Below are 115,343 nucleotides of genomic sequence, written 5' to 3'. Positions count from 1 at the left end.
TATCGCGGCCAGGGGCAGCGGTATCGCGTGCAGGGCACAGGGATGGGCCTCGCGATCGCGAAGGCGATCGTGGAGGCCCATGGCGGCTCGATCGAGGTGACGAGCCAGTCCGGGCAGGGGTCGGTGTTTACGTTTTGTTTGCCGCTGCAGCGAGTCCAGTGAAGTAGCTTCTTACTTCGCAGAGTTCAGCGGTTTCCTTGCGAAGTAGTAGAGGGAGTAGGCGAGCAGGGCGAACATGATGACGCTGACCAGGTCGTGATGGAGCGGGTTGTGGTTGCTGAAGCGAGGGATGGACTTGTCTGTGGCGGCCTCGTAGAGTTTGGTGGCTACTCCTAGCAGGCCGACGATTCCGCCCGCGGCGATGAGGCCTGAGGCGTAGAGGCTGCCGGGGGAGATCTCGGATTCGGTCTCGGATTGCTCGATGCCTTCTTTCGCAAGAGCGCGGTCGACCATCCAGCGCATGACTCCTCCGACGAAGATGGCGAGCGTGGTGCCGATGGAGAGGTAGGCTCCGACAGCGAGGGTGAGCGAGCGGATTCCGAGCAGCTCGACCATGATGACGAGTGCGACGCCGAGGAGGACGAGCGACCAGGGCAGCTTGCGGCTGAGGATTCCGTTGATGACCGTGGCCATCAGGCGGCCTTGCGGGGCAGCGGCTTTTTCGCTGCCGATGCCCTGCACCCACTGGACTTCGATCTGGCCAGTGGCCGGGTTGTAGAGGTACTTGCCATCGGCTAGAGTTGCCGAGCCGATGGCGTTGAGCAGCAGGTACTGGCGGGCGTTGCTCAGCTCGGTGTGGGTTGCGGAGGGAGCAGAGGAATCGGTGAGGGAGATGCGGTCGCGGGTGAAGTGCCCCTGGTTCTGGACTCCGTCGGGAAGCTGGTTGAGCGAGACGGCGATGGGGTGGGGCAGGTGCTGGAAGGTCTCGAGACCCTTGTTCATCGCGTTGAGCGTGGCGCCGATGGAGAAGAGCGAGATGATGACTCCGATCATGATGGCAAGCTGCTGCTTCCATGGCGTGGCTCCGATGAGGTAGCCGGTCTTGAGGTCCTGCGAGGTGTCGCCTGCGTTGGAGGCGGCGATGCAGACGATGCCTCCGATGGTGATGGCGAGGGCTCCGAAGGCGGGGGCAGTCCAGCCTTTGACGAGGAAGATGGCGGCGGTGGCCATCAGAGTCGCGATGGTCATGCCGGAGACGGGTGAAGCTGACGACCCGACGATTCCGACGATGCGCGCCGAGACGGTGACGAAGAGGAAGCCGAAGACGACCACCAGGATGGCGGCGGCGAAGTTGGCGAGGGCTCCTACCTGTGCGCCGGGGACGGGTTTGAACTGGAGAAAGACCCACATGAGGAGGACGAGGACGATGGAGCCGCCGATGACGACAGACCAGGGGAGGTCGTGCTCGGTGCGGGGCGGCTGAGGGCTTGTAACTTGGATGCCCAGAGTCTCGCGGCGGCGTATTTCAGTCAGATAGGGATAGTCAAAGTCGGGTCCTCTAGCCGGTGCTGTCCGGTCTTCCAGCGCCTCCAATTGTGCGAGCTTTTCATCACTCAAAGTCGTGATGTCTTCTCTCCCCGAGTTTTTGCCGATGGACTTGAGGCCTTCTGAGAGGGCGGCGAGGATGGTCGGTGCGGTGCGGAGGAGGGTGATGAGTCCGCTGCAGGCTACGGCCCCGGCTCCCATGGGCCGGACGTAGGTGGACCAGAGCTGCGAGGGGCTCATGTCGGCGATGGGGATGGTGCCTGGGTAGAGCGGCCCTGAGAGATGCGAGCCGAAGAAGTAGATGGCGGGCATCAGGACGAGCCAGGAGAAGACTCCACCGGCGAGCATGACGGCTGCGACGCGCATTCCGATGATGTAGCCGACGCCGAGATACTCCGAGGTGACGTCGGCGCGGATGGCTCCGCCGCGGAGCAGATGCTGCGGGCCGAGGTCAGGGGAGTAGTTGGGGGTTGAGGGGAAGAGGCCGAAGAGGTTCTCGTTCTGGAAGAGGGTGTAGAGGCCGCCGAGTCCGAGGCCGAGGAAGACTCGCGAGGCGAAGCTGCCTCCGCGCTCGCCCGCCATCAGGACGTCGGCGCAGGCGGTGCCCTCGGGGTAGGTGAGGACGTGGTGCTCTTCGACGATGAGCTGGCGGCGGAGCGGGATCATGAAGAGTACGCCGAGCCAGCCTCCGAAGAGCGCGAGGGCGAAGATGCGAGTGGATTCAAGGTCGAAGCCGAGGAAGATGAGGGCCGGGAGGGTGAAGATGACTCCGGAGGCGATGGACTGGCCGGCGTTGCCCGTCGACTGGACGATGTTGTTCTCGAGGATGCTGGCGCGACCGAAGGCGCGGAGGATGGAGATGGAGAGGACGGAGATGGGGATGCTGGCCGCGACGGTGAGTCCGGCGCGGAGGCCGACGTAGACGGTGACGGCTCCGAACAAAATTCCGAAGAGGGCGCCGAGGATAAGGGCGCGGACGGTGAGCTCGGGGCGGGTCTCGTTGGCCGGGACGAAGGGTTGAAAGGTGGGTCGGGTGGTCGTGGCCATTGCGAGCGGTCTCCGCGGGTGGTTTCTCTGGGTTTTAAGGCTGGATGGGAGTGTAACAGTGGTTGGTAGTAGGTTGGCCAGAGCCTTGCAACGTGGCTGCTTGTTTGACTGACTCCCCCTCCTGGCATTTCTTGTGCAAAGTCTTCAAAAAACAAGCTTTAGGTCTAGACTTCGGTTCAGGTCGTTTTGCAAAGTATTCAAAGATAATGACTTGTTGCGCTATGTGCTCGTAAAGTCTTCGATTCAGGTGGTTTATTCGCTTTGGAGGTAAAGGCGAGAGGCCCGGTTTGCCCGGGCCTCTTCCTGGCTTGCCTCTTTCTATTTTAACGAATGGGGCGAAACTGGTCTGCCACTTTTGGCGGTAATATTTTTCGACGATATGGCTTTTATTTTCTTGCACTTGTTGTTGCGTGGAGATCGCGTCGGGTTTGAAAGGTGCTTGACATGGAATCTGTGCCCGAATGTGTCGTGGCCCGGATGCTGGGTTCATCCTACCCGCGCCGCGATGAAGCTGCGGCATGGTGGGGCGCCTTGGGCTTTTGTGGCGCTCCGAAGGAAATGCGGGGGTTCTTCGCTTCGCTCAGAATGACAACGGAAAAGGCAGCGGAAATTTGTGGCGCTCCGAAGGAAATGGGGGGCATCACCCTCGGCTTCGCTCAGGGTCAGAATGACGCAGGTAATTTGGTTGGGTCTGCCGTTTGGCTGTGGCGGGTAATGCTGCGGCGGATGAGGACGGCGAGCGCGCACGCCATGAGGAAGAGCATGGGGGCGGTGTAGACGAAGCGGTCGCTGCCCCATTTGCCGTCTAGCAGGCTGGGGTTCTGCGCGTTGAAGGAGCCGAAGAAGCGGATGAAGCGGCCGGAGGTCTGGTGGGGGCCGAGGACTGTGGAGTTGCGTGAGCTCCAGGTGAGGTAGCGGGTGAGGAAGGCGATCGCAACAGGCACCCAGGCCCAGAGAATGGCGGGGGTGCGCTCAAGTGCGGTCTCAGGCTGCGGCAAGATGGTCCGGGGGAGCAGCGCTTCGAGGGCGCGGCCGAGTCTGTGGAAAGGGACGAGGCCGAGAAGGAAGCCGGAGGCGGCGAAGATGGGAAGGAAGTAGTTGAGGAGGAAGACGAATTGGCTGAGGCTGGTCCAGTGGAGGCGCGTGGCGACGCTCCAGACAGGAAGGACGAAGATCCAGGAGAAGCGCAGTGCGAGGATGACCACGACCAGGTAGAGGAAGAGGCATTTGCCGCACCAGGTTAGGGCTTTGAGCATGGTTCAGGTGTAGCACAGGCGTTAGCGTGATGCATCAGGATGGGTGCGGATTTGTTGACGAGGACATGTGGTAAAGGACTATACTGCAGGCATTGAGCGCGGAATTGTTCCGTGCCTGCGAGTGAGGTGCGTCTTCAGCCAACGCCTGAATGACAATTCGCTCGGATTTGCTCAGGGAGCTCCGCCTGGCGGACGACGCAGCGGAGTGGAGGAGTGGCGCGCGGTCTCCCGCGTGCTGCAAAGTCCGGGCAGAGTGGCTCGGGTAGTTTTAGACGATCTTGTAACAACTTTCTTTCCAGCGGATTGCGGGGCTTGTGGGGGCCCGCTGCTTCGTGCTGGCTCCTCTTCGATATGTGATGGATGTTTGAGCGGGCTGCGTGAGCAGTCGATGCGGCTTTGTGTGCGCTGCGGCGAGACTCTGGATGTGGACGGAGCGTGGGAGAGGTCGCCGGCCGAAGGAGTTCTATGCGCGCCGTGCCGGATGGTTCCACCGGAGTTTGCGCGGGCTACGGCCTATGCGGTCTATGAAGATGAATTGCGGAAGATTGTCCATCTGCTGAAGTATGAGGGGCTGCGTTCGGTGGCGAAGCCTCTGGGCAAGCTGCTGGCGCGGGTCGTCGAGACGCTGGAGGGTGAGGCGGCTCGTGAGCTGACGGTGGTGGCGGTGCCGCTGTATCCGGCGAAGCAGAGACGGCGTGGGTTCAACCAGTCGGAGCTGCTGGCCGATTCGGCGACGGCGGAGCTTCGCAGGACGCGGCCGGAGTGGAGGCTGGTGGCGGCGCATCGCGCGCTGCGGAGGGTGAGGGATACGGAGGACCAGTTCGGGCTGACTCCGCCTGAGCGAAGGAAGAATCTGCGCGGAGCGTTCGAGGTGGTGGACGCGGAGGCGGTGGCAGGGCGTGAGGTCCTGCTGCTGGACGACATCTACACGACCGGAGCGACGGCTCGGGAGTGCGCACGGGTTCTGCGGCGAGCGGGAGCGAGCAGAGTGTGGGTGGCGACGGTGGCTCGGGCGCAGCGGGAGATGGTTGCGATGTGGAACGCGAGGGATAGGACCTGAGGAGCTTCTGAAGATTTGTGAGAGGCCTTGTGGAATTCGAACTGGAATTGGAACCGGAGGATGGTGAAGATGCATTCGGGGACGCGTAAGCAGGCGCTAAACGGGAAGAGACACGCGCACGCGGGCAGCACGGGCCGCGCAGTGCCGCTGGGAGAGCGCAGGCCGGAGGGCTTCGGGCGGCACACAGTGATGCAGACGCCGGTGCTGGTGCTGAATGCGTCTTATGAACCAATTAATATCTGCGGGGCGAGGCGGGCGCTGGTGCTGGTGCTGAAGGGAGTGGCGCGCACGGAGGAGGCCCAGGGCGAGGAGCTACATGCGGCGAGGATGCGGATTGCGATGCCGAGCGTGATCCGGCTGCTGGAGTACAGGAGGATTCCGCACCAGACGCGGGCGCTTTCGAGGAAGAACATTTTGTTGAGGGATCGCAATACTTGCCAGTACTGCAGTGTGTCGTTGACGGCAGCGGAGCTGACGCTGGACCATGTGGTTCCGCGGTCGCGGGGAGGGCTGTCGACGTGGGAGAATCTTGTTGCTTGTTGTCATAGCTGCAATCGCAGGAAGGGCAACCAGATGCTCCATGAGCTGACGGAGATGCGGTTGCTGCGGGAGCCAAGGCCGTTTTCGCTGCACACTTCGCGGCATATTATGCGGATGATTGGGAGCGGGGATGCGGCGTGGCGGAAGTATCTCTACTTTGAGCACACGGAACCGGCGGCTTAGGCCGCCGTTGGTTTTGAAGGGCTTGCGCGACTGCCGTAGAGAGTGTGATATTTTCAGCGGCAGGAGTAATGAATGTCAGTAACCGAGAGCTATGTATGTGATGTCTGTGGGAAGCACAAAGGGACGACGACCAGCGATCAGTGGTGGCTGGCGTGGGTGGATTGCTTTCCAGGGCCGAAGCCTGAACTGGATCAACCGCTGATCAAGCTGACACGCTGGCAGGTTGAGCATGCGCACTCGCATGGCGTGAAGCATCTCTGCGGGGCGCGGTGTGCGGGCACGCTGATGGACCGGTGGATGATGGAGCAGCATGCGGATCCGGATGCTCATTGCGAGACGGCGTAGGTGGCTCGCGGTTGCTCATCTGTAGAAATGAAAGGCCCGGGGCTAAAGCCGCTTTAGAACAGGCTGATTTTTGACAGGGCTAAAGCCCTGCGCTAATCCGGAAAAGCAAAGGCAAAGACGGATCGCGCTTCGCGCGATGGCCCACCTTACCACCCCGCCAGCAAGCGGGCGGGGACCCCGGCTTAGCGACGATGAAACCGTCGCTAAGATGGGGCACCCAAATTTAAATGTGGGCCACCCGCCCATTCGAATCCCAAGGACCCATGTCCAGTGCATCAGAACACCTGTCAGCGATCTTTTGGATTTCGTTGTTCAGCAAAGTATCGGGGAATGTCTCTCAAGGAGAATCAATGTGAACAATCTCGACTCCCTGTTGAAACGTAACAAGGACTTTGCTGCTCAGCAGACTGCTGCGGGCACACTTATGCCATCGCTGCCGCAGGCGACGCCGAATATCAAAGCAACCATCATCGGTTGTGTCGATATGCGTGTGGACCCCGCTCATATATTTGGCATTCAACCGGGCGAGGCGCTCGTGATACGGAACGTTGGTGGTCGAATTACTCCGGGATTGCTGGAAGAATTGGGTCTACTCGGGAGAATTGGCCAGGTTATGGGAAAGATTGCCGGAGGCGGTGGTGAGTTCCACCTTGTGGTGCTTCATCACACTGATTGCGGCATCACTCGCCTTGAAGGCGACCCTGCCATGCTGGCACATTTTTTTCAAATACAGGAAGGTGAACTCAAGGCAAAGGCGGTCACCGATCCCCGTGTGGCTGTCGCCGTCGACGTTGCTTTGCTTCGAACGATTCCTACATTGCCGGGCAGGTGGCTTGTTTCCGGCCTTGTCTATGACGTGGCGACCGGACTGGTTGAGATCGTCGTACCGCCAGCGCCGATTCGCACGGCGTAGGAGATGGAGGCGGTGGCGGCTTTTGTGGCCTCCATTCGACTGCGCTCAGGACAGGCTCTGAAGTCGGCCCTTCCGGTTCGGGGTTAGCTTCGGATGGATGCGGGTTCTTGAGGAAGGCGGATCGCGCTCTCGCGTGATGGCCCACCTTAGCGACGATGAAGCCGTCGCGAAGATGGGGCACCCATCTTCGTGCCGCCAGAACTTAGGCTTCCATGAGTTCGTCTTCGATGGTGGGGTGGCAGCGGTGCTTGTCGTCGATGCGGCAGCCGTTGGCGTGGTAGAGGAAGGCTAGAGCGATGAATCCGACGGCGAGCGAGCAGACGCCGTTCCACTTCAAGTGGACCCAGGCGATGGTAGCGAGGGCTGAGCCGATGGCGGCTCCGCTGAAGTAGATGGTCATGTAGACGGTGTTGAGGCGACTGCGCGCGGAGGGGACGAGCCCGAAGATGCGGGTCTGGTTGGCGACCTGACACATCTGGGCTCCCATGTCGAGGATGATGACTCCGATAGCGAGGGCGATGATGTGCAGAGCGATGGAGGCGTGGGCGCGCTCTGTTCCCCAGAGGAAGATGTAGGAGAAGGCGAGCAGCGACATGCCGACGGTGAGGACCCAGCGGGAGCCGTGGCGGTCGGCGAGACGGCCGGCGAGTGGCGCGACGAGAGCGCCCGCGGCTCCGACGAGTCCGAAGGTTCCGGCGACTCCGGCTCCAAGGCGGTAGTGGCTGTTGAGCAGGAAGGCGAGCGTGGTCCAGAAGCAGCTGAAGGAGGCGAAGACGAGTGCGCCGACGAAGCTGGACTCGCGCAGCAGCGGCTGGTTGCGGAAGAGCGTCCAGAGCGAGCGCATGGCTTCGGCGTAGCGGATGTCCTGCTTGGGAGGCAGCTTCGGCATCACGCGGTAGAGCAGCGGGACGAAGACGGCGTTCATGACCGCGGCGACGCCGAAGACGTACCGCCAGCCGTGGATTCCGCTGACCCATCCGGCGAAGGTGCGGGCGAGCAGGATTCCGAGCAGAAGGCCGATCATGACGGTGCCGATGGCGCGACCGCGCTCCTCGTGGCTGACGAGGTCGGGCGCTATGGGCAGCACGATGTGGGTGACGGAGGCCAGCAGGCCGATGAGGACACTTCCGGCGATGAGCCAGCCAAGTGTGGGAGCAAGCGAGGTGAGGACGAGGCCGATAGAGGCGGCTCCGTACATGCGCATCATGAGCGCACGGCGCTCGAGGATGTCGCCGAGAGGCACAAAGCACAGCAGGCCAACGGCATAGCCGACCTGCGTGGCCACCGCGACGAAGCCGGTGTGGCCTGCTGAGACCCCGTAGGTGCGACCTATCTCCTCGAGGAGCGGCTGGTTGTAGTACATGGTGGAGACGCCGACGGCGCAGGCTATCCCTAAAAAGGACAGGGGTGCCTTGGGGCGTTCGGGCTTTACTTTGGTCTTCATCCGGGCCAGCTTCGTTCCAGTGTAACCCCTTGCAGGTTCACTGTTAGGAGGGTGGTCCGTCCACTTTGCTCTGATTAGACGCCCAACGTCAGCTTGGCGATGGTGGCGAGCTGCATGAAGGAGGTTCCCTCGTAGATCTTGCCGATCTTGGCATCGCGGTAGAGTTTTTCGACGGGGTAGTCCTTGACGAAGCCGGAGCCTCCGTAGACCTCGACGGCGAGGGAGGCGACGCGCTCGGCGACGTGGGAGGCGAAGTACTTGCACATGGCGGCTTCTTTGAGGAAGTCGAGCCTGGCATCCTTGAGGCGGGCGGCGTTGTAGACCATCAGGCGCGCGGCCTCGATCTCGGTGGCCATCTCGGCGAGCTGGAACTGCATGGCCTGGAAGCTGACGATGGTCTTTCCGAACTGCTTGCGTTCTTTGGCCCAGTGGGCGGCGTGGTTCCAGGCTCCCTGGGCGAGGCCGAGCATCTGCGCGCCGATGCCGATGCGGCCCTCGTTGAGGGTCTCGATTGCGATCTTGTAGCCCTTGCCGGGTTCGCCGAGGACGTTGGATGAGGGGATGAAGCAGTCGCGGAAGACGAGCTCGCAGGTGCTGGAGGCGCGGATTCCGAGCTTGTCCTCTTTCTTGCCGAGAGTGAAGCCTTCCATTCCTTTTTCGACGAGGAAGGCGGTGATGCCTTTGTAGCCGAGGGCGGGGTCGATGGTGGCGAAGACGATGAAGACGCCGGCCTCTTTGGCGTTGGTGATCCAGAGCTTCTGGCCGTTGAGGACGTAGCCGTCCTTTCCCTGTGCTTTCGTGGCACGGGTCTGGAGGGCGAAGGCGTCGGAGCCGGAGCTGGCTTCGCTGAGGGCGTAGGCTCCGATGGTGTCGGAGGCGAGGCGGTTGAGGTGCTTCTGCTTCTGCTCGGGTGTGGCCCAGCGGACGAGGGCGTTGATGCAGAGGGTGTTCTGGACATCGACGAGGACACCGACGGAGGGGTCGACTGCGGAGAGCTCCTCGACGGCGAGGATGGCCTCGAAGAAGGTCCCGGCGGAGCCGCCGTACTGCTCGGGGATCTCGATTCCCATGAGGCCGAGCTCGAAGAGCTGGCGGAGGAGCTTGGAGTCCATCTGCTGGGACTCGTCCATCTGGCGGACGAGGGGGGCGATCTGCTCGCCGGCGAAGCGGCGGATGGTATCGCGGAACATCTGCTCGTCGGAGCTTAGGCGCGTAAGCGGGGCGTGACTGGGTTCGGACATCAACTCACCTCATGGTCTGGTGGGAAAAGGTGAGTCTAGCATTGCGGGGTGTGGAGTGAATAGTGATTCATCCCTTAGGGCGTGCTCGCAACTTCCGAATCGGCGAGGGCGCGCGCTAATGAAGCAGCGTTACATAGAAGGCGTTGTTTCCAGAACGAAGATCTTTTCCGTAGGAAAACGTAACAGTGCTTCCGAATATGCGCAGTTTGGCTTGCGCCCCAGCGTCCCAAAGCCACTTATTTGAACCGAGCGCAGTAGAAGAGTCAGTGATCTTGCCTACATCAAGAAATGGTCCTAGTTTCAGCGTGACCAATCCATTTCCATATACGTTCTTGTCCGTTTCCCACGAGGTGAGAAAGTAGTCGCGCCCAAGGGGAGCACTGCCTTTGCGTCCGTCGCGCGTGCCAATGTGTGCGCGCATCGGCAGATCGTTATCCCGCTCAAGTCCGAGCATAAAGAGTTCGTCGAAGGGTGCCGGCCCGATGGTTTTGCCGACACGAACTCTTTGCCGCATTTCATAATCGTCTCCCTCTGCCTGGGGAAACCAATGCCAACCCAGCGAGCCCGCCAATTTCTCGAAGGTTTCCTGATGCTGCGACCACAATCGAGCCGCCTGAGACGATGCTTCTGCATCCACGATGAATCGGCGCTCAGGCACGCGCCACAGTGTGCCCGTCAGTTGCACTTTTTGCTTGAGTTGGAAGCCCTCGGCCAGCATGTCCGGCGTGAGAACTGTTCCAGGGACGACGCTACGGAAGTCACGATGAGAAGCCTCCACACCGGCCGACCATTGCAGTCGTCCACTTGCATGTGAGGCAAGGTCAAAAGCCATCGCCTCACGACGCAGGTTAAGGCTTCCTAGCGTTGGAGCCGGCCCGGTAAACGAATTCCTCAGAGCCCAATTTTCGTTCCGCAGATCTGTAACAACCTCGTAGCGGTACTTGGCACTGCGTTCGAAGGGGGCGGAGAACTGCGCGAACACGCGTCGCTTCTGTGGGTCCCAACGGAATTGAGATACAAGATTGATGGCTTCGTGATGCAGGTTATAAAACTCGGGATTGACGCTCTGAAATGGAAGTCCACGAAGCAACTGGAACGCCCCTTCCAATTTACTGTCGCCGAACCCATTGCGTTCCCGGCTGCGGAGCACAAAATCGAACTTGTCATCGCCGCGTGCGCGGAGATCGAATTTGTACTGTGGGAATATTCCTAAACCACGGATGCGCGCGTCCGTGTCCAGAAACTGCGGCACGAGAAGAGTGCTGGCAGGCGAAACTGCGAACGCCCGGTCAAGCAATGCGGGCGAAACGCGAGGCAACGGGGCCTCTCGCAATTCTGCAATCTCGGGCTTCCCAACGCGGTTCCAATACTTCAGGGACGCTTCAAGATTCCCCTGAAGGAAATAGACCGTTCCCAAAAAGTCATTTGCATAGGTGTCATTAGGCGCGAGCTTGATCGCCTGGTGCAAACGATCAACGGCTTGAGAATAATGCTTTTGCCTGAAGGCTAGTCCCGCGAGTTCGATTGGAAATCTTGGATCAGCTGGAGCTTGTCGAAATCCCGTCTGAAACGCGCTCTCCGCCTCCGACCAACGCTCTAGTCGCGCCAGCGCGGTGCCGTAATAAAAATTCATGTCGGCCGAGCGCGACTGCATGGGTCCCAGCAGATGCGCGATCTCTTCCCAGCCTTGCGCGGCTGCAAGTTTTGTGACCTCTTGTGCTGGAGGGAGTTCAACTGGAGCAGTCTGAGCGGTTAGGCTCAGACAACCACAGAGGAGAGCAATAACTACGCTCAAATTCAGCATCTTCCGGGTGTATTTCATCCAACGTCTACGGTCTCTTGCCTTATGCATGGAAGACCATAAACGAGTCCCGTGGATACGCAAGCTGCGTCAGTGCGAACTCATCTCGGGAACGACAAGTAGAGTCCAGTATCCGGTTGCTTTCCATTCCTGCTCGAATCTTGATTTGTCCTCTTTGAGGAGTTTGCGCTGTGCGGCATCGTTCAGCAGAACAAGTTTGTGCTCCTCATCCACTCCCGCCACTACTACATAGTGGAGCTCGCGACTCGAACCAGGCTTCAGCGCCGCGATCAATGGGCGGCCTTTTCCAAGCTGCTGCTTCAGGTCCGCCCATTGTCCCGAAAATGCGAACGTGCGATATCCATTTTGCTGAAAGTAGCGCTCCATCTCAGAGGCATAGATATCGCGGGTGGAGTCCGCGCGCAGAGTGTGCAGAATATGGTCGGAGTCTGCAGAGGTGCTCGCCGGTTGAGCCTGTTGCTGTTGCCAGTACTGCATGACCATGGCTATGGTGGCAGGCCCGCAGCCGTTCTTCTCCTGCTTCACAAACGGAATATCGAGCCATATGCCGCTGAGTTCGGCTGCGAAAAGAACGCCACGCAGCAATAGCATCAGAACAACGAATCTGAAGATGCTGCGTGGCATTCGGACAGCTCTTAGTGTACTGCGACGATGACAAGGACGAGAGCAGCGATACATACCAGGATAATCAACAAATCGTGATCGTCGATCCTTCCAGCAGCGAAGTCAGCCTGCGCCTTGTTCGCACGGGACGCGAGTTGCGCTAGTTCATCATCACTCAGGCCGGCAACTGCCTTCTTGACCTGCTCCGGGTTCTGATGCGCTGACTCTAACGCACGCTGCGCCTTCTCAGAGGAGAAGAACTGATTCAACGTGTCCAGGTTCTGCTGTTTTTTCTGGGAGGAATCCACCACTGCCTTTTGGAGCTCAGTGGGACTCACCAGGTGTTCGGAAGACTGCGCGAAGAGGTTTTGTGGAATGGCAAAGACCGTAACAAGGGTAGTAGCCATCAGGGCTCTAACAAACTGCCGTGAATCAGTGTGCATTACTTTTGCGACCCTCCAGGGGAGTTGGGGTTGACTTAGTGCCAGTATACATTCGCTAGACCTTGAGCCTCTTATGCTAAAGGGCTACTCGAGGGCACAGGAGAGCCTGCTTCCGCAAGGCCGGGATCAAACGACTTACATCGGTCAAACGGCGGAGATCCGCTGGCGCCGGCGAGCGATCCACTTTGTGCAACATCGTCCCCGGGGGTAGGATGATCTGCATGAAAGACGTGCTAAGTGACGTCCTGGATACTGTAGAACTGAAAGGGGCGCTCTATTTTCGCACTGACTTCTCGCCGCCATTCGCGATCGGGGTACCTGCTTATGGACAGGCCGCTCGATTCCATCTTGTAGTGCAGGGCCGTTGCCATGTGACGGTTCCGGGCGGCGTAGAGGTGTTGCTCGAACCTGGTGATCTCATCCTGGTGCCCTATGGCAGCGCCCATACGTTGGCTGACATGCCCGGACGGGCTGGCATCCCGCTCGAGGACGTTGTGGCCAGCTCCGGTTTCACAGGCGAAGGCGCATTCGTCATCGGCTCAGGAGATCCAACCGCATCGACCCAGATGGTCTGCGGCCACTTCACATTCGCTGATGGGGCCGACCATCCATTGCTGCACGCCCTGCCGAAGACGCTTCACCTCACCGCGGCGGATAGAGCGCGTCAGCCAATACTCGACGATGTCCTGCGGCTTGTTGTACGCCGAATTTTTCAGGATGCGCCGGGCACAGCAGCCTCGATCAGCCGCTTGTCCGAAGTGCTCTATATCGAGGTGTTACGCGCCGGGATTGACCGCGCGCCGGAATTGGAGCGTTTATTCTCGGCCGTCCACGATCCCCAGATTGGTAAGGCCTTGAGCGTCATACACGATCGGCTTGATCACGATTGGACGGTGGATAGCCTCGCATCGGAAGTCGGGATGTCACGCAGCCGATTTGCCGAACGCTTTCGTGATCTCGTGGGCTCAGGGCCGATGGGATACTTGACCGACTGGCGTCTCCAGCGGGCGCGCCTGCTGCTGAACCAGCCGGGTGCCTCCGTGAAGGATGTCGCATACCGCACTGGGTACAGATCTCCGGCGGCTTTCAGCCGCGCTTATGCACAGAAATTCGGGCACGCCCCAAAGGTTCGCAGATCGCAACCCTTTCGCGAACATTGCATAGCGTCCCATATGAGTGATTGATCGTCCCGTATTGGTCGCTGAATATTGCTCACAATCCCGTGGCATGCGCATGATGGTTCTACGGCGAAATCATCGCCGTCAAGGAAACCAATGTTTGACCTGAAGACCTTAAAGACCTCACTGTTGATCGCCATCGTGCTGACCTTAGCCGCCGGGATCGCTCATGCCCAGGCCGGACTGAGCGACCTCCAGATTGCGCATGCCGCCTACACTGCGGACGTCATCGATATCGAGTATGCCAAGATCGCGCTCGCGAAGACGAAGAACCCGGAGGTGCGCGAATTTGCCGAACTGATGATCCGCGACCACGCGGCTGTGAATGAGGGTGCGGGCGCACTTCTCACCAAGCTGAATGTTAAACCCGAGGACAATGCGTTCAGCCAGGCGATGAACTCCGGCGCTAAGGCCAAGAGAGCTGAACTCAATGCTCTCCATGGCGTGGCGTTCGACCGCGCCTACGCCGCCAACGAACTCGCCTATCACCAGACGGTGAACAAGATCGTCGGCGAGACCTGGATTCCGACTGTTCAGAATGGAGAACTTAAGGACCTTCTGGCTCAGGCGCTCGTAACTTTCCGTGCGCATGAAGGTCATGCCGCCCACATGGTCGCTGCATTGAAGTAGTTTGAGCTCGGCATTGGAGAGATGAGATGTTCGACAGACGCCAATTCCTGCTAGCACTGGCGGTTGGGGCTTACGCCCTACCGCTTCGTGCCCAAACGACAGCTCGAGCGATCCACCAGGTCGAGATCAAGGGCTTCGGCTTCGAGCCGTCGCGAATTGAAGTACGCGCCGGCGACACCGTCGAATGGATCAATCGGGATTTCGCCCCACATACGGCGACAGCGGACAACAATAGATGGGACACCGGTTTACTGAAGAACAAGGCAACCGGTCGCTTGGTGACGACGCAGCCGGGCGAGTTCGCTTACCACTGCACGTTCCATCCGCAGATGAAAGGCGTGATTATCGTCAAGCCGTAGGCGGTCGCCGTCAACTGGTGATAACAGGGCTTCTCACCAACTGTGATCGTCACTCCCGGGTTGTCGGCAACGGCTGGCGCTTTATCCTGCGGCTTTGACGAGGCGTCCGCGGCGGCTGAGCTTGCCAAGAGTCGTGCAACGCGCTTCAATCAAGCTATAGCGGAAATAAGCTATGCGGAAACTTCTCTCCATTCTGTTGCTGGCCGCGTTTGGCCTACCCTTCGTCTCACCACTCTTTGCACTCGGAGCGGACGGGGGCGGGAGTCTGCCTGTGTGCTGCCGCCGGAATGGAAAACATCACTGCATGATGAGCACAGGCGAGCGCAGCACGCTTGCCAGCCACGATCCTCAGTTTCGTGCGCCTGCTGAGAAGTGCCCCTACTTTCCGCAAGCTTTGGCTGCCGCGCACACCAACCTCTATACCGCTCCCACGGCGGATGTAATCTCCGCCGGGCTTGTGAGTCATCCTGCGGGAGTTGCGCAGACTGAGTCCAAGTGGCGCATCTCGCGCGACCGCTCCCGGCAGAAGCGCGGCCCTCCCTCCGTTTAGAGCATCCTCCCTGCTGATTCGACCTGAGCCACAGCACCCGTCTTAGCGGGAGCTGCACGTCGCTGTCCCCCTCCTCTCATCGTCTCGCTTCAAGACCAGGATGTGCCTTATGCGCAAGTTCGCATTGTTTTGTCTGTTCTTTCTTTTGCTGCAAAGCTGTCTCGCCCATGCCACCGTCTTCGGGAAGGTGAAGGGGATTGTGCATGACCCTCAGCATCGACCAATCCGGGGAGCTCAGGTGACTCTCCAGGCTGCGCATTCTTCATGGGGTCTTACGGCTGTTACGAACGAGTCGGGGGCTTTCACTTTATCTGCGGTTCCGCTTGGGGACTACACCGTGACGGTCAGCGAAGCTGGTTTCTCCGAGCTTCGCCAGAGCCTCACCCTTGCCTCCAATACCTCGCCAGAGCTTCACTTTGCACTGCAGCCTGGCGGCGTGGAGCAGTCGATCACTGTGAATGCTGGGGTGGACGCCGCGAACGTCAACTCTGTCACTCCGACCACTCTCGTCAGCCGCCTGGACATAGCCAGCACTCCGGGCGCCGACCGCACTAACGGCTTGCAGATGATCACCGATTACGTGCCCGGAGCCTATATCACTCACGACATGCTCCATATGCGCGGAGGCCATCAGGTCAGTTGGCAGATTGACGGCGTGCAAATCCCAAACACGAATATCGCGAGCAACCTTGGCGCACAGATCGACCCCAAGGATATCGACTACCTCGAGGTCCAGCGTGGGAGTTATACCGCCGACATCGGAGATCGTACCTATGGCGTCTTCAACGTCGTGCCGCGCACTGGCTTTGAGCGAAACAATGAGGCGGAGCTAGTACTCAGCCTTGGTAATTTTTTCCAGACCAACGACCAATTCAACTTCGGCAGCCATACGGAGAAGTTCGCCTACTACGCCAGCCTCAACGGCAATCGAAGCGACTACGGACTCTCTCCTCCGGTTGGACAGGTTCTCCATGACGCAGCGAATGGATATGGCGGCTTCGGCTCCTTCCTGTATAACCGCACGCCGCAGGACCAGTTTCGTTTGGTTACGCAGCTACGAACTGACTTTTACCAGATTCCCTACGACCCCGATCCCAACAGCATCGGAAATCAACAGTACAACTCCAGCGGTCTTCGTGACACGCAGCGCGAGGTCGATGGACTTGCGGCCTTCTCCTGGATTCACAGCTTCAACCCCTCAACCGTCCTCCAGGTCTCTCCCTTTTACCACTACAACCGAGCCAACTATCAACCTTGGGTTGCCGATAAGCCTGTAGCTACGACGTCGGACCGCAGCTCGAATTACGGGGGGCTTCAGGCATCCATCACAGGCCAGGTTGCCCACAACACCCTGCAGGCGGGTCTTTACTCTTTCGGCCAGCACGACAGCAATCTCTTAGGCTCTGTCTTAAATGGCGGCAGCGCCAGCGGCGGAGTCGTCGAGGGCTTCCTCTCCGACAACTACAAAGTCCAGCCCTGGCTAACCGTCATCGGCGGCCTGCGGGTCTCGCACTTTGCGGGCGACTTCACCGAGACCTACGTCAACCCCAGGGTCGGGCTGGCGGTTCAGGTTCCGAAGCTCAACTGGGTCTTCCGCGGCTTCTATGGACGCTTCTATCAGCCTCCTCCGCTGTTGACGGCCAGCGGCCCGGTGATCCAGCTTGCTCAGGCAAATAACACCACTTTCAAGCCTTTGCACGGGGAGCGGGACGAAGAGCATCAGCTTGGAGTCCAGATACCGTTTCGTGGCTGGCTCCTTGATGCCGACACGTTCCAGACTCGCGCCAACAACTTCCTTGACCATTCCAACATTGGCGAGTCCAGTCTGTACTACCCGGTCACCGTAGATGGCGCCCTTATCCAGGGATGGGAGCTTTCACTTCGTTCTCCCCGCATCGCTCGTTTTGGCCAGGCGCGCCTTGCCTATTCCAACCAGATAGCTCAGCAGCGTGGAGCCATTACGGGGGGTCTTGTCTGCTATCCGATCGCGTCACCGGACTGCAGTTCCGATTTCACCTACCGCCCGCTCGATCATGACCAGCGCAACACTCTTAACGTGGGCTTCGATGCTTCGCTGCCCTCGCACATCCGGGCCTCGACCAACGTCAACTACAGCTCCGGCTTCCATAATGGCTCCCCCAACCAGCAGTACCCCGGAGCCTATCTTCCCGAGCACACTACCTTCGATCTCGCGGTGAGCCGACAGATCGGTGAGAAGATGACTGTCTCTGTCAACGCTCTGAACGTGGCGAACCGCAGGGTGCTGCTCGACAACAGTCTTACCTTCGGCGGCTTCCACTATAACGACCCGCGTGAGATATACGCCGAGGTCCGCTATCGCTTCCACTACTAGCTGCTTTTCTACTCAATCAACGCCGGCTGCCAGCTGGGTCGAAGCCGGATTATGGCCGGGGGAGATCCAGCAGCACCACACACGTTGTGCCTCTATCGGGGGGATGAGCAGTTTTTAGCTGCAAAAGCAGTGTGAAGTGCACACCTGATCACAACCGCCGATTCGTGCGACGACGAGTCGGCGGTCTGTATCGCGGCATCTGGTCGGCGCTGCATCCATGACTTCCCACAAGCCGACTTCCCGTTACTAATCGGCTGCTTCTCTGTCACAACCAACTTCCGGTTTACCGACCACTCGCCCGGATTACCGGATTCTCTCGAGCAAAGGGAATCTATAGTGTTATGGCGTCGCGGCCGGTTCCTGCTGCCGACTCGTCAGGGGGTGCCGATTAACAGTATTAGGCCGTCGGCGAGAGTACTTCGCCAGCTCAAATAATCGTGGCCGCCTTCAAATTCGTGAAAATGAACTTCGTAGCCCTTCGCGAGCAAGACATCGCGTAAGGTCCGGCCTGACGCCAGAGAACGCGCACCGTGACCGGAAAGGTCAACTTCGTCGCTGCCTGCGTCCATGTAGAAGCGGAGCGGCAGGCGGGGGCTTGCGATGAACTGTCGAGCCAGCCAATTCTGTTCGTCATCAGGATCAGCATCAGAAGGGCTACCATTTTTCGGCGGAGCCCAGGAGAAAGAGCCGGACTGAGAGAGGATGTTCCCGAACGTCTCCGGGTGACGCAGACCAGCGTATGCCGCGGCTAATCCGCCATAACTGGAGCCGCCAACCACCGTCTGCTGCGGGTCCGTTGTCACGTTATAGGAACGGCGGACCCATGGTACGAGCTCGAAGTTCAAGAAATCTGCAAAAGCTGCGTTGCAAGGCAGTTCGCGGTTGCGCGCGCCGGGTGCATTGCCGACGAAGAGCGCGACCATGGGGGGAATACGCTGCTCCGAAATCAGGTTGTCGAGAATGGTTGGCGCGGGGACCAGTACCCCTTGTTTTTTGTCGCCGAGATAGGCACCTTCGTCAAATAGAACAAGCAGCCCGTAAGGCTTCGCGGTTTTTGAATATCCAGGCGGAACGTAGACCGCGATTTCGCGTTCGTTGTTCAGTTCAGTACTCTTGAATTTACTTTTTTCGATCGTGCCTGCCGGAACGCCTTCCCGAACCGCTACCCACGGCTGCCCTGGCGCCGCTGGCATCTCGACAACCGAGAAGCCTTGATATTGCGGGAGATCGACACTTTTCGGGTCGACGGCCCAGCGTTTCGGATTCAACGGGTCGATTCTTTCCGCTGTGCCGATAATTGCGAATATCTCATCGTTGGAGCCATCCGGGGGTCCGTAGGGTCTGGGAACATTCGGCGCAAGCCGATACATGAACCTCTTTCGCTTATCCACCTTGACGGTCTTGTACCAGACATCAGTCTCGCCTAAGCGGGCCATGTGATAGTCGTCTGGTTCTTCAGCCGCATACGGGAACCACACCACGAAAATATTGTGTGTGCCCGGCCCTCCTCTCCAAAGGAAGGTGACGAGCATGTTCTTGTCATCGCCAGCCAGTGGCTCGATCAGAGGGGCGCCGCGCTCCTTCACTTCGTCCCAAAAAGCATCCACGCTTACCTGTTTCCCGCTATCGACGGCAGTTTTGAGAGCTTTGATACGCGGACTTTCGTAATCCGGCTTGGGAGGAGTTAGCCGTCCTGCGAGCGTCACGACTTTCTCAAGCGTGAGAGTAAAGGCTCCCTCCTTCGTCTCGTCGCTGGCTGCAACTTCAAGCCGATAGACACCACCCTGCTCCGCAACGAAGCTGACATTCCCTTCATCGGGCCCAAGCTTTGATCCTCGAAACTTGCTTCCTGACGGATCGTAGGTTATGACGACAAGTTCTGTTCCATAAGGCTCCAGTTTGATTTGAGCGAAGTCTCCACCGTTGAGCGAGACCGTAAAAGACTGTGTTTTGCCTGCGCTCAGGATCCCCTGCTGTGCCTTACCAAGGGCGAGTTCGGCAGCGCTTGCAAACGAGCCGATGCTACAAAGCATGAAAATCGAGAACGCCATCGACGACTTTCGCCTACTAGACAAAGTTATCTCCTTTCAAACGCGAGAAGCCTCGTGAAAGGTTATAGCAGTGTTGGCGGTGAGCGGACTCGCCGGTGACTGGCGGAGATCGCACTGCAGTAGGGAACAAGGCGCCATCCATCATCTTGCCCTAGGGCGTCACATCGGCTATTGCGCGTCGCTAGACCGTGCGCCGGACAAAAGAGTCTGCACTATTACGGTTCGGACTGAGTAACGGGCTACTCGGAAATGATTCGAGGATAGGTAACGACAAACGCCCTTGTGTTAGCTGAGTGGATGTCGGCGACCTGTAAGGAATGAGCGGACCTCCGGAAAATGACTCTCGATTCCCAGCCCATGGGGCAGCAGGAGCTTTATCCGGCGGCTTTGACGAGGCGTCCGCGGCGGCTGACGATGGAGAGCTTTTCGGACTTGAGGATCTTGCGGGCCTGGTCGCGGGCGTGGCTGGCCCATGGGCCTACGGGGTCCAGGCGGACGTAGGTGAGCCAGTGGCGCAGGGCGCGGCGCTTCTGTCCCTGACGCTCATAGGCGAGGGCGAGGTTGTAGTGGGCGTCGGCGTACTGGGGGACGAGGGCCACGGCGCGCTGGTAGGCGAGGGTGGCCTCGGTGAGCTGCTGCATCTCGTCGAGGACGTTGCCGAGGTCGAAGAAGGCAAGCGCGTACTCGGGGTCGGCGATGGTGGCCTGGCGGTAGAGGTCCTCGGCCTTCTCGAAGTGGCGCATGTTGTAGTGGATGGTTCCGAGGTTGATGAGCGAGGGCGCGTGGCGCGGCTGCGTCTCAAGGATGGCCTCGTAGAGCTCGATGGCCTCGGGGATGGTGGCGGGCTGCTCCTCAAGCCGAACGGCGCGCAGGAACATCTCCTGCAGCTCCGCGGTCCTCTGCATCGGGTTCAGGCTCTCGGGCTTGACGACCTGAAGCTGCCGGCTGGGCGAGGTCTCGAAGTCGAAGGCGAGCTGCTGGGTGATAGGGTCGACGATGGCGCCTGCGTGGCGGAAGGAGAGGCGCGAACCGCGGCGGACGGCGGTCGCCTCGAGGAGAGGGTTGCTCATTCCGGCGACGCGCTGCATGGCGTCGACCGAAGCACGGATGCTCTTGGCGGAGATGCGTGTGTTGGCCTGCAGGTCGCGCAGGATGCGGAACTGCCCGAGCTCTTCGAAGGAGTATGTGTCTTTGGGGGAGATGAGTCCGGCCCGTTCCCACGCCTGAATCTGGCGGGTGTGCAGGTGCAGGATGCGGAGTACGTCCTGACGGCTATAACGGGTCACGTCGGTGTCTCGGTTGGCAACCGTCATACAGGGTCCGAAAATCAGTGTCTCGCTAAGAACGCTTCGGGAACTCTTTCTGGAGTATGCGTCCTGAACCCGCGTCAATCAAGAGGCTTTCGTTACAAGTGGACAAATATCGGTGGATAACGCGTACCAAATCGGATTCCGAGCGCGCCGTTGCTCAGAACTGCGAGATGGAGAGCACGTTCCCGTCGGGATCGTGGAACCATGCGACCTTCGCTCCGCCTGGCGCTGACCAGACGCCGGAGGCGTCCTGCTGGAGAAACGAATAGCGGAGGAAGGAGACTCCGGCTGTGGAAAGTTCCGTGACGGCGCGCGCGATGTCGGGGACCTTCCATCCGAGGATGGTGTAGGGAGCAGGCGTGAACTTTTCCATCGCGACGATTCGGATCGAGGTTCCATTGGCGTTTACGACGAGCGCGAAGCCGTCGTCGCTCTCAAAGTTGAGCTTCAGCGTGCCGAGGTAGAAGCCGCGGGCGCGGGTGCGGTCGGTCGTTGGAATGAAGCCCATGACGTCGCAGGTGGAGAGCATGGCTTTCTCCTATGACAAGGATGGTATGGGCACAGGTATACACCCGCGTAGGGTAGAAGAGAGAATGTGGCCATCTGGCGAGATCGCTCTCCAGGGGCAGCCATTTCGCGCGAGCGAATTTCCGAGTAGAGTGTTGTACTTGTCAGGGACGCGCATTGGGGCGTATTGGGGTACTTGATCATGGAATTTCATATTTCCCGGGCTGTTCGAGAAAAGCTGGATATCGGTGGGCTGATCTTTGGCTATACGGGAAACGTAGTCTTCGCGAACGTAGCGGCGAGCCGCGAGCTGGCAAACCGGCTCAACAGCCTTCGCGGTGCCAAGGCCGATCCGGCGAGGACGATCAATGCAGGTGCGTTATTCGCAATGGGCCTGATTGACGAGCTCAGTCACGCGCTGGTTGCCCGGTATCGCAAGCAGATCGACCCGGCGGTTCACTCGGAGGCGATGCGCTGGTTTGCGTCGAAGCTGGAACCTGCGAAGGTGGACCAGTTGCTGCTCGCCTTCGTGGAGCAGTTTCCCAATGTCGCGGTCTATCGCGGGGAACTGACGGCAGAGGAATGGCTGAAGGGCGCCACCGAGGGAATGCCGAACCGCGAAGCGGCGCTCGAAGAGCTGATGCTGCTATGGCTGGCCAACATCAATCCTGCGTTCACTCCCTTCCGCGAGTTGTTCGACGATAAGGATTTGAAGGCGCAGACGGTTTATCAAGGCGTAACGGCAGCGATTCCGGACTATCTGACGACGCGGCCGCAAGTTTCTCCTGAAGTGGGAAGTCTGTTTGAGGTTCTGCGGGCGCCGATGCTTGCCTCGCCGGACTCGATCACCGGACAGCTTGAGTTCATTCGCGAGAGCTGGTCGAAGTATCTGGACCAGGACCTGCGCAAACTTCTGCTGGCGATCGATGTACTGCGCGAAGAAGATATTGCGATCTGGCTGCGGTTCAATCCTCCTGGACCGGACTGGCACCGCCACGGCCCGCCGACGTGGGGCGGGGAAGGGTTCGTGGGTGACGAGTTTGTCGGCTTCGACAAGGACTTTGCCGGCCAGCGTCGCAGTTATGCCCACGATTATCAGGCTCCCTTGCACGAGTATGAGGCCTTCAGCGCCGATCAGGCGTGGATGCCGAACGTCGTGCTGGTCGCAAAGAGCACCTACGTCTGGCTTGAGCAGCTGTCCAAGAAATATGGACGGCACATCCACCATCTCAACCATATTCCTGACGAGGAGCTGAGGCTGCTCGCCGGCAGGGGGATCACCGGGCTGTGGCTCATCGGGTTGTGGGAGAGGAGCATCGCCTCAAGGACGATCAAGCGGCTGCGCGGCCAGGGCGATGCGGTGGCGTCCGCCTATTCGCTGAAGGAATACAACATCGCCGAAGATCTTGGAGGTAACTTCGCCTACGAGAATCTGCGAAACCGGGCTGCTGCCGTCGGCATCCGGCTGGCGAGCGACATGGTGCCGAACCACATGGGAATCGACTCGGAGTGGGTCATCGAGCATCCCGACTGGTTTATCTACCGGTGGGAGAGCCCGTTCCCGTCGTACAGCTTCTCAGGCCCCGATCTTTCGACGGACAGCCGCGTCGAGATCAAGATTGAAGATCATTACTACGATCAGAGTGACGCGGCGGTGGCGTTTCGCCTGCGGCATCATCGTGATGGAACGACGCGCTATATCTACCACGGCAATGATGGGACGTCGTTTGCATGGAACGACACTGCCCAACTCGACTACACGAAGCACGAGGTTCGCGAGCACGTCATCCAGACGATTCTGCACGTTGCGAGACAGTTCCCGATCATTCGCTTCGACGCAGCGATGGTGCTGGCGAAGCGCCATGTGCAACGGCTGTGGTTCCCGCTGCCGGGGACCGGCGGATCGATCCCTTCGCGCGCTGAAAATGCGATGTCGCAGGAGGAGTTCGATGCTCTTATGCCGCATGAGTTCTGGCGTGAGGTCGTCGATCGAGTCGCCCACGAGGTTCCGGGAACGCTGCTGTTGGCGGAGGCCTTCTGGCTGCTTGAAGCGTATTTCGTTCGCACCCTTGGGATGCATCGGGTGTACAACAGCGCGTTCATGAACATGCTGCGCGATGAGGAGAATGCGAAGTATCGGTCCTATCTGAAGAAGACGATTGAATTCGACACCGACGTATTGAAGCGCTATGTGAACTTCATGAGCAATCCCGACGAGCGCACCGCGATCGACCAGTTTGGCACGGGAGACAAGTACTTCGGCGTCTGTACGCTGCTGGCTACGTTGCCGGGCCTGCCGATGTTCGGCCACGGGCAGATCGAGGGTTACACCGAGCGCTATGGCATGGAGTTCAAACGTGCTCGCATGGACGAGCATCCGAACGAGGGTCTGATCGCGCGCCATCAGCACGAGATTGCTCCACTGCTCAAAGACCGCAAGCTGTTCGCGGAGAGCACCAACTTCGTGCTCTACGATTTCTGGACGGAGCACGGAACCGTCGATGAGAATGTCTTTGCCTACTCCAACCGCCTGGGCGGCCAGCGCGGGCTCATCATCTATAACAACACCTATGGGTCAACGCGCGGCACCCTGCATATCTCGGCCGCCTTCATGGACAAGGCGAGCAATCAGTTGAGGCAGAGGAGCCTAGCCGATGGGCTGGGGATCTCTCAAGAGGACTCGGTTATCTTCGCGTATCGCGATACGGCGCGTGGTCTCGAATACCTGCGTCGTGCTACGGACATTCATCATCATGGTCTGACGTTTGATTTGCGTGGCTTTCAATATGCATCCCTGCTGCATTGGCGCGAGCTTCGGAGCTCGGCGGAGTATCCCTGGGCTGAACTTTGCGATGCTTTGCATGGCGAGGGAGTTTACAGCGTGGAAGAGGCGCTTACGAAGCTCCGCCTGCGGCCGGTCCATGAGGCGCTGCATCAGGTCATCAATGCAGGCAGCGTCTGCTCCTTTGCGGAGATAGCTGGAAGAGATACAAGGCAACGTGGCGCTGAGATGTGCAAAGAACTCTCTGCAGAGACTGCTCCAAGCAAGAGTATTGAGCTGCCCGAAGCGGCCGCGGGAGAGCGAGTGACTGTGAACTCCGGGGAGGCGTCCAGCACCACTGCGCTTGATCCCAAGCTTCGCGCGTTCCTTGAAACGAGCCAGGTCTTCTTCGAAAGAGCAATCGATAGCCTGCCTGCCGAAGAGAGGGAAGCGATGGCTTCCGCTCTGAAGAAGGCGCCGGATGGTGTCGCGAAGAGCGCTGCCGCAGGAGACGGCGCTCCTTCTGATCTCAAGCGGAGTTTCAGGAGAGAGTGCGAGGCGCTGGCGTTGGCCGCCGCTCAACTTCCCCGGTTGGAACAGAGCTTTTCGACCGTGTGGCCGGCGGGTGTTCGCTACATGCTGCCGAGCAATGAACCGGGGATCTCGATCGAGCAGACATGGGCTCCGGTGCTTGCATGGATGGTTCTGCGTAGTTTTCCAGCGCGGGGAATGAGCGATGCGCTGTTCGACAGGCTTCACTTGCGCTCGGCGCTCGCTGAAGTCTTTTCCTCTCTGGGATTGGAAGGTGAGAAGGCATGGAGAGTCGCTGCGCAGGTCAGAGTCCTGCTGTCACATGCAGATGTGCCTCCGGACACTTTGATTCGCTCTGAAGCGTTCTGGGCGGACGCGGACGTGAGATGGCTCGCAGGTGTCAACGAGGCCTCCGGTACCACCTACTTCAATCAAGAACAGTTCGAAGAGCTTCTCTGCTGGATTCAACTCCCTGCGTTGATCGAGATGACACGGCAGGGTGCAGCCACGCCGTCCTCTATTAAGAGAATTGAGAGCGCAGTCTCGATGGTCTGCTCGCTGGCAAAGTATGCAGGGTACAAGTTGGATCCATATCTCAACCTGTCGCACGTGGGCCGCGCAAAAGACCTGCTGGAGAGGGAGCTTTAGGGGAGGCGCCTGTGATTCGCCGCGCGTCTCTCGCGAATCTACGGTCCGCCAAACCACATGTACTGCCAGCCCACGGAGAGGGTGTTGAACTGGAAGCCTACCCTTGCGTTCACGCCGGAGCTATAGGCGAATTTGAGCGATTGTCTGTCGGGTAAGGGGAGCGAGACCTGGGTGCCCAGCCGGGTGTTGCTCTGCCGCTCGGATGGCGCGCCCCCGTTGATCTTCGAGGCGCCGCCTCCGTACCACGTGGCATCGACAGCGACCCACAGGCCGCGGCGCACCGTGTAGCTGGCGTGCGCCTGAATGGCTGGGAGCTGAGCCTGGGTTCGAAGTGACTGCCCGGGATAGAAGTTTGAGTTTGCGGTGAAGAAAGTGTCGCTGCCGTAGAGATCAAGATAGAACTTTTTGACCGGGACGGAGATACCAAGCTCGGGTTTGAATGACCAGCGATTGGTGCTGATATTGATCAGCTTTTCGCCGGAATATTGTCCGGAGGGTGCGCTCATCGTGAGACTCGCGCCGAGAATCGTCCTGCGGTGCAATCGTTGCGCGAACTCTCGGGGAGTCATTGCCGGGTTGCCGCGCAGGTTGATGGAGAACTTTGCCTTCACGTCGGCCAGTCCTGAGCGATATACCATGCCTGACTGATCGCCGACGTTACCGGAGGCGTTCCCCCAGGCGTAAGGGAGCACTGCGGTAAGCAGGGCCTGCCGGCCGAAGACGCCAAACGTGTGGCCGAGGCCTAGTGCTGGAAAGTGGAAGGTCGCTTTTGCGTTGGTGATGGGAACCGTAGGGTCGAAGGCGATGCTTCCACTGGAGCGTCCAAAGCCAACGCTGGCAAACCATGTTCCTACGGGCGAGGCTGAATAGGCTCGAGGCTCAAGATCCTGCGCGTTGAGCGGGGTTGAGGCGCAAATTGTCGCCACGCATGCGAGCCATACGCCAACGGTGGGACGGATTCGCAGACGTGCCCGCATCTACGACACCAACATACTCAAATTTATGGGTAGAGGAAAGAAAAGGATGGAGCCGACGAACGGACTTGAACCGTTGACCTGCTGATTACGAATCAGCTGCTCTACCAACTGAGCTACGTCGGCGTACCTGTTTATTTTAGCGGCATTGGGGCGTATCTCCAAATTCGACTAATGCGTGGGACGGAACTTTCCTTCGCAGCTATGGGCTGAGGTCTCTTCGCCTTTTGCAGGAAGGATTTTCAGGTCGGTTTTGCTGAAGTCGATGTTTGTGCCGCCAATCCCGATCACAAGCGGGCGGGACTGATCGGGACTTGTGTCGGGACCGGTTATCGAATCGAGCAGTCGCCAGGGTGGAGTTCCGGAGGGGGAAATGACTCTGTCCAACTGCGGGAGATTGCTAAAGCTACGTACGGGATGGGCCGATGGGACGAGCATCAGGAGGCGCAAGCCTGCGCTCTCCCTGGGAAAGAGGCCCTGCAATGTGGCATGCGCTAGCCCTGCTGTCGTCCTTAGCGATGATCGTCGCGCCGTGTGTCGTGGCATCGCGTGTTGATCTTGATGCGGAAGAAGAGATGAGCAGGGCTCCGGTGGACCCGATTCTCAATTTGACGGAGTCGCGTTCCGCTGGTCGAGGGTGACCGAGTTTCGCGAGTGCGTTTGCGTAGCTGCCTGCGGAAGAATCACACGACCATCCAATCGCATTCGCTCGAAGTCTCTCTTCGCGGCAGTGAGCTTCCCAACTCTGCTCGTCGTCGCGCAGCGATGGCAGACGATTGCAACGCAAAATCTTAGGTGGTCTTGTCTGAATTATTGCCGCAGACGAGAAGAGGCCGCCCGGCAACAGGGCAGCCCCTCCTTAGGGAGAACAGTTCCAACGGAGGCAAAGCCATCAGAACTTTCTGGCGAAATACTAAGTTTGGCGAAATGACGTGTCAAGGTTTAAACCGAAAAAGGATAAACCGTTACATTACAACTAGTTACTAGGGTTACTACACGTACAACCCCCGGTATTTTATTCGCTATTATTTCGCCTTTGGGGTTGTGGAAAAAGGTCAAAGCACTATCGAATCAGCCGCTTAGACTGGCGGCTGCACCACTCCAGGTGCAGCCTGGGGACGTCTCAAAGGGATCAACCCTGGGAGCCGGCTGCTGGCGGGTCGGAGTGGATGGGCTCGGCGCGGCCGCTGAGATCGATCCGGAGGAACTCCGGCTCGGAGGCGGCAGGTTTGCCCTGCAGGACGCGGATGGCGGCACGTCCTCCGCCGAAGAAGAGGCCGAGCACGATTGCTGCTAAAGCCCCAAGTCCGCAGAAGATAAGGATGCCGCTAAGCAGGCTGACGGTCTTCTGAACCTCGACGTGGAACTCAGGCGGAAGGGCCTTGTTCCAGGTGACCTCGTTGCGCAGGTGGATACTGTTGACCATCGCCTCGGCCTCGGAGGGGCTCCAGGAGCCGGTGGTCAGGAGGAGGAGCGGTCCTTCGCGGCGCAACTTCACGGTTCCGGCGGAGGCTCCCTGCTGGGTGAGGCTGGCGGCGATGGCGCGTCCGCGGTCGCCGGCGATCTGAGGCGTGGGAAGCATGAGCAGGGTCAGCAGTCCCTTTCCGGAGTACTTCGCCGTGATGACCTCGGCGGCTTTGTCGAAGCCGAGGATCTCCGGGGGCAGCGCGCCGCCCATGGCCTGATATCCGACAGGCCCTAGAGCGTAGCGAACAGAATCATCCTGCAGGCCTTTCTGCGGGAGGTAGGTCGGCAGCTGCGGAGCGAGCCCTTTGATTCCGCCGATCTTGGGCAGTGTTACGGCAAGCTGGCGCAACTCGTCGGAGGTTGTCGGGCGCGGCTGCTTCACGTGCGCGTCGACCACGGTGGTCCCGCTCAGGACGAGGAACTCGCCGGTGCCGGTTGCGATGGTCTCGGAGCCGGACTTTCTGGCGGCGGAGTAGTTCTTCGCTCCCGATCCGCGCAGATAGGTGAAGGCGCTATAGGCTCCGGTGGCATCGATGAACTGGTAGGCCTCGACCTGCATGGTCTGGGGACCGTTGGCCAAGTGATAGGACTGCTGGCTGGTGCGAGTGAGACCGTCCTCTTTGAAGACGGCTGCAGTCTGGCCCTCGGGATGGAAGCAGTCGGTGCAGGGAGGCGCGGCGTCCTGCGCCTGCCATGGGCCGAACTTCGCGGGAAGCAGCGGAGCGGCGGGCACAACGAGAGTTGTCTGTGCCTGCTGCTCCGCCGAGGCGAAGGCGGCTGCGCCTGCGAGGCTCAGAGCGATGAAACTCTGTGCGAAGACCCGAAATCCTAATCTGCCGTGAACCATGAAGCACCTACCCCTGCTATCGGCCAGATTACACCAGTGGGAAACGGCAGGCGAGCGCGGCAAGGGCGGTCTCCAGAGGCCGATTGCATGGGTTCGACTTAGCGGCTGGGGCTTAGTGTGAGGGCTCAGCGTGGCATCAGGCGGAAAAAGAGTGCCTGCTCTGCGATGGGCTCGGTCTTATCCGCCAGCTCGGTCATCTGGCGGTCGCTGAGAGGGGTGAAGTCGCGAGCGAGTTGCGCGCACTCTTCCACTTGTGCCACGGTGTCGCAGCCGATGATGGCGGTGCTGATGGGCAGCGAGAGTGTGTAGAACATCGTCTCGTGTTTGGTTAGCGTGCCGGGCGTGGTGGCGATGGCTCCGGTGCCCTCCCACGATCTCTTCTGCTCATCGACGGGAGGCGGCGTCCAACTGGAGAGGATGCGGCCGCGCGCCATGACCTTCATGCCGATGATGCCCATCTGCTTTTCGACGGCCATTGGGAGCAGCTCTTTGGCGAAGGAGTAGTGGTACTTGTCGGCTGCGTTGAGTCCCATGAGGACAGTGTCGAAGGGGAAGCGGCGGATGCCTTCCATGAGGGCTTCGGGGCGGAAGCGGCCGGTGATGCCGAGGTGACGCACCATCTTCTGGTCGCGCGCCTCGGTGAAGGCCTCGATGGCTCCGCCTTTGCCGAAGATCTGGTCGATGTCTTCCTGAATGCCGACGTCGTGAAGCTGCCATGTGTCGAGGTGGTCGGTGTTGAGCAGCTTGAGTGAGACCTCGAGGTTGCGCAGCGCAGCGTCGCGGGTGCGCTCCTTGGTCTTGCTGGCGAGGAAGACCCGGTCGCGACGGCCCTTGAGGCCTCTGCCGAGGTACTGCTCGCTCCAACGGTCGGGGCCGCCGTAGATGGCGGAGGTGTCGAAGTAGTTGACGCCGAGCTCGAGCGCGCGCTCGATGATTGGGATGGCGACAGCTTCGTTGTCATGCTTCTCGAGCGCTCCTTGTCCGCCGAGGCCGAAGATTCCCGCGCGGAAGCCGGTGCGGCCGAGGTTGCGTGTGGGCATCATCTCCTGCACGGCCTGCGCGGCTGCTGTTGTTGGGATGGCGGGTTCTGCGAGGGCCTTCGTCGGAAGCGCAGCGGCGGCGACGCTTGCCGCGATGGCGCTGCCGCCGGTCTTGAGGAAGTTGCGGCGGCCTTCATTGCGAAGTTGATCGGGAGTCTTCATGCGGTTTTCGAGCTACCTCGGGCGCGGATTTCTTGTCGCAGAGAATCTTAGCGCAGGAGTGCGGCGATGCGTTGCGAATCACTTAGTATCGTGTGGACCTGGCAAACAGGTTTTCGGAGGGGATTGCTTTGTATAGAAGATTGCTTGAAGTCTGCGCCTTGATGGCTGTGTCGGCAGCGATGGTCTTTGCCACGGTTTTTGCGCATGGAGCGAATGTTCCGAAGGACTACAAGGGAACTCCTTACGGGGACAACAAGCATAAGGGTGTCGCGCAGAGTGTTCCGGGGCGGGTGGAGTGCGCTTACTACGATCGCGGCGGCGAGGGTGTGGCCTATCACGATACGGATGCGAAGAACCATGGCAGCGGGGAGCTGAATCCCGCCAACGGAACTTACCTGAATGAGTTCCGAATGGGCGAGGGTGTCGACACTTCTTATACGAAGTTTCACAGGATGCCCGATCTGTTCGATGACAATTCTTACAATAAAGTTCAGCCGCCTGCGGACCAGCTTTACGTGGGATGGACCGAGCCGGGGGAGTGGTTCCGGATTACGGTGGATGTCGCACACGCGGGCTTATACAGTGCCGATCTGCTTTACACGTCGAATCGCGGTGGGTCGATCTCGCTGGATGTCAATGGAAAGGATGCGACGGGGCCGCTGGCGATCGAGTCAACCTATGATGTGGCTGATCCAATTGCGTGGAGGCAGTGGCATCACTGGAATCTCGCGAAGGGATTGGTGAAGGTGAGGCTGCCTGCGGGGAAGACCGTGTTGACCGTGCACATTCTGACGCAGGGTCAGATGAATCTTGCTTACTTTGACTTCAAGGAAGCTCACTGAAGCGAATTTGATTGAGCCGTGCGGGTGCTGGCGCGCTCGGTCGGCACTTTGGACCCGCTCAGGCCGCCTTCGTAACGGGCGACGCCTTTGTAGAGGCTTTCAGCGACGCGCTCGCGGTACTCGGGCTGACGAAGCTGGCTGGCGTCCTTCGGGTTGGTGACGAAGGAGATCTCGGCGAGGATCGACGGCATGTTCGCGCCGATTAGCACGACGAAGGGGGCCTTCTTGACGCCGCGATTCTTCAGGCCAGAGTTGCCCTTCTGAAGACCTGAGTAAAGGCTGGTTTCAACGTCGCTTGCGAACTCGCGCGACTCGTCGATCTTGTCCTTGAGGGCGATCTTTTTGACGAGGTCGCTTAGCTGATGGATGGACTGATCGGAGACGGCGTTCTCGCGGGCGGCGACTTCGAGGGCGTCGGGCTGCGAGGTGAAGTTGAGGTAGTAGGTTTCGACGCCGCGCGCGGTGGGATCGCTCGAGGAGTTGGCGTGAATGCTGAGGAAGAGGTCGGCCTGCGCCTTGTTGGCGATGGCGGTGCGCGTTTCGAGCGGGATGAAGGTGTCGTCGGAGCGGGTGTAGATGATCTCGGAGCCGAGACGGTCATGCAGCAGCTTGCCTAGGCGCAGCGCGACGTCGAGCACAACGTCCTTCTCTTCGATGCCGTCGGCACCGATGGTTCCGGAGTCGTGGCCGCCGTGGCCGGCGTCGATGACGATGCGGCCGATCTTAAGGCCCAGGGCGCGGACGAGAGAAGTTTGCCCGTCGGCGGTGGGGCTGGCTGCGCGCGCGGGCTCGGCGGGCTCGGTCTTTTTGCCGCGGTGGCTGGTGGACCGGGATGAGGCGGTGGTTCTGCTGGAGGTGTTCACGTCGGTGGTGTTCGCGGCAGGGGCTCCCGAGCCGGGCACGACGGCAGCGATAGGCTGCGAGGTGGGGACGCTGGTGGCCTCGACCTTGCCGGGCTGATCGCTGATAGCCGCGACCTCGGTGGTGGTGTTGGCGTTTCGTGTCGCGACGGTGTTTGGCACGGGGCGGGTAGACAAGATGTCGGCCGGCTGCGTCTTGCTGGCTGAGTTCTGAGGCTGCGCGCCGCCGTGGATGTCGATGATGAGGCGGTAGGGGTTCGGCAGGAGGAAGGCCGAGTACTCGGTGACGTCGTTGACGTCGAGCACGACACGCGTCATGTCGTTGGAGAACTGGGCGGCGCGGATGCGCTTGAGGAAGCCGTCGTCGGTGACGGTGAAGCTGTGGCCGACGAGCTCCTGCGCGAGGCGCGTGCCGTGCAGGTCGAAGTAGATGCGGTCGGGATTGGGGACGCGCGCGGCTTCGTAGGTGACGTCGTCGCCGAGGTCGATGGCGACACGCGTGTAGTTCGGCGTGGACCAGTGGCGGATTCCAGTGACCTGCGCGAGGCGGTGGCGCTTCGCCGACGTTTTGGCGATGTGCGAGAGGCCGGTGCTCTCGGGCTGCGGCTGGGACTTCTGGGCCGCGTCTGTGCTTGTGTCTGTGCCTGTTTCTGGGCCCGCGTTAAGGGCCTCGTTCACAGGTGCTGAGGTTCCCGGGCGGTCGTCTGTTGTCGCCGACGTGGCATGAGCAGGCGCGATAAGCGTTGCGTGCCAAGGGACGACTGCTTCGGCGGCAGCGCTTTGTGTCCTGTGGATCGCTCCGGGCTTCAGCGAGTCCAGGCCCGCGCGGGCTTCTTCGGCGAGCGAGCTGTGCGGGTACTGCTTGAGAAAGAGGGAGTAGCGCTCATGCGCAGCGGCGGTGTCGTGGAGATCGTTCTCGTAGATCTGCGCCTCGGCGAGCAGGGCGGCCACGCGAAGGGAGCTGCCGGGGTACTGCGTGCGGAGAAACTCGTACTGGCCGACGGCGGCCTTCAGACTCTTTGGATCGTGCAGGGTGCGGCCCTGCTCGGCGAGCAGTTCGGCCACGGTGTTGACGGCGGGGGCGGCGTACTGGCTCTGCGGAGCGTCGTGGTAGATGGCGCGGAAGCCGTCGAGTGCGCGGGCGTAGTCGGCCTTGGTTCGATTTGCTTCGGGGATTGCTTCGAGGGCTTCGCGGCCTTGCGTGGCTTTCTCCCACGGCGACGCTTCAACGACGTGCTTCTGCACTGCGGCCCTGGGCTTCGCTTCAACGAAGTTCGGCGCGATGGCGATTTCACAGCACACGACTACTACAAATCCGCAGCGCAACGCCGCCGCGCCGGCAGTGCTCAACCTTGGTCCCCGCAGCTTCTTGCACACAAGCATCTCTCTTAGTTTAAGAGGCTGATAGACCCGCAAAGGTTGTGAAAAGCTATCTGGGTACTCCCAGCGATACCCCCACAAAAGGGGCAGTGACTTTCAGCAAGAGAAGAAGCGAGGGAATCTTCCCTCGCCTCGTTTGTTCTTTCGGATGTGTTGCTTAGAGGAGGCCTTCGATTACTGTGGCTGACTTTGCCAACGCTGCGTCGAGCGCGGCGATGTCGCTGCCACCGGCCTCGGCGAGATCGGGGCGGCCTCCGCCTTTACCTCCGACCAGCGCTGCGAGTTGGCCTACGACTTTGCCCGCTTGCACGCGCGTGGTGAGGTCTTTCGTGACTCCGACGATGAGCGAGACCTTGTCCTCGGCGGCTGCACCGAGCACGACGATGCCGGAGCCGAGCTTGGTGCGCAAGGTGTCGACGAGCGTGCGCATCTGGCCTTTGTCGAGGCCGTCGACGCGCTGGGCGAGGACCTTGATGCCCTTCACTTCGACTGCGGAGGAGGCTGCGTCGGCGGTCGAGGCGGAGGCGGACTTCATGCGTAGCTGATCGAGCTCTCGGCGGAGGCGCTTCATCTCCTCCTCCTGCGTGGCGATCTTGTTGCGGATCGCATCGGCGGGAGAGGCATCGGACGAACCCACGACCTGGCTGACGACGCGGGTCACGTCATAGTCGCGGCGGAACTGATGGAGTGCTCCGGTTCCGCTGATGGCTTCGACGCGACGGACGCCGCTCGAGACCGAGCCCTCGCCGACGAGCTTGATGAGGCCGATCTCACCGGTGGCGCCCGTGTGGGTTCCACCGCACAGCTCGGTCGAGAAGTCGCCGATCTTTACGACGCGCACGCGCTCTCCGTACTTCTCGCCGAAGAGGGCCATTGCGCCGAGCTCGTTGACGGCGACGTCGATGGGAACGTCCACCATGGTCTCGACTTTGGTGTTGTTGAGGACTTCGCGGTTGACGAGATCTTCGATCTGCTGCTGCTCTTCTTCGGCGACTCCGGTGAAGTGGGAGAAGTCGAAGCGCAGGCGCGATGCGTTGACGAGCGAGCCGGCCTGCTTGACGTGTTTGCCGAGGACCTCGCGGAGCGCGGCGTGCAGCAGGTGGGTGCCGGTGTGGTTGCGCTCGGTGGCGCGGCGGTTTTCGGCATCGACGACGGTATCGACGGTGTCGTTGACGGCGAGAGTCTCTCGCGCGGTGATCTTGTGGGCGAAGATGCCCTGGACGGGCTTGGTTGCGCCGTGCACGTCGGCGACGACGGTGTTGTGGTCGTCGGAGTAGAGCCAGCCGATGTCGCCGACCTGGCCGCCGGAGTCGGCGTAGAAGCTTGTGGCGTCGAGGACGGCTTCGCCCTGTTCGCCGGCTTTGAGCTCGGGGACGCCTACTCCATCTTTTACGAGGGCTAGGATCTTGGCTCCGTCGGTGCGGAGGGCGGAGTAGCCTTCGAACTCGGTCTTGGCTAGTTCGTTATAAAGGGGTTTTGCAACAGTTTTGTATTCTGTCCCGGTCCAAGACTTTCGAGCACGCCCTTGCTCTTCACGCATCGCCTGCTCGAATCCAATTTGATCGAAGACTAATCCTCGGTCTCGTGTGGCGTCTTGCATGAAGTCCAGAGGAAGCCCAAATGTTTCATAAATCTTGAATGCTTTGGCTCCCTCAACAACGCCTTTTGTGGCGAGCGGATGAGAGCTGTCGGCAGATGCCGCGATGTTCAAAATTATGGACGTATGGAGTTTGCCGACTTCTTCTGCCTCATCCATCAACTCGTCAAATTTTCGCGAAGCCGATTCGATAACTCGAGCGAACTGTTGCTCTTCGGCGAGGACGACTTTTGCGACGCGGTCGGCGGATTCTTTGAGCTCGGGGTAGGCTGCGGCCATCTCGTCTCGGACGGCGTAGACCATCTCGTGCATGAAGGGCTTTTCCTGGCCGAGCAGGCGGCCGTGGCGGATTCCGCGGCGCATGATCTTGCGGAGGACGTAGCCGCGGCCTTCGTTCGAAGGAAGGACTCCGTCGGAGATGAGGAAGGTGGCGGCGCGGGAGTGGTCGGCGATGATGCGCAGGCTGGCCTGCGAGCGATGGTCGATCTCGTGGTCGGGCTCGACCTTGTGGTGCGTGAGCTGCTCGGCGCGGTTGATGAGCGGGGTGAAGAGGTCGGTCTCGAAGTTAGAGAGGACGCCTTGCAGCACGCAGGCGACGCGCTCGAGGCCCATGCCGGTGTCGATGGAGGGCTTGGGGAGCGGCGTGAGCAGCGGGCCGCTTGCGGTGATGGTGCGGTCGAACTGCATGAAGACGAGGTTCCAGATCTCGACGTAGCGCTGCTCGTCTTCGCCGAAGGGGCGATCGATGGCGGGGTCTTCGCCGGCTTCGACGCCGAGGTCGTAGTAAATCTCGCTGCAGGGGCCGCAGGGGCCAGTGTCGCCCATCTGCCAGAAGTTGTCCTTGGCTCCGAGCTCGTGGATGCGCTCGGCGGGAACGCCTACGTCGAGCCAGTATTTGTAGGCCTCAGCGTCGCGGGGAACGCCCTCGTCACCCTCGAAGATGGTGACGTAGAGTCTTGAGGGGTCGATGTTGAACCACTCTTTCGAGGAGAGGAGCTCCCAGGCGTAGGCGATGGCGTCCTTCTTGAAGTAGTCGCCGAAGCTGAAGTTGCCGAGCATCTCGAAGAAGGTGTGGTGGCGGCGGGTAAAGCCAACGTTTTCGAGGTCGTTGTGCTTGCCGCCGGCGCGGACGCACTTTTGCGAGGTGGTGGCGCGGGAGTAGTCGCGCTTCTCGAGGCCGAGGAAGGCGTCCTTGAACTGGTTCATGCCGGCGTTGGTGAACAGCAGCGTGGGGTCGTTCGCCGGCACAAGCGACGACGAGTGCACGCGGCGGTGCCCCTTGACTTCAAAAAACCGCAGAAAATCTTCCCGAATCTGGCTTCCCGACCTATAGTTCATAAGATTTAAGTTTATCAGCGGCGGAGTTGGGAGTGAAAAGTAGTACGTAGTACAATATGTCAGGGAGAATATCGTATGCGCCGGGTTTCGCTGCGTGAAGCAAACCAGAATTTTTCGTCCTGTATCGCCGAGGTCGAGGCCGGGGAGAGCCTTCTCCTCGTCCGCCGGGGCAAGCCTGTCGCACGTATCGTCCCCTATGACAAAGAACCTCGCGACCTGAAGCATGAGGCGGCGGTCAAGCGGCTCAAGGCTTTTCTGGACAAGGGGATCGACCTCGGCGGTTTGCGGGCCAACCGGGAAGAGCTGTATGACCGCGGCCTCTAGGCTTACGCTCGATACCAACATCCTTATCTACGCCATCGACGCCTCGGCCGGCAGAAAGCATAGCGTGGCGCGCAGCCTTGTGCTTCGTGCCGCCGCTGCGCATCAGCCGCTCATGTTGCAGTCGCTCAACGAGCTCTGCGCCGTTGCGACGCGGAAACGCTTCCTCGATCCGGCGAAGATCGTCGCGGCGGTCGAGTTTCATCGCGATGCTTTTCCGCTGATTGCAGCTAACGCTAACGACCTCACTGACGCCGTCAGCGCGCACCACGACCACAATCTGCCGTTTTGGGATGCGCTGCTGTGGGCCACTGCGCGCCGCGCAGGCTGCCGCCTTATCGTCAGTGAGGACTTCCAGGATGGACGCACACTCGGGGGTGTCCTCTTCCGCAATCCGTTTGCGAAAAAGCTGCCTGTTGAGATTGACGAACTACTCTCATGATTCTCCTACTCCGGGAACCCAGGTCTGGCCTTCCATTATGAAGACGTCGTCGGTTGTTTGCTGCAGGCGCGCGAACTCCTTGCGATGCTCGGTCATCACCAGAGTCGTCACCAGCGCGTCGAAGGCGTCTTCGGAGCCGCGGGCCTTTGCGAGCACGCTTCGGGAGAGCGTGGCGTAGAGCGGATTCTCGCTTCGCTTCGCTTTGAGGTATTCGGTGCGCGCTGGCTCGGAGCTTTTGGTGACGGGCCCGGTCATCAGGCGGGTGTAGATCTCGACGACCAGGGGGTGCGCGGGGTCGGGACGGTCGAAGGGCCAGATGCGAAAGCCTGCCTGCCGCAGCCGCAGCAGATGCGGCATGCCGCGTAGCGAGGCGGTTCCGACCGCGCCTGCTCCACCGATCTGGAAGACGGACTTTGGGGCGATTCCGGCGATCCTGGCGGCCTGCGCGGGGTCGGCGATGACTGCCTTGACCTTCAGTGCGGTTTCGGCGCGGCGGAGCATGCGGTGGGCGTGCTCGCCGCGGAACTCAGCGGGTTTCTTGCCGTTACGCAGATTGCCGGCCTTGCCCCAGAAGCGCGCGTCGTCGCAGTCTTCATGGAGCCAGCGCTCGCCCTGGCCGTCGGCGACACGCTGCCAGAGTTCAGGGGCGGATGTGACGCCATGTTCTGCGAGGAACCACGCGGGATAGCTGAAGGAGAAGTCGAAGCCTACGACCATCCGCGGGGTCTCGCGTGCGAGCTCGATGAGCCAGCTGATGAGCTCCTCGCGGGTGCGTCCGGTCTCGAGTTGAACGCGAGCCGGCGCGGAGTTGCGGTTGGGGGCGGTCCATACTCCGGCCCAGATCTTCCTGCGCTGACCGGGGCCCTTATCGCCTGACCAGTCCACGCCTACTACGCGCTTAACCGCATTTATCTGTGTCATTTCCTTACGACTTCTTTATGCCTTACTAATGAGTTCTTTATCTCACGGACTCTACCGTATTGAGACCGGGAAGAAAATCCATCTCTGCCTCCTGAGACACGAAACGCTAATGGCACATCTCTATCGCGCCGTTTCACTGGCGTCTTTCCTCGCCGCATCTTCTTTCTTTGCCGTCAGTTCTCTCAAGGCGGAGACCTCCCCGTCCGAAACGTCTTCCGTCAGCAGCTCTATCGTCATACCCGCTCTCACTGAAGACGTTCTTCCCCCGGAGGTCAGGCAGCAGAAGAGCTTCTTTGCGCGTCTGGCGCAGGCCTATCGAGGCGACTGGAACCCGAATACTCCCGGCGGCCCCGACCCGGAGCGCCGCGGCTATCCGGGGCCGCTTGATTCGACGCCCTTTCCCTCGAGCGACTACAGCGTTGGCGGGACACCCGTCATTGGAGCGCCGGATACACAGACTTACCCGCTCATGGAGGCCATCAACCAGAACCGCGGCCACGTTAAGATCTACGGCTGGTTCAACACTGGCTTCAACATCAGCACCTCCAACCGCGGCGTCGGAGCCAACTCGCCAGCCGCGTACTATTACACTCCCAACACGTTCGTTCCCGACCAGCAGGTCCTCTATATAGAGCGCCTTCCCAATTCTGTACAGACGGAGCACTTCGACTGGGGTTTTCGCGTTGCTCAGCTCTATGGGCAGGACTACCGCTACACCACGTCGAAGGGGGTCTTCTCCCAGCAGCTTCTGCTCAAGAACAATTCTCGCGGTTATGACCCCGTGATGTACTACATCGACCTTTATTTCCCACATGTCGCGCAGGGAATGAACGTTCGGATAGGCCGTTACATCTCGCTGCCGGATATTGAAGCGCAGCTCGCTCCGAACAACTACACCTACTCGCACTCGCTGCTTTACACCATTGACCCCTACACCCAGACGGGCATCGTTGCCAGCATCAAGCTCTCCGATCATTGGCTCGTACAGGCGGGTTTTTCCGACGGCAACGACGTCGCCCCCTGGACGTCCGACGCCCAGCCTACCGGCACAGCGTGTGTCGATTTCACCTGGAGCCATGGCGGCGATGCGCTCTATACCTGCGCCAACTCGTTCAACAATGGCAAGTACGCTTACAACAATCTCCAGAGCTACTACGAGACCTGGTACCACAAGATCAACGCCACGTGGCATACCGACACGGAGGCCTGGTACATGTACGAGCGCGATGTGCCTAATATTGCAGGCAATGTAGCGAATCCCATCACACCGGAGATCGGCGCCAACGGGGCTTTCTGCAGGCCGGGTCAGCTCCGCTGCTACGCGCCGGAGTTCGCCGTCGTCAACTACCTGGAGAAGCAGTTCAGCAAGCGAAGCTATCTCTCGATCCGCAACGAGTTCGTGGACGACATCAAGGGACAGCGCACAGGCTACAAGACCAGGTATACGGAACATCTGGTGAGCTATGGTCACTGGATTGGCTCGACGGTCCTCTTTCGGCCGGAGCTGCGTTTTGAGCACTCCTACGACATGCCCGCCTACGACAATGGATATAAGTCGACCCAGTTCATCGTCGCCGGCGACGTAACGTACCACTTCTAGGCAGAGTTCCTTCGGAGGAACCTTTTTCCGGCGATCTGCGTACATCGGTTTGGAGGAGAAACCGATGCTCAAAGTGCTGCTCTTTTGCCTGCTCCTGGTGGTCTGCTGGCCGCTGGCTGTGGCAGCGCTCCTTCTGTATCCGTTGATCTGGCTGGTGCTGCTGCCGTTCCGTCTCGTGGGGATCGTCGTGGGCGGAACGTTCGACCTCATCGCCGCGCTGTTCTTCCTTCCGGGCCGCATGCTGCGCGCGCTCTAGGTGAGCCGAGGAGGATGGCGCAACAAGCAAACAGCAGATCCCTCCACTTCGCTTCGCTCCGGTCGGGATGACATTTGGGGGATAACTATTTCAGCGACAGGACATTAGTCTTCGCTCTCAGGTGCTTCGCCGGCGTCTTCGAGAGCGCTCTCATCCACTTCGACGTCCCACTCGCGCAACACCTTATATATAGTCCCGGCGGAGAAGCCTGCGCGCATCAGTCGTCCGGTTACGCGAGTGGCTTCTTTTCTCGCGTTTGCGCCGCTGGGCTGCTTGATGCGCTTGCGGGCGATGTACTCGCGGGCGAGGGCGACCTCGTCCACGTCTTCGTAAGCTTTTGTGAGTGTGGTGGCGATCAGGTCTTTGTGGACGCCCTTTTGCGCGAGGTCCTGCTGGACGCGGCGGCGGCCGTACTTCTCGTTCTCCTTGCGGAGGCGCGTGTAGTCGGCGGCGAAGCGCGTATCAGAGAGATACTTCAGCTCTTTCAATCGCGCGACGACGCGGTCCATCGCGCGTTCGCCTGCCTCGCCCTCTTCGGCGCGGGCGCGCATCAGGCGTTTGAGATCGCGCACGGTGCGCATCTTGCGTGCAAGAGCCCCGACGGCGTATTCAAACAGCTCCGGTTCACGCAGCGGCTCGCGCTTTTTCTTCGCTCGTGCAAACGCCATTAGTTTGTGCCTGCGTACTTGTTGGTGTGGGTCCAGCGGTCGCACCAGTCGCCTACGATGTCGTGCCAGAGTTGCGAGTTCTGCGGCTTGAGCACCCAGTGGCCCTCGTCGGGGAAGTAGAGCATCCTTGAAGGCACATGGAGCTGCTGCAGCGCGGTAAAGAGCTGGAAGCCCTCGCTGGTGTCGAGCCGGTAGTCGCGCTGGCCGTGGATTACGAGGGTGGGGGTCTTTGCGTTCCTGATGGCGAGCATCGGCGACCACTTGAGGAAGGGGTCGGATGCGGCAGGGCGGTCGAAGTAGCGCCACGGCTGGCCGGGCTCGGTGTCGCCGGGAGCGCGGAACTCCCACTCGTTGAACCAGAGCTCTTCGGTGGTTCCGTAGGCGGACTGCGGGTTGAACATGCCGTCGTGGGTCACGATGCAGGCGAAGCGGTTGGTGTGGGTCAGGATCCAGTTGGCCATAAAGCCGCCGTAGCTGGCGCCGAGCGCGCACTCGCGGGTCTTGTCGATGAAGCCGTAGTGCTGCTCGGCGTAGTCGAGGCCGCGCATCAGGTCAATGTAGGGCTTGCCGCCCCAGTCGCCGTTGACGCCGTCAACGAAGGCCTGGCCGTAGCCGGTCGAGCCGCGAGGGTTCACCATGACGACGACGTAGCCGCCGGCGGCCATCAGCTCGGGGTTCCAGCGATAGCTCCAGGCGTCTCCCCAGGCTCCCTCCGGGCCGCCGTGGATGAGGAACTTCAACGGATACTTCTTTGCGGGATCAAAGTTTGGCGGACGGATGAGGAAGGCCTGCACGGTCGTGTTCTCGGCTCCCGCAAACGTGAAGCTCTCCAACTTTGGCAGATCGAGCCGCGCCAGTAAAGCGTCGTTCAGGTGCGTCAGCCGGACGACTGCTGCGCCGCCGCGTCCCTGCGCGTCGAGCGCGATCGAAGAGACCGCGGTCGGGCTTCGCACCGTCATCATCGAAGTCACAAGCGTTCTTCCATCGTGAGCAAGCTGCAGCTCGCTGTACTCGGCAGAGCTTGCAATCGCTGTTGCTTCGGGGAGATCGATCTCCGCGGAGAGAATGTTCACCTGCCCCATCTCGCCGCTGGTGAAGTAGATTGTTCTGGAGTTCGGCGCCCAGATAAACTCATCGACCCAGCTGTCGAGCCTCGGCAGCAAATCCTTTGTTCCCTTCGTCTGGCGGTCGAACGCCATCAGCCGGAACCGGTCGCTCTCATATCCAGCCCGCGCCTGCGACCGGAAGGCGAGCCACTTGCCATCGGGCGAATACGCCGGAGCGTCGTCGCTCCCCGGCGAGGTCGAAATCTTCATCGGCCGCGCATCGGCATCGTTCAGACGCAGCGTGAAGATGTCGTTGTTGGTCGAGGCTGCAGGGATGAGATCGAGGTTCGTGACGTAGGCGATCTCCTGCGAGTCCGGAGCCCAGGCGTAGCCGGTCGGGCCACCGAGCGAGAAGACAGGGGCCTCGGCCTCGCCGATATCGCGCCGCGGCGTCAGGTCGCGAACGGTGTTGCCGTCGGTTGCGCTTACTACAAGCACGTGGCTCCGCTTTCGCCCTACGTAGTTGTTCCAGTGGCGGTAGAGCAGATGATCGAAGACCATCGCCTTTACGGGGCTCTTCGCGGCAGCCTCGTCTTTGCGCTTGTTGCAAGTGTCCTCGTCCAGCCACGAGGCCTCGTCGCTGCACTCCGGATAGACGCGCGAGACAAACATGATCCGCCGGGAGTCCGGCGACCAGATCGCTCCGTCGGCCTCAGTGCTTACATGCGTGAGCTGTCGCGGCGTTCCCAGCTTGCCTTCGCTCTCGTTCCAGTCGGCGAGAAATATCTGCGACTGGCCCGTGGCGGTCACGGTTGCGGTGAAGAGCACCTGTTTGCCGTCCGGAGAGAAACGGCCGCCGCTCTCGCCGTCCTTCCATAGGGTCAACTGCCGCTCGCGCTCTTTGCCGTCGAGCGGAACCACCCACAGGTGGGAGGTCCTGGTGTTGGCGGCGAGGTCGACGTCCACTGCCGAGAACATCACCCACTTGCCGCTGGGAGAGATCCGCGGATCGCTGATACGCTTTATGGCCTGCAGATCGGCGAAGGTCATCGGCCGCTTTGCAAGGGGCGTCGCACTCTGTCCAAACGCGGCACTACTGAGGGTTAACGCGGTCAGCCAACCAGCTAGTCTTCTCATCGCGTCAGTCTACTCAACCGCACCCGTGGCCGTCACTTCTCAGGCCACTTCACCCATCACTCCCTCAGGTCTTGCGGCGAGAGACGCTGCTGCGGGAAGCCGCACCACGACCGCCGCTCCGTGCGGGTGCAGGTTGAAGGCGCTGATCTCGCCGTTGTGCTCGCGAACGATGCCATAGCAGATGCTCAAGCCCAGCCCCGAGCCCTCGCCGGGCTCGCGTGTCGTGTAGAACGGGTCGAAGACGCGGCCCGGCTCGCTGAAGCCTGGCCCCGTGTCGCTCACAATCACCTGCACGGCGCGGGCGTCCTGGCCGACTGCGACCCGAATGGAGTGGCCTCCGCTCTGCCTAGGGCCGTCGCTGGAGGCGATGGCCTGCGCGGCGTTGTTGAGCAGATGTTCCAGCACTTGTCTCAGGCGGTCGCGGTTGCCTTGAACGTCAGGCACAGTGTCCTGGGCCTGCACGACCAGCTTCACACCCCGGGCTGTCAACTTCTCCTCGCACGCCACCGCCAGCTCGCGCACGAGCTCCGTCATCGCGACGGCCTCCTCGCGGTTCACCGAGGGCCTCCAGAAGTTGAGCAGGCCTTCGACCGTCTGGCGCATCCGCCTGGCCTCGCGCAGGATCGTCTCGGCGTCCTCCTGTACGTGGCGCTGATCGGCCGACTCGGCGATCAGCTCGGCGAAGCCCATGACCGCCGTCAGCGGATTGTTCAGCGCGTGCGCCATGCCGCCAGCCAGCAGGCCCAGACTGGCGAGCTTTTCGGCGCGCAACAGCCGCTCGGCCAGTTCGGCGTTCTCCATCGCGCGGCCTACCTTCACGGCCAAGGCCTCAAGTGGAGCAAGCGCCTCTTCCACTAGCCCCCTGCGGATGGAGAGCATCCTGTCCGCGCCGACCACCAGCGCCCCGACGAGCCGCCGCCCGGTAGTGGTTCCGATGGGCACAACGATGGCGCGTCCCAGTCCGGGCCGCTCCTGCTCCGCGCCGAGGACCACAGCGCGACTCTTGCGTCCCACACTGATTCCGCGCCCCAGAGACTGCCTCAGCGCCGTGTCCGGCTGCGTGGAGCGCTCCGTCTCCCTCTCTGTCTCGGCGAGGCCCGCGGCCCATGTTTGCAGCGCTTCGAGGACAGGCTCCTCCATGCCAACGGAGCCTGCGACGTAAAGCCTCGCCTCGGCGTCACGAACCAGCATGGCGACACGGCGGAAGGGGCTTCTTTCGGCCACGTTGCTGCACACTCTGCGGCTTAGCTCGCCGAGATCGCCGTCCGGGCCGGGCCGCACGTCGAGATAGGCGTAGGCCTCAATCTCCTCGCGAACCCTTCTCTCGCGGCGTCTTTCGGCCAGGAGGTTCTTTGTCCTCTGCGACATGGCCACAAGCCACAGCGCCAGTCCTGCCGAACCGATGCTGCATATCCAATGCAGCTCGGCCATCCTTCGCATCTCACTGAGCCCAGCCGACATGACCAAACCTCCGCCTTTCGCGTCTATTCTTGAAAGGGACGGGCCGCGGGTTCCGGACGAGTATAACCCTGTACCCTCTCCCTGGAGTTCTCCCGATGAAACTGCTCTCTGTCGTCTCCGTTCTCGCCCTCTCTCTTGTCCCCCTATCGGCGGCTCCGGTCGGAGCCTTCGCGGCTGTCGCAAATCCATACGCGGCGGCCGGGGGACAGGACCCCGCGGGCTTCGGTCCGCTCGACCCATCAGCCCCGACCGGGCTCACTCCGGAGCAGATCATCCAGAAGTTCGGCGCGCGTGAGAGCGAGTTCAACCGCGCCCGCGACAACTACATCTTTCGCCAGACCGTGAAGGTCAACACCATCTCCGACGACACGGGCAAGCCCGATGGCGAGTACCTGCAGGTCACAGACATCCTCTTCGACAAACAGGGCCGCCGCGACGAGCGCGTCGTCTTCGCCCCCACCAACACGCTTGAGCGAGTCCAGATGTCCCCTACGGACTTCGACGAGATCGAGCACCGCATCCCGTTCGTGCTCACCACGGAAGACCTGCCCCAGTACGACATCAAGTACCTCGGCCGACAGAAGGTCGACGATCTCGAAACCTACGTCTTCGACGCCGGTCCCAAGACGCTCGAAAAGGGCAAGCACTACTTCCAGGGCAAGGTCTGGGTAGACCAGCAGGACTTCCAGATCGTCCTAATCAATGGCAAGACCGTTCCACAGGACACGCGCAAGGGCCACGAGGACCTTCAACCACCCTTCACGACCTACTACGAGCAGGTGGACGGCAAGTACTGGTTCCCCACCTACAGCAAGGCCGAAGGGATCCTCCACTTCCAGGGCGGCGATGGCTACATGTCCCAGGACGTCCACATGCGCAACATCATCAAATACACGGACTACAAGCAGTTCCGCGCTACCAGCCGCATCATCTACAACGGGCAGGACATCACCAACACCCGCGAAGACAACAAAGGCAACAACCAGCCGAAGCCTGCGGATACTTCACACTAAGGTTTGCTTACTGCGTTGCCTTACGACTCGATGCGCCGGCCTTCGTCACAGGGCTGGCTGATGCGAGGGGAGGCGGTGCGGTGGACTCGCGGACGATCAACTCCGGTTCCACGTAGACAAGGTCCGTCGTCGTCTCGCCGGCCAGTTTTTTCAGCAGGAGCTGCGCGGCGGTGAGCCCCATTTTCTGCAGCGGCTGGCGAATCGTGGTGAGGCTGGGGACCTGGTAGGCCGCCGACTGGATATCGTCGAAGCCCAGGACGGAGACGTCCTGCGGAACGCGCAGGCCCGCCTCATGCAGCGCGCGGATGGTTCCCATCGCCGAGACGTCGTTGAAGCAGAGGACGGCGGTGAAGTGGTGGCGGCTGCGGATGAGGTCACGTATGCCGGGGTAGCTGATCTCCGGCGAGTGCGAGTCCTTGGAGAGGTAAATCTTCAGCTCCTCGCGGACTTCGATGTCGAACTCGCGGGCAGACTCCAGGGTGGCGTCCCAACGGGTGTCTGAGTCGGAGCTGAAGGGCTGTCCGTGCATGAACGCGATGCGCCGGTGGCCAAGCTGATGCAGATGGCGCAGCGCAAGCCGGGCAGCGAGATGGTGGTCGAGGATGACGTTGCTGACTCCTGGGAGGGAGGTGTGTCCGGCGACGAGCACGGCGGGCAGAGGCAGCGGAGCGTCGAGGTGCGTGTCGATGGCGATGATGCCGTCAACTCCGCGCGACTGCAGAAGGCTGGGGTAGGCCGCGATGAGGTCCTTGCGGTGCCGGTGGTGGACGGTGAAGTAGAAGTAGTCCTTCTGCATCAGCAGCTCGCCGACTCCGCTGAGCACCTGTGAGTGGTAGCCCTCGCCCAACTCCGGCAGCAGAACGCCGATGGTCTGCATGCGCTTGCCCTGCAGGGTTCGCGCGATCATGCTCGGCCGGTAGTTGAACTTGGCGGCGGCGGCCTTGATGCGCGCGCGAGTGGCTTCGGGGATGGAGCGGCCGGGCGTGTTGTTCAGGACAAAGGAGATCGTCGAAGGGCTGAGGTCCAGGTACTCGGCGAGCGTCTTGAGGCTGACCGGGCGTTCGCGTGACTGGGCAGGAGGCTTTGGCATCGGCAGGCAGTGACGACGGAAAATGAAAATCTGTTTTTAGAGTATCCACATTGAGGCAGCATCGGGCGACCTATTTTCGTGAGGAGCAGAGGTCTGCAATACACGGGCGGCCACTTTCGCCGCTGTTTCTAATGCTCCCGGAATTGATTGGACAAAAAGACAAACGCTTGTCTAAACTTGTCTACACTTAATCTGGCCAGCCGGTGCTTCCGCTCTACATTCGGGGGGAATTGGCGCTCAGATACTTTTGCCCGTGTTTCCTTTCTCGAAGAACGGTTGGTGAGGGGGCCACGAGATGGAGTCCGTCGGATGTCCTTGCTGCATTCGTTGCGCCCTGCCCTGACTCGCAGGTTAACCGCCGGCAGTCTTTCGCTGGCTCTGCTGGGCGGGTTTACTGCTCTGCCGGCAGAGACGAGAACCCATACCACCAGCAGCCGGACGAGCGATGCCGAGGCCGAGGGGTTTGTCGACGGCCTGATCGGTAAGATGACGCTCGAAGAGAAGGTGGGGCAGATGAGCCAGGTGGCCCTGAATACCCCCGACGGCGCAACGCGGGACGAGCGCGTGTTGAAGGGCGAGGTGGGATCGTTCCTGTTCGTGACCGACCCGAAGGAGATCAATCGGCTGCAGCATCTGGCGGTTGAGAAGGGGCGGCTGCACATTCCGCTCATCTTCGGCTTCGATGTCATTCACGGGCTTCGCACGATCTATCCGGTCCCGCTGGCGATGGCGGCCTCTTGGGACCCCGAGCAGGTGGAGACGGCACAGCGCATGGCCGCGCGCGAGGCCAGCTCGGTGGGGATCAACTGGACGTTTGCCCCGATGGTGGACATCGCGCGCGACGCACGCTGGGGCCGCATGATGGAAGGCGCAGGAGAGGACCCGTTTCTGGGCTCACGGATGGCCGCGGCGCAGGTCCGCGGATTTCAGGGGGAGAAGATCGGCAGCCCCGACCACATTCTCGCCTGCGTGAAGCACTTTGCAGGATACGGCGCAGCCGAGGGCGGGAGGGACTACGACTCCGCGAACATCTCTGACGAGCAGTTGTGGAACGTCTATCTGCCGCCGTACGCGGCTGCGGTCAAGGCCGGGGCCGGCTCGGTGATGACCGCGTATATGGACCTGAATGGCGTTCCGGCGACGGGAAACCGCTGGCTGCTACAGGACGTGTTGCGGGAGAAGTGGGGATTCAAGGGATTTGTCGTGAGTGACTGGGAGTCGGTGAAGAACCTCACGACGCATGGCTTTTCTGTCGACCCGAAGGACGCTGCGGTGCGCGCGGCAGACGCAGGCGTGGATATGGAGATGACCAGCGGGACCTTCCGGGACGACCTGCCGGCTGCGGTGCGGCAAGGGTTGGTGAAGGAGTCGACCATCGACGAGGCCGTGCGCGACATCCTGCTGACGAAGTACAAGCTTGGACTGTTCCGCGATCCGTATGTCTCACCGGAGCGGTCCGCCGCCGAGCTTGTGTCGCAGGCGCAGCGCGAAGCTGCGAGGACTGCGGCTGAGCGCAGCGCTGTGCTGCTGCGGAACGAGGGCAATCTGCTGCCCCTGAGGGGCGCGAAGTCGATTGCGGTGATCGGCCCGCTGGCGGACTCGAAGCCCGACACGATGGGCTCGTGGAGCCTTGCCGGGCATCCGGACGACACCGTGACGGTGCTCGAGGGAATCCGCAAGCGGTTCGGTGCGAGCGCGACGGTCAACTCGACCACGGGGGTGGAGATTGAGCGGGCCCAGCCGTCGATCTTCGACGGGCAGTTTGAGAGCCCCAAGCCGACTCTTACGACCGATGGCCAGCAAGAGACTGAGTTTCACCACGCGATCGACCTGGTGAAGCAGTCCGACGTCGCGGTGCTGGTTCTGGGCGAGTTGCAGTCGATGAGCGGCGAACGGGCCTCGCGCTCCTCGCTGACGCTGCCGGGACGGCAGGAGGAACTGCTCGAGGCCGCAGTGGCGACAGGCAAGCCTGTCGTGCTGGTGCTGATGAACGCGAGGCCGCTGGACATTACGTGGGCGTCCGCGCATGTGCCGGCGATCCTCGAGGCATGGTATCCGGGGACCGAGGGCGGCAACGCGGTCGCCGCGCTGCTGGGGGGCGATGCCAGTCCGGGAGGCAAGCTGCCGGTGTCGTGGCCGCGCGATGCGGGCCAGGAGCCGCTCTACTACTCGCATAATCTGACGCAGATTCCCAACGATCCGGACACGCGCTACTGGGATGGATCGAGCGCGCCGCTGTATCCGTTTGGCTATGGGTTGAGCTACACGAGCTTCACGGTCGAGCGCCTGAAGACGAGTGCGGAGCAGGTCAAGTCCGGCGGCAAGCTCACGGTCTCGGTCGAGCTTCGGAACACCGGAGCGGTGACGGGCGACGAGGTTGTGCAGCTCTATACGCATCAGCGCTCGGGCAGCGCGTCGCGTCCGGTGCGTGAGTTGAAGGGCTTCCAACGATTGACGCTGAAGCCGGGCGAGCGCAAGACGGTTGAGCTGTCGCTCGATACAAACGATCTCGGCTTCTGGAGCCCGCAGACGCATCGCTGGTCGATTGAGCCAGGAGTCTTCGATCTGTGGGTCGGGACCGACTCGACCGCAAAGGAACACACGACGTTTACGGTTGTGCAGTAGTCGCTGCCTCGCCAGGAAGCGTTTGAGGAGGAATTTCATGTTGCTTCGCCGAATGCTGCGGACGATTGCCGCCGCGCTGATCGTCCTGCTGGCTCCGCTCAAGCTCACCGCGCAGTTTGCCCACACGCAGGGCAGCGAGATTGTCGACGGCAGCGGAAAGCCGCTCTTCCTCCGGGGCACAAGCCTCGGCAACTGGTTCGTGACCGAGGGGTATATGTGGAGCTTCGATGGAGGGCCGCAGTCCTCGCGCGAGATTGAGGCGCTCGTGACGGAGCTGCTCGGACCGGACAAGGCCGAGGAGTTCTGGAAGCAGTACCGCGAGAACTACGTGACTCGGGCAGACATTCACCTGCTCCATGAGGCGGGATTCAACTCCATCCGCATCCCGATGCACTACAAGTATTTTGAGAGCGACGACTCCGAGGGCTTCCGCTTGCTGGACCGAGTGATCAGGTGGAGCCATGAGGAAGGGCTCTATGTCATCCTCGACATGCACGCGGCTCCGGGCGGGCAGACGGGCGCGAACATCGACGACGGCTACGGGTATCCGTGGCTGTACGACAGCCCGAAGGAGCAGGCCCACCTGACCGCGATCTGGCAGCGTCTGGCGCGGCGCTACAAGGACAACCAGACGGTGATCGGCTACGATCTGCTGAATGAGCCGATCCCGCACTATCCCGCGCTGCGCCCGCTGAATCCGAAGCTTGAGCCGGTGTACAAGAAGCTGACGGCAGCGGTGCGGCAGGTCGACAGCCACCACATCCTCTTCCTCGGCGGCGCGCAGTGGGACACGAACTTCTCTGTCTTCGGGCAGCCGTTTGACAGCAACACGGCATACACGCTGCACCAGTACTGGATGCCGGTGGAGCAGAAGGCCGTTCAGCCGTACGTCGATTTCCGCGACAAGTACAAGGTCCCGCTGTGGCTCGGTGAGTCGGGCGAGAACACCGACGAGTGGATCGCCCAGTACGTCGCGCTGCTGGAGAAGAACGACATCGGCTGGGCCTTCTGGCCGTACAAGAAGATGGAGAAGACCTCAGCCGTTGTCACGGTTATGCCGCCCGAGGACTGGGACAAGATCGTCGCCTTCGCCAAGCTGCCGCGCGGACTTGGCCAGGTGGAGGATCGCCTGAAGGCCAGGCCCGATCAGGCGACGATCGATCGCGCCTTCGCGGGGTTCCTCGAAAACATGAAGCTTGAGCACAGCCACGCCAACGCGGGATACCTGAAGGCACTTGGCCTCAAACCCGTGTCGGTGTCGCAATAAATCAGGAGACTGAATGATCTCGAAGTTTACGAAGCTTGCTCTTGCGATGGCCATGCTTCCCCTGCCATCGTTCGCACAGAAGGATGCCTCACTCTGGTTGACGAACCCTGATCGGTCAGCGCTTCTGCAGCTGCAGACTCCGTCCATCCCGTTCACGAAGGCCGCCGCGGCCGGTCTCACCATCGACGTCGATGAGACGAAGAAGTACCAGACGATCGACGGCTTCGGGTTTGCACTTACCGGTGGCAGCGCGCAACTCATTGCGCACATGGATCCGGCGGCGCGCGCCGCGCTGCTCAGGGAACTGTTCACCGGCGACGGCGATGGCATCGGAGTCAGTTATCTGCGTGTCAGCGTAGGCTCGTCCGACATGAACGACCATGTCTACTCCTACGACGACCTGCCGCAGGGAGAGACCGACCCCGACATGGCGAAGTTCAGCCTCGAGCCCGACCGCGCCGATGTCATCCCCGTTCTCAAGCAGATTCTGGCGATCGATCCGAAGATCAAAATCCTCGCCTCTCCGTGGTCCGCTCCGCTGTGGATGAAGACGACCGGTGTCGCTAAGGGAGGCGTGCTGAAGCCGGAGTACTTCGACGCGTATGCGAAGTACTTCGTGAAGTACATTCTGGCGATGCAGGCTGAGGGAATAACGATCGACGCCCTCACGGTCCAGAATGAGCCGCTGAACGAGAAGAACACACCCAGCATGCTCATGCTTGAGTCCGAGCAGGCCGACTTCATTGAGAACCATCTTGGCCCCGCGTTTCAAAAAGCAGGCATCAAGACCAGGATTGTTCTGTACGATCACAACCTCGACCACCCGGCCTATCCTCTCTCCATCCTCAAAGATGCCGGAGCAGCCAAGTACGTCGATGGAACTGGATTCCATCTCTACGGCGGCACAGTCGATGCCATGACGCAGGTGCATGATGCCTTCCCGAAGAAGAATATGTACTTCACCGAGCAGATGGTTACGGATCGTGGCAGTGACGCCCCGCTGAACATTGCAAGGCCGGAGGCCCGAATCGTGATCGGAGCCACGCGCAACTGGAGCAGGAACGTGCTGCTGTGGAACCTCGCGGCCGATCCGCAGTTTGGGCCGCATACGAACGACGGCGGATGCCCCGTATGTCAGGGTGCGATCACCATCGACGGCAGCCGTGTGACTCGCAACATTGCGTACTACACAGTCGCGCACGCGTCGAAGTTCGTGCCTGAAGGCTCGGTTCGCATCGACTCGAGTAACGCCGATGCGTTGCCGAACGTCGCCTTCGTCACTCCACAGGGCGCGAAGGCCTTGATCGTGGCGAACACCAGCAACTCGCCGAAAGAGTTCAGCGTGCGGTATCACGGCGAGATCTTCTCGACCTCGCTGGGCGCTGGCTCGGTTGGAACTTACGTCTGGCGGTAGTGGCGATTGAGGACAGCGTGAGGGCGAAGGGCCTGAGCGAATCGTTTCAGGCCCCTTCGTTCGCTACTTCCGATGCCCTTCGACCAGTTTGGGCAGCTTGCGGTTGTGCGTCGCCTGCTCGTAGGCGTAGGCGTAACCGAGCAGGTCGCCGTCCTTCCAGCGGACTCCGGAGATCTCCAGCCCGAAGGGAAGTCCGTTCGAGTAGAAGCCTCCGGGGACGGAGACTGCGGGAACTCCGATGCGGTTGATCCATCCGGTTTCGCTGTAGGGGCCGGCCTTCGACGCTCCGGGAACGGTCTCGTCGTAGGTTGGAATCTGAAGCGCGGGATAGACGAAGCCATCGAGGCGCCACTTTTTGCGCGTCTCCTCGTAGATGGAGAGGGCTTCGCGCTGGGGGCCGTAGAAGTTTGCTTCGGCGTCGGGGTCGGTCTCGAGGCTGCGCTGCGTCATGTCTCCGTCGGTGTCCTTGCCGGGGCGGATGCCGCCGACCATGAAGGCGGGAAACTTCTCGCCAGTGGCGGCTTCGTACTCGGCGACGGAGTGGTACTGCGGCGGGCCGAAGTCGCGCAGGAAGAGGTCGACGCCTTCGCGGCGATAGGGCCGCGTGTTCATCCTGCGAGCGACGGCGAAGAAGCTCTCGGGCAGAATCTCCTTGTCGATGATGACGGTGGCTCCGGCGGCGCGCATCCGTTCGATGGCCTTCATGAGGGCGGCGCGCGTCTCGGGGACGACTGCTCCGCCGAGCGGCGGAGCGTCCGGCCCAGTGCCGTAGACGTCAGGCGAGCCTTCGAGGACGAACCAGGGGACTGCGAAGCGCTTACCTTTGAGCGCGTCCTTCTTCAGGTACTTCGTGTACGGTCCGGGCTCGGCCTTCGCGAGCGAGTCCTTTGTCCAGGTGTCGAGCGGGTCTTCGGCCTGCATGACTTCGAGTGCGATGGCAGCGCTGGTGATGTCGCGCGTCAGCGGGCCGGTGTTGTCGCGCAGCCAGTCGAGCGGATGGATTCCGGCGATGCTGGTGAGGCCTCGCGTCGGGAGGAAGCCGACGAGGCTGTTGTTGGCCGCGGGCTGGCGGACGGAGTTCGCGGTGTCGGTTCCGGTTCCGAGGACGGCGAAGTTGGCGGCGACCCCGGTCGCGGTCCCGCCGGAGGAGCCTCCGGGAGAGAAGCGGACGTCGTAGGCGTCGCCGGTGCGTCCGCCGGCGGTGCTGATGTTGGTGTCGCTGGCGGCGAAGTCGGGCATATTGGTCTGGCCGAGCAGCACGGCTCCGGCGGCCTTGAGGCGCTGGACGATCATGGCGTCGCGCGGCGAGACGAGCTGTTTGCCCGGAAGGGTGTAACCCTCCCAGCCGGCGCTGGTCACCCAGCCTTGGACGCTGGTGTTGGCCTTGATGAGGATCGGCACGCCCCAAAGCGCTCCGTGATGTGCCGATGGCGGCTCGCCGTCCTCTGCTGCGGCGGTGCGGAGCGCGGCTTCGGCGTCGAGGTAGAGAAGCGCGCGATAGGTTCCGTCGTAGCGGTTGATGCGGTCGAGGTACCAACGGGTGACCTGCGTGACGGTGTAGCGATGCTGCGCGTAGAGCTGCTCAAGCTGCGGGACGGAGACCTCCATCAGGTCACGGTCGATTGAGCTGGCGGGCTGGCTGGTCTGTGGGTTGGTTTGGGCGGCGCAGGCAGCTGTGAGGCATCCGAGCAGGAACGCGTGTGGCAGGGCATGTGGTCTGTGCATTCAGGACAGCGTAACAGGCCTGGTGGTACCCCCCTCCCCCCTTAGTTTTTGTAAATTCTACATTTTCAATCGTTTAGCAAAATTTGGCTTGCTAAAATATTGAAAACAAGTTAGTTACCGGTAAAATCTTTATTCTAAAAGAGATATAGGCCGGGACTTTTTGTCCGGCCTCTATTCTCTTTCTGGTCTGGTTTCATTTTACAAGACTGACTGGAACTGCTCTGCCACTTGTAAAGTCTTTGTTTTGCGTTGGATGAGTGGTCTGGGGGGTTGACAGGCGAATTTGCTGGAGCTTTGAGCAAGTTTTGCGTAAGTGATTGTTTGGGAATGGGATGGACTTCTTTCCCGCCCTTGTTGCGATGAGACTGCGTCAAGGACGGGGCACCTGGGCAGTTGCGGCTAATTGGGGAGCGGCAACAGCAAAGGCAACCGCAACCGCAACAGCAACAGAAGCAGAAGCAGCAGATCCCCTTCGGGGATGACAACTAAGAACGGCAACAGCAAAAACAAAAACAAGGGCAACGGCAACGGCAACGACGAACGCAAAGGGCGCAACGGCAACGCAAAGGGCGCAACGGTTACGGTGGTCGCGATTGCTGTGGCGCATTTGGGGCTGGTGGTTGCACTAGACTTGGTTTAGGCGTTGCCTTTGCGAGGTGGATTGTCTGTCGCGGGTGGTGCCAGGTCTTCGAAGATGGGAATTGGATGAATCTGTGGCTCTTCCGTCGAAGCATCATGCTTGTTCATGCTGCTGCTTTTGTTCTGTTGGTGTGTGGTGCTCCGGCCTTTGCGGCTGATTCGCAGGGGAAGGCGAAGGGTGAGGGGACCCACCCATTGAAGGGCCCAGCCAGGAGTCCGGCGAAACGTCAGGCGGAGAGCAAGATGGTGATCGCGTACCTCTTTCCGCAGAACACAGCGATCGATCCGAGTACAGTTGCGGCGCGCAAGGTGACGCGGATCAACTACGCGTTTGCGAACCTGAAGGACGGTGAGATGGTGGAGGGGTTTCCGCATGACGCGGAGAACCTCGCGGCGCTGAATGGGCTGAAGCGCGACAATCCGGCGCTGACGGTGGTGGTCTCGGTGGGTGGGTGGACGTGGTCGGGGAACTTTTCGGACATGGCGCTGACGCGGCGGTCGCGGGGGAGGTTCATCGACAGCGCGGTGCGGTTTGTGGAGAAGTACAACCTCGATGGGGTGGACATCGACTGGGAGTATCCGGGGATTGCCGGCAACAATAACAAGTTTCGCCCGGAGGACAAGCAGAACTACACGCTGCTGCTGATGGAGCTGAGGCAGCGGTTCGACCGCGAGGGGAGACGGCTGGGGCGGCATCTGGTGACGTCGATTGCGACGGGGGCGTCGCATAACTTTCTGGCGCACACGGAGATGGCGAAGGTGCAGCGGTATGTCGAGACGGTAAACCTGATGACGTACGACTACTATCTGCCGGGGATCGACAAGACGACGGGGCATGATTCTCCGCTGCTGACGAACGCGGCCGATCCGAGGCACGTCTCGGCGGATGACTCGGTGAGGGCGTTTGAGGAGGCGGGAGTTTCGGCAGGCAAGATCGTGCTCGGCGTGCCGTTCTATGGGAAGACGTGGGGTGAGGTTTCGAGCGAGGACCATGGGCTGTTCCAGCCGGGCAAGGCGGTTCCGGGGTCGCATTTTTCCTACGGCGATGTGCAGGGCCTGCTGGATGACGGCTATGTGAGGTACTGGGACACGGAGTCTGCGGTGCCCTATCTGTACAGCGAGCAGGCTCATATCTTTATCTCGTATGAAGATCCAGAGTCGGTCGCGAGAAAGTGCCAGTATGTGACGGAGAGAAGGCTGGGGGGAGTGATGTTCTGGGAGTACTTCAACGATCCTTCAGGCGCGCTGCTGGATGCGATCGATGCGGGGCTGCATGGCGGCGAGACGCCGCGTGCCGAGGGGCGATGAAGACGCCGGTCAGGCGGCGGTTTGCAGATCGGAGATGACCGTCTGGAGTTCGTTGAAGCGGTCGACTGAGTTGCGCGCGTACTCGCCGTAGCGAGGGTCGCTGAAGAGAGCGGGATCGATCGCTGTGGTGGCGTCGATCTTTGGGAAGGCTGTTCCTTGCACAACGGAGCTGGCCATGGCGTCCATGCCGTCAGCTATGGTCCGGCGCATTGCCGCGAGCTGGGGGTGGGTGATGAAGTCCAAGTCTGCCTCCTTGTGGAGGACGACGAACTGATTCCAGAAGAAGCCGACCGAAGTCAGCCCGGACTGGACGATCATTTGACCGGTGCGGCGGTGTTGTTCGCGATCGACGCCGAACTCGTAATCGATGAACTCTGCCGTGGTGCGGATGCCGGCGGCAGTCTTGCCGATCTGGTCGCGAAGCTGATCGGCCTTGTGCCGAAGTTCGGCGATTTCGCGGGGGAGGGGAGGTGTGGTTAATCGAAGGTAGTTGGCTTGGCCGCGCAGGATGCCGGCAAGGGCGGTGCGCATTTCGGTGACGGTGCGGACGGGCCAGAGGAGATCGAAGACATAGGCCATGACGATGAGAGCGAGCAGGATTCCTATGAAGCGGTCGCGCGCAGGAGCGAGTTCCGTCGGGGCGCTGAAGTCTTCAAAGGCTACGATGTAGAAGGCAAAGGCCATCTGAACGCCGACGTAGCTGAAGTGGCGTCCAGCGGCAACCCAGGCGCTCAGCAGCGCGACGGCGCCGATGAGCACCACGAGCGAGTTGAGGGTATCCATGTGAGGGAAGAAAGCGACTGTTGCGCCGAGTCCGAGGATGAGGCCGCCGATGAGAGAGCCGATGAGGCGGAAGAGCAGCTTCTGCTTGAGGGCTCCGCTGCTGGTGAGTGCAGTGACCATGACGGTCGTGACGCAGGTTGAGATTCCGGGCCAGTCGACAGCGTGATAGAAGATGTAGCAGAAGGTGGCGCAGAGGCTGACCCTGAGGGCGAAGGCGACGGTCTTCAGTTCTTTCCACTTGCCGGGGATAAAGACAGGGACCTTGCTTGAAGCGAGCGCGATGAGCTCGCGGTTGACTTCTGGGCCTTTCGCCGGCATGGAGAGAATGTCGTGAAGCGTTGTATCGACGCGCCCGATCAGAGAAGTCGGATCAAGGACGCCATGTTCTTTCAGGGCTTCTACGGATGGCCTGAGATCGTCCTTGATGGCGCGGCAGATCGCGGCGAGATGGGCGCAGCGTTGTTGCAGCTCCGGATCGGTTACGGCCGGGTTCTGCGTAGCGAAGGCGGCTGAGACGTCCATGAGCTGTGCCAGCATAGTGAGGCGCACGCGGGTTCCGAAGGGCAGAATGCCGGGGTCGAGGTTACGGTCGACGATGGTGTTGTAGAGCTGCTGCATGTTGGTCTGCCCGCCGGAAGCGAGCCGGGAGACGGCGATGACGGCGGGAAGGGTTTGTTCGCTTGGCGCTCCCTGGGCGAAGAGGGAGAACATCGTTTCGAGAGCCTGGTAGCGAATCCTGCGCTGCTTCATCAGCTCCTTGACGGGGTCTTTGGTTCCGAAGAGGTATTCGACGGCTACGGAAACGGCGATCGCGAGGAGGACGGTGGCGACGATGTAGAGCGTTCGCTTGACCAGAAAATCCTGCGAGACGTTATGGTTCTCCCATAAGCCGATGAGAGTGGAGTAGATCAAACCGCCTGCGACAGCGAGAACCCCGACTGTCGTCGAGACCAGAAGAATTCCCACGATGAAGGCGACGACGGTGACGCTGAGGAGCCGCACGATGGGGTCGTTTTCCGATAAGCCGACGGCTGAGAGCGAGAGAGCAGCGGCGGCTCCGAGGGAGATGGACGCGAAGATGCCGGAGCGAAGCGAGACGGCGGGGGAGTCGCGGCCGACCAGGAAGATGAAGAACAGCCCGAGGGAGGCCTGCGGCATCCTGAGAGCCTGGAGCAGGATGAGCGTGATGATCGTGGTGAGAACGATGCGCAACGAGCTGCCGAGGCGTCCGGGTGTGGGCTGCAGATCAGCCCGGATACGGTCGACCCATGGGGAGAGGGCTGCAGGCCACGCGGAAGCGGTCTTCGCGGATGCGACGCTTTCGGACATACGTTACCTCACGACGGTGACGGCGGTTGTTCCGATGCGAAAGAGGATTGGGTCGGGGTCGTCGACGTGCACGCGGACAGGAAAGCGGGCGGAGAGATGCACCCAGTTGAGAGTGCGCTCGATGTTTGGCAAGCCGGAGGTGAAGTTGCCGTCCTCGGGGAGGACTCCGAAGCCGATGCTCTCGACGTGGCCATGGAATCGGCGGTCGGGGTGTCCCATGACGTAGACGTCGACGTGTGAGCCGAGGTGGATGTTCTTGAGCTTGGCCTCGCGGTAGTTGGCGATGACGTACCAGTTGCGCGTGTCGATGAGGGTGAACACGGGAGTTCCGACGTGCGCGTAGGCCCCTTCGGAGATGTTCAAGCTGGTGACATAGGCGTCGAAGGGGGAGACAACGCGGGTCCATGCGAGATTGAGGCGTGCGGTGTCGACGCGAGCGGCTTTGGCGGGGCGCTCGGCGATGAGGGTCTCGATGCGGTCGATGTCGTGGATGGCCTGTCCCAGCTGGGCTTGTGATTGAATTGCCAGAGTTCCCGCCTGGTCGTGGCGGAGAACAGCTTCGTCAAGCTGAGACTGTGCCTGAGTGAGAGCGGCCTGCGCCTCATCGTAGTTTCCCTGTGCTACGCGAACGTTGGTGCTGGCCTGGTCGACCTGATCGACGGTGACGAATTGCTTGGCGAGCAGGGGCTGCACGCGGTTCAGGTCGTTCTGGGCGTACTTGAGGCGGGCGGCGGCTGCGGTTTCGGCAGCCTGGGCCCTGGAGACGGCAGCCTTGGCGGTATCGACGCTGCTGCTTGCAGTCCGGACGCCTGTCTTCGATGTATGCAAGGCGGCCCCGGCGGCTGCAACAGCACTGTTTTGTGCGGCGATCTTGCGCCGCTCGTCGATGATCTGCTGCTCGAGCAGCTCCTGGTCGGCGAGCGCCTGCTGGAGGGCGTACTCGAAGGGGCGCGGTTCGATGACGAAGAGCAGGTCTCCCTTTTTGACGTAGGAGTTGTCTTTGACGTGGAGCTCGACGAGGCGTCCTTCGACCTCAGGTGCCATCAGGATGTAGTTGGCCCAGACGCTGGCGTCGTCAGTGCGCGGGTTGCGGTTGACCTGGTAGGCGGTGAGGAGCAGTGTGATTACTGCTCCGACGACGACACCGATGAGGATCCGCCGACCGAGTCGTTTGCGTTGGAGGCTTTCCGTGACCTGGTCCATGGTGTGTCCTTAGTGAAAGAAGATGAGCCAGAGGAGGCAGGCGAGCAGAATGACGACGCTGGGGTAGAAGAGTGCGACGGGCCCGATCTCGGCCTCGAACTGGTATCGCAGAAGTATGATGCGCAGGATAGACGCAAGGATGACGGCGATGGTGAGGCAGATGATCCAGACGGGAAAGAAAGAGCCGATGATGTCAAACGCAGGCGCGCGTCCGCAGCCTGTGCAGAGCAGGCAGAAGACTTGAGCGAGGAGGAGAGTTCTTCGAGTCATCGTGGGGGGCCGTCCTGAGGTGGGGTTGGTATCGTTGGTGTCGTTGGTGTTGTCGGTGTTGTGGGGACCGATGGATTCATTGGCGTCGTTGGGGTTGCTGGCGGTGCTGCCGTTGTGGTTGCAGGTGGAAGCGGCCGCAGGAGATTGCCGGTAGTGAATTCGAGATTGACGGCCTGGAGAAAGAGCTGCGAGCGTGCCGTGACGCTGGAGGAGCGGGCCAGAGCCAACTGCCGTTCCGCTGTCAGGACGTCGATGAGGTTCTTGACGCCATACTTATAGGCCTCGAGCGAGGAAGAGTAAGAGGCGTTGGCTGAGCCGAGCAGTGCGACGGCGGCCTGCTGCTGGCGCAACGCGGTTCGGAAGGCGATGTAGGAGGTCCAGACCTCGCGGGTGGCCTGGTCACGCTTGTCGCGCAGCTCGTCCTGAGCGCTGCGCTTCTCCGAGCGGGCGGTGGCGAGCTCGTTCTTGCGCGCGCCTCCATCAAAGATGCGCCACTGGACGGCCAGTTCGGCAGCCCACGTCGCCTGGTTGGCGTGGCCGAGCTGGCCGAAGTCCGCCGTGGGCCAGACGGAGGTATAGGCGGCGTCGGCTTTGAGGGTGATCGTAGGGAGATACTCGGACTTCGCGGCGCGGATGGAGGCGTCGGCGGCACGGATCTCGGCGGCCTGCGCCATGAGGTCGGGGCGGCCCGTCATGGCGCGGTCTATGAGCTGATCAATGGGAAGGGTAAGGGTGTCGGGCAGGGGAGCGTTTTTCTCACCCTCGATGGTGATGTTGGGCGAAGGATCGACGCCGAGCACCTCGGTGAGGGAGACACGCGCGATCTTCTCGTTGCCGTCGGCGGCTTCGAGATCGAAGACGGCTTGTGAGGTCTCGGCGCGCGCGTTGAGGACGTCCGGAATGGTGGAGCGGCCATTCTGCAACTGCGCTTCGGCGGCGTCTTGCGTGGTCTGCGCGGTCTTCAGGGTCTGCTGGGCGGCTTCGAGACGCTCCTGCTGGATGAGCAGATTGTAGTAGGCGCTGGCGACGGAGAAGGCGACCTGTTGATTGGCCTGAATGAAGTTGGCGCCAGCGGCGAGCTTCTCTGCGGTTGCGGCGTCGACCCTCCCCTCGCGCTTTCCGAAGTCGAAGATGAGGTAGTCGAGCGTGACCTCGGGCACGACGGACGGAATCTCGACCATGGTGTAGCCGCGGGGCGCAAGCGGCTTGGGAAAGGGATCGATGAAGCGCTCGTCGGAAAATGCCGCGATACCGGCAAGTATCGGGAAGTAGGCGCTCTTTGCGACTCCGAGCGCGTCGGCCCTCTGCTTGGCCTGCTCCCAGATGATGTGCGTGCGCGGGTTGTTGTGCTCGGCGATGTCGATCAGCTCGGCCAGGGTGTAGGGGTGGGCCGGGTCAATGGTTGCAGCAACATCGACGGGAGTCGAGCGTGCAGCGCAGTCGGCAGCGGCAGCCGGGGTGGAGGCGATTCCGGCGCACTGGGCGGAGGCTATGGCCGAGGACCGAAGGCAGGTGAGGGTCAGGAGAAGGAGGCCGAGCGAGATCGTCTGCTGACGATGCGATTTCCGAGCCGTTGTAGTGCAGTGTGTAACCGGGCTGAAAACCAATGCCTGTGTTAACACGGTCACTCTCCTGTGAGGAGTTGGTAAGGTGCATCATAGCCGCGTCCCCGAGAGGGCGTAAACATCGGAAAGATGAGGCAATAGCGCGGAGCCTTTGGGGGCGGCAGAGCCGTAGTGGTTGAATCAGTGTGAAAATTGCGTTTGTGCGATCTTCGCTCATTCTTCCAAGCGGGATGGGAGTGCCGCTGAAGAAAAATGGCCGACATCCTCTCGTGGGAGTCGGCCATTGATAGAGACTGCGTGAAGATTCGTGAGCTTTACATCTCCAGCGTGTTGTAAGCGACAGTGGTGAGGAACGGCTCGAATCGTCCGGTCGCTAGCTCGCGGAGCAGCTTCGCCGCCTGCTCGAACTTCGACGCGGCGTAGGCCTCCGCTCCCAGCGACTGCTTCGTTCGGTTGAGAACGGAATCGAGTGTCTGCTCGACGAACTCCAGCGTGATCTGCCGGCCATCGTCCAGATGGGCGCCGTAGCGTACCCACTGCCAAAGCTGCACTCGCGAGATCTCGGCTGTCGCGGCGTCCTCCATCAGGTTGTAGATGGGCACGCAACCGTTGCCGCGCAGCCACGATTCGATGTACTGCAGCGCGACGTCCACGTTGCGCTCGAGGCCGGCCTCGGTGATGTGGCCCTGCGGAAGCTCGAGCAGGTCTTTGGCGGTGATGCGCGAGAACTTCTCCTGTGGCGGCGTGATCTGGTTCTTGCCCTTCATGTACTCGTCAAACACCGCCCGAGCGATGGGGACCAGGCCGGGATGCGCAACCCAGGTTCCGTCGTGGCCTGCGCGCACCTCGCGGAGCTTGTCCTGACGCACCCGTTCCATGGCCTCTTCGTTCGCCTGCGGGTTGTTGCGAATGGGAATCTGCGCGGCCATGCCTCCCATGGCGTGGATGCCGCGCCGGTGGCAGGTGTGGATGAGGCGTTCGACGTAGGAGCGGAGGAAGGGCTGCTCCATGGTGACGACGCCGCGCTCGGGCAGGACGAAGTCGGGACGGCTGCTGAACTTCTTGATGAAGCTGAAGATGTAGTCCCAGCGGCCGCAGTTGAGGCCGGCGGAGTGGTCCCGCAGCTCATACAGAATCTCGTCCATCTCGAAGGCAGCCGGAATGGTTTCGATTAGAACGGTCGCGCGAATCGTGCCCTTGGGAATGCCAACGTATTCCTGGACGAAGAGGAAGACATCGTTCCACAGACGGGCTTCCTGATGGCTCTCGAGCTTCGGCAGATAGAAGTAGGGCGCAGTTCCGCGTTTGAGCAGCGTGCGGAAGTTATGGAAGAAGTAGAGCCCAAAGTCGAAGAGCGACGCCGAGATGGGAGCTCCGGCGACGAGGAAGTGCTTTTCCACCATGTGCCATCCGCGCGGGCGCACAAAGAGCACCGCTGGATTGGGGCCGAGCTGATAATGCTTCCCTTCGGGCGAGCTGTACTCGATGGTGCGCTGGTTTGCGTCGCGCAGATTGCGCTGGCCTTCGATGCCGTTGTTCCACGTGGGCGAGTTGGAGTCCTCGAAGTCAGCCATGAAGACGTTCGCGCCGGAGTTGAGCGCGTTGATGACCATCTTTCTGTCGGGCGGCCCGGTGATCTCGACGCGGCGATCGAGAAGGTCTGCGGGGATGGGTGCTACTGTCCAGTCCGCGGTGCGGATGTGTTCGGTCGCGGCAGGGAAGTCCGGAAGCTCCCCACGATCCAGCTTTGCCTGCTGGAGCTTCCGGTCGTTCAGGAGGCGCACGCGGCGAGCTTCGAACTGCTGATCGAGGACGTTGAGAAAGTCCCTCGCCTCGGGCGTGAGAATCTCGCGCTCGGAGGCGCTGTCGATGCTATCGATGATCTGCGTGGCTGTGCTCATGTGTCCTCTCTTGTTCGGATTGTGTGTAGATGGGCCGGAATCAGTCGCCTGCCGACACGGTGAGTTGTGAGTCGTACAGAGCTGATTCTATGGTTGCCTCGAACTGCTCCTCCTCGGTGGAGCCAGGCAGCGCGCGGGTGGAAGTCTCGCCGGCGGCAATAGTATTGGCGACGTCGTCAAAGTAGCCGGTGCCGACGAACCGCTGATGCTTGACGGCTCCGTAGCCGAACTCCGCCATCTCGAACTCCCGTTGCTGCAGCTTAGAGTAGGCTGACATTCCTGTGCGCGCGTACTCCCGTGCAAGCTCGAAGATCGAGAGGTTCAGCGCGTGGAACCCGGCGAGCGTAACGAACTGAAAACGATAGCCCAACTCGCCGAGTTCGCGCTGGAACTGCGAGATCTCCCACTCATTCAGCTTGGCCCTCCAATGGAAGGATGGAGAACAATTATAGGCCAGCAGCTTGCCGGGAAACCTGCTGTGGATGGCCCTGGCGAACCGTCTCGCCTCCTTGAGATTTGGCTCGGAGGTTTCGCACCAGATCATGTCGGCGTAGGGAGCATAGGCGAGGGCGCGTGCAATTGCGGCGTCGAGTCCGCCGCGGAAGGCGAAAAAGCCTTCGATGGTACGCTCACCGGTAATGAAGGGCGCGTCGATGGGGTCGCAGTCGCTGGTGATGAGATGGGCGGCATTTGCGTCGGTGCGCGCGATCACAAGGGTCGGCACATCGAGGACGTCGGCGGCCAGTCGTGCCGCGACCAGCTTCTGGATGGCCTCGCGCGCGGGAACGAGCACCTTGCCGCCCATGTGGCCGCACTTCTTTGCGGAAGACAGCTGGTCCTCGAAGTGGACGGCCGCGGCGCCGGCTTCGATCATCCCCTTCATCAGCTCAAAGGCGTTGAGTGTGCCTCCGAATCCGGTCTCGGCGTCGGCGACGATGGGCAGCATCCAGTCGATGGAGCTGTTCTTTTCGGCGTACGCTATCTGGTCGGCTCGCATCAACGCATTGTTGATCGCGCGGACGACATTTGGGACGCTGTTTGCCGGGTAGAGGCTCTGGTCGGGGTACATCTGCCCTGCAAGATTGGCGTCCGCGGCGACCTGCCAGCCGCTGAGGTAGATGGCCTTGAGGCCGGCCTGCGCCATCTCGACCGCCTGGTTGCCGGTGAGCGCGCCGAGCGCGTGAATGTACCTCTCGTGGTGAAGCAGGCGCCAGAGCTTCTCGGCTCCAGCGCGCGCCAGCGAGTGTTCTACGCGAACGGTTCCGCGAAGACGATCGACGTCTGCTGGCTGATAGGTGCGCGTAATGCCCCGCCAGCGCGGAGTATCCCAGGGGTTGGCTGTGGTTGCGTTCTGGATCATCTCTCCGTCTCCTTGATGCGTGGGTTCAGTGCGGCTGATGTTGCGTAGTGCGAGTAAACGCAGTTTTGGTCAGAGAGGCAAGGTGTGGTCGTCCGATTCGGACGAGTGGGACATGACGCCCAGGACGCATCAAGCAAGTAGCTACCGTGGTACGACCAATGAATATTTATGGGTGTTCTACGTTGATTTGGTTAAGGCAGGGGCGAGGAAAATGCTTGAGGAATCCGTCCGTGATACCTTTCTCTCGACCGGATCGGATGACCGCCTTGTGACGGGAGGCAAATGAACCTCGGGAAGCATTCTCTGGACAAACTGGCCGATGCACTGGCGGAGCGGCGCATCGCGGAAGGCGTTGCGATCCTCGATCAGGTCGAGGGCGACCTCGCAAAGCTCAGCCCTGCGCATCCGCGGGCGGCGGAGTTGGTGCTGGTGGTCTCGGAGTGGATCGATGTGGGATACAAGGACCATCGTCTGCTGGACCTGATGCTTGCGAAGTTTCCTCCCGAGGTCCGTCGTAAACTGCCGCTCGAAGATTATCTGCGGATACGGATGAGCGAGGCCTTTCGCGCCTTGTCCACTGACGATGTCGATATCGCGATCGGGATTCTCGACTTTGTGCTTGCGGCGGAGCAGGAGCTGCCGAATCAGAGTGTTGTGGTGCTTGCCTACTTCTGGAGAGGCCGGGCGCATCGCAAGAAGGGTGAGTATGAAGCCGCGCTCAAGGACATCGTCTATGCACGCACGCTTGCCGAACAGGCTCCGGGAGGCGCGATCTCTGCGGCGGTGATTCAGATTCAGGAGGGCTGGGTTCTCTTCCAGAATGGGATGCGCAAGGAGGCCTTGCGTCTGCTGGCTAAGGCGGAAAGTGTTCTCCGGTCGACGGACTACTACATTGCGCTGGGAAATATTGAATCCGCTCGCGGGCGCATCGTGCGGAGGGCGGGTGAGTATGCCAAGGCGCTCGAGCACTTCGACCGCGCTATCGCGATCTACGCCGAAGGGGATCCGAACCATCCAAACCTGGCCCGTACGCTGGTGAATGCCGCTTATGTGAAGCGGCTGCTTGCGCTGCAGTTGCGGCGCAGGATTGATGTGCGGGCACAGAGACACTTGAGAGGAAAAAGCGGTGCCGGTGCAGTGTCTCAAGAGAACGGTCACGGCGGGCTTCGCGCTCGCCATGTGGAGATATGCAACGAAGCGATTGAGCAATTACGGCGTGCCCGAGAGATCTATGCTCTCCATAATCACCTGAACGGCATTGGGTCGGTGATGCTCAACGCGGGGCATCTGCATTTGGACCGAGGAGATATCGACGGGGCGGCGACGAACGCGCTCGAGGCGTACCGACTGGGATTTGAGAAGAGCGATCACATCCTGATGGCGCGTGCTCGCATTTTGCAGGCCACGGCTGAGAATGCGCGAGTGGAAGAACAACTGGGAGAGGACGTCGATATCGCTGTCCATGCGGACACGGCGAAGAAGTTCTGCGAGGAGGCGATTGCGCTTGCGCAGCATACACAGAATCGCCGCCTGCTCGCAGGAGCTTATGTCGCCCGTGGGATGACGGCAGCCAATGACTTCTTTCAGGACTGGGAACTGGCCAAGCGATGCGCGAGCGATGCTGCGAGCCTTACGGGAGCAGGCGATCATGATCATCTGCTTGAGGACCTGGCGACGTTGAAGACAGTGATCATGCAGGCTTCGGGGATCAATGACATTCTCCGTGGGTGGTCTGAAGGGATGCTGGGAGAGAAGACCTTTCAGCAGGTCACGGAGGAGTTTGCCGAGATTGTGATCCCGAAGGTCTGGATTCGCGAAGGAAGGAAGGTTTCCCGGGTAGCACAGTGTCTGTCGATCTCACCCAAGAAGGTGCGCCGCATCCTGAGGAACGCGGGCCTTCTTACGCATGATTGAAGATTGGTCTACGGTGAGATGACGGGGATGAGGCTCGACATCAAAGCGACCCGTCAGTAACCTTTTTCGAAGAATCCGCGTCTGGTGTTATGTACACGTCCGTGTATTCTGGAGCGGCATGAGAGCCATTGGATGGGGTAGGTCTTTGACAGGGCGTCGGTGTGCGAAAGAGGTGTTGGCCATCGGCATTTTGACCCTGTTGTTTCAGGGGAACGAATTGCACGCGCAGCAGACCGCGCCTCGGATTCCATCCGCTATCAATAACCAGAGCCGTTTCACGATTCAGGGATCTCGCCCCGCGATGGCTCGATCTGCAAATGACGCTGGCTTGGTCCCTTCTGATACCAGGCTGCAGGGGATGACGCTTGTCCTCAGCCGTACGGAGGCCCAGGAGGCAGATCTTCAGGCCTTGATTGCTGCGCAGCAGGATCCTTCTTCGTCTCTCTACCACCGATGGCTTACACCGGATGAGTTCGCCGCACGGTTCGGGGTATCAGACTCAGATATTGCCAAGATCGTGTCGTGGCTCCAGGCGCAGGGGTTCTCCATGGAGCGAGTGTCTCGCACGAAAGACCGGATCGTCTTTTCCGGCACGGCATCGCAAGCAGAAGCAGCCTTTGAGACGGAGCTGCATTACTATAAGTCGGATTCCAGGACCGACTATGCTCCCTCGACTGATGTGAGCGTTCCTACGGCTCTCGCCTCATCGGTGAAGACCGTTGCCAATCTATCGAGCTTCCGTCCCAGGCCTCACGTCAAGTTCAAGACCGCACAAAGCGCGCCGACGGCCAACTTTACTTCCAATCAGTCCGGCGGCCACTATATGACGCCAAAGGATGTCGCTACCATCTACGACGTCAATGCAGCCTACAACTCCGCCTACACGGGATCAGGCCAATCCATCGCAATCGTTGGCCAGTCTGCCGTGGTGCTGTCGGATATCGAGAAGTTCCAAAGTGCATCAGGCTTGATGGTGAAGGACCCCACGCTGGTCCTTGTGCCGAGCTCCGGAACGTCAACCGTCAGCTCCGGGGACGAGTCGGAGTCCGATCTCGACCTGGAGTATTCAGGAGCGATTGCCAAGGGTGCGACGATCTACTTCGTCTATGTTGGCAACAATGCGAATTACAGCGTATTTGATTCGCTGCAGTACGCAGTGGATGAGCGAATTGCGCCCATCATCAGCATGAGTTATGGAGCTTGTGAGACTGAGTTCAGCTCCAGTGAATACTCCACGTTGAACAGCATCCTGGCCCAGGCAGCGACACAGGGACAAACGGTGATCGCCGCGAGCGGAGACAACGGCTCGACCGATTGCTACGGTGTCAAGGGCCTGACGCCTGCCCAGCAAAAGGCCCTAGCTGTGGATTTTCCTGCCAGCAGCCAATACGTCACAGGTCTGGGTGGTACAGAGTTTCCTTCAGTCAATGTCTCGTCCTCGAACACGACCTACTGGACCTCCGCAAGCGGCAGCGATGTGATTGGCTCAGCGCTGTCTTACATTCCCGAGCAGGTTTGGAATGATGACTCGTCCTCGTCTGGAATCGCTTCCGGAGGCGGAGGCGTGAGCACCCTGACTGCCAGGCCGAGTTGGCAGACGGGAGTGACGGGAATTCCGTCAGGCAGTTATCGACTCGTGCCGGACATCTCCCTTAGCTCTTCTCCGGAAAACGCCGGCTATCTCTATTGCTCAAGCGACTCCTCGACTGGCATTACGGGAAGTTGCTCTAAGGGATTTCGTGACAGCAACAACACATACCTGACCGTGGCCGGAGGAACCAGCTTTGCTTCGCCGATCTTCGCCGGAATGCTGGCGATCATCAATCAAAAGGTGAACTCAACCGGACAAGGCGTGGTGAATTCCACCCTCTACAGTCTTGCTTCTAATTCCACTACCTATGCGTCGGCCTTCCATGACATTACCAGCGGAGGCAATCAATGTGCCGCGGGCGCGACTTATTGCACGACCTCCGGGACATCGCAGTATGCGGCTGCGACTGGTTATGACCAGGCCTCGGGGCTCGGCTCCATCGATCTCCACAATCTGCTGACGGCATGGCCGACTTCCTCATCGCTGCAGGCTTCCGCAACAACCCTCTCGGCAGCGATAGGGGCTCCCGCCAGCGGTGCGAGCGACGGGATTACGATCACCGTGGCTTCGGCGTTGCCGGCGTCCACGACTACGCCAACAGGGACTCTGAGCATCGTGGTTGATGGAAGCACAGTCGCGTCGTCCCTGGCGCTCACGAACGGGACGGCCACCTATACTTTCTCCTCGACGACGACGGGATCGCATGTCATCCAGGCGACCTACTCGGGAGACTCGGTGTATGCCGCTTCCAGCGGGACGCTCACTCTGGCTGTGGGCTCGTCAGCCGGTTCGTTGAGCAAAAGCTTTACGCTTTCGGCAACCAACGTGGGCGTCTCTGCGGGCAGCTCCGGCACCTCGACGATCACCATTAATCCAGCGAATGGTTACACAGGCACGATCGGCTGGAGCGTCAGCGGCAATTCGTCTTCGCTTTCGAACACGTGCTATAAACTCGCGAATGCGACGGTCTCCGGCACAAGCTCAGTGACCGAAACCATGACGATCTATACCAGCTCGTCGGCGTGTGCGAGTGCATCGCTGGGAGGAGCTAGCGGACTGCGAAGGTTCATTACTCCAGCGGCAACTGTCTCGCAGAGTAGCTCTTATGCGCCAGTCAACTCGAACCCGGGCCGAGGCGGCGTGGCCATGGCCGGGTTGCTATTCGCCAGCCTCATTGGATTTCGGTTTAAGCGAGCACGAACCTTCGCGTGGATCTTCGTTGTCGCGGCCTTCAGCTTTGCAGCGTCGGGCTGCGGCTCTGGAGTCGCAAGTCCGGCAGCTTCTACCTCAAACACGAATGCCGCGAAGGGGAGCTATACGCTGACTCTTACTGGCACCGATACTTTATCGTCATCGATTGGTGCGTCCACAACGCTGAACCTTGTCATCAACTGAGGCCAACTTGCATTTGTCTTAGTCCTGGTGATGGCGCCGGTTGCAAGTGCTGACTCATCTCAACTCGACGTCGAAACCCCTGACGTCGTCAGGAACGATGAAGACTGTAGCGGCCGACGATCCTTCGGCAACCAACGGCTTCGTCCTGCCGTTCACCGAGATCTCGTTTCGCCTCGGAGTCCATCCATAGACCTCGGCGCGAATCTCCTTCCACCACGCGGCATACGAACCTTCGTGCGCCGCGACGTGAAGGTGAAAGCCCTCCTCCGCGGCCTCGCAGGTGAACTTCATCCGCAGGTACGCGCCGTGTTGAAACGCGTAGCTGTTGCCATCGTCCAGATAGAGCTCGCCTTCGCACGCGCTGCCCGCGTAGATGCGAAGCGTCAACGGGCCGCGCGGGGTCTCATGAACGCTCTGGACTACCGGTGCGATCGGCAGAATCGATCCCGCGCGAACATAGACGGGAAGCGACGCAAGCTCCGGATGAACCTGGAGGAACAGCGGAGCGCGGTCTGTCGCACTCGCAGGTAGAGGCGAATTGGCGACAGACTGTTCCTGAGGCTTCGGTACCTTCTTTCCCGTCCAGTAGTCGTACCAATCCGGGGAAGGGAACTCGACTGCATAGTGGTCGAGCTCATCGGGGTAATGCGGTGGCGCGATCAGCAGATTACGCCCAAGAAGAAACTCGCTCGACGCCTCAGGATCGACGTCGATTGGGTGACGATCGGGAACTGCATCCGGAAACTCCAGGAATAGCGGTCGCACCATCGGCAGGCCTGTCCTCGATGTCTCTTCGGCGAGCGTATAGAGATAAGGCAGTAGATGATAGCGCTCCTCGATGAAGCGCCTGCGGATCGACTCCTGCTCCGGACCTCCGATCCATGGCTCCTGATCGCCGGTTCCTTTCTCGGAGTGGTCGCGGTCGACCGGCTGGAAGGCCGCGACCTCCAGCCACTTGGTCAGCAGCTCCGGCGTTGGCGTGCCGGCGAATCCACCAACGTCCGCGCCGCTGAATGCAAACCCGCTGAGCCCGAGGTTCTCGAGCATCGGAGTCGTCATGCGGAGATGATTCCAGCTGCTGCTGTTGTCGCCGGTCCACGTGGCTGCATATCTCTGTCCACCGGCGTAGGTGGCGCGCGTGAGCACGAATGGCCGCAGGTTCGGGTTGAGCGCCTTGAGTCCGTCGAAGGTGGCGCGGGAGTTTTCCATGCCAAGGACGTTGTGTATCTCGGCGTGGGTTGCGGTGCGCCTGGTAAATCCTGGCTCGTCGATACGGTGGATGACGTTCTCGGGGATCGTCCTGGATACGGTGTCGAAGACGGAGGGTTCGTTCATGTCGTTCCAGAAGCCGGCGACGCCCATGCCATAGAAGTCGCGGTAGAGAGTGCCCCACCATGTGCGCGTCTGCGCCCGCACGAAATCGGGAAAGACGCTGGGGCCCGGCCAGACGCGACCGGTGTAGATTGAGCCGTCGGGGTTCTTCACGAAGTGATCGCCGGCTGTGCCGCTGTCGTAGGGAGCGTAGTTCTCCCCCGGCAACATTGCGATATGAAGATCGGTAATGGCAACGACATGAAAATCTTCCGCCTTCAGCTTTGCGATCATCCCGGCAAAGTCTGGGAAGCGCTCGCGGTCGATGGTGAACGGGCGATTCTTCTCCTGATAGTCGATATCGAGGTAGATGGCGTCGGCCGGAATGTGATCGGCCCTGAGATGGTCTGCGATCTCAAGCACGCGCGACTGCGGATAGTAGGAGTAGCGCGACTGCTGAAAGCCCAGCGTCCACAATGGCGGCAGCGGGGGCTTGCCGGTGAGCCACGCGTAGGACTCCACAACCTGCTTTGGAGATGGCCCGTAGAGAACGTAGTAGTCCACCGGGCCATCGACCGCGCCAAACGAGTAGACGCCAGGCAGCTCTTTGCCGAAGTCAAAGCTGCTGCGCCAGGTGTTGTCCAGAAGGACGCCGATTGCGCGGCCAGCGCGATAGCTCATAAAGAAGGGAATGCTCTTGTAAAGAGGATCGGTTGATTCCTGGAAGCGGTACGAGTCAGTGTTCCATAGGGTGAATGACTGATTGATGCGATCCAAGGGGCCGGTCTTGTCGCCGAGTCCGAAGAAGTGCTCCTCGTGAGAGAAGGCTTTATAAAGACGAAACGCGCCCCCCTCGAAACGGGTTGGCCGAGCGTCCTGTTGGAGGGCATTGCCATTGAGGTCGCGAATGGTCAGCGCCATCGTCGACCGGTCGATCTCAACGTGCAGTAGACGAGTACGGAATCCGACGTGGCCTTCGGCAGTCTCTGGCGTGACGGCAACGGAGCTGTGTCGTGCATCGTCCAGCACCGCCCATGAAGCATCTTCCGGTAGCGGACCCTTGCGAGCGATGCGGATGCGCAGCAGATCGTCCCGCAGAGCGGTGATCTCTTCCTCGATCGCATTCTCGCGCACGACGATGCCGTTTGGCAGAGAAGCGGACGCAGTCAGATGATCGAGCAGAACCACAGTGTCCTTCTCTGAAGGGGACTGTGGCCAAAGAGTTTCACTGCTCGGGAAGAATAAAAGCGCGACGGAGAGCGTCATCCAAAAAGAGAAGAAAGATTGCATCACGGTCCCTGAATTTTCGATTTTCAATGTCTCGAAGTTTTTAATACTCGGGTTGAGCTTGTGGTGCGTCACCAGATCGATACTCGATTTCTTCATTGAGCCCTTATGGTTCGTCATCCAGCGAGGAGGGGTGCGAGTCTTTGAGCGCGGTCACGGCGCCTTCCCGCCGCCTTTGCTGGATTGCCTTCATCTGCTCCATCGCGATCGCAGCATTCCTGTCATCACCGGCCTGACGGTAGAGGCGTGCGAGCTGATAGTGAACGCTGCCATCGTCGTCACTCTCGAGCCCTATCTTCAATTCGCTGATTGCTTCCTGTGGCCGGCTAGTCGCTGCGTACACGCGGCCGAGAAGCGCGTGAACATGCGGAAGCATCTGCGGCTTCGCGTTCAATCCTTTCTTCAGAAACGGCTCGGCATCCGGCAGTTCGTGCCGCTCTACAAGAGCCTCCGCCATCAGAAGATTGATCTCCGGATCTTCAGGCGCACGTTCGAGCGCCTTCTGCGCGGCCTCGAACGCCTGATCGACATTTCCATCGCGGAGAGCGGCTGACGCGAGTCCTGCAAGAGCGGCGGGATCACCGGGAGAGAGCGCGAGCGCCTTCTGATACTCTGCCCGCGCATCGCCGTAGCGCTCACGCTGGACGAAGATATCGCCGAGGAGAAGGTGCGTTCTCTCGGAGTTGGGCTCCAACTGCTCGTACCGTTCGAGCGCCTGAAAGGCAAGCCGCTCATTCGACTTGATCGACCAATACAAGGCCTCCATCGACTGCGGAGCCAGAGCGCGAAGCTCTCCGCTGGCTCTCGAGGAGAGCTCTTCGTCTCCGGTAAGAGATGAACACGCAGCAAGAAGGCGCAGCCCACTCTGATTCTTCGTTGCCAGGCTGTTTGCCGTTCGGTCGGCGCACCGCTTATATCGTCCGGAGGCATAGTCCTTTTCGGCCGCAGCAAGTGAAGGAGAAGTAGCCCGCACGCGAGTTGGTACCGCCTGCATCTGTGCAGATTGGCTGCGCAGGTTCGCGGTGAGCAATCCATACAGGCCATCAGGAAGCTCATGCGAGCCATGCTGCCGCGTGAGAAACGAGGCGAAGCTGGACCCGCGGTCCTGCGCCATACCCTCTGCAAAGGCGGAGACATTCGCCTGGAGAAATCCAGGATCGCGGTCCCATAACTGGGCGAGAAGCTTCAGCCCCTCTTCGTTCGAGCCTGCATCGACGCGGAGGCGTGCTTGGCCTAGCAGCGCGAGAGAGCACACCGGCTCACTCTCTGCCGAAAACTGTTGAGCGGCACCTGAGACGTCACGCTGCTTCAGATAAACGAAGCCCAGCTCGCCACGGATGCATGGAGGCTGCTCGCTTGAAGAGAGGACGCTCTTATACAGATCCGCCGCTTCTATATAGCGCGACTGGTTGGCGAGCGAGCCCGCAAAGAGCGCCTTCGCGTAAGGGGAGTTCTGACCCTTCCCCGTCATCGTCCGCGCATCCGCCTCCACCTGATGGAGGTATGCCATCCCAAGCGAGAACCACGCCTGGCTCTGCGCAGGATCGCTGCGCGTGACGTGCGCGAACGCCTGCGCCGCCGCGCCATACTCCTGCAGCGAAGCGTAGGCGCGGCCCAGGGCGAGATACGGCTGCGAATCGGTAGCGTTCATCTTTTCCGCCGCCAGCAGGAGTGGGACTGCTTCTTTTGCCTTTCCGGTCCGGGCATAGTCGACACCAAGAAAGAGTGTGGGGACATACAACTGAGGCTTGAGCCTGCGCGCCTGTTGAAAGCTCCGGATTGCGTCCGCATAGTTCCCCGTCTCATGCTCCATAAGTCCGAGGTTTGCCCATAGCTCCGGAACCTCCGGACGAATCGCGACGGCTTGCTTGTAAGCATTTGCGGCCGCTGCATAGTCGCTGCGGGCCTGCGCTTGTTTCGCAGTTGCCAGCAACGACTCCAGCGTCGTTTGCGGATTCTGCTGGCCGAGTCCTGATTGGGCGGCCAGCAGAATCAGCACGGTTAGTTTGAGACAGATTCTCAAGCGTCGATCACCAATAGAACTTTCCTGCGAATTGTACGGTTCTAGCGGGGAATGCATTTGTTATCTGTCCGAGGCTCGATGCGCATCCTGGTGTGCCTGAATTCGGATCGCAGCCTGTGTAGGTTTCGCCTCCGAACTGAGGAGCATAGAACTGCGGATGATTGAACGTGTTGAACAGCTCAGCACGGAACTGCAGGCGCATGGATTCGCGGAACCGCCAGTTCTTCAAAATCGCCGTGTCCCAGTTCTGATAGCCGGGGCCACGAAGGTAGGAGAAGAAGCGCGGCGCGGTTCCGAATGTCCCGTAGGGAGCGTAAGCGAACGCCCCGGTATTGAACCATTCGTGGATCGATTGGTGCGCTACATGGACGTTGCCGATGACATCTGGTCTCGGACTGCCACCATAGGAGGCGATGTCCGAACCACTGACGCTGATCGGAATTCCCTGCTTGAATGTGGCAATCTGCGAGATCTCCCACCCGCCGACAACGGCGTCGGCGAGACGGCTCATGCCTCCGCCAAAGGCTTTGCCTCGGCCGATCGGAAGCTCGTAGACATAACTCGCAACGAGGTTGTGAGGAATGTCCGAGCCGTCGACGCTCTTCTCGGCGGCGAGGTTGTAGTTGTTTGCCGGTCCAGAGTTGCCAGAGTAGGACCAGGCGTTATTGCCTTCCACGTTATCCAGGAACTTGGAGTAGGTGTAGGAGACAAGCCCTGTTAGACCCTTGCTGAAGCGGTGATTGAAGTTGATCTGCAGCGCGTTGTAGTTCGAGAAGCCAATGTTGGCTCCGTTCTCGGTGACGCCACAGAACTGCGGATAGGGTTGCAGCAATTGCGACTGCACGACCTTAGGCTGGTCGAGAGCGCAACTGCTGTTCCCAGGTGCAATCGCACCGTAGAACGGATTGGGGACGAGGGTGTTGAGCGCCGCCTGTCCCATCGAAAGGTAGCTGGGATTGAGCTGACTGCGATTGATGTTCGCCGTCAGCATATGTGTGCCTTTGTTGCCGATATAGTTGATGTCCAGCATGTCGCTTGGCGTGATGCTCCACTGCAAGCCCACCAGATACTGCTGGACATAGCTCGCGGCGCGCTGACGGAAGTTGCTGCCGACTCCGTACCCGACCTGCTGCATCTCGCCCAGCGCGTTGCCGGTGATTGGAATGAAGCCGTTCGGCCACGGGTTGGTTAGTGTAACGGCAGGGTTTGGGCTGATTGCATTGAGGGTAAAGGGAACGTTCGTCTGGCTGGCAAAGCCGGAGGCACTCGCATCGAAGCAGCAGGAGATCGACGCCGGGTAGAAGATGCCGTATCCACCACGAACTACTACGTTCGGCGCCGCCTGATAGGTGAAACCTACGCGAGGAGCCCAGTTGTTGAAGTTGGTGTCGTAGGAGGCACGCTGCTTGTCTGAAAGAAACTGCAGCGCACCAGGAAGCGTTTTTCCGAGCGCCGTGCCAATCGGGTTGGGCACGTTGGGGTTGAAGACCGACGCCACGTTGTGCCGATAGGTGGGCGCGGTCTGGATCTCGTAGCGAAGTCCAAGGTTCAGCGTGAGCTTCGGAATCGGGTTCCAGTCGTCCTGCAGATACCCTCCGAAGTAGTGGATGGCAACGGCGGGGTTATAGGTCGTTCCGGTCGCGCCGCCATCTACAACGCCGAGCAAGAGCTGAGCCAACCCGTTTCCGGTTGTGAAGCCAGTAGCCGCGTTCGGATCGGGGCCGGTGGTGAATCTTCCGTTGGACGCGAGGTTGGACTGGAAGTAGTTGGCCTGATCGTCCTCCTGCTCGACGAACATGAAGCCGAAGTTCAGCGTGTGACGTCTATGCGTCTTGATGAAGTCGAGTGCGACGCTTCCGATGGGGCCATGATTGGTCACCGTCTCATTGGTCAACGGACCGAGAGGGGATTGGCCGCCGATAGTGACGATTGGGAACTCCGGGCTGTTTTGATCAAGATAGGTCGGAAGGCCGAGACTCGATGGCTTGAACCCTCTGGACTGATTCGTCGAAGTCTCATGCCAGACCTCAACACCCGACATAAGGTTCATGGTGAAGGTCGGGCTGAAGATCTGACTGTACCCGGCCGCGAGGTTATAGCGGTTGTTCGGCCTGGCGTTGCCGGGGCCTGCCGGGTTGCTGGAGCCCCAGTAGTTGGGCGTTCCGGTCTTGAACTCCTCCTTGTAGGAATAGCGGAAGTAGAGACGGGACGCATCATTAATGTTGTGATCCAACCGGATCGTGTACTCGTTCGAGTGGGCAGGGTTAGTTCCGGTCGCGACGAGGTTATTGGTGATTCCGGGGCCTGTCGCCTTGGGATAGTAGCTGGCCAACTTGACCCCAGTGGGATCCATCGGGCCGAGTGTAGTGATGTCGTTGTTCTGGATGGGATCACGAATATAACCCGATCTGGTGGCAATCAGCCCGGTCTTAGGATCGACCTGACCTGCCGTAATGGCACGGGTGCTGCGCGGATCGTAGATCTGACCGAAGTAGATAGGACGGCCTAGAGCATCGACACCCTGTTGCGGCCCCAGAAGCTCAGCGAAGTGTCCCGCGAGGAAGTTCGCATTGGGAACCGTGAAGGTGCTGTTGGCGGGGGTAGACAGGCTGAGGTGCTCATAGAGCCCGAAGATGAAGGTCTTCTCACGCTGCTTGTACAGCTTCGGAATATACAGCGGTCCACCCGCCGAAAATCCCAGCTGATTGCGGTTGAAGTCTGAACGGGCGAGGTGGTTGTGGTTGTTGAACCACAGGTTGGCATCGAGCGTGGAGTTGCGATAGAAGCCATAGACGTCGCCGTGGAAGGCATTGGTCCCCGACTTGGTGACGACGTTGACGACATTGCCCGTGCTCCAGCCATACTGCGCCGTGAACGAGTTGTTCTGGACCTTGAACTCCTGCACGGAGTCCACCGACGGAACATAATCGACCGCGCCCCACTCGGGGTCCGTGTCCCATGCGCCGTCCAGCAGATAGGCCGACGTTCCGAAGAACCCGCCGGCAAAGTTCAGAAATGAGATGTCCTGGTCGGCATCGCCTGTGCTCGGGCCGCCGCCGCCCAGCAGCATCTGGCTCTCCGACGTGTTGTTGACCGAAGAGTTCAGCGTGGCAAGGCCATACACATTCCTGAGGTTCAGAGGAAGCTCCACCACCTCTTTGCCCGGAATGTCCGCCGACAGATTCGCATTCTGGGTATTCAGAAGCGAAGCCTGCTCGCTGACCACAATCTCCTCGCTGACCGAACCTATCGTAAGGGCAACATTCTGGCTCGCCGACTGCGCTGCGTCGAGCACAATTCCCGGCTGTTTATATACCTTGAACCCCTGCGCCTGGACCTCAAGAGCGTAGGTTGCCGGCGGAAGCTGCGTGAACGAGTAGTGCCCGCCCGCGTCAGTTGTCAGCTTCCGAGCGATGCCCTCTTCTACGCTCGACATCTTCACAGTGGCCTGCGGGATGATCGCTCCGCTCGGATCGGTGACCGTGCCGGAAAGTGTCGCCGTTGTGACCGCCAGTTGCGCATCCATCGCCGCAACCCCTAGCCCCAGCAGCGCAAACAGAGTCAGGAATCGACTCCAATCTAATCTTCGTCGTGTCAGCATGGCCTCTCCAGGATTGAATCCATATCTGCTCTCACCGCTTGCGAGCGGGACGCGGACAAAGAACTCAAAGTTTTTTACTTGGGAGGAGCTATAGCTACGCACGGAGGAGCCAAACAAGGTCTTTGCGGCAAGCTATACGTTCTTTACATGAAAAGTTTCTTCAAAACCCCAACTCCATGAATGATTTGCGAGGCTGTATAATTCTCCAACTTCTGGAGGGCCAGTTGCTCGAGACAGTAGTAGGCGCTCATTCGACGCTGAGTAAAGAGGAGAAGACCGCCATCCAGGACCAACTGGAGCGGTTGCTGGCCAATCCCCACTTCAGCCACAGCCGCCGCTTTCCCTCCTTCCTGCGTTACATCATCGAGCGCACACTCTCGGGCCAGACCGATCTCCTAAAGGAGCGAACTCTCGGCATCGAGATCTTTGGCCGGGCGTCAGACTACGACACAGCCTTAGACCCGATCGTGCGTGTGACGGCGGCTGAGATCCGCAAACGAATCGCCCAGTACTATCAGGAACCGGGACACGACGCCGAGCTGCGCATCTCGCTCCCGCCAGGTTCCTACATCCCGCAGTTCGGCTGGCCGCAGACCGCCAGGGAAGAGATGCCCACCGCCGCGAATCCTGTCACTGAACCTGAGGACTCCGCCGTTGGCTCCCACGGGCACGTGGGGCAGTCATCACGTCCGATCTGGCGCAACCTGAGCATCGCCACGGCCGTCGCTCTCGGAATCCTGCTTATCGCCGCGGCTTTGTGGAAGGTCACCCAGCCCTCCACGGCCGGTTCGTTCTGGTCGCCTGTGCTGCACACCAGCGACCCGGTCCTTTTCTGTGTAGCTGATCAAAGCCAATACTCCGCAATCGCGCTTCGTGATGCCCTCAATCCGTCCCACCAGGTGTTGCTCAAGGACAACCTCACGGCGCTTGTGATCGATGATCTCCGCCCCATCGTCAAGATTGCCGGCCTGCTCCAGTCCAACGGGAAGAAGTACAGCCTTCGGGGCGAAGGTAGCACCAACCTCACGGATCTGCGCAACGGACCGAACGTTTTCATCGGCGCCTTCGACAATGCCTGGACCCTGCGCCTGACCCGGTCACTGCGCTACCGCTTTTACAACAATCCTGAGATGACGACCTTCGGCATTGTCGACAACAGCGCGCCATCCCAACCGCGCTGGGTCGTGAATCGTACCGAGCAGATGTCGACCAACAACTATCGCGACTACGCAATAGTCGCCCGGTTCGAGGATGGCACCACGGGTAAGCTGTCGATTGTCGTCGCAGGCATCGGCCGGGGCGGCACGATCGTCGCCGGCGAGTTCCTCACCGATCCTGACGACCAGGCGCAGCTCGCCCGTGCAGCGCTGCTCGCCGGAAAGAAGCAGAACATGGAAATCGTGCTGAGCACGCAGATCATCGACGGCGAGCCGGGAACTCCCAAGATCGAAGCTACCTACTTCTGGTAGAGGCCCGCCTCGCACGGGCGCTGTTCTGCCTGCGCTACATCATCCCGCAGAAGTATTGGTCAGACAGGGCTGCACGCATAGGGTTCTGGTCACTGAATCTCGGTCTGGCATGGATGGTCTTCGCGACACTCTTCCCTCTGGGTATCCTGCAGCTTTATCACTCGATCAGCGTGAGCTACTATGACGCCCGGACGCTGAACTACATCGGCAGCCGCACCAACTCCGTGCTGGAGTGGCTGCGAATGCCGGGCGACTTTGTCTTCATTCTTGGAGGAGCGCTGCCGATACTCTACATATCCTTCCTCGGGATTCGTCATATGCGACCAGCTCCTCCAACGGAAGAGCCTAAAGAGATACTCTTCACCGACGTCGTGGCGGAGGCCAAGGAGCGTTGAGTTATGTCAGGCGTATCTCTCGAATTTATTCTTATGCTCGGATATGCTGTCTCCCTTGCGTTCATCGCACTTCTTCTGGAATGGGCAGCCCGCCATGCTCACCGGCGATCTGTGGGAGCCAGCACTGTCGGATTTACTTATCACGCTGACCGGGACATCTGGATCTGCCCTCAGGACCAGCACCTCTTCCCGGTCTTCTCCGATTCGGCAAAGGGAGTCGTCATTTACCGTGCGCCCGCGACGGCCTGTAACACCTGTAGGAGCAAGGCGGCCTGCACGGATTCAGATCATGGACGCGAGATTGAGCGAAGGGATTTGGATGGATTGGAATTTGGCATGAAACGATTCCATCGCGCTATGTCGTTAACGCTGCTTGTGCTTGCCAGCCTGATCCTGGTTATTGAACTCTTTCGTGCGGGCGGTCTGTATCCGCGGATCGTGCTCGTGTCGGTCCTAACGTTGTTTTGCTTGATCGCTCAACGCCTGTCCGCAAATCTTTCTCAGGGTATTTCGGCCTCATTAGGTTCTGAGGCTGCTGATTTGGCTGCAAATACTCAACCCATATGGGGCAAATTCGCAGTTCCTGGGCAGCCGTAGGAGTTTCGCTGGACATTGCCCGTGACGTTGAGAGATAGCACGGGCCGCTTGGGGCTATACTTCCTGCACCGGGCCCCTTTGCGAGGCGATCATGAGTGCCCGACTGGACGATTCGCCGAAATCACAGCCATCTCCCCCCTCACCGCGGGAAGCGGCCCTCTCTACGACGCTCTATCAGGAACTGCACAGGCTGGCTGTGCGCAAGATGCACTACGAGCGCGGAGGTCATACGCTGCAGCCCACCGCGCTGGTCAATGAGGCCTATCTGCGGTTGGCCGACTGTTACGACTCGGTGTGTAAGGACCGGGCAAAGTTGCTCGGAATGGCGGCGCACGTCATGCGACACATCCTCGTCGATCACGCCAGGGCGCACCGCGCAGATAAGCGCGGAGGCGGTGCCGTACAGATTACCTTCGACGAGAACCTCGAGGTTGCAGGGCGGTCCGGAGTCGATGTGCTCGCGGTCGACGAGGCGCTGACGCGCCTTGCGGAGTTTGACCCGAGGCAGGCGCGGATCCTCGAATTGCACTTCTTCGCAGGCCTGACGTTTGAAGAGATCGCGCTGCAGCTTGGCGTCTCCGAGCGCACGGTCAAGCGTGACTGGACCATGGCTCGAGCATGGCTACGCCAGGAACTGGCGCCCATGAGATGACCTCCGAACTGTGGCAACGCCTGAAGCCGCTGTTCTACGCCGCGCTGGAACAGGGCGTAGAGGATCGTGCCGCGTTTATCAGGGAGGCATGCGGCGGAGACTCTGAGCTGAGGTCGCACCTCGAGAAGCTTCTGGATGCAGAGGCGCAATCGACCGGCAGCATGGCGAGACCTTTTGCCGCAGTCGCCGACTTCTTTCCGACAAGCGCCACACGCTTTCAGGCAGGGGAGACAGTGCTGGGGCGATTCCGCATTCTCCGGCTTATCGGGCGCGGAGGTATGGGCGAGGTCTATGAAGCAGAGGACTTACAACTAGGAAGAATTGCGCTGAAGACCGTGCGCCGCGAAATCGCACTGTCGGCCGGAGCATTCGACCGGTTTCGCCATGAGGTGCTGCTGGCCAGAAAGATCACCGGTCCCCAGATCTGCCGTATTCACGAACTCTTTCTGCTGCCGGCGAGCGATGGTTATGAGGCGACGGTCTTCCTGACGATGGAGTATCTCGATGGCGTCACACTCGCTGCGCGGCTGGCGAAGGACGGGGCGATGCCCCGGAAGCAAGCACTCCCGGTGGCGCTCGACTTGTGCGAGGGCCTTCGGCTGATTCACGCCGAAGGCATCATTCACCGCGACCTGAAGAGCGCCAACATTATGCTCTGCGCACATGGCACGAGCACGCGCACGGTGCTGATGGACTTCGGGCTGGCCCAGGACTTCGAGGCCGAAGGTTCCGGTCCGAGCGGGGAGTCCATCGCCCCAAACGGAGGGACCACGGCGGGAAGGATCGTAGGCACCCCGGAGTACATGGCGCCCGAGCAGTTTGAAGGCGGCGCCGTCTCGCCTGCCACGGACATCTATTCGCTGGGGATCGTGCTTTACGAGATGATCACGGGCGTCCACCCGTACGCGGGACCTACGCCAATTGCGGCGGCGATCCACCGGGCACGGCATCCCGCGTCTCCGTCCACAATCGTCGCGAAGGTTTCCCCTCAATGGGACCGCGTGATCGAGCGCTGCCTGGAGTACGAGCCGGCGAAGCGCTTTCAGTCCGCAGAAGAGGTCGCGCGCGCGCTGCGGCCCAGTCTTGCTAACCTCCGTTATCTCCACAGGGACCGCCCCTGGGTTTTTGGCGCTGTCTGCGTGCTCGTGTTGGCAGCCGATGCCTGGGGCGGCTTCAACCTTTGGCAGACGCACCATTACTACCGTCCCTCAGTGGAGGCACGCCGCTGGTACGACTCCGGTGTGGCCGCGCTGCGTGAGGGCAACTACGTCAAGGCGACGCGCTCCCTGCAGGCGGCGCTCGCCAAGGAGCCACGTTTCGTGATGGCGCACGCGCGGCTTGCCGAAGCCTGGGCCGACCTCGACTTTCAGGGCAACGCTCAGCAGGAGATGCTGATCGCTGCTCCCGACGCGAGCCGCCTCGCCCCGCTCGATCGCATGTACATGGAGGCGATCCAGACGACAATCACTCGCGATTACTCTCGCGGCGCCGAGCTCTATGGGCGGATCCTGGACCACCTGCCGCCGCCGGAGAAAGCGGCGGGCTATGTCGACCTAGGCATGGCTTACGAGCGGGCTGGCGACCCGGCCCACGCGCTCGAGAACTATGCCAACGCTGCACGGCTCGATGCGGACCACCCTGCCTCCTTCATGTATACGGCTGTCCTCCAGAGCCGCCTCCATCATGTTCCGGAGGCGAACCAGGCCTTTCAGCGCGCCGAAAAACTCTTTACTGCGGAGATGAACGAAGAAGGGCTCGCCGAACTGGACTATGCGCGAGGCTATGCGGTGAACGAAGCAGGAAATTTAAGCGAGGCGAAGCAATATCTTGAGCGCTCTCTCGCCGAGGCGAAGAAGATTCCCAGCGTCCAACTGGAGATTCGCGTCCTGACGCAACTCAGCAGCGCGGCCTACTGGACTGACGCCAACCAGGCGGCGAAATATGCCGAGGAATCCATTCGCCTCGCTCGCGAGAACCAACTCGACGCCTGGGCCGCAAACGGCATGGTGCGCCTCGCAAGCGCGAAGATACACCAGGGAAAGCTCGATGAGGCTGAGGATGCCCTTCAGGAGGGACTCCGGCTTGCACATCAGACTCAGCAGCTACGTTCTGAGGCGTTGGCGAACCTCACACTTGCGAGTCTCATGGACCAGAAGCAACTACCTGACAAGGTGATTGGGCCGGCGCAGTCTGCTCGGGACTACTACCAGAAGAACGGCTTTTTTGTGAATACTGCAAGTGCCTCTATTCTTCTTGCCCGTGCGCAGCGGGAGAAGGGTGAGTATCAACAGGCCTTGGAGACAGGCAACGCCTTAGTTGCTTTGTCCACTCGCTCCGGCGTACGGCCGCTGATGATGCAGGGGGAGGAACTCGTTGGTACCGTCTTGCTTGAAATGGAAAGATACCCTGACGCATTGTTGCACTTCGAGAAGGCGAAGTCGCTCGCCGACAACCCTACTGGAAGGATGTACGAGGTGGTACACACGGCTAACACACTCTGGAGACTCGGACGCTACTCAGACTCCGACGCACTACTTCAGGAGGCCGCTCCGAACGACGTCCTTGCGGCAAGGATGGCCGGAATCCGCACGCGGTCGCTTCTAAGCCGCGGGAAGTATAGAGAAGCTCTCTCATATAGTCAGTCCATGACAACCAGATATCCCAATCTATCTGTGTCTCATCGGCACGAGGCTGCATTCGACAGAGCGATCGCCGAAGCTCACCTCGGAATGAAAATGCAAACGATTGCAGATTTGGAGAACCTGAAACGATATCAGGCTGGGAATGCCGCAGAGGAAGCGACGCAAGACATGAAGATAGCGGAGATCAGCCTGAACGTTGGGCTGGCCCAGCAGGCCCGCGACAGGGCGGTAAAAGCGGCGCAGCACTTTGCCTCCACCGGTCAACTAGACTCCGAGCTGCAGAGCTCCTGCATTGCGGCAGCCGCTTCAAAAAAGCTGGACGATCCGGTCCAGTTCAATAGCTACTCCAGGAAAGCTGTTGACATCTTGTTGCAAATCCAACAGACTTGGAGCGCTCAGGAGTACCAGAGCTACCTTTCCCGGCCCGACATTCGAACACTAGTGGCAAAGATCCCGCGAGGAGATCTTTCCAATCGGAGGTCCCATGGAGCAGAGTAGTTTTGTAAAGGCAGCTACGTGGACAGTCGCGATTTTGGCGATTGTTCTTGTTATCTATCCAAGCAAGGTCTTAGCTTTCCAGGGTTCCCCTGTTACGATTACCGGCGGGAGCATTCGTGTGAATGCAACTACGCCACAGTCATGGTCATCTGGTACAGAAACGATTCCCGTCACGGGGAAGCAGAATGGACAGCTGTTCTTCGATGGGGTTCAAAATTTCCCATCTTCTCAGAGCCTTTCTGGCTGGGTAATGAAGATCTCCAACAAGAAACGAGATGGAACGGAAAAAGCCGACGCGATAATAATTTGCTCCAGTTCAGATTGCGGCGGTAATTCATTTGACCCGAATAAAGTCTATCTGCATGTCCGGGCAGGTTCGCGGTGGGAAAAAGTCAGCAGTACGGAGCTTAGTTTCCACGACAGTGAATGCGGTGGCCAAAGCAAGGACTGCGACGTTCTCGTTAGAGTCAAAGTGGAAGGCACAGATAACTCGGGAAGACACTGGGTGCAGAGCGGCAAGTGCAGCCGTAATGGCGATGATGGACATTGCCAGATCGGGATTGGGCCGCGGCAGTGATCAATGCATTTTGGGTCCCCTCGGTCCGTTGTTTGCGATCGGAACCTACGTCATAGATGCCGAGCTACTGCGAGATAGCAGTATCCGGCAGGTGTCGTATGTCTGAGATCGCAAATGGAACGATTTTTTGCGGCACGATTTTTCCTCGTTCTCCGCTATAGCGAGTGAAGGCAGTTGTGAGGGTTGCCTTCCAAAGGAGATCGAGTCATGAAAAGCCCACGCCTTGTTTCCACTCTCGTTTCTGGTCTCTTCGCCTCTGCCTTGGCAATCGGCATGGTTGCCTCCACACAGACGGCCTTCGCTCAGGAAAACGTCCTCCAAGCGAAGATTCCGTTTGCTTTCCAAGCCGGTTCGAAGGTGATGCCGGCTGGCACCTACAGGATCACGATCCAATCCAATCATTTACTGATCCTGCGCGAGTCCACTCAGAAGACATCGGATGTGGTCCTGTTCCAGGACGATTATTCGCTACGTACACCGCAGAAGAGCGTTATCGCCTTCGACCGCCGCGGCGATAAGTACTTCCTGCGCCACATCTGGACAGAGAACAATAACAACAGCATAGAGTGCCCGAAGCCGCGCGCCGAAAAGCGACTCGAAGTGGCACTCGCCAGAACTTCGCAGGGCACAGTCACCATGGCCCTCAACACTGCTCCTTAGCAGTGAGCCGTCAGCCGGCCGCCCTGGACTCGCGGCCGGCTGTACGCCTTTTCGGGAGGAGCTCGATGGAAACTACGCGACTGTTTTTCTTCTGGTGGGATCTGCTTATCTCGTTGCCATAGCTGTGATCCATTTGCTGGCACCACGACTTGCGGTCGCCACAATAGACTAGATGCGACTGATTATTCCATTTCACGCATTCTCTAACGAAAGGCAATGTCTTAATGCTCACCAACCGTTACCGCACCTCGCTCCTGACTGGTTTAGCGATCGTGCTGCTGATCTCCTCTCCACTCTTCGCACAGGACGCAGGTCCCGCACGCCCTAAGATCACCGGCATCTCTCATGTTGGTTACTTTGTGTCGGACCTTCCCAGGGCTATCGCGTTCTGGCACGAGTTCCTTGGCTTCGATGAGTCGTACACGCTTACCAAGAAGGACAACAACGATACTGGCATAGCCTTCATCAAGATCAACGACCATCAACACATCGAGCTCTTCAATGAACCGCCGACTCATCCTCCCAACATGATGAGTCATCTCTGCTTCACCGTCGACGACATCGAAGCGATGCGGACTTATCTTCGTTCCAAGGGCTTCGATGTTCAGCCCGGCAATGGCGGCAAGACCCGCACCGGCGACTATGCCTTCGAGATCAAGGACCCGGACGGAATGCTGGTTGAGTTCGTACAGAGTCTTCCCGACGGCATGGAAGCCAGAGCGGCAGGCAAGTTCGAGCCTGCAACCCGCATCTCGACCCAGATCTATCACCTGGGTTTCCTCGTCGGAAACAGCGAGAAGTCCATGGACTTCTATGGCAAGATTCTCGGCTTCCAGGAGACCTGGCGCGGAGGAGCGAATCCCAAGGAACTGAGCTGGATCAACATGCGCGTTCCCGACGGCACCGACTACGTGGAGTTCATGCTCTACCGCAAGCTGCCCGACACGTTCGGCACCAAGAACCACATCTCACTCCTGGTGCCCGACGTCGCCAAGTCGGTCGCGATACTTGAGGCCCGCCCAGCGTTCAAGACCTATGGCAAAGAACTCACCGTTAACACCGGTGTCAACCAGAAACGCCAGGTCAACATCTACGATCCCGACGGGACGCGCGTCGAGTTGATGGAGGCGAACACCGTCACGGGCAAGCCGACTCCGTCCTCAACTGCTCCTCCGCCGCAAGCGTCGCATGACTAACCCGCAATCTGGTGGCTGGGCAAACAGAAGATCGGCGTCATGGATTAGCTTTCTGCCCTCCGGAGGTTTCAGTTGCGCGTCGGCATTATCGGAACATCTGGCCCGCCTACTCAGAACGCATCGAGATTCACGGCTCGAAAAGGCTGCAAATTCCGCTCGTAAAACCCGATCGCGCGTAGAGAGCAATGGATCTCGCGGCACAAGTTTGGTCAGCGCTTGTCATCCAGGGGTTTGACATCGAGATCTCGAGCTAGCCAGGGAAGAATGACCTGCTTGAAGATGCGAGGATCGGGCCACACTCCCACCTGTCGGCCCAGGTGACCGCCCTGCGGATTGATCCAGGCATCCTTCGGAACATCGCCGCTGTCCATCAGCTTGTAGACGTCGGAGATCGGCACCTGGGTGTCGTGCGTACCGGCGAGAATAAGCATGGACGTGGTTGGCTTGCCCAGAAGATGCTGATTCACCAGCGACATCTTCGAGAACTCATCTACCACTTGGTCCAGCGTTGTCGCGTTGTCAAAGATGCCCATGATGGCTGGGATTTGGTCAAAGAGATACTCGCGATTCCCAAGCAGCGAGTTCAACACGAAATCTTTTTGGAAGAAGAGGTCGGTCGGCGGCGACTGGACACTCACGCCCTTCAGCCGCGCCTTCTCGAGGACGGCCATCTTCGTCCCCCAGTAAGCTCCCCAGCTCACGCCGTGCATCGCAATGCGTGTCTTGTCTACCTCTGGTCGGGTGCCGAGGTAATCGATCACACTCGACAACATGCGATCGGCGGTCGGACTGGCTTTAATCGGCGACTGCCCGGTTCCCGGCCCGTCCACCGCAATGTAGCCGATGCCATATGGCAGGATCGCGGAAAAGCTCTCTGTCAAATCCTCCTTGCGGCTATCGAGTCCATTTACCGCTATCACCATCGGCACCGGCCCGGTGGCCCCTTTGGGAAGGCGTAGATAGCCGACGATCTCTTTGCCTTCGAACGGAATGTGGACCACCTCAAGGGGTGGGTCCATCGAGCGCGCATGCGTCAGAAAAGCATCGATAGCCTTGGCATAGGCGACTTTTTTCATTGGCGACGACTCCACTGGCCAACGCCCGAAGGAGTAGAGATGCCACGCGCGAATGTAGTCCGCGTCAGCCTTCTTGGGGTCAGTCCTTTCTTTGGCCTTGCCTTCTGCCATGTAGCGATCTGCAACTCCGATAAAGCCGTTCGCCCACTCGTCCTTGTCAGAAGTGTGAATGGACTTGAAGGCCTCGCGCACGTCGGCGGGATCCAGGCCGATGAGCGGATAACCCCCAACCTCAGCGCGATGCACGGCCTCCACTTTGATCTCGTCCAGGGTTCTTTCCTTGTGCTCCTGAGCAAATGAGCACATTGGGACCATAACCATGGATGTCACGAGCAGATACGACAAGCTTTTCGAAGTCCTCTTGCTCATCCTGACCTCTCCCTGATACGCATTTCTTCTTAGGTTGGACTTCAACTCTTGTTCCTCGCCGATCTAGAACGAGAGCTTGAGGCCCAATTGCACTGCGCGGCTGCCGCCTGAGCCGATAATCGGGTTTGAAGCAGCGACGTCGGGTGTGGCGCATCCACATCCGAAGCCACCGTTTCCGGGGACTGAGGGGTCGTTGTGTCCCCAGCCGTTCTGTCCACCGAATGGGTTGGCGAAGTTTGGATGGTTGAGGATGTTGAACAATTCTCCGCGGAACTGTGCACCGAAGCGCTCGCGGAACTTCCAGTTCTTATCCAGCGAGAAGTCCCAGTTCTTGAAGCCGGAGTCGCGGAAGGTATTGCGGCCCATCAGGCCGAAGGTGCCGGGCGCAGGTGGAGTCATCACCGATCCGCGCAACTTGTAGCATCCTGCCGACGCGAGCGACTCCAGCGATCTCGCATGCGCAGCGCAGACCGGATCGTTCACTGCATCGCTGCCTGCCAGATATGGAATTGGATTGGCACCCGACTTGAAGTCTTTCGGGTTCCCGAAGAAGTCCCAGCGATCGACACCCTCTCCTGTATGGCTCAGGTCATTGCCTGCATCGATCGGTCCCCAAGGCTGCGCACCGTAGAGGCTGACGATCGAGTTTACCTGCCAACCCTCAAGTAGCTGTGCGAAGGACTTTCTTCCAGGAATCGCGTACGAGGCGGATAGCGTGAAGCGGTGGCGAATATCGAAGTCGCTATGCGAGTATTCCCGCTCCGGATGATTGCCGTCTTGCGGCAGACCGCTTCCCGCACCGAAGTCCCAGTTTGCGCCTACGTCGTCCAGCGAATGCGAAAAGGTATATCCGGCAACAAAGGTCAAGTGGTGATAATCTCGCCCGGTAAAAGTCATCTGCAGGCCGTTGTAATTGGACTTGTAGATGTTGCCCATCTGGTAGATGAAGCTCAGGAAGGGGAACTTGGCATTGAAGGGCCGGCCCGACTGCTCATCTCCCGCCGTATCCAGCGCCGGCACATTCTGGTTGATGTCGTGGATGCCGACCAGCTTCGTGCCGTGCGATCCAACATATGCCGTTTCAAGAGTCAGGTTCGGTGTGAAGGCATGCTGAACGGTCAGATTCCAGCTGAAGACCTCAGGCGTGCGGAGGTTCTGCTCCATGCCCAGTATGCTGCAGGGATTGGCGCCGCAGTTGATGGTGCCGGTGGGGAAGACCGTAGACGGGCCGGAGTTGTAGCCAGCGTTCCAGTTCAGGCTCGACCCGGGAAAGTTGACTGTGCCGACGGCAATCGATCCGGTCCCAGCCGATCCTCCTGGACCAACCCCCAGCGCTCCAGTCGGGATTGTGCTGATGCCGAAAGAGTTGTTCAGAGCCAGAAAGGACTCCCAGTTCAGCGTCTCATAGATGAGGCCGCCGCCGCCGCGCACCACGGTCCTTCCGTTGCCGGTGATGTCCCACGCAAAGCCCAGGCGCGGAGCGAAGCTGGTGTGATCGCCGTTATAAGGCGCGTCGAGGCCCTTTCCGACCTGCACCAGCCCGCGCTGCGGATCGAAGTTTCCCAGCAGATTGTGTTCCTCCTTCACTACGGTGTTCAACTCATAGCGCAGGCCCAGGTTGAGGGTGAGGTTCTTGGTGACCCGCCAATCGTCTTGCACGAAGCCCGCAACCCCCCAGTTGTGAATGTTCCTTGTTGGGTCGCCAGTAAGCAGACTGCCTGATGCCGGGACTCCCGCAAAGAAGTCCTCGAGCGAAGTAGCCCCAGGGAACGCATCCGTTCCGAAGCCAAACTTGATACGGCCGCGCACACCGCCATAGCCACCACCTGTGAAGCTGTCGCGGTGTAGCTCTCCGCCGAACTTCACAGCGTGTTTGCCCACGGTGTACGAGACATGGTCGATAAATTGGAAGCGGTCATCCGGCCCTTGCACCTTCGGCCAGTTAAACCCTCCCAGTTCCTGTGGAAAGATGTAAAAGTCGGAGATGTTGATCCGGGGCAATCCACCATAGAGGGGATTGGTCACGCCAGTGTTCAACCCATAGGCTGACGCCGGAGTATCGTGGTCATTCGGGAAGGTGGGTTGGTAAAGTCTGTTGAACCCGAACCGGGCTTCATTCAACATCTGCGGACTTAGAATCCAGGTCCAGCTAAGTCCCACAACCTGGGCGCGGGTATGAATCTGCGTTAGCCAAGCCTGCTGCAACTGGTTTGCATCGGAAACAGTGCCGTTATTGTTGCCGAAGAAATATAGACCGTTCACCAAGTGTCGCTGATTGACTTGGAAGTCGATCTTGGCTACCGCATTGTTGCTACTTACGTCGTTGGGGAGCCCGTAGTTAATACTCGTGGGGCCGGCAGAGTTCTTGCCGTCATTCGCAGGGAAGCCGCTTCCGTCGCAGGTGATTGGCGGCCCGAGTTTACAGCCGGCAATCTTCACACTGGCCGGGCTGGGCGTAAAACCCGCTTTCTGAACTCCGGCAATAGCATCTGGAACACTATTCAGCGGGTCACCACCCAGCGACACCGTCGCCGGTGTCGATAGCTGGCTGATGCTGGACACAGAGTACTTCTGGCCTTCGTATCCTCCAAAGAAGAACAGCCTATCTCTCAGGATGGGCCCACCCACTGTCCCGCCAAACTGCTCCAGGTTGCGGGGGTTCTTTTCACCGGAGGACACGGTGTTGAAGTAGTTGCGCGCATCGAGCGGGGTGTCGCGGCCAAAGGCATAGGCCGTGCCATGCAGGGCGTTGGTTCCGGACTTGAGCGCCACGTTCACCATGGCGCCGGGCTTCCAGCCATACTCCGCTGAAGGATTCTCAATTAGCGTGAACTCCTGAATAGCGTCAACCGGCAGAATCGTGGCGGAGTCGCCGGCGATGCCTGCTCCGTTGATGATGCTCTGCCCGGAGAAGGGCTCGCTGTTGAAGAGGCCATCCACGATGTAGGCGTTGTCCTCAGCGCGCAATCCGTTGGCGCTGGTGGTTGAGAATCCGCCACCGGGATAGCGCACCACGCCGGGCCGCAGCTGCAGCAGGTTCTCGTAGTTGCGGCCATTCAGCGGAAGGTCGTTGATCTCTTTGTTGGTCAGCGTCCCGCCGAGACTGGAGGAGGTCGTGTTGATGAGCGGGACCTGTCCGCTAACCGTGACCGTCTCCGAGGTTTGCCCCGTCTCCAGCGCAAAATCGATCTGGGAGTCGGACGCGACCGCCACCTGAACATCGGCCCGCTCGCTTGACTTGAAGCCCTTGGCCTCGACCCGCACTTTATACATGCCTGGGATGAGATCCGGGGCAACGTACTCACCCGCGAGTGTCGTCGTCAGGGAGCGCGCCGTTCCCCGCTGCACATCCGTGATGGTGACAGTCGCCCCGGGAACCGTGGCTCCCGATGGATCGGTCACGGCGCCAAGGATGCGGCCCGTATTGGTCTGGGCGCTCACGTACACGCAAAGGGACACACAGAAGACCGGGACCACGAGGGTCGCAGCTACACCTTGGATCGTTCTTGCTATACGGCCAATTGTCTTAAAGTTCATTTCGCACCTGCCCCCGGTTTTTTGGTACGACAGCAATACCATCGCGTCATCACCTTGGTCAAGCAAACTCCAAAAAGAATTTTCTGGATAGCCTTTGACAAGCTCTGGGGCATTTGCGGTATAAATGTCAGACCACAGGGGTCTGGTCAACAGACACCCCATAAGGAAGGAACCGCAGATGGCTATTGCAAGCGTCAATCCGGCTACCGGGGAAGTGCTGAAGACCTACGAGTCGCTCACCGATGAGGAACTGGAGGCAAAGCTCGAGCTGGCAGCCCGGACCTTCGTCACCTACCGGAATACCAGCTTTGCATACCGCGCGGAGCGGATGCTGAAGGCGGCAGAGATCCTCGAGCAGGAAAAGGAAAGTCTCGGCCGCATGATGAGTCTGGAGATGGGCAAGCCCATCCAGTCCGCAATCGATGAGGCTGTTAAGTCAGCCTGGGCCTGCCGCTATTACGCCGAGCACGCCGAACGATTCCTGGCAGACGAGGCCGTCGAGACGAGCGCCAGCCACAGCTATATCCGCTACCAGCCGCTAGGGCCGGTTCTCGCCGTCATGCCGTGGAACTACCCTTTCTGGCAGGTAGTGCGCTTTGTCGCCCCGGCACTCATGGCCGGCAATGTTGGCCTTCTCAAGCACGCGTCCAACGTCCCTCAGAGTGCGCTGGCGGTGGAAGACGTCTTTCTTCGCGCCGGGTTCGCTGAAGGAGTCTTTCAGACTTTGCTGGTTGGCGCCTCGAAAGTGGACAAAATTCTGGATGATCCACGCATCGTCGCCGCCACGCTCACAGGCAGTGAAGGGGCGGGCATCCAGGTTGGCATCTCCGCGGCGAAACGCATCAAGAAAGTCGTTTTGGAGCTGGGCGGAAGCGATCCGTATATTGTGATGAGCAGCGCCAACTTCGACGAGGCTGTAGCCACGGCGGTGAAGGCGCGGGTCGCGAACAATGGCCAGTCGTGCATCGCCGCCAAGCGCTTCATCGTGGAAGAGTCCATCGGCGACAGGTTCGAGCAGGAGTTCGTAAGGCGCATGGAAGCGCTGAACGTCGGCGATCCTCTCGATCCGAAGACCGAACTCGGCCCTCTTGCCACGACGGACGCTGTCGAAGACATGCAGCGCGATGTGCAGAAGTCCATCGAAGCTGGCGCGCGTCTGCTCACCGGGGGCAAGCCTCTACCGGGGAAGGGCAACTTTTATCCGCCAACTGTCCTGACGAATGTTCCCAGAAATTCGCCCGCCTACAGTGAAGAGTTCTTCGGCCCGGTCGCTTCCATCTTTCGCGTCAAGAATGCCGATGAGGCCATCCGCATCGCCAACGACACGCGCTTCGGGCTGGGCGCCAGCGTGTGGACACAAGATCGCGCCGAGCGAGACCGCTTCATCTACGGGCTTGAAGCCGGGATGGTCTTCATCAACAAAATGGTGGCCTCTGACCCGCGAGTGCCTTTTGGCGGAGTCAAGCAGTCTGGATTCGGCCGCGAACTTGGGCCGTTTGGCATTCGGGAGTTTACGAACATCAAGACGGTATGGATCGAGAAATAGGTTCGGAAAAATAAATTCAAAAATACTATTTACTCTGCTTGCGGCATTGCGGTATAACCACTAAACCATTGGTACTTGTTATGGACCAGATAGGCATCTTGGGCCAGCGGTCAGTCAGCATGCATTTACTAAGGAGTCAGCAGTTACGATGAACCGTCCCGCCCATGGCATCCTGTATAGTGTTCCGACCATCACCAGCCTTCCAGCTGGGACGTCGAGAGGGGTGTCTATGTATAAAGCGGTTCGAGCTTCAAGGCTTTACGAGCAGATCGTGCAACAGATCGAGGAATCCATTCGGGAAGGCAAGTTGAAGCCGGGCGACCAGTTGCCGGCCGAACGCGAACTGGCCCTGGAGTTTGGCGTGAGCCGCACGGCAGTTCGCGAGGCTGTTAAGACCCTGAGCGAGAAGGGACTCGTGGAGGCCTACTCCGGCCGGGGCACGTTTGTCACATCCGGAAAATCCCAGTCCATGCGCCATTCGCTCGACTCATTCATGAAGAGCGGCGACCTTGAAAACCTCACCTACGTCGCGGAGATGCGCGAGATTCTGGAGCCCGAGTTCACCGCTCTCGCCGCCACGCGTATTGAAGAGCAGCAGCTGGCCATGATGCGAGAAGCCGTAGCCATAATGGATCGCAGCATGAAGGACCCTGATGCTTATATTGAAGCCGATCTCGACTTCCATCTCGCATTGGCGGAGGCGGCAGGCAATCCGCTCATCCTCTCTCTGCTGGATTCCATCGTGGGCGTATTGCGTGAGCAGCGCATCGGCATCTTTGCCGTGAAGGGCGGACCGCAGCGCGGTCAGGTTCATCACAAACTCATCCTGGAAGCAATCGAGCAGCGGGATGCAGCCAAGGCACGCAAGGCTATGCGTACCCACTTGCAGCAAGTCCACCAGGATTCGGCTGCCTCTTCAACCATAGGCGGCGAGTCCCGAATGGAACACCCTCCTTCAAAACGAAAGGCGTAATCGAAATGGCAAACCTCGGCTTTATCGGTCTCGGAGTGATGGGCGGCCAGATGGTAGACAGGCTGCTGAGTAAGGGGCACACAGTGACCGGCTTCAACCGCACGCAGTCCAAGGCGGAGTGGTTAGTCAAGAAGGGGATGAAGTTGGCACAGTCCCCCCGAGAAGTAGCCGAAGCAGCCGATGTTGTCTTTGCCATGGTCACTAACGGACCGGCGCTCAAGGGGATTGCGGAAGGCCCGGATGGATTGTTGGCTGGCATCAGCGCCGGCAAAATCTTCGTCGACATTAGCACCGTCGGCCCGGACCTGAGCCGCGAAATTGCCGAAAAGGTCCGCGCTCGCGGTGCCGACATGCTGGATGCGCCCGTCTCCGGAAGCGTCATCACGTTGCAGGAAGGGCAGCTTTCCGTGATGGTGGGCGGAAGGGCAGAGACCTTCGAGCGCGTTAAGCCAATACTGCTGGACATTGGCCCCAAGGTGACCCACGTTGGCTGCAATGGACTCGCGCTCTCAATGAAGATCGCCCACAACCTGAGCCTTGCGGTACAGATGCTGGCCTTCTCCGAAGGCGTGCTTCTGGCAGAGAAGAGCGGCATCAAGCGTGAAGTCGCCGTCGATGTGCTGACGCATAGCGCCATCGCTTCTCCCATGGTCAAGTACCGGGGCCCGTTCGTCCTGCAGCAGCCGGAAGAGGCCTGGTTCGACGTGAACATGATGCAGAAGGACATGCTGCTGGCGCTGGAACTCGGCCGTCAGTTGGACGTACCGCTGCCCACCACCGCCGTGAGCAACGAATTTCTTACAGCTGCCCGAGGCATGAACTGGGCCAAGCTGGACTTCGCAGTGATGTTTGATGTTCTCGCGCAAATGTCCGGAATCCACACAGGAGTTGGAAAATGACTACCCTCTCCGAACTGCCCGTAAACACCATTACCACGAAAGACCTCTGGATGCATGCCCACAGGCAGATGGTGCGCATCCGCCTGTTTGAAGAGCAGGTGAACGAGCTCTACACGCGTGCTCTGATGCCTGGCCTCGCTCACCTGTACGTCGGCGAAGAAGCTATCGCCGTAGGCATTTGCGAGGCGCTCGATAAGGAGGACTACGTCACCAGTACTCATCGGGGACACGGACACTGTCTGGCAAAAGGTGCGTCGCCTGATCTGATGTTTGCCGAGCTGCTGGGGAAGGAGGCCGGCTACTGCCGCGGCAAGGGCGGTTCGATGCACATCGCAGACCCAGCGACAGGCAATCTGGGCGCGAACGCCATTGTTGGCGGCAGTATGGGCATCGCTACAGGGGCGGCCTTCTCGGCAAAACATTTGAAGAATGGCCGCGTTGCCGCTTGTTTCTTCGGTGAAGGCGCTCTGGGCCAGGGCCTTTTCTATGAGGAGCTAAACCTGGCCCAACTCTGGAAGCTGCCGGTTATCTACGTCTGCGAAAACAACCTCTACAACGAGTACACGCACTACAGCGAGACCACTGCAGGCGACATCTGCGCTCGTGCCACCGCCTTCGGCGTCAAGGCAGAAACCGTGGATGGTCAGGACTTGAGGGCCGTTTACACCACGGCCAAGCAGCTTATTGATCGCGCCCGCGCAGGCGAGGGGCCAGCCTTCCTGATGTGCAATACATATCGGTACACCGGCCATCACGTCGGCGACATTAACCGCGAATACTACCGCAGCAAGCAGGAAGAGCAGGAGTGGAAGAGCACGCGCGACCCCATCAAGCTGCATGTCGAATGGCTTATTCGCGAAAACCTCGCAGATGCGGCCACGTGCGACGCTGTCGAGGCCGAGGTTCGCGAAGAGATGAAGGCAGCCGTGGAGTTCGCCATCGCAGCTTCATATCCGGGACCGGAAGAAGTGGAGAAGCACGTCTATGCCTGATACCAGTACTCGTGAACTAACGTTTGCACAAGCAGTGCGGGAAGCTCTCGCAGAAGAGATGCGCCTCGACGCGCGCGTCTGCATCCTCGGCGAAGACGTGGCCGAAGCTGGCACTCCCTTCAAAGTGCTGTCCGGGCTTGTAGAGGAGTTCGGGACCGACCGTGTCCTCGATACACCCATCTCCGAAGCAGGGTTTACAGGCATCGCTGTCGGCGCAGCTATGACAGGCCTTCGTCCAGTCGTTGACATTATGTTCGGGGACTTCCTCACCCTCACGATGGACCAGATGGTTAACCAGGCTGCCAAGATCCACTATATGTCCGGCGGCAAATGGAGAGTCCCGATGGTACTTCGCACGACTTTGGGTGCCAGCCGCCGCTCGGCCGCTCAACATTCCCAGTCCCTGCACGCGTGGTTGAGCCACGTACCCGGCCTGAAAGTCGTGATACCCTCGACACCTTACGACGCCAAAGGCCTGCTCAAGACCGCGATCCGCGATGAGAACCCAGTCGTCTTCTTCGAAGACAAGATGATGCACCACAAACTCAAGGGGCCAGTGCCGACGGGAGAGTACACCATACCCTTCGGCGTTGCGGATGTTAAACGCGTGGGCACAGACATCACCCTGGTCGCCACCAGCAGTATGGTTCAAGTGGCGCTTGGGGCGGCTGACATGCTCGCAGAAGTCGGCATCAGCGCAGAGGTTGTCGATCCGCGAACAATGTGGCCGCTCGATGAGAAGACGCTCATTGAATCCGCGAAAAAGACCTCACGGGCCATCGTGATCGATGAAGGCTACGGTAGGTACGGTGTCACCGCGGAGCTGGCTTCGGTGATATCTGAAGGCGCGTTCTACCACCTCGACGGTCCGGTCATCCGCATGGGAGCGATGCATGTTCCCATACCATTTTCTCCTCCTCTGGAGGATCTGACCGTGCCGACCGAGAAGACACTCTTTGCAGCAGCACAAAAGCTCTGCAGCAAGTCGTAAGACAAGGAACCGGAGAAACCAATGGCACTGCCGACTTACGGAACAATGGGAGTTGACTGGGAGCAGCGTATCGATTTCGATCGCCTCCGTATAGAGAGACTCCAGCGCGCCAAGGACCTGCTCAAGAAGTCCGAAATGGGTGCATTGCTTTGCTTCGACATGAACAACGTGCGCTACCTAACGTCGACGCACATCGGCACCTGGGCTCAGGACAAAGCAAACCGCTTTGTCTTGTTGCCGCAGAACGATGAACCTATTTTGTGGGACTTCGGCTCGGCCGCACGGCATCACCAGCTGCATTGTCCCTGGCTGGGAGAGCGGTCGCGTCCGGGCATATCGATGTTGCGTGGCACCATGTCTCCTGAGCACGGCCGTGCGGAAGACGTCGCGAAGAAGATTCGAATCGAGTTGGAGATGCGCGGTCTGCATAAGGAGTCCGTGGGGATTGACATTATCGAGCTGCCGGTTCTGTTCGCCTTGCAGCGCGAGGGTATTAAGGTCATCGATGGCCAGCAACTCATGTCTGAAGCCCGCGTCATCAAGACGAAGGACGAGATCGCATTGCTCAACACGTCTGCTTCGATGGTCGACGCAGCCTATCACGAGCTCTATATGGCGATGAAGCCTGGCATGCGCGAGAACGAAGCCGTGGGCCTGGTCAGCAAAGTTCTCTATGACATGGGTTCAGAATACGTGGAAGCTGTGAATGCCATCTCGGGAGAAAGATGCAATCCTCATCCGCACGTCTTCTCCGACCGGATCATGCGCCCCGGCGATCCTGTCTACTACGACATCTTGCACTCCTACATGGGCTATCGCACCTGCTATTACCGCACCTTCTCGATTGGCTACTCGTCGCATGCGATGGTCGATGCCTACAAGCGTTGCAGAGACTATCTCGATGCTGCAATCGATCTCATCCGGCCCGGACGCACCACTGGCGAAGTTGCTGCGGTGTGGCCGAAAGCCCAGGACTTCGGCTTCCCCAACGAAGAGGCTGCCTTCGCACTCCAGTATGGGCACGGCATCGGCCTCGCAATCTGGGAAAAGCCGGTCATTAGCCGCCTCGTCTCGTTAGATCACCCGCAGGAAATCAAGCCGGGCATGGTTTTTGCGCTTGAGACATTCTGGCCCTCGAAGGATGGCTGGAGCGCCGCGCGCATTGAAGAAGAGATTGTAGTGACGGAGACCGGTCACGAGGTCATCACACGGTTTCCGGCAGAAAAACTCCTCGTCGCGGGCGCTCATTACTACACCGTCGGAGGACCTCTTCCCACGACGCGTGAAACCGAGACAGCACCAAGCCAAGACGTACGCAACCTGATTGCGGCCGGCGCACAAACAGAAAGGATCGGGGCTTGACGTCATGGCCACGCGGCCCTGCGTTCCCCAATAAAACTATGGCTATAAGCGTCGTAATGCCCGCACTCGAAATGGCGCAGGAGACAGGAAAACTTGTCGGCTGGCTCAAGAAGGAAGGCGACAGCGTTGCTAAGGGCGACCTCCTTCTCGAAATAGAAACGGACAAGGCGGTCATGGAGGTAGAAGCCACTGCTGACGGCATCCTTGCCGGAGTCACAGGCGAAATCGGAACAGACATTCCGGTAGGCCAGACGATCGCCTGGATACTCAAACCAGGAGAAGCTCTGCCGGCGTCAGCCGCGGCTGAGGTTCCTGTAACTTCCCCTGTCACAGAAATGTCCCTCCCTTTGGTGGACGTCTCTCAGCAGCCCACGACATCCGCAGGTAAAGTCTCTCCCAAGGCGCGCAGACTGGCAAAGGAGGCTGGCATCGATCTGAGTTCGGTGATCGGTTCAGGCCAGGATGGAGAGATTCTAGCCTCCGACATCCAGGCCCTCATCGATGCGCTCCCGAATGCTCCAATCACTCCGGCAGCGGTTCAACACGAGCCATTGACTTCTATCGGCCGACTCATGGCAGAGCGCACCACGCAAAGCTGGACCACCGTACCGCACTTCTTCCTTCAGCAGGAGGTCGATGCAACAGCGTTGAACGACGCGCGTGCTGCGCGCGGTGCCGCAATAGAACAAGCACTCGGCGTAAAGCTTACACACACGGATATCATGATCGCGCTTGTGGCTCGCACGCTGGCCAGACATCCGCGCCTCAATGCCAGTTGGATTGAGGATGGAATCCGCCTCAACCCAGAGGTGAATGTGGCGATTGCAATGGCAGTCGAGGACGGCGTCGTAGCGCCCGTCGTTCGAAACGCGCACAATGCACCGCTCGGAGAGATCGCCAGGCAACGCCGCGAGCTGACGGACCGTGCTCGGGCCGGGCGATTACGGCCTGCGGATCTTACAGGGGGCACCTTCACCATTAGCAACCTGGGAATGTTCCACATCGATTCCTTCTGCGCCATTATCACGCCGCCGCAGGCTGCAATTCTGGCTGTCGGCCAGATCGCCGAAAGGGTCGTTCCGATTAACGGCGTTATCACCGTGCGGCCCATGTTGAGCCTGACGATCTCATGCGATCACCGCGTGATCGATGGAGCCAAGGCTGCAACCTTCCTGCACGACCTGGCCGAAGCGATACACGAACCGGGCCGCTGGCTCACCTAAGCCATCTTGTACGGCACTGTGCCGCCATCTGTAATTCGGTTTTTTGAGATGAATTTCCGTTACCGGAGGCTCCATGGCTCATGCAGTAGTTCGTTTTGAAGAAAAGAATCTTTCGGTGCCCGACGGCTATGGTCCGCATTCAAAGGGCTACTCGCGGGTCTCACTTATCGACCATCGCACGGCCGAAGCGGCCGTCCACATGGCTCATCAGATAGTTCAGCTTGAACCTGGTGGTCATCTCGAACAGAACGTGCTCGCCTATGAGAAAAGTCTTTACGTCCTCGAAGGTGAGCTTGACCTGATGATGGATGGCAGAGCCTATCGAATGGGTCAGGGCGACTACGCCCTTGTGCTCGTGGGGACACCACACGCAATGCGGTCAAGCAGCGGCAATGGCGCCCGGTGGATGGAGATGATCGCCCCGCAGCCACTTGCCAGAAGCGTTGGGCAGGATACCTTTTTCGTGGGCGAATTTGATTGGCCGACCAGGATCGAGCGTTTCGATAAAGGCGACGCTCGTACGCGTTTCGTTGGACACTTCGAAGATGCGCAGCTTCCCCCGCCGGGCAACTTGCAAATGGACGGCTATAGCGGTGATGGTGCGCGATTGATCAGCCAAAAGATGATGGTCGATCGCAACTTTGGATCGGCGCACATGACGATGTTCGTAGTGGAATTCGCGAAGGGCGGTGGCGGCTCTCACCACACGCATCCCTTTGAGGAGTCGTACTTCTTCGTCTCGGGCATTGGCGAGTGTGAGTTTGAGGGCAAGAAATACGTTGTTGAGCCCGGCACGTTGTGCTGGACAGGAGTCGGCGCAAAGCACGCGATCTTCACAAAGGGCGATGAGCCGGTCCGATTTATTGAGACGCAAACGCCTCAACCACCGGCGCGTCAAGCGTTCCGATTCGATAGCGAGTGGCGTATCATGCGCGAGCGGTACCCGACCTGATGTTTCCGGCGGTCAGCTGGCTAAATAGCTAGGCATCCTGCCTTTGAATTTTGCCGACACAGGAACGGCCGCATCCAGGGCGGCGACGGGAAAGGGTATTGAACATGGGAAGTGCCAGCATAGAACAGCTCCCCGTCGGGGCGACGGATGAGCTGAAGCGCAAAACTCCGTTCTACTTCAGCTTCTGGTTTCAGGTCTGCGTCGCTATCGTGCTGGCAATCGGGCTCGGCTACTTCAGCCCTGCCCGCGCCGTCGCCATGAAGCCCCTAGGCGACGCATTCATCCGGCTTATCACTATGGTCGTCACCCCGATCATCTTCTGCACAGTTGTCTCCGGCATCGCCGGAATGCAGGACTTGAAGAAAGTCGGTCGAGTGGGCGGCAAGGCCCTCCTGTACTTCGAGGTCGTATCGACACTGGCTCTTTTTATCGGTCTGGTGGTAGGCAATCTGGTCCATCCCGGTGCTGGGTTCAACGTCAATCCCGCGACTCTCGACGCCAAAGCCGTTGAGGGCTATGCCGGCCAGGCGAAGGCGCAGAGCGTAACAGACTTTGCAATGCACATCATCCCGGTCACGATCGTGGATGCATTTGCCAAGGGCGATATTCTGCAGGTTTTGCTGGTAACCGTTCTGTTTGGCTTCGCCTTGTCCTTCATGGGCGCGCGTTGCGCACCGCTTCTTGCTCTACTGGACACGGTTACGCACGCGATCTTTGGGGTCGTCAACATAATTATGCGTCTTGCGCCCTTGGGTGCATTCGGCGCTATGGCCTTTACCGTGGGCAAGTATGGCATCGGGTCGCTCGGACCGCTGCTCAAGCTCATCGGGACTTTTTACATCACTTCGATTTTGTTCGTTGTAGTCGTGCTGGGGGGTGTTGCGCTTCTGGCGGGCTTTAACGTTTTCAGGTTCCTTCTGTATATCAAGGAAGAGATCCTTCTGGTACTGGCTGTGGCCTCTTCCGAGGCTGCACTGCCATCGCTCATCGAAAAGCTTGAGGCAGTGGGGTGTTCGAAGGGGCTGGTGGGCCTGGTAGTACCCACCGGGTACGCGTTCAACACCGACGGCACGAGCCTTTACATTACTTTGGCAGCGCTCTTCGTGGCCCAGGCCACGGGAACGCATCTCACACTCACCCAACAGTTGACCATCTTCGCCGTTGCCGTCCTCACCTCCAAAGGGGCGAGTGGCGTACAAGGCGCTTCCTTCATCGCGTTAGTTGGAACTCTATCGGTCGTTTCAACCGTTCCGGTCGCGGGCATGGCTCTTATTCTCGGTATCGACCGCTTTATGAGCATGTTTCGCGCCGCGGTCAACATGATTGGCAATGGCGTGGCAACCCTCGTGGTCGCCCGGTGGGAGAAAGAAATCGACTCTCCGACACTACGCCGCAGCCTGTAGCCCGGCCTCCGGGGCCGTTCCGTGCTCCCGATCAGCGACTGGGACGGGTGATGGGCTGCGGCCGGGATGTGTGGCCGATTCTCATATGTGATTGAAAAGATGGTACCCAGCGAATTCGAACTGCTGACGTGTACCGCCCAAAGCGAATAACCACAAGGTAAGAGTAATATAGCGCCTTAACGGGAGGAGTCCTCCTATAAACGCTTTGCGTTTGACTTGTGCTCGGGGCGACCTCCTGAGGCCCCGTCATTGGTGTGTTCGGGATAGAACTGATGGCTGACAAGCCCACCTTAGGCGTACGAACACATTTTGAGGCAAACAGAGGACAAAGGGCTGAGGAAAGCGTCAGAACAATGAACTGGTGTCGGTTCGTAGATCCAGAGTGAACGGCCGCGCGCAACGACTCTTTCGATCGTCAGAGTAAAAGGGCTTCGTGCTTTGATACCCGATACTCCAGTACGAAAATGCTGCAATGTCCACGACTTGCTTGCACATCGAAGCAGGCTGGCCCTGGTCATGACAGCAATGTTCTGCATGGTGCCGGGTGTATATGGTCAGCCAAGCGTAAGCGCAATCAATGTGCATATGGTGAGCGAGGATGGACGTCCCTTGCCCGGCGTGATCGTGGAAGGAACCTCGCAAGCAGGAATCATTTGCAGGACGATCACTGACAATCTGGGACGCGGGACTCTGCGTGGTTGCAGCAACGACTCGACAACTCTTCATATCTCCGCGCACCTGCAGGGATACATGCCTGCGGCGACCGACATCAACGCCAAGGACGAGACCAATCTTGAGATTGCCCTCTCGCCTGAGGTTGATGTGCAACAGAGCGTAACGGTAGAGAGCTCTCCGCAAAGCGTGCTGGCGGAAAGCTCCAGCAGCGAGACGAAGCTACCCGTTGCATCTGCCAAATATAGTCCACTGCGTCCTAATACTGTGGTCGAGGCCTTGCCGCTGGTTCCCGGTGTCATCCGTACTCCCGCAGGCCGCGTGCAGATCTCCGGTCGGGATGAAGAGCACAGCAGCCTTCTCATCAATTCAGTCGTTGTCAATGATCCTGCCACGGGAGGTTTTGGCCTAAGTGTTCCCATTGATACTGTCGATCTGCTCAAGGTGATGCAGTCTCCTTATCTTGCCCAATATGGAAGCTTCACTGCTGGAGTCGTGAGTGCAGAAACTCGTCCAGGTGGCGAAAAGTGGGAGTACAGCCTGAATGATCCTTTTCCCGATTGGCGTATTCGCAGTTGGCATCTCGAAGGTGTGCGCGATGCTTCACCGCGACTGAACCTGGGCGGCCCGCTGATCAAAAATCATTTGTACTTTGTGGAAGGCTTCGAGTACCTGGTCGACAACGCCCAAGTTCGTACGCTCCCGCATCCGGTGAATGAGACTCGCTCGAACGCGGTCAACTCATTCACCCAAATTGATGCTGTGCCCGATTCTCGTAACGCAATCACCGCAACTTTCCACTTTGCGCCGCACTCGATTGAATACGCCAATCTGAACTATTTTGATCCGCAGCCAGTGACACCGAATGCTGATTATGAGGAAAATACTGGAACGATCGCACACCGCTTCTCCATTGGCCGTGGCCTTCTTACGTCTATTTTTGCCGGTACTCGGGTCGCGACTAACGTTTACGGTCAGTCGCAAAGCGCGATGGTCCTCTCGCCTGTTGGAAATTCCGGTAGCTATTACAGTCAGCAGGGCCGCGAGGCTACGCGCTTTCAGTGGATCGAAACATGGTCTCCTGCGAATGTGAGGTGGCACGGCCAGCATGCTCTCCAGATCGGTGGTATCCTCGCGCACGCAGAAGATCAAGGTACTGCCGTGGGCCACGATGTCAGCATCGTCAATTCCTCCGGCCAACTGCTGCGAAGAATCTCCTTTGCTGGCAGCGGCACCTTCAGCGTTTCGGATTTTGAACCGGCTGTGTACGCGCAGGATCACTGGGTTGTGGACAAACACCTGGCTATCGACGCAGGTTTGCGCTATGAGACCCAGACGCTCACCTACACCTCTCGCTTTGCGCCGCGAGGGGGCCTGGCTTGGTCTCCGCTAGGAGATGGTTCGACGGTGATCCGAGGCGGTCTTGGTATCTTCTATGACTCGATACCACTCCAGACTTACGCCTTTAGCAGTTATCCAGAGCAGGTCGTGACGACCTACGACGGTAATGGCAACATTACGGACGGTCCCCGCCGCTATCTCAATTTGACCAGCGAGTCCCCGTCACGGTGCCTATTTATCCATCAAGGTCGACGTGACGGCAATTTCGCCCCTTACAGTGTTGCCTGGAACATTGAGGGTGAACGCGTCGTTAATCAATATTTCAGCCTTCGCTTGCGTTATCTTCATGCAGATGCGCGCAACCAACTGACACTCACCCCGCAAACGAGTACGAGTGAAAGCGCCCTGGTACTTGCTGGCTCAGGCGCGCTGCAGACCCACCAGTTTGAATTCACGTCACGCCTTGGTGCGGAAAAGGAACGCCAATTCTTCTTCTCTTATGTACGCCAATTTGCTGGTGGAGACATTACCGACGCGTCCGCGTATCTGGGAGACTTTCCTTTCCCTGTCGTCCGGTCGCAGATCACAGCTCGCACAACTGGCGAGATCCCGAATCGGTTTCTTCTGTGGGGTACAACTAAGCTGCCATGGCGAATGCATATATGGCCGCGCGTAGAATATCGCAACGGATTCACCTGGCAGCCTGTCGACCAATTTCAGAATTACATCTCGCTTGTATCTGCGGCGCAGCCGCGATACCCAGCGTACTTCACGGCCGATCTGCGGGTAGGGAAGGACTTCACCATGGCCACAAAGCATGCCGTGCGAATTTCGCTGACATTCCGTAATCTGACAGACCATAACAATCCGCTTCAGGTGCACAACAATTCTGGCGACCCACTATACGGATCTTTCTTTGGCAACTACGGGCGGCACCTTTTAGCTGATTTCGATTTCCTCTTCTAAGAGCCAGCCATGGCGCAACTCAAATTGGGTTCTCTCTGCTATGCCAATTCGCGGTAGTTCAGCAGGATCAAGCCGACCAGGGCCAGGCACAGCGGCCAGAGGTAGCCGGCGATGGTGGCCATGCGGCTCCTGGGTAAACGCAGCTCCAGCCATCGGCTACAACCCGCCGAAACACCAAGCAGCGCAATAGGGGTGTGGCTCATCTCCGCAAGCAGCGCTTCTTTCACTTGGGCCGAATGCTCATGCGTCAGCAACGTCGCGGCGCCGAGAGCACACATTGCAGGAAAAACGTAAGTGGCCCACCGCGTCCTCAGCTTGCCTGCCTGCACCGCGCATTCGAAGGCTGCGAAAACCACGATCAAAAGTGCTCCGAGACGATGTTGCAGGATTTCGGGCACGGCAAAACTCTGCCAAAAGGGACGTGGTCCAAGGGGCCAGTTCTCCGGGTCGGCGCGCAGCAGGATGAAGACGGCTAAACCAGCGAAGCTCAGCGGCCAAAAGCGGGCCCAGCGCATAGCACGGTGCCGGCTGAGCAGCGCCAGCAGCCCTGCAATGAGCACAATCAGCCCTGCCCAGTGATGGTTGTACTCCGACCATGCTTTGTCAGTGTCATCGCTATGCACAGTAGGAGCGAACTGGCTGTCCGCGACAGCCACCGCGAGTGAACCTGGAGGAGCCAGCGCAGCTAAGGACGGACTGGTCATGCGCGGCGGTTCTGGATGCATACGCACGTAGATCTCGTGAGCTGTCAGCCTATCTTGAGCGGTAACATCGACCGCAGGTGCCTGAGAGGTCAGCGAAGCCGCTGTCAATATCGCGAGGAATCCTAGACAAATCTCTGCCTCAGCGACCCGGCGCAGCCGCGCTAGCAAAGGTTCAGGATCACTGGCCAGACGCCGCACCAGAAGCCAATTCCCGGCGCCGAGCACAGCCATCGCCAACAAAAGGTAAATCTTGGCAACCACCATAACGCCAGACGCGGTGGTATATAGCGCGCTCCACGTTCCCAGATAGAACCCAGCCATGCCCACTCCGGCCGACACCAGCGTTGCCGCGCCCAGCAACGCCATCCGGGAGTAGCGCTCGGTCAAACGCCGCGCCTCGTCAACGTCTTCGACGCGGCCTAAGGAGATCCACAGATAGGGCATTGCGCCAACCCAAGCCGCTGTACCCAAGTGATGTGCGGCTGTGAGAATCGCCAACGGGACCCGGTAATCGATGCGTGCCGTCGCATGGCTTATGGAAACCGTAGCCGCTAGCAGCAGTAGACTCAACGGGAGCATCGCCACCGTCGCTGTGCTGCTTTTCAGGCGTGCGCAGATCCAGAGTCCAATCGCGAACAGGATTGCGAAAGAGCCGGCGCGGAAGAAGTTCGTGGTGGTCACATCCGTGAGCGTCAAATCTGAGCCGCTCATCAGGAGGGCGCCGGATGCCGAAACCAGGGCAACCTCGCCAGCCACCAACGCAAGCGCGGCCATCCGGATGCCCCGGCGACAAAAGTCTTCGACGGCCGCGCTCGCCCTCGCCGGCAGCGCCACAGCCAGAAGATATGCGACGCCTCCCATCAGCAACGCTTCGAAGGCCAGCGTTGCCGCGCGTAGTAGAACCGTCAGCAGATCAATATCGCGCAGGAACCAGATCACGATTGTTCTCGGGCTCTACTTTACTTGGAAGGGGACCTTGCCACGAGTGATGTGTCCATCCGTGGCCAGGACCTGCCAGCGCAGCACATACGCTCCCTTGACGAGCCCGGTCAACTTGGCAGACAACAACCCGGGCGAGGGCTCGCTCTCAATGGCGACTTTCTCCACTTTGCCATCAGGGTCGAGCAACGTGAGAGTCGAGTGCTCCAGATCGACCCTTGAACTGTATTTGAGGAGGACGGCGACCTCCGGACCCGAGACAGTGCTGTTCGCTCCTGGCTGAGAACTCACCAACACGGCGTGCGCCAACGCCACTCGGGGAGCAAATAGCGCAATACCGCAAGCAACAACGATAGCGGTTACAAACAAGGGCGTAAGGATCCAGGTGTTCCTGCGCATATCCAATCCGCTTCTCCTTGAGCAAAATGAGTCACACCCTTGAGTAGGACGCTATCCTCCGAGATTGCCCGCCCTAAGGCACCACCGTTCAAGTTAATCAGTCCTGTCCTGAATCAAAGAGACCACATCTCGTAAAGCCAGCCGATTTTGATCGATATTTCGGTCAGGACAGCATAACCGATTTTATGGAACGTGTTGGTTAGGATTCCCCGGAGACTCGACTGATAACTACGACTGAGGCAGCGAAAGAGGAATGGTATCTTCTGCGCAATGGACCGACTCCGACGCGGAGTTGAAACGTTTTCGGAGCGAAATTGGTTTTCGAGGGCTTGTAAATAACTGAAATATGGTGGCCAGAGACGGGATTCCCCCCCCGCTCGGCTAATAGAATCTGCAACTTGCAGAATCCAAAAAGTGCAGAAAGTGCAAGAATCACCGATCGCTCTTGCAAATCTCTTGCAAATTCACTCCTTGGTCAACTTGTCGGTTGCGTTTGTTGTTCTTGGGTCTGCTCACACTGAGGACAGCGCCGGGCTCAGTAATCACGCAAAAACTGAGACTAGGTTTGTCGGATAAGTATCCACAGCGAATTAGAGTTACCTGGGAGTACCTTTCTTTGTGGAAATCCATTTTATGCGCGGAGGAACCTTGCCGATTGTCTTTACGTAAGAACGGAGTTCCCACTCGCTCCACTGCCGGGCGATGTCCAAAGTCGAAAAATAATGTGGAGGAAAGAGCCATCTTGATTCCGTGAAAGAGTAAATGTTCGCCGCCACACCGTATCCAGTTTCAACCACAAGCAACCTTAGGCGGTGACCACCTGCCTTAATGTCGGCCAATAGACCACTACCCGCTTGCGGGATATTGCCCATCGCCTTCTCCAGGTTTCCAGGCCTATTGCACCGCCTACCCAAATGGTCTGCGCTAAGTATATGCCGCTGGCTTTTTGTCTCGGATTTCTGGGCTGCACTTCGACTGGGTTTGACTCTGTGTCGTACCATCGCGATGCGCTTAGACGCTCAGGAGTATCTCTCTTCGATAGCTTCTAGTCCGCTTGCATACTCGTAATGGCTTACTCTCCTGGTTTGGGCGCGGGTAGGGGAGTGTTGACACGCAAAGCGCGCCCCGGTGGCTCTTCTCAGACCACGCTGACGAATACCCAAGGGTTGTTTCGGAGATGGAGTCCGAATGGTAATCAAATTGCTCGCACTACAGTTACACAAAACTATGGTAACTAAAATAACATTATAGTAATCTTCACGCTGACAATTTGTGAGATGATCGGCTCTATTCGCGGCGATCATCCCTGACTCTTATCAGTCGCAGCGAGCTCAATTGTGAACCAGAGCAATTGAATGAGGAGAGACCATTGAAACGGAACGAAAGCTGTGTTTCTGTATCTGCCCGCCTGATTCTCTTTTTACTTTTTGCATTTTGTGGTTTCGCGATTGCACAGGGCACTTCGCCGGCACCGTCTGACCGAGTTGCGGTCAACATGGGCGAGACGCCGTGGCAGTTCCTGTTGAATCGGGACCCTGCGAATGCACAAGATCCTTCCTTCGACGATTCGAGATGGCAGACAGCTTGTGTACCATACTCGGCCTACCAGATGACGATGTTCATCAACGAGGAGTCCGGCGGTGAGGGTGAACTTGGCGGCGGTATCAACTGGTACCGCAAGCACTTCACATCGATCCCCAGTACGCCAACCGCAAGGTGATGGTGGAGTTTGAGATCGCCCATATGAGTGGGCAGGTGTACATCAGTGGCACCTTGTCCCCGGCACCAGCGCCGTCCCGGCCGATGCGACGGCTACTCGCGTCGTCGCCTTTCTCCCTTTTCTTTTTACGCAAAGGAGCAACATGCTGAGCATTATCTCCCATTCCCAAGAGAGAACCATCTCTCACACCCTTTGGATTCTGAGTGCAGTCCGGAAACTTCCTTTGAAACGCCGCTCGAGGGAACTTCGCCCTTCCAGTTCCATGGAGGGCGGGATACGGAAGAGTATTGTGATGCTCCTGCTCCTGTTTGCGGTGCTTTGCTCGAGCGAAGTCCGGGCGCAGCAGGTGGAGCCGTCGCTGCCGCTCTCGCAGCGATTGTCGATCAATCTTGCGGCAGGAGTGCCAGAGTACGTCGGGAACGCCGCCTCGAGCTCCAATGCGCCGCAAAGTCAATGGTGGTTCGAGAATACAAATAACTCGACGGCGTATTCGTCCCCTGGTTTTGTGGAGAGTTCGGATAGCTCCGGCAACTGGCAACAGGTTGGTTTGCCCTATGACGCGAACATACCCCGCACCTTCATCAACCAGACCTCCGGCGGTGGCCAGGGATCGTTGACTGGAAACGAGAACTGGTACCGTCTGCACTTCAAGGTGGATCCGAAGTATGCGGGCCAGAAGTTTATGCTCAATATCGAAGGTGCGCACACCGGAGTTCAGGTGTTCATCAATGGCACTTTGTTGAAGGGCATCAGCGCGGTTGCTGCGAATGCGCAGGCAACGCACGTGGTTGGTTTCATTCCCGTGGTTCTCGATCTAACGCCATATCTGCACACCGACGGTGCAACCGACAACGTCATTGCGGTGGACGTATCCAGAGGGGATCCCTGGTTTGAGCAGCCTGGTTTCTCTGGGGCCTTCCGCTTCGGCCAGGCCATGGCCGGACTATTCCGCAACGTCTATCTATACGTCACCAATCCTGTCCATATTCCGATCAATGTGTACTCGAATCAGAAGACCTGGGGCACGTACGTTGGAACGGTCTCTGAAGTTCCTGCCGCGGGGGCAACCGCGACTGCGGCCTCGGCTGTGGTCGAAGTGCAGACGAATGTTCTCAATGAGACAGCCACAACGCAGCAGGTTACGTTGACCACGCAGATTGTGGATGCGAATGGAAATGTCGTGGTGACTGCGCCGCCGATCACGCAATCGGTGGGCCCAATGACGGCGGGCAACTTCCCCTCCACGCCGGCGCCGATGTTCGACCAGCAAATTACAGTTCCGAATCCGACGTTGTGGTATCCGAACAACTCGATCTACGGAAAGCCATATATGTACAAGGTCTACCACATCGTCAGCGTCAATGGCGTGGTGGTCGATTCGGCGCAGAGCCCGCTCGGTATCCGCACCCTTACCTGGGACAATAACTTCCCCTACTTCAACGGTCATGCGCACTATATGTGGGGTGGTTCTGGACGTTACGATTACCCGGCACTTGGCTCCTCTGTTCCGGAAGAGCAGCAGTGGCGCGACCTGGCGCAGATAGCGGCCGGGGGAGGCAATGTCTGGCGGCCCGGCCACTCGACAAGCAGCGAAGAGTTGGTGGAGGCGGCAGATGCCTATGGCATCATGATCGACCAGCCGAGTGGCGATGGGGAGGGTAATTTCACAAACCCATCGGCAGACGATACCACCTTGAAGGTGGAACTGCATCGCGACATGATCATCCGCGATCGCAGCCATCCTTCGATTCTGGACTGGGAGGAGGATAACGGCGGCAACAATCAGAGCCTCGCGAATACCCTGGCGACCTTGGAAGCGCAATGGGATTCGATCCAGCCTCGGAAACAAGCCACCCGTTCCGGAGTGCCTTCGTATGCGTTCATCAACGAATGCGACGGCGCCGGTTGTGAGGTCGGAAACAAGCAATCTAATCCTCAATATCCCGCGTTTGGAGCTGAATATTGGGACAACATCGGAACGGGCCGCGGTCTAGCCTGGGATAACGAACTCTCGTTTGCCGCACCCTATTTGAAGGACTGGCGCGACGGCAGAGCGGCAAACACCTTCGGTATGGCGCAGTGGTACTTCGCCGACTCGCCGGGTGAAGTGAGTCTCTACTCGGAGTTTCAAAATCAGCCCCAGATGGTAAATTTTGTCCGTTCCCTGGGATATTCCTCGGTGGATATGAACAGATTTCCGAGGCTGCTCTACTACATTTATCAGGCGAACTGGACCCCTTACTCCGTCCAGCCGGTTGTCCATCTGGCGCACCACTGGAATCGCGCCTATGAGTACACCCAGGGCACGCCGATCCAGGAGAATGCTTTCAGCAATTGCCCCTCCGTTCGCCTGTTGATCAACGGCGCGGCTAAAGATCCGGTCACGGGAGCCGTTCTCGCGGATCAGACGCCTAACGCATGGGACACCAATTCCAACGACCTCACCCAGAGCACCACCGGTATGCCTGGTCAGGTTCACTGGATGGTGAACTGGGCCCCAGGTACCGTCACCGCGGTATGCCTGGACAACACCGGAAACGCGGTCCCTGGCGTAACCGACACGCGCACGACGGCCGGTCCCGAATACAAGATCGTTCTGAGCGCTGTTCCGGAGCTGACGAAGCCGGATGGCACCAGCTTCCAGTGGACTTCGAACGGTTCCGACGCGGCCTTTGTGACGGCTGCTGTGGAGGATGCGCAGGGCAACCTTGTGCCCACCGCCGCCGACAACGTTACATTCACGGTGACTGGCCCTGCCACCTATATGGGCGGCAGTCAGCAATATGTTGCCGATCCCACCTGGACGAACTACTACCAGGATGCGTTCTCCAAGGCCAACAGCAACGTGATCCAGGGCGTACCGTACGCCTTCTTCCACGCGCCTGGCGACCCTGAGCTGAACTTTGAGGGGGGATTGACTAAGATCGCCCTGCGCAGCACCTTCACCCCAGGAACAGTGACCGTGACCGCAACCGCGCCGGGGCTTGTGAGTGGCAGCGTCCAGCTGACTTCCGTCGCGCCGCCGGCTCCTGTTCAGTCGCAAGCACCGTCCATCATCGTGCCCCCAGTGAACGCTTCGGTAACAGCTGGTTATCAGGCAACCTTCACCGTTGCGGCCAGCGGTTCGGGAACGCTTAGCTACCAGTGGTATCTGAACGGAAGTCCAGTCGCGGGAGCAACTGGAACCTCCTATACCACGGCCGCAACGACAACGGCGGATAACGGCGACAGTATCTCCGTAACGGTCACAAGCAGTTTTGGCACAGTTTCATCGAACCCCGTCACCCTTTCGGTAAGCCAGCCGGCCAACGTAGCCATCACGACGCAGCCTGCTTCGCAGACCATTGTTGTCGGGCAGTCGGCAACGTTGACCGTCGCTGCGACCGGTTCGCCCCAGCTCAATTACCAGTGGTTTGAAAATGGCACGCAGGTAGCGTCCGGGCCACAGAACAGCTTCACCACCCCTATCCTCACGACTCCGGGAACGCTGAGTTTCTATGTCATTGTCAGCAACCCTCTCAACCAGGTTCAATCATTAACAGCAGTGCTCACCGTCAACGCCGCGACGCCGGTAAGCATCACAACCCAGCCTGCCAGTCAGATCGTTGCGACAAACCAGCCGGTGCAGTTGACAGCGGTAGTCGCCGGTTCCGCTCCTTACACGTACCAATGGCAGTTCACTCCGACAGGCGGCGCCTCTACCATCCTTGTGAGCAACACGCAGACCTCCAACACCATCAGCTACACGATTCCAGTGATGAGTGCTGCCAATGTTGGCTCGTACACGGTAACGGTCAACAACGCCGCGAATGCTCCTGTCACGAGCGCCGCAGCGAAACTGACCCTTGCACCTCCAGGGATCAACCTGGCCCTGGATATGCCGGCCACCTCCAGCAGCACACAGAACACGTGCGGCGATGGAACGACGGCTCCACCGTTCAGCGGCGCCAATTGCCTGGGAGCAGAGAATGCCGTAGACGGCAGTCTTGGTACCCGGTGGGCATCGGCGTCGGCAGGCGCGCCTCCATCACCCCCTGTCCCGGGCGTCGACCCATCCTGGCTGCAGGTGGATCTTGGTTCGGTGCAGTCATTCAATACGGTCATCATCAACTGGGAGAATGCATACGCGACGCAGTATCAGATCCTTTACACAAGCGAGGATCCTTCAACCAACCCGACCTGGAACGTGGCTTACACCAATAACGCCGGAGCGGGTGGAACGGAGACTCTGAGCTTTGCTACCGTGCAGGGCCGCTACATCCGTATGCAGGGAATACAGCGCGCGACTCAGTACGGGTACTCGCTCTATGAGTTCCAGGTCTACGATGTCGCTCAATGCGGCGGCTCGGGAGAGCGCTATACGGTCAATTCCTCCAATCCCAACCTGGTCGTTGATAACCTGCTTGGTCTGACATGGACCCGCACCATCCACACGGATACCACCCCCGGTTCGCAATTCACTGGGGTGGATGCGGCAAACTATTGCTCAAGCATCAATATGCGTCTTCCCTCCAAGGCTGAAGCGCTCAACATCAGCGGCAACAACAACGCTTCCTGCGCGTTTCCAGGCGTCTGGAACACATGGACATCAACGGTGAATCCAAATGATGCCACCGAGACCGCGATCGTCAACTTCGACGGTACGTCGACCTGGAATGTAACCAATAACTACCCCGGCGCGACACTCTGCGCCGCGGGAACATCCGCGGACCAGGCTCCTTCGATACAAACGCAACCTCAACCCACGACGGTAGCTGTCGGAAAACAAGCCACGTTTACCGTGGCTGCGACGGGAAAACCTGCGCCAACCTACCAGTGGTTTGAAAATGGCACTGCCATCCCCGGAGCGACGGCGCCGACTTACATTACGCAGCCGGCCGCTTCTACCGACAATGGCGCGCTCTTCAGCGCGGCAGTTTCGAATGGGAGCGGCACAATCACCAGCAACTCAGCCCTCCTGACGGTCGGCGGCCAGGTGAATGCTCCGACCATTGCGACGCAGCCTGCAAGTCAGACTGCCACTGTCGGCAACACCGCGACCTTTACCGTTGTCGCGGGCGGAACGGGTCCATTCACTTACCAGTGGTATAAGAACGGTGTTGCCATCGCTGGCGCGGCGAACGCCACGTATACAACTCCTAACCTCACAACGGCGGATAGTGGCAGCGTGTTCTACGTCATCGTGACGAACGCAGGCGGTTCGGTCACCTCTGCAAACGCAACGCTAACTGTCAACACCAGTAATGCTCCGACCATTACGACGCAGCCTGCAAGTCAGACTGCCACTGTCGGCAACACCGCGACCTTTACCGTCGTCGCGGGCGGAACGGGTCCATTCACTTATCAGTGGTACAAAAACGGTGTTGCCATCGCTGGCGCGACGAACGCCACGTATACAACTCCCAACCTCACAGCGGCGGACAGCGGCAACGCGTTCCACGTTACCGTGACGAACGCAGGCGGTTCGGTTACCTCTGCAAACGCAACGCTAACTGTCAACACCAATTCCGGTTCAGGTGGCGCGAACCTGGCGCTCGGCAAACCGGCTACCTCAAGCGGTGATGAGAATCCCAATCTTGGACCTGGTAATGCGGTGGACGGCAACCTAACCACGCGCTGGTCATCAGCTTTTGTCGACCCTTCATGGATCCAGGTAGATCTTGGAACTCCAACGATAGTCAACAAGGTTGTGCTGCGCTGGGAGAATGCCCATGGCATCGCTTACCTGATTCAAGTTTCCAACGACCTGCAGACCTGGAATACGGTCTACACACAAACCGCAGGCCAAGGGGGCGTGGAAACCCTGACATTCCCCACAGTCACTGCGCGTTACATCCGTATGTATGGCACTGCCAGGTCTACGCAGTATGGGTACTCACTCTATGAGTTCGAGGTCTACGGTGCTGACGTGCCGCAGATCGTCACCCAGCCTGCCAACCAAACAGTGGCTGCCGGCAATACGGCTACGTTCAGTGTTGTAGCCGGTGGAACTGGTCCGTTCACTTATCAATGGCAGCGCAACGGGGTTGCTATTCCGGGCGCTACTTCAACCAGCTACACGACACCGATTCTCACTTCGGGCGACAGCGGTAGCAGCTTTACGGTTGTAGTCACGAACGCCAACGGGTCCACGACCTCTTTGCCGGCCACCGTGACTGTCAACATAGGCGCGCCCGTGGGAGCAAACCTGGCGCTCAATCAACCGACCAAGCAAAGCGGTAGCGAGAACGCCAATCTCGGTTCGGCCAATGCAGTAGATGGCAATCTGACCACGCGCTGGTCGTCTGCCTTCGTCGATCCTTCCTGGGTGGAGGTTGATCTCGGCGCAGCGAAGACGATTGGACAGGTCGTGCTGCGCTGGGAGAACGCCTATGGCAAGGCCTACCAGATTCAGGTCTCGAACGACGAGCAGACCTGGAGCACCGTCTACACCCAGTCTGCCGGTACTGGCGGAGTGGAAAACATCACCTTCCCGCCGGTGAGCGCCCGCTACGTTCGTATGTTCGGAACCACTCGGGCAACGCAGTACGGCTACTCACTGTATGAGTTCGAGGTCTACGCCGCCGCAACCGCACCCACCATCACCACTCAACCCACGAACCAGACCGCCAACACCGGCGCCACCGCGACCTTCACTGTCGTCGCGGGCGGCACCGGTCCCTTCACCTATCAGTGGCGCAAGAACGGCGTCGCCATCTCCGGCGCCACCGCGGCGAGCTACACCACACCTGTTCTGGCCTCTAACGACAATGGCGGCCAGTACAGCGTCATCGTCGGGAATGCCTACGGTACGGTTACTTCGGCTGCTGCGGCCCTCACGGTCAACAATTCAGGCTCGGGCTACACGATCTATCCGGGCTTTGTCGGAGTCGACCTGAACAACAACACCAATGGGGCATGGGCCGACAATCAGGTGTACGTCACCGTGATCGGAATCGATCCAAACACCAACAAGTTTGGCTATCTGACTCCCGATGGCACGATCATCGACTTCACGTTGAATGATAGTTCGGCGACCGGCCACCTGGCCAAGAACGGTCAGAACTACGGCAACTACTCCTTCACGCTTGCACAGAGCAAGCTGCTGAAGATTCCAACCTTCATCTCAGCCCGCGCCTACATCTCGCTCGGCGAACCCTTGTACGTTCAGGTCAATGGGGATGGCAAGGGAGGAGTGGCGGGGTACGCGGGACCCAACCCGCAGAATCCCACCGACCCGAACATCAACGTTCACTACGACTGGTACGAGTTCAACAACCAGAACGGGATCTTCATCAACACCACTCAGGTCGATCAGTTCGGTCTGCCTCTTCTGCTCGACGTTTGGGGTGCAGGAGGTACATTCCACCAGCAGGTCGGAATCACCGAATCGGTCGCCCAGATCGACAGTGAGTTTGCCAGCGAAGTCCCGGCCGAATTCCAGCCACCCACAATGTCTAACCTTCGCATTCTGTCGCCGTCCAAGCTGTCCATGGCTCCCGGAGGGGCACATGCTAACTACTTCGATAACTACATCGCCAGTGCGTGGGCGCAGTTCAATACCACCCCGCTCACGGTAACACTCAACGGCCGCCAGTTTACCGGCACCACATCGGGATCGACCTTCACCTTCACGGAGGTGAACCCCGCTGCGGCTAATGCCGGCGAGGTCTTCCTTGTGCAGCAGCCTTCCACGCAGGATGTTCTGGAGTGCGCTGGAACCATGGCAACTGGGGTTCCGGGAAACACGCCGCAGCTTCAGGACGAAAACGCCAAGCAGCTACAGTTGCAAAACCAGATCTGCTCGGCGATCAATCGCCACGTTCTCCTCAGCCCTGCGGACTGGACGAACGCATCGGCCTACTATGGCGCAGCGCCAGCAAACTTCTATTCGCAGTTCTGGCACAAACACTCCATTGGAGGCCTGGCATATGGGTTCTCCTACGATGACAACAACAATCAGAGCACGACCATCGCCACGCCTCAGCCGGAGCATCTGGCCTTCGGCATAGGCTGGTAATGCTGTTGAAGGGCATGGCGCTCGCGCTGTGAGCGCCACGCCCTTCACTCAGGGACTTAAAATTGAACCCCAGGTCCAGATCGTTTTCAAATTTCCAAACTCGATGTAAGACGCTGCCAAGCGGAGTCACGAGTATCCCTTGATACGAACAGGGCCTCCCTTGAATTGCGGTCTAGTGACTGCTCGTAGTCGGGGAGGCAATCGCTCCAGGATGGTCGGCGATATCGAAGTTGCTTCAACCTCGGCGCCGTGCTCAAGGTCGGTCATGCGCGCTTTCAAAGCCGTGGAGTCGAACTGCATTCACATTCGTCGAGCATGGACTGGGGGCAAGGTGGGGGTCGACCAAGACCAAAGCATCCCG

78 protein-coding genes and 1 tRNA gene (1 of these 79 only partly in view) are annotated in these 115,343 nt (G+C 59.6%); 44 read left to right on the top strand and 35 right to left on the bottom strand.

From position 1 onward, the window contains the following. Positions 1–162: the end of a sensor histidine kinase gene (locus OHL16_RS07985; RefSeq protein ID WP_263366586.1), read on the top strand. The gene continues 1,284 nt to the left of window position 1, outside the view; 162 of the gene's 1,446 nt are visible here — the last part of the coding sequence; its start codon lies off the left edge, out of view; it ends in the stop codon at positions 160–162. 9 nt (positions 163–171) lie between these two features. On the opposite strand, the gene OHL16_RS07980 is transcribed toward OHL16_RS07985, so the two are convergent. Beyond that, complete coding sequence (locus OHL16_RS07980) at positions 172–2,532, bottom strand: OPT family oligopeptide transporter (RefSeq protein ID WP_263366585.1); 2,361 nt, start codon at positions 2,530–2,532, stop codon at positions 172–174. 662 nt (positions 2,533–3,194) lie between these two features. Beyond that, positions 3,195–3,788 carry a hypothetical protein gene (locus tag OHL16_RS07975; protein ID WP_263366584.1) on the bottom strand — a complete coding sequence of 198 codons (594 nt, stop codon included), beginning with the start codon at positions 3,786–3,788 and terminating at the stop codon, positions 3,195–3,197. Between the two features lie 67 nt (positions 3,789–3,855). Between OHL16_RS07975 and OHL16_RS07970 the strand changes: the two genes are divergently transcribed. The 4 genes from OHL16_RS07970 (at position 3,856) to OHL16_RS07955 (ending at position 6,829) form a co-directional block, all read left to right on the top strand. Then, positions 3,856–4,848, top strand: coding sequence for a ComF family protein (locus tag OHL16_RS07970; protein WP_317891048.1), 993 nt, complete (start codon positions 3,856–3,858; stop codon positions 4,846–4,848). Between the two features lie 69 nt (positions 4,849–4,917). Next, a complete protein-coding gene (locus tag OHL16_RS07965; protein ID WP_263367427.1) occupies positions 4,918–5,571 on the top strand; it encodes an HNH endonuclease in 654 nt (217 codons plus the stop codon). 72 nt (positions 5,572–5,643) lie between these two features. Beyond that, a complete protein-coding gene (locus OHL16_RS07960) occupies positions 5,644–5,916 on the top strand; it encodes a hypothetical protein (RefSeq protein WP_263366583.1) in 273 nt (90 codons plus the stop codon). Positions 5,917–6,268: 352 nt separating this feature from the next. After that, positions 6,269–6,829, top strand: a complete 561-nt coding sequence (locus tag OHL16_RS07955; protein WP_263366582.1) for a carbonic anhydrase — start codon at positions 6,269–6,271, stop codon at positions 6,827–6,829. Positions 6,830–7,031: 202 nt separating this feature from the next. On the opposite strand, the gene OHL16_RS07950 is transcribed toward OHL16_RS07955, so the two are convergent. From OHL16_RS07950 to OHL16_RS07930, 5 genes are all read right to left on the bottom strand, one after another. After that, on the bottom strand, positions 7,032–8,273 hold the full coding sequence (locus tag OHL16_RS07950; protein ID WP_263366581.1) for an MFS transporter: 1,242 nt from the start codon (positions 8,271–8,273) through the stop codon (positions 7,032–7,034). A 74-nt stretch (positions 8,274–8,347) separates the two neighbouring features. Beyond that, the gene (locus OHL16_RS07945; protein ID WP_263366580.1) at positions 8,348–9,514 is read right to left on the bottom strand and encodes an acyl-CoA dehydrogenase; all 1,167 of its coding nucleotides are present in this window, start codon (positions 9,512–9,514) and stop codon (positions 8,348–8,350) included. A gap of 115 nt (positions 9,515–9,629) precedes the next feature. Next, entirely contained in the window at positions 9,630–11,336 is a 1,707-nt protein-coding gene (locus OHL16_RS07940; protein ID WP_263366579.1) for a tetratricopeptide repeat protein, read from the bottom strand. A gap of 69 nt (positions 11,337–11,405) precedes the next feature. Beyond that, entirely contained in the window at positions 11,406–11,960 is a 555-nt protein-coding gene (locus tag OHL16_RS07935) for a C39 family peptidase (protein ID WP_263366578.1), read from the bottom strand. A gap of 11 nt (positions 11,961–11,971) precedes the next feature. Further along, positions 11,972–12,346: a PA2779 family protein gene (locus OHL16_RS07930; RefSeq protein WP_263366577.1), complete on the bottom strand. Its 375-nt coding sequence runs from the start codon at positions 12,344–12,346 to the stop codon at positions 11,972–11,974. A gap of 248 nt (positions 12,347–12,594) precedes the next feature. On the opposite strand from OHL16_RS07930, the gene OHL16_RS07925 reads away from it, so the two are divergent. The 5 genes from OHL16_RS07925 (at position 12,595) to OHL16_RS07905 (ending at position 17,452) form a co-directional block, all read left to right on the top strand. Beyond that, positions 12,595–13,566 carry an AraC family transcriptional regulator gene (locus tag OHL16_RS07925; RefSeq protein ID WP_263366576.1) on the top strand — a complete coding sequence of 324 codons (972 nt, stop codon included), beginning with the start codon at positions 12,595–12,597 and terminating at the stop codon, positions 13,564–13,566. A gap of 90 nt (positions 13,567–13,656) precedes the next feature. Next, positions 13,657–14,190: a DUF4142 domain-containing protein gene (locus tag OHL16_RS07920; RefSeq protein ID WP_263366575.1), complete on the top strand. Its 534-nt coding sequence runs from the start codon at positions 13,657–13,659 to the stop codon at positions 14,188–14,190. A gap of 26 nt (positions 14,191–14,216) precedes the next feature. Next, complete coding sequence (locus OHL16_RS07915; RefSeq protein WP_263366574.1) at positions 14,217–14,549, top strand: cupredoxin domain-containing protein; 333 nt, start codon at positions 14,217–14,219, stop codon at positions 14,547–14,549. 172 nt (positions 14,550–14,721) lie between these two features. Continuing rightward, a complete protein-coding gene (locus OHL16_RS07910) occupies positions 14,722–15,099 on the top strand; it encodes a hypothetical protein (RefSeq protein WP_263366573.1) in 378 nt (125 codons plus the stop codon). A gap of 109 nt (positions 15,100–15,208) precedes the next feature. Next, on the top strand, positions 15,209–17,452 hold the full coding sequence (locus tag OHL16_RS07905; protein WP_263366572.1) for a TonB-dependent receptor: 2,244 nt from the start codon (positions 15,209–15,211) through the stop codon (positions 17,450–17,452). Positions 17,453–17,826: 374 nt separating this feature from the next. On the opposite strand, the gene OHL16_RS07900 is transcribed toward OHL16_RS07905, so the two are convergent. The 3 genes from OHL16_RS07900 to OHL16_RS07890 form a co-directional block, all read right to left on the bottom strand. Continuing rightward, complete coding sequence (locus OHL16_RS07900; RefSeq protein WP_263366571.1) at positions 17,827–19,503, bottom strand: alpha/beta hydrolase; 1,677 nt, start codon at positions 19,501–19,503, stop codon at positions 17,827–17,829. Between the two features lie 374 nt (positions 19,504–19,877). Next, the gene (locus OHL16_RS07895; protein ID WP_263366570.1) at positions 19,878–20,816 is read right to left on the bottom strand and encodes a tetratricopeptide repeat protein; all 939 of its coding nucleotides are present in this window, start codon (positions 20,814–20,816) and stop codon (positions 19,878–19,880) included. 154 nt (positions 20,817–20,970) lie between these two features. After that, the gene (locus OHL16_RS07890; RefSeq protein WP_263366569.1) at positions 20,971–21,342 is read right to left on the bottom strand and encodes a VOC family protein; all 372 of its coding nucleotides are present in this window, start codon (positions 21,340–21,342) and stop codon (positions 20,971–20,973) included. Positions 21,343–21,522: 180 nt separating this feature from the next. Between OHL16_RS07890 and OHL16_RS07885 the strand changes: the two genes are divergently transcribed. Further along, entirely contained in the window at positions 21,523–25,260 is a 3,738-nt protein-coding gene (locus OHL16_RS07885; RefSeq protein WP_263366568.1) for an alpha-amylase family glycosyl hydrolase, read from the top strand. Positions 25,261–25,298: 38 nt separating this feature from the next. Here the strand turns inward: OHL16_RS07885 and OHL16_RS07880 are convergent, their stop codons facing one another. The 4 genes from OHL16_RS07880 to OHL16_RS07865 all read right to left on the bottom strand — a co-directional run bounded on the left by OHL16_RS07880 (position 25,299) and on the right by OHL16_RS07865 (position 29,750). Further along, the gene (locus OHL16_RS07880; protein WP_263366567.1) at positions 25,299–26,186 is read right to left on the bottom strand and encodes a transporter; all 888 of its coding nucleotides are present in this window, start codon (positions 26,184–26,186) and stop codon (positions 25,299–25,301) included. A 98-nt stretch (positions 26,187–26,284) separates the two neighbouring features. Further along, positions 26,285–26,360 (bottom strand) — tRNA-Thr (locus tag OHL16_RS07875). A gap of 1,006 nt (positions 26,361–27,366) precedes the next feature. Beyond that, complete coding sequence (locus tag OHL16_RS07870) at positions 27,367–28,548, bottom strand: DUF6599 family protein (protein ID WP_263366566.1); 1,182 nt, start codon at positions 28,546–28,548, stop codon at positions 27,367–27,369. 125 nt (positions 28,549–28,673) lie between these two features. Continuing rightward, complete coding sequence (locus tag OHL16_RS07865; RefSeq protein ID WP_263366565.1) at positions 28,674–29,750, bottom strand: aldo/keto reductase; 1,077 nt, start codon at positions 29,748–29,750, stop codon at positions 28,674–28,676. A gap of 161 nt (positions 29,751–29,911) precedes the next feature. Between OHL16_RS07865 and OHL16_RS07860 the strand changes: the two genes are divergently transcribed. Beyond that, positions 29,912–30,592 carry a carbohydrate-binding protein gene (locus tag OHL16_RS07860; RefSeq protein WP_263366564.1) on the top strand — a complete coding sequence of 227 codons (681 nt, stop codon included), beginning with the start codon at positions 29,912–29,914 and terminating at the stop codon, positions 30,590–30,592. On the opposite strand, the gene OHL16_RS07855 is transcribed toward OHL16_RS07860, so the two are convergent. Together OHL16_RS07855 and alaS are read right to left on the bottom strand one after the other, a co-directional pair. Next, positions 30,586–32,835: an N-acetylmuramoyl-L-alanine amidase gene (locus OHL16_RS07855; RefSeq protein WP_263366563.1), complete on the bottom strand. Its 2,250-nt coding sequence runs from the start codon at positions 32,833–32,835 to the stop codon at positions 30,586–30,588. The genes OHL16_RS07860 and OHL16_RS07855 overlap by 7 nt on opposite strands. 154 nt (positions 32,836–32,989) lie before the next feature. Beyond that, positions 32,990–35,767: an alanine--tRNA ligase gene (alaS, locus tag OHL16_RS07850; protein ID WP_263366562.1), complete on the bottom strand. Its 2,778-nt coding sequence runs from the start codon at positions 35,765–35,767 to the stop codon at positions 32,990–32,992. Between the two features lie 75 nt (positions 35,768–35,842). On the opposite strand from alaS, the gene OHL16_RS07845 reads away from it, so the two are divergent. Both OHL16_RS07845 and OHL16_RS07840 read left to right on the top strand, forming a co-directional pair. Further along, positions 35,843–36,091 carry a type II toxin-antitoxin system Phd/YefM family antitoxin gene (locus OHL16_RS07845; RefSeq protein ID WP_263366561.1) on the top strand — a complete coding sequence of 83 codons (249 nt, stop codon included), beginning with the start codon at positions 35,843–35,845 and terminating at the stop codon, positions 36,089–36,091. After that, the gene (locus OHL16_RS07840; protein ID WP_263366560.1) at positions 36,075–36,530 is read left to right on the top strand and encodes a PIN domain-containing protein; all 456 of its coding nucleotides are present in this window, start codon (positions 36,075–36,077) and stop codon (positions 36,528–36,530) included. The genes OHL16_RS07845 and OHL16_RS07840 overlap by 17 nt, the downstream gene beginning before the upstream one ends. Here the strand turns inward: OHL16_RS07840 and OHL16_RS07835 are convergent. Beyond that, a complete protein-coding gene (locus tag OHL16_RS07835) occupies positions 36,525–37,451 on the bottom strand; it encodes a hypothetical protein (RefSeq protein ID WP_263366559.1) in 927 nt (308 codons plus the stop codon). The two genes, OHL16_RS07840 and OHL16_RS07835, sit on opposite strands and share 6 nt — an antisense overlap. A 109-nt stretch (positions 37,452–37,560) precedes the next feature. Here OHL16_RS07835 and OHL16_RS07830 point away from each other — a divergent pair, with 109 nt between their 5' ends. Together OHL16_RS07830 and OHL16_RS07825 are read left to right on the top strand one after the other, a co-directional pair. Next, positions 37,561–39,051, top strand: coding sequence for a porin (locus tag OHL16_RS07830; protein ID WP_263366558.1), 1,491 nt, complete (start codon positions 37,561–37,563; stop codon positions 39,049–39,051). A 64-nt stretch (positions 39,052–39,115) separates the two neighbouring features. Further along, entirely contained in the window at positions 39,116–39,307 is a 192-nt protein-coding gene (locus OHL16_RS07825) for a hypothetical protein (RefSeq protein WP_263366557.1), read from the top strand. 104 nt (positions 39,308–39,411) lie between these two features. On the opposite strand, the gene OHL16_RS07820 is transcribed toward OHL16_RS07825, so the two are convergent. Genes OHL16_RS07820 through OHL16_RS07810 form a run of 3 tightly spaced genes read right to left on the bottom strand, consistent with a single transcriptional unit; the run spans position 39,412 to position 43,619 of the window. Next, entirely contained in the window at positions 39,412–39,975 is a 564-nt protein-coding gene (locus tag OHL16_RS07820; RefSeq protein ID WP_263366556.1) for a regulatory protein RecX, read from the bottom strand. Continuing rightward, positions 39,975–42,158, bottom strand: coding sequence for a dipeptidyl-peptidase 5 (locus tag OHL16_RS07815; RefSeq protein ID WP_263366555.1), 2,184 nt, complete (start codon positions 42,156–42,158; stop codon positions 39,975–39,977). Before OHL16_RS07815 ends, OHL16_RS07820 begins: the two co-directional genes overlap by 1 nt. A gap of 39 nt (positions 42,159–42,197) precedes the next feature. Continuing rightward, on the bottom strand, positions 42,198–43,619 hold the full coding sequence (locus OHL16_RS07810; protein ID WP_263366554.1) for a sensor histidine kinase: 1,422 nt from the start codon (positions 43,617–43,619) through the stop codon (positions 42,198–42,200). Between the two features lie 95 nt (positions 43,620–43,714). On the opposite strand from OHL16_RS07810, the gene OHL16_RS07805 reads away from it, so the two are divergent. Continuing rightward, a complete protein-coding gene (locus OHL16_RS07805; RefSeq protein WP_263366553.1) occupies positions 43,715–44,632 on the top strand; it encodes an outer membrane lipoprotein-sorting protein in 918 nt (305 codons plus the stop codon). Positions 44,633–44,639: 7 nt separating this feature from the next. On the opposite strand, the gene OHL16_RS07800 is transcribed toward OHL16_RS07805, so the two are convergent. Then, a complete protein-coding gene (locus OHL16_RS07800; RefSeq protein WP_263366552.1) occupies positions 44,640–45,722 on the bottom strand; it encodes a LacI family DNA-binding transcriptional regulator in 1,083 nt (360 codons plus the stop codon). A gap of 309 nt (positions 45,723–46,031) precedes the next feature. On the opposite strand from OHL16_RS07800, the gene bglX reads away from it, so the two are divergent. The 3 genes from bglX to OHL16_RS07785 are packed head-to-tail and all read left to right on the top strand — an operon-like array spanning position 46,032 to position 51,028. Continuing rightward, a complete protein-coding gene (bglX, locus tag OHL16_RS07795; protein WP_263366551.1) occupies positions 46,032–48,347 on the top strand; it encodes a beta-glucosidase BglX in 2,316 nt (771 codons plus the stop codon). 37 nt (positions 48,348–48,384) lie between these two features. Further along, on the top strand, positions 48,385–49,614 hold the full coding sequence (locus OHL16_RS07790; RefSeq protein WP_263366550.1) for a glycoside hydrolase family 5 protein: 1,230 nt from the start codon (positions 48,385–48,387) through the stop codon (positions 49,612–49,614). Between the two features lie 13 nt (positions 49,615–49,627). After that, complete coding sequence (locus OHL16_RS07785) at positions 49,628–51,028, top strand: glycoside hydrolase family 30 protein (protein ID WP_263366549.1); 1,401 nt, start codon at positions 49,628–49,630, stop codon at positions 51,026–51,028. A 63-nt stretch (positions 51,029–51,091) separates the two neighbouring features. On the opposite strand, the gene OHL16_RS07780 is transcribed toward OHL16_RS07785, so the two are convergent. After that, complete coding sequence (locus tag OHL16_RS07780) at positions 51,092–52,753, bottom strand: amidase (RefSeq protein ID WP_263366548.1); 1,662 nt, start codon at positions 52,751–52,753, stop codon at positions 51,092–51,094. A 478-nt stretch (positions 52,754–53,231) separates the two neighbouring features. Here OHL16_RS07780 and OHL16_RS07775 point away from each other — a divergent pair, with 478 nt between their 5' ends. Together OHL16_RS07775 and OHL16_RS07770 are read left to right on the top strand one after the other, a co-directional pair. Next, complete coding sequence (locus OHL16_RS07775; protein ID WP_263366547.1) at positions 53,232–53,393, top strand: hypothetical protein; 162 nt, start codon at positions 53,232–53,234, stop codon at positions 53,391–53,393. 65 nt (positions 53,394–53,458) lie between these two features. Continuing rightward, on the top strand, positions 53,459–54,700 hold the full coding sequence (locus OHL16_RS07770; RefSeq protein WP_263366546.1) for a glycoside hydrolase family 18 protein: 1,242 nt from the start codon (positions 53,459–53,461) through the stop codon (positions 54,698–54,700). A gap of 9 nt (positions 54,701–54,709) precedes the next feature. On the opposite strand, the gene OHL16_RS07765 is transcribed toward OHL16_RS07770, so the two are convergent. From OHL16_RS07765 to aceA, 6 genes are all read right to left on the bottom strand, one after another. Continuing rightward, complete coding sequence (locus OHL16_RS07765; RefSeq protein ID WP_263366545.1) at positions 54,710–56,812, bottom strand: FUSC family protein; 2,103 nt, start codon at positions 56,810–56,812, stop codon at positions 54,710–54,712. 3 nt (positions 56,813–56,815) lie between these two features. Continuing rightward, positions 56,816–58,015 carry a biotin/lipoyl-binding protein gene (locus OHL16_RS07760; RefSeq protein ID WP_263366544.1) on the bottom strand — a complete coding sequence of 400 codons (1,200 nt, stop codon included), beginning with the start codon at positions 58,013–58,015 and terminating at the stop codon, positions 56,816–56,818. A 9-nt stretch (positions 58,016–58,024) separates the two neighbouring features. After that, positions 58,025–58,285 (bottom strand): YtcA family lipoprotein, encoded by a 261-nt coding sequence (locus tag OHL16_RS07755; RefSeq protein WP_263366543.1) that lies wholly within the window; start codon positions 58,283–58,285, stop codon positions 58,025–58,027. Beyond that, a complete protein-coding gene (locus tag OHL16_RS07750) occupies positions 58,282–59,907 on the bottom strand; it encodes a TolC family protein (protein ID WP_263366542.1) in 1,626 nt (541 codons plus the stop codon). The genes OHL16_RS07755 and OHL16_RS07750 overlap by 4 nt, the downstream gene beginning before the upstream one ends. Positions 59,908–60,164: 257 nt before the next feature. After that, positions 60,165–61,751, bottom strand: coding sequence for a malate synthase A (aceB, locus tag OHL16_RS07745; RefSeq protein ID WP_263366541.1), 1,587 nt, complete (start codon positions 61,749–61,751; stop codon positions 60,165–60,167). 40 nt (positions 61,752–61,791) lie between these two features. Further along, complete coding sequence (gene aceA, locus OHL16_RS07740) at positions 61,792–63,111, bottom strand: isocitrate lyase (RefSeq protein WP_263366540.1); 1,320 nt, start codon at positions 63,109–63,111, stop codon at positions 61,792–61,794. A 282-nt stretch (positions 63,112–63,393) separates the two neighbouring features. Between aceA and OHL16_RS07735 the strand changes: the two genes are divergently transcribed. After that, positions 63,394–65,025 carry a tetratricopeptide repeat protein gene (locus tag OHL16_RS07735; RefSeq protein ID WP_263366539.1) on the top strand — a complete coding sequence of 544 codons (1,632 nt, stop codon included), beginning with the start codon at positions 63,394–63,396 and terminating at the stop codon, positions 65,023–65,025. Positions 65,026–65,143: 118 nt separating this feature from the next. After that, positions 65,144–68,011, top strand: a complete 2,868-nt coding sequence (locus OHL16_RS07730; protein ID WP_317891047.1) for a protease pro-enzyme activation domain-containing protein — start codon at positions 65,144–65,146, stop codon at positions 68,009–68,011. A 54-nt stretch (positions 68,012–68,065) separates the two neighbouring features. On the opposite strand, the gene OHL16_RS07725 is transcribed toward OHL16_RS07730, so the two are convergent. The 3 genes from OHL16_RS07725 to OHL16_RS07715 all read right to left on the bottom strand — a co-directional run bounded on the left by OHL16_RS07725 (position 68,066) and on the right by OHL16_RS07715 (position 76,233). Further along, entirely contained in the window at positions 68,066–70,510 is a 2,445-nt protein-coding gene (locus tag OHL16_RS07725; RefSeq protein ID WP_263366537.1) for a glycoside hydrolase family 31 protein, read from the bottom strand. A gap of 205 nt (positions 70,511–70,715) precedes the next feature. Further along, complete coding sequence (locus OHL16_RS07720; protein ID WP_263366536.1) at positions 70,716–72,632, bottom strand: tetratricopeptide repeat protein; 1,917 nt, start codon at positions 72,630–72,632, stop codon at positions 70,716–70,718. 7 nt (positions 72,633–72,639) lie between these two features. Further along, on the bottom strand, positions 72,640–76,233 hold the full coding sequence (locus tag OHL16_RS07715; RefSeq protein WP_263366535.1) for a TonB-dependent receptor domain-containing protein: 3,594 nt from the start codon (positions 76,231–76,233) through the stop codon (positions 72,640–72,642). A gap of 224 nt (positions 76,234–76,457) precedes the next feature. Between OHL16_RS07715 and OHL16_RS07710 the strand changes: the two genes are divergently transcribed. The 8 genes from OHL16_RS07710 (at position 76,458) to OHL16_RS07675 (ending at position 84,919) form a co-directional block, all read left to right on the top strand. After that, the gene (locus OHL16_RS07710) at positions 76,458–77,702 is read left to right on the top strand and encodes a hypothetical protein (protein ID WP_263366534.1); all 1,245 of its coding nucleotides are present in this window, start codon (positions 76,458–76,460) and stop codon (positions 77,700–77,702) included. 113 nt (positions 77,703–77,815) lie between these two features. After that, positions 77,816–78,097, top strand: a complete 282-nt coding sequence (locus OHL16_RS07705; protein ID WP_263366533.1) for a hypothetical protein — start codon at positions 77,816–77,818, stop codon at positions 78,095–78,097. 3 nt (positions 78,098–78,100) lie between these two features. Then, entirely contained in the window at positions 78,101–78,694 is a 594-nt protein-coding gene (locus OHL16_RS07700; RefSeq protein ID WP_263366532.1) for a hypothetical protein, read from the top strand. A gap of 91 nt (positions 78,695–78,785) precedes the next feature. Next, positions 78,786–79,346, top strand: a complete 561-nt coding sequence (locus tag OHL16_RS07695; protein WP_263366531.1) for an ECF-type sigma factor — start codon at positions 78,786–78,788, stop codon at positions 79,344–79,346. Beyond that, complete coding sequence (locus OHL16_RS07690) at positions 79,343–82,486, top strand: serine/threonine-protein kinase (protein WP_263366530.1); 3,144 nt, start codon at positions 79,343–79,345, stop codon at positions 82,484–82,486. Before OHL16_RS07695 ends, OHL16_RS07690 begins: the two co-directional genes overlap by 4 nt. After that, on the top strand, positions 82,473–83,063 hold the full coding sequence (locus OHL16_RS07685; protein ID WP_263366529.1) for a hypothetical protein: 591 nt from the start codon (positions 82,473–82,475) through the stop codon (positions 83,061–83,063). Before OHL16_RS07690 ends, OHL16_RS07685 begins: the two co-directional genes overlap by 14 nt. Positions 83,064–83,270: 207 nt before the next feature. Continuing rightward, positions 83,271–83,723, top strand: a complete 453-nt coding sequence (locus OHL16_RS07680) for a hypothetical protein (protein ID WP_263366528.1) — start codon at positions 83,271–83,273, stop codon at positions 83,721–83,723. A gap of 224 nt (positions 83,724–83,947) precedes the next feature. Beyond that, positions 83,948–84,919: a VOC family protein gene (locus tag OHL16_RS07675; RefSeq protein ID WP_263366527.1), complete on the top strand. Its 972-nt coding sequence runs from the start codon at positions 83,948–83,950 to the stop codon at positions 84,917–84,919. 209 nt (positions 84,920–85,128) lie between these two features. Here the strand turns inward: OHL16_RS07675 and OHL16_RS07670 are convergent, their stop codons facing one another. Together OHL16_RS07670 and OHL16_RS07665 are read right to left on the bottom strand one after the other, a co-directional pair. Further along, positions 85,129–86,301: an alpha/beta hydrolase family protein gene (locus OHL16_RS07670; RefSeq protein WP_263366526.1), complete on the bottom strand. Its 1,173-nt coding sequence runs from the start codon at positions 86,299–86,301 to the stop codon at positions 85,129–85,131. A 126-nt stretch (positions 86,302–86,427) separates the two neighbouring features. Continuing rightward, on the bottom strand, positions 86,428–89,901 hold the full coding sequence (locus OHL16_RS07665; protein WP_263366525.1) for a TonB-dependent receptor: 3,474 nt from the start codon (positions 89,899–89,901) through the stop codon (positions 86,428–86,430). 178 nt (positions 89,902–90,079) lie between these two features. On the opposite strand from OHL16_RS07665, the gene OHL16_RS07660 reads away from it, so the two are divergent. The 10 genes from OHL16_RS07660 to OHL16_RS07615 all read left to right on the top strand — a co-directional run bounded on the left by OHL16_RS07660 (position 90,080) and on the right by OHL16_RS07615 (position 103,221). Beyond that, the gene (locus OHL16_RS07660) at positions 90,080–91,447 is read left to right on the top strand and encodes an NAD-dependent succinate-semialdehyde dehydrogenase (RefSeq protein ID WP_263366524.1); all 1,368 of its coding nucleotides are present in this window, start codon (positions 90,080–90,082) and stop codon (positions 91,445–91,447) included. A 148-nt stretch (positions 91,448–91,595) separates the two neighbouring features. Continuing rightward, entirely contained in the window at positions 91,596–92,420 is an 825-nt protein-coding gene (locus OHL16_RS07655; RefSeq protein ID WP_263366523.1) for a FadR/GntR family transcriptional regulator, read from the top strand. Positions 92,421–92,425: 5 nt separating this feature from the next. Next, positions 92,426–93,319 (top strand): NAD(P)-dependent oxidoreductase, encoded by an 894-nt coding sequence (locus tag OHL16_RS07650; RefSeq protein ID WP_263366522.1) that lies wholly within the window; start codon positions 92,426–92,428, stop codon positions 93,317–93,319. Beyond that, a complete protein-coding gene (locus OHL16_RS07645) occupies positions 93,316–94,311 on the top strand; it encodes a thiamine pyrophosphate-dependent dehydrogenase E1 component subunit alpha (protein WP_263366521.1) in 996 nt (331 codons plus the stop codon). The genes OHL16_RS07650 and OHL16_RS07645 overlap by 4 nt, the downstream gene beginning before the upstream one ends. Continuing rightward, positions 94,304–95,302 (top strand): alpha-ketoacid dehydrogenase subunit beta, encoded by a 999-nt coding sequence (locus OHL16_RS07640; RefSeq protein WP_263366520.1) that lies wholly within the window; start codon positions 94,304–94,306, stop codon positions 95,300–95,302. The genes OHL16_RS07645 and OHL16_RS07640 overlap by 8 nt, the downstream gene beginning before the upstream one ends. Positions 95,303–95,323: 21 nt before the next feature. Then, positions 95,324–96,664, top strand: a complete 1,341-nt coding sequence (locus OHL16_RS07635) for a M24 family metallopeptidase (RefSeq protein WP_263366519.1) — start codon at positions 95,324–95,326, stop codon at positions 96,662–96,664. Between the two features lie 56 nt (positions 96,665–96,720). After that, on the top strand, positions 96,721–97,887 hold the full coding sequence (locus OHL16_RS07630; protein ID WP_263366518.1) for a dihydrolipoamide acetyltransferase family protein: 1,167 nt from the start codon (positions 96,721–96,723) through the stop codon (positions 97,885–97,887). A gap of 73 nt (positions 97,888–97,960) precedes the next feature. Further along, the gene (locus OHL16_RS07625) at positions 97,961–98,839 is read left to right on the top strand and encodes a cupin domain-containing protein (protein WP_263366517.1); all 879 of its coding nucleotides are present in this window, start codon (positions 97,961–97,963) and stop codon (positions 98,837–98,839) included. Between the two features lie 104 nt (positions 98,840–98,943). Beyond that, positions 98,944–100,242, top strand: coding sequence for a C4-dicarboxylate transporter DctA (gene dctA / locus OHL16_RS07620; RefSeq protein WP_263367426.1), 1,299 nt, complete (start codon positions 98,944–98,946; stop codon positions 100,240–100,242). A gap of 516 nt (positions 100,243–100,758) precedes the next feature. After that, positions 100,759–103,221 (top strand): TonB-dependent receptor, encoded by a 2,463-nt coding sequence (locus OHL16_RS07615; protein ID WP_263366516.1) that lies wholly within the window; start codon positions 100,759–100,761, stop codon positions 103,219–103,221. Between the two features lie 38 nt (positions 103,222–103,259). Here the strand turns inward: OHL16_RS07615 and OHL16_RS07610 are convergent, their stop codons facing one another. Both OHL16_RS07610 and OHL16_RS07605 read right to left on the bottom strand, forming a co-directional pair. Beyond that, positions 103,260–104,864, bottom strand: a complete 1,605-nt coding sequence (locus tag OHL16_RS07610; protein ID WP_263366515.1) for a copper resistance D family protein — start codon at positions 104,862–104,864, stop codon at positions 103,260–103,262. 15 nt (positions 104,865–104,879) lie between these two features. Next, entirely contained in the window at positions 104,880–105,263 is a 384-nt protein-coding gene (locus OHL16_RS07605; RefSeq protein WP_263366514.1) for a copper resistance CopC family protein, read from the bottom strand. A gap of 1,369 nt (positions 105,264–106,632) precedes the next feature. Between OHL16_RS07605 and OHL16_RS07600 the strand changes: the two genes are divergently transcribed. Together OHL16_RS07600 and OHL16_RS07595 are read left to right on the top strand one after the other, a co-directional pair. After that, positions 106,633–106,983 (top strand): hypothetical protein, encoded by a 351-nt coding sequence (locus OHL16_RS07600; RefSeq protein WP_263366513.1) that lies wholly within the window; start codon positions 106,633–106,635, stop codon positions 106,981–106,983. Positions 106,984–107,275: 292 nt separating this feature from the next. After that, positions 107,276–114,982 carry a beta-1,3-glucanase family protein gene (locus OHL16_RS07595; RefSeq protein ID WP_263366512.1) on the top strand — a complete coding sequence of 2,569 codons (7,707 nt, stop codon included), beginning with the start codon at positions 107,276–107,278 and terminating at the stop codon, positions 114,980–114,982. Positions 114,983–115,343 lie beyond the last annotated feature (361 nt).

This window comes from Edaphobacter bradus (assembly GCF_025685645.1).
GTDB lineage: Bacteria > Acidobacteriota > Terriglobia > Terriglobales > Acidobacteriaceae > Edaphobacter > Edaphobacter bradus.
This window is presented reverse-complemented; position numbering and strand designations above follow the sequence as displayed.

Excerpts from the sequence above, each read along its gene's own strand:
- OHL16_RS07980 (WP_263366585.1), bottom strand. The coding sequence starts at position 2,532 with ATGGCCACGACCACCCGACCCACCTTTCAACCCTTCGTCCCGGCCAAC.
- OHL16_RS07975 (WP_263366584.1), bottom strand. The coding sequence starts at position 3,788 with ATGCTCAAAGCCCTAACCTGGTGCGGCAAATGCCTCTTCCTCTACCTG.
- OHL16_RS07965 (WP_263367427.1), top strand. The coding sequence starts at position 4,918 with ATGCATTCGGGGACGCGTAAGCAGGCGCTAAACGGGAAGAGACACGCG.
- OHL16_RS07960 (WP_263366583.1), top strand. The coding sequence starts at position 5,644 with ATGTCAGTAACCGAGAGCTATGTATGTGATGTCTGTGGGAAGCACAAA.
- OHL16_RS07950 (WP_263366581.1), bottom strand. The coding sequence starts at position 8,273 with ATGAAGACCAAAGTAAAGCCCGAACGCCCCAAGGCACCCCTGTCCTTT.
- OHL16_RS07945 (WP_263366580.1), bottom strand. The coding sequence starts at position 9,514 with ATGTCCGAACCCAGTCACGCCCCGCTTACGCGCCTAAGCTCCGACGAG.
- OHL16_RS07940 (WP_263366579.1), bottom strand. The coding sequence starts at position 11,336 with ATGAAATACACCCGGAAGATGCTGAATTTGAGCGTAGTTATTGCTCTC.
- OHL16_RS07935 (WP_263366578.1), bottom strand. The coding sequence starts at position 11,960 with ATGCCACGCAGCATCTTCAGATTCGTTGTTCTGATGCTATTGCTGCGT.
- OHL16_RS07930 (WP_263366577.1), bottom strand. The coding sequence starts at position 12,346 with ATGGCTACTACCCTTGTTACGGTCTTTGCCATTCCACAAAACCTCTTC.
- OHL16_RS07925 (WP_263366576.1), top strand. The coding sequence starts at position 12,595 with ATGATCTGCATGAAAGACGTGCTAAGTGACGTCCTGGATACTGTAGAA.
- OHL16_RS07920 (WP_263366575.1), top strand. The coding sequence starts at position 13,657 with ATGTTTGACCTGAAGACCTTAAAGACCTCACTGTTGATCGCCATCGTG.
- OHL16_RS07915 (WP_263366574.1), top strand. The coding sequence starts at position 14,217 with ATGTTCGACAGACGCCAATTCCTGCTAGCACTGGCGGTTGGGGCTTAC.
- OHL16_RS07910 (WP_263366573.1), top strand. The coding sequence starts at position 14,722 with ATGCGGAAACTTCTCTCCATTCTGTTGCTGGCCGCGTTTGGCCTACCC.
- OHL16_RS07905 (WP_263366572.1), top strand. The coding sequence starts at position 15,209 with ATGCGCAAGTTCGCATTGTTTTGTCTGTTCTTTCTTTTGCTGCAAAGC.
- OHL16_RS07900 (WP_263366571.1), bottom strand. The coding sequence starts at position 19,503 with ATGGCGTTCTCGATTTTCATGCTTTGTAGCATCGGCTCGTTTGCAAGC.
- OHL16_RS07895 (WP_263366570.1), bottom strand. The coding sequence starts at position 20,816 with ATGACGGTTGCCAACCGAGACACCGACGTGACCCGTTATAGCCGTCAG.
- OHL16_RS07890 (WP_263366569.1), bottom strand. The coding sequence starts at position 21,342 with ATGCTCTCCACCTGCGACGTCATGGGCTTCATTCCAACGACCGACCGC.
- OHL16_RS07885 (WP_263366568.1), top strand. The coding sequence starts at position 21,523 with ATGGAATTTCATATTTCCCGGGCTGTTCGAGAAAAGCTGGATATCGGT.
- OHL16_RS07870 (WP_263366566.1), bottom strand. The coding sequence starts at position 28,548 with ATGGTTCACGGCAGATTAGGATTTCGGGTCTTCGCACAGAGTTTCATC.
- OHL16_RS07865 (WP_263366565.1), bottom strand. The coding sequence starts at position 29,750 with ATGAAGACTCCCGATCAACTTCGCAATGAAGGCCGCCGCAACTTCCTC.
- OHL16_RS07860 (WP_263366564.1), top strand. The coding sequence starts at position 29,912 with ATGGCTGTGTCGGCAGCGATGGTCTTTGCCACGGTTTTTGCGCATGGA.
- OHL16_RS07855 (WP_263366563.1), bottom strand. The coding sequence starts at position 32,835 with ATGCTTGTGTGCAAGAAGCTGCGGGGACCAAGGTTGAGCACTGCCGGC.
- alaS (WP_263366562.1), bottom strand. The coding sequence starts at position 35,767 with ATGAACTATAGGTCGGGAAGCCAGATTCGGGAAGATTTTCTGCGGTTT.
- OHL16_RS07845 (WP_263366561.1), top strand. The coding sequence starts at position 35,843 with ATGCGCCGGGTTTCGCTGCGTGAAGCAAACCAGAATTTTTCGTCCTGT.
- OHL16_RS07840 (WP_263366560.1), top strand. The coding sequence starts at position 36,075 with ATGACCGCGGCCTCTAGGCTTACGCTCGATACCAACATCCTTATCTAC.
- OHL16_RS07835 (WP_263366559.1), bottom strand. The coding sequence starts at position 37,451 with ATGACACAGATAAATGCGGTTAAGCGCGTAGTAGGCGTGGACTGGTCA.
- OHL16_RS07830 (WP_263366558.1), top strand. The coding sequence starts at position 37,561 with ATGGCACATCTCTATCGCGCCGTTTCACTGGCGTCTTTCCTCGCCGCA.
- OHL16_RS07825 (WP_263366557.1), top strand. The coding sequence starts at position 39,116 with ATGCTCAAAGTGCTGCTCTTTTGCCTGCTCCTGGTGGTCTGCTGGCCG.
- OHL16_RS07820 (WP_263366556.1), bottom strand. The coding sequence starts at position 39,975 with ATGGCGTTTGCACGAGCGAAGAAAAAGCGCGAGCCGCTGCGTGAACCG.
- OHL16_RS07815 (WP_263366555.1), bottom strand. The coding sequence starts at position 42,158 with ATGAGAAGACTAGCTGGTTGGCTGACCGCGTTAACCCTCAGTAGTGCC.
- OHL16_RS07810 (WP_263366554.1), bottom strand. The coding sequence starts at position 43,619 with ATGTCGGCTGGGCTCAGTGAGATGCGAAGGATGGCCGAGCTGCATTGG.
- OHL16_RS07805 (WP_263366553.1), top strand. The coding sequence starts at position 43,715 with ATGAAACTGCTCTCTGTCGTCTCCGTTCTCGCCCTCTCTCTTGTCCCC.
- OHL16_RS07800 (WP_263366552.1), bottom strand. The coding sequence starts at position 45,722 with ATGCCAAAGCCTCCTGCCCAGTCACGCGAACGCCCGGTCAGCCTCAAG.
- bglX (WP_263366551.1), top strand. The coding sequence starts at position 46,032 with ATGTCCTTGCTGCATTCGTTGCGCCCTGCCCTGACTCGCAGGTTAACC.
- OHL16_RS07790 (WP_263366550.1), top strand. The coding sequence starts at position 48,385 with ATGTTGCTTCGCCGAATGCTGCGGACGATTGCCGCCGCGCTGATCGTC.
- OHL16_RS07785 (WP_263366549.1), top strand. The coding sequence starts at position 49,628 with ATGATCTCGAAGTTTACGAAGCTTGCTCTTGCGATGGCCATGCTTCCC.
- OHL16_RS07780 (WP_263366548.1), bottom strand. The coding sequence starts at position 52,753 with ATGCACAGACCACATGCCCTGCCACACGCGTTCCTGCTCGGATGCCTC.
- OHL16_RS07775 (WP_263366547.1), top strand. The coding sequence starts at position 53,232 with ATGACAACTAAGAACGGCAACAGCAAAAACAAAAACAAGGGCAACGGC.
- OHL16_RS07770 (WP_263366546.1), top strand. The coding sequence starts at position 53,459 with ATGAATCTGTGGCTCTTCCGTCGAAGCATCATGCTTGTTCATGCTGCT.
- OHL16_RS07765 (WP_263366545.1), bottom strand. The coding sequence starts at position 56,812 with ATGTCCGAAAGCGTCGCATCCGCGAAGACCGCTTCCGCGTGGCCTGCA.
- OHL16_RS07760 (WP_263366544.1), bottom strand. The coding sequence starts at position 58,015 with ATGGACCAGGTCACGGAAAGCCTCCAACGCAAACGACTCGGTCGGCGG.
- OHL16_RS07755 (WP_263366543.1), bottom strand. The coding sequence starts at position 58,285 with ATGACTCGAAGAACTCTCCTCCTCGCTCAAGTCTTCTGCCTGCTCTGC.
- aceB (WP_263366541.1), bottom strand. The coding sequence starts at position 61,751 with ATGAGCACAGCCACGCAGATCATCGATAGCATCGACAGCGCCTCCGAG.
- aceA (WP_263366540.1), bottom strand. The coding sequence starts at position 63,111 with ATGATCCAGAACGCAACCACAGCCAACCCCTGGGATACTCCGCGCTGG.
- OHL16_RS07735 (WP_263366539.1), top strand. The coding sequence starts at position 63,394 with ATGAACCTCGGGAAGCATTCTCTGGACAAACTGGCCGATGCACTGGCG.
- OHL16_RS07730 (WP_317891047.1), top strand. The coding sequence starts at position 65,144 with ATGAGAGCCATTGGATGGGGTAGGTCTTTGACAGGGCGTCGGTGTGCG.
- OHL16_RS07715 (WP_263366535.1), bottom strand. The coding sequence starts at position 76,233 with ATGCTGACACGACGAAGATTAGATTGGAGTCGATTCCTGACTCTGTTT.
- OHL16_RS07705 (WP_263366533.1), top strand. The coding sequence starts at position 77,816 with ATGGTCTTCGCGACACTCTTCCCTCTGGGTATCCTGCAGCTTTATCAC.
- OHL16_RS07700 (WP_263366532.1), top strand. The coding sequence starts at position 78,101 with ATGTCAGGCGTATCTCTCGAATTTATTCTTATGCTCGGATATGCTGTC.
- OHL16_RS07695 (WP_263366531.1), top strand. The coding sequence starts at position 78,786 with ATGAGTGCCCGACTGGACGATTCGCCGAAATCACAGCCATCTCCCCCC.
- OHL16_RS07690 (WP_263366530.1), top strand. The coding sequence starts at position 79,343 with ATGACCTCCGAACTGTGGCAACGCCTGAAGCCGCTGTTCTACGCCGCG.
- OHL16_RS07685 (WP_263366529.1), top strand. The coding sequence starts at position 82,473 with ATGGAGCAGAGTAGTTTTGTAAAGGCAGCTACGTGGACAGTCGCGATT.
- OHL16_RS07680 (WP_263366528.1), top strand. The coding sequence starts at position 83,271 with ATGAAAAGCCCACGCCTTGTTTCCACTCTCGTTTCTGGTCTCTTCGCC.
- OHL16_RS07675 (WP_263366527.1), top strand. The coding sequence starts at position 83,948 with ATGCTCACCAACCGTTACCGCACCTCGCTCCTGACTGGTTTAGCGATC.
- OHL16_RS07670 (WP_263366526.1), bottom strand. The coding sequence starts at position 86,301 with ATGTGCTCATTTGCTCAGGAGCACAAGGAAAGAACCCTGGACGAGATC.
- OHL16_RS07665 (WP_263366525.1), bottom strand. The coding sequence starts at position 89,901 with ATGAACTTTAAGACAATTGGCCGTATAGCAAGAACGATCCAAGGTGTA.
- OHL16_RS07660 (WP_263366524.1), top strand. The coding sequence starts at position 90,080 with ATGGCTATTGCAAGCGTCAATCCGGCTACCGGGGAAGTGCTGAAGACC.
- OHL16_RS07655 (WP_263366523.1), top strand. The coding sequence starts at position 91,596 with ATGAACCGTCCCGCCCATGGCATCCTGTATAGTGTTCCGACCATCACC.
- OHL16_RS07650 (WP_263366522.1), top strand. The coding sequence starts at position 92,426 with ATGGCAAACCTCGGCTTTATCGGTCTCGGAGTGATGGGCGGCCAGATG.
- OHL16_RS07645 (WP_263366521.1), top strand. The coding sequence starts at position 93,316 with ATGACTACCCTCTCCGAACTGCCCGTAAACACCATTACCACGAAAGAC.
- OHL16_RS07640 (WP_263366520.1), top strand. The coding sequence starts at position 94,304 with ATGCCTGATACCAGTACTCGTGAACTAACGTTTGCACAAGCAGTGCGG.
- OHL16_RS07635 (WP_263366519.1), top strand. The coding sequence starts at position 95,324 with ATGGCACTGCCGACTTACGGAACAATGGGAGTTGACTGGGAGCAGCGT.
- OHL16_RS07630 (WP_263366518.1), top strand. The coding sequence starts at position 96,721 with ATGCCCGCACTCGAAATGGCGCAGGAGACAGGAAAACTTGTCGGCTGG.
- OHL16_RS07625 (WP_263366517.1), top strand. The coding sequence starts at position 97,961 with ATGGCTCATGCAGTAGTTCGTTTTGAAGAAAAGAATCTTTCGGTGCCC.
- dctA (WP_263367426.1), top strand. The coding sequence starts at position 98,944 with ATGGGAAGTGCCAGCATAGAACAGCTCCCCGTCGGGGCGACGGATGAG.
- OHL16_RS07615 (WP_263366516.1), top strand. The coding sequence starts at position 100,759 with ATGACAGCAATGTTCTGCATGGTGCCGGGTGTATATGGTCAGCCAAGC.
- OHL16_RS07605 (WP_263366514.1), bottom strand. The coding sequence starts at position 105,263 with ATGCGCAGGAACACCTGGATCCTTACGCCCTTGTTTGTAACCGCTATC.
- OHL16_RS07595 (WP_263366512.1), top strand. The coding sequence starts at position 107,276 with ATGCTCCTGCTCCTGTTTGCGGTGCTTTGCTCGAGCGAAGTCCGGGCG.